This is a genomic window from Achromobacter pulmonis (assembly GCF_021733725.1).
GTDB lineage: Bacteria > Pseudomonadota > Gammaproteobacteria > Burkholderiales > Burkholderiaceae_B > Achromobacter > Achromobacter pulmonis.
Map to the genome: position 1 here is coordinate 5146192 of NZ_JAIFOT010000001.1, position 112610 is coordinate 5258801.

Below are 112610 nucleotides of genomic sequence, written 5' to 3' on the forward strand. Positions count from 1 at the left end.
CAGTGCATCAGGCGCACCATCATCTCGCCGTCCATGTGGCCGGCCGACAGCGCGATGGTGGACAGGCCCAGCAGCAGCGTCACCAGGATCCACGCGAGCAACAGCTTGTCGCCGGGCCGCGTGGTCTTGCGGATGCGCGGGTCGCTCAGGCGGCGGTGGATCAGGATCAGCAGACCGATCAGGCATAGCCCGCCCATGACGCCGCCGGCCACCATGGCCACCATCTGCTTGAGCGTGTGCGACACGCCCAGCGTGTCCCACACCACCACCGGCGTCAACAGGCCCACCAGGTGGCCGAAGAACAGTCCCAGGATGCCGATGTGGAACAGGATGTTGCCCAGCCGCAGCTGGCCGCGATGCAGCAGCTGCGAGCTGTCGGATTTCCAGGTGTACTGCTCGCGCTCGAAGCGCGCCAGGCTGCCCAGCAAGAACACCGTCAGGGCGATATAGGGATAGATGCCGAAGAAGAACTGGTTCAGGGAATTCATGATGCGTGTCCTGGAAATTAGCGGGCCGCGGGCGTGCGGGGGTAGAAGCGCACGGCCTGGGCGCCGTCGCCCGCAAAGGGGCGCAGCAGCGGCTCGACGCCGTCGGCGCCGGCGCCGAAGGTCTCCATGGCTTCGTCCATGTCGCGCACCGGCGGCGCGGTCTGCTCGCGCGGGGTGACCCGCGACAGCCCGCGCAGCACCACGAAGACGCTGGCGTAGGGGCTGTCGCTACGCGCCAGCCGCGCGCCGATGGCGGCCAGCACGTGAATGGCCTCGTCCAGCAGGTCCTGCGCCACGGCCGGGTCGATCACGCCCAGGAACTCCAGGAACAGCGGCACATGGTCCGGCAGTTCCGATACCACAGGCTCGAAGCCGTGCTGGCGGTAGGTTTCCAGCAGATCGACCATGGCCTGGCCCCGGTCGCGGCTTTCGCCGTGCACGTGTTCGAACAAGTGCAGCGAATGGGCGCGGTTGCGGTCGAAGGTGGCGACGTAGGTCTCCTGCAGCGCGATCAGGTCCTGGCTGGCCAGATGGCCGATCAGCGGTTGCAGGGCTTCCTCGGCGTCGGGATGGGCGGCCAGCGCGGTCTCGACCTCGGTCAGGGCATCCAGCAGTTCCTGTTCGGGGTAGCAGAGCAGCGCGGAAAGCAGGCGATAAAGACTCATGATGTTCTCCCGTGTCAGGCCGCGGCCTTCTTGCGCGACTTCGGCATCTCGATGAAGATCTCGCTGCCCTGCGGCTTGCGGCCGAACAGCGTGCCTTCCGAGACGCCGCCCGAGCAGCCGTTGCCGAAGGTGAAGCCGCAGCTGCCTTTTTCGTTGAAGCTGTCCTCGACGATTTCCTTGTGGCTGCTGGGCACCACGAAGCGGTCCTCGTAGTTGGCGATGGCCATGATGCGGTACATGTCCTGCACGGCTTCCTCCGACAGGCCGACCTGTTCCAGCAGGGCCGTGTCCTGTTCGCCGTGCACGGTCTCGGCGCGCTTGTAGGCGCGCATCGCCAGCATGCGTTCCAGCGCCTGCAGCACCGGGGCTTCCTTGCCCGCCGTCAGCAGGTTGGCCAGGTAGCGCACCGGGATGCGCAGGCTGGCCACGTCCGGAATCATGGCGCGCTTGCCCAGCGTGCGCTGCGGCATCTTGCCGGCCTCGGCCGCGGTCTGGATCGGCGACAGCGGCGGGATGTACCAGACCATCGGCAGCGTGCGGTACTCCGGATGCAGCGGGAAGGCCACGCGCCACTGCACCGCCATCTTGTAGACCGGCGACTGGCGCGCGGCTTCCAGCCACGATTCCGGGATGCCCTGCTCGCGCGCGGCGGCGATCACCTCGGGCGCATGCGGGTCCAGGAACAGGTCCAGCTGCGATTCGTACAGGTCCTGCTCGTTGCCCACGGCGGCGGCGCGTTCGATCTGGTCGGCGTCGTACAGCATGACGCCCAGGTAGCGGATGCGGCCGACGCAAGTTTCCGAGCACACGGTCGGCTGGCCGGCCTCGATGCGCGGGTAGCAGAAGGTGCACTTCTCGGCCTTGCCGCTGTGCCAGTTGTAGTAGATCTTCTTGTACGGGCAGCCCGAGATGCACATGCGCCAGCCGCGGCACTTGTCCTGGTCGACCAGCACGATGCCGTCATCCTCGCGCTTGTAGATCGAGCCCGACGGGCAGCTGGCGACACAGGCCGGGTTCAGGCAGTGTTCGCACAGGCGCGGCAGGTACATCATGAAGGTGTTCTCGAAGGTCGAGTACATCTCCTTCTGCACGCCCTCGAACAGGGCGTCGCGGCTGCGCGCGGCGAATTCGCCGCCCAGGTCGTCTTCCCAGTTCGGTCCCCATTCGATCTTGTCCATCTTCTGGCCGGTCAGCACCGACACCGGGCGCGCGGTGGGCGGCGTCTGCGACAGCGGCGCGTTCTTCAGGTGTTCGTAGTCGAAGGTGAACGGCTCGTAGTAGTCGTCGATCTGCGGCAGGTTGGGGTTGGCGAACAGGTTGGCCAGGATGCGCAGCTTGCCGCCCTGGCGCGGTTCCAGCTTGCCCGCCGCCGTGCGGCGCCAGCCGCCCTGCCACTTCTGCTGGTTCTCCCATTCCTTGGGGTAGCCGATGCCGGGCTTGGTCTCGACGTTGTTGAACCAGGCGTATTCGACGCCGTCGCGGCTGGTCCAGACGTTCTTGCAGGTGACCGAACAAGTGTGGCAGCCGATGCACTTGTCCAGATTCAGCACCATGCCGATTTGGGCGCGTATCCTCATGATTGCTTCTCTTCCTGTTGCGTTTGGACGGCGGGGTCTTCGACCAGCGGGCCTTCCAGCCAGTCCACCTTCTTCATCTTGCGCAGCACCACGAATTCGTCGCGGTTGGCACCCACGGTGCCGTAGTAGTTGAAGCCGTAGGCCTGCTGGGCGTAGCCGCCGATCATGTGCGTGGGCTTGAGCACGGTGCGCGTGACCGAGTTGTGGATGCCGCCGCGCTTGCCGCTGGTTTCCGCGCCCGGCACGTTCACGATCTTTTCCTGGGCGTGGTACATCAGGCACATGCCGACCGGCACACGCTGGCTCACCACCACCCGCGCGGTCAGCGTGCCGTTGACGTTGAAGACCTCGACCCAGTCGTTGTCGACCAGCCCGGCCTGCCTGGCCTCGGCCTCGGACACCCACACGTGGGGGCCGCCGCGGCTCAGCGTCAGCATGCGCAGGTTGTCGGAATAGGTGCTGTGGATGCCCCACTTCTGGTGCGGCGTGATCCAGTTCAGCACCAGTTCCTTTTCGCCGTTGGGATAGCGGCCCAGCATCGGCGCGACGGTCTTGGTGTCGATCGCAGGCTTGTACACGCACGAACCCTCGCCGAAATCCAGCATCCAGCGGTGGTCCTGGTAGAACTGCTGGCGGCCGGTCAGGGTGCGCCAGGGAATCAGCTCGTGCACATTGGTGTAGCCGGCGTTGTAGCTGACCTCTTCGCTTTCCAGGCCCGACCAGGTCGGCGCCGAAATGATCTTGCGCGGCTGCGCCTGGATGTCGCGGAAGCGGATCTTGTCGTGCTCGCGGCCGACCGCCAGGTGGGTATGGTCGCGGCCGGTGACCTTGCCCAGCGCTTCCCAGGCCTTGACCGAGACGTGGCCGTTGGTCTCGGGCGCGAAGGTCAGGATCATCTCGGCGGCGTCGATGGCGCTGTCCAGCCGCGGCCGGCCCTGGCTCACGCCGGGCTCGGTCACCCGCTCGTTGATGCCGGCCAACTCGCCGACCTCGTGCTCGGTGTTCCAGTTGATGCCCTTGCCGCCGTTGCCCAGCTTGTCCAGCAGCGGACCGACCGAGGTGAACTTGCGGTAGATGTCGTTGTAGTCGCGCTCGACCACGGTCATGTTGGGCGCGGTCTTGCCCGGCACCAGCTCGCATTCGCCCCGCTTCCAGTCCTTGGGCTCGAAGGCCTGGCCCAGTTCCCCCGGGGTGTCGTGCATCAGCGGCGTCAGCACCAGGTCGCGGCGCTTGCCCAGGTAGGGGCCACCGATCTCGCTGAACTTCCTGGCGAGCAGCTTGTAGATCTCCCAGTCGGTCTTGCTTTCCCATAGCGGTTGCACGGCTTCGCTCAAGGGATGGATGAACGGGTGCATGTCGGACGTGTTGAGGTCGTCCTTCTCATACCAGGTGGCCGTCGGCAGCACGATGTCACCGTACAGGCAGGTGGTGCTCATGCGGAAGTCCAGCACCGTCAGCAGGTCGAGCTTGCCCTCGGCCGCGTCTTCCTGGTAGGTGACCTCGACCGGCTTGATGGCGTCGCCCTCGTCGCCGAACACAGCATTCTGCGTGCCCAGCAGGTACTTCAGGAAGTACTCGTGGCCCTTGCCGCTGGAGCCCAGGATGTTCGAGCGCCAGACGAACATATTGCGCGGGAAGTTGGCCGGGTCGTCCGGATCTTCGCAGGACATGCGCAATTCGCCGGACTTGAGTTGTTCGACCGCGTGCGCCACCGGGTCCTTGCCGGCGGCTTCGGCCTGCGCGGTCAGGTCCAGCGGGTTGGTACGCAGCTGCGGCGCCGACGGCAGCCAGCCCATGCGCTCGGCGCGGGCGTTCAGGTCGATCATGCTGAGGTCGCCGTAGCGGGCGCGGTCGGCGGTCGGGCCCAGCACTTCCTGCACGTTCAACTTTTCATGGCGCCACTGGCTGGTGTGGGCGTAGAAGAACGAGGTGCCGTTCATCTGGCGCGGCGGACGGACCCAGTCGGCGGCGAACGCCAGCGGCGCCCAGCCGAACTGCGGACGCAGCTTTTCCTGGCCCACGTAGTGGGCCCAGCCGCCGCCGCTCTTGCCGACGCAGCCGCACATCATCAGCATGTTGATGATGCCGCGGTAGATCATGTCCATGTGATACCAGTGGTTCAGGCCGGCGCCGACGATCACCATCGACTTGCCTTCGGTATCGTGGGCGTTCTGGGCGAACTCGCGCGCCACCTGGATCACCTGCGCGCGCGGCACGCCGGTGTGCTTTTCCTGCCAGGCCGGGGTGTAGGGCACGTCGTCGTCATAGGTGCTGGCGACGTTGCCGCCCCCCAGGCCGCGATCCAGGCCGTAGTTGGCCATCTGCAGGTCGTACACCGTGGCGACCAGCGCCTCGCTGCCGTCGGCCAGGCGGAGGCGGCGCGCCGGCACGTTGCGCACCAGGAGTTCGTCATGCTCGGCGCCGAAGTACGGGAAGCCCACGCCGACCACGGCGTCGGCGCCGTCCACCAGGCTCAGGCGCGGCGCGATGGCGCGGCCGCTGCCGCCGTCGCGCGCTTCCAGGTTCCAGCGGCCGACCTTCTCGCCGCCGTTGAACGCGCCCTCGCCCCAGCGAAAGCCGATGCTGCCATTGGGCGCCACCAGGTCGCCGCTGGCTTCGTCGAACACCAGCGTCTTCCAGTCGGGGTTGTTCTGCTCGCCCAGCGCGCCGTCCAGGTGCGAGGCGCGCAGGAAGTGGTCGGGCGCGTAAAAGCCGTCGCGCTCCTTGAGCAGCACCAGCATCGGCATGTCGGTGTAGCGCCGCACGTAGTCGCGGAAATAGGCCGAGGCGCCCGACAGGTGGAATTCCTTGAGGATGACGTGGCCCATGGCCATCGCCAGCGCGGCGTCGGTGCCCTGCTTGGGCGCCAGCCAGATGTCGCCGAACTTGACCATTTCGCCGAAGTCGCTGGACACGGCCACCGTCTTGGTGCCCTTGTAGCGGACCTCGGTGTAGAAGTGGGCGTCGGGGGTGCGGGTCTGCGGCACGTTCGAGCCCCACACCATCAGGTAGGTCGAGTTGTACCAGTCGGCCGATTCCGGCACGTCGGTCTGCTCGCCCCAGATCTGCGGGCTGGCCGGCGGCAAGTCGCAGTACCAGTCGTAGAAGCTCAGGCAGGCGCCACCCAGCAGGCTCAGGTAGCGCGCGCCGGCGGCGTAGCTGACCATCGACATGGCCGGAATCGGCGAGAAGCCGATCAGGCGGTCGGGGCCGAACTTCTTGATGGTGTAGGCGTTGGCGGCGGCGATCATCTCGGTCGCCGTATCCCAGTCCGTGCGCACGAAGCCGCCCAGGCCGCGCACCGACTTGTAGCGCTTGGCGCGCGCCGGGTCCTGGCTGATCCATTCCCAGGCCGCGATCGGGTCCATGGTCTTGCGCGCCTCGCGCCACATTTCCATCAGGCGGCCGCGCATCATCGGGTACTTCACGCGTTGCGCGGAGTAGACGTACCAGCTGTAGGACGCGCCCCGCGGACAGCCGCGCGGCTCGTGGTTGGGCAGATCCGGCCGCGTGCGCGGGTAGTCGGTCTGCTGGGTTTCCCAGGTGATCAGGCCGTTCTTGACGTACACCTTCCACGAGCATGAGCCGGTGCAGTTGACCCCGTGGGTCGAGCGCACCACCTTGTCGTGCTGCCAGCGGGCGCGATAGGCGTTTTCCCACTTGCGGTCTTCATTGACCACTTCGCCGTGACCGTCCGCGTAGGTGGATTTCACCCGCGACATGAACTTCAACCGGTCCAGAAAATGACTCATTGCGTTTCTCCAAGAGCGCCGGCCCGGCCGGCGCATACTGCAATCTGTGCTGTCGAAATCACTTTAGTGGTCGCCCGCCCGGACGGCCATTCGCCGGTGGCACAGGGCGGGCGCGGCAGAGTGACTAGTCACCCTGGCCGCTGCTGTCTCAGCAAGGCACGGGCGCGTTGCGGCGCGCGTAGTACCACCAGGTGACCAGCACGCAGGTGGCGTAGAAGCCGATGAAGCAATACAGGGCCGCCTGGGCGCTGCCGGTCAGTTCCAGCGAGGTGCCGAAGCTGCGCGGGATGAAGAAGCCGCCGTAGGCGCCGATGGCGCCGGAAAAGCCCAGCACCGCGGCCGATTCGCGCGCGGCGTCGGTCAGCGCCTGCTTCTGCGCCGCCTCGCCCTTGCCTTGCGCGGCCTGGGTGCGCTCGCGCAGGAAGATCACCGGGATCATGCGGAAGGTCGAACCGTTGCCCACGCCGGTCAGCGCGAACAGCACGATGAACATGGCCAGGAAGCCGTTGAAATCGCCGCCCTGCCCGTTCAGCGGCAGGAACGCCATTACGCCCAGCACCGCGGCGATCATGCCGATGAAGGTGTAGAGCGTGACGCGGGCGCCGCCCAGCTTGTCCGAGACCCAGCCGCCCACCGGCCGCGTCAGCGATCCGACCAGCGGGCCGAGGAAGGCGTAGGTGGTCGGGTCGACCTGCGGAAACAGCGTCTTGGTCAGCATGGCGAAGCCGGCCGAGAAGCCGATGAACGAGCCGAACGTGCCCACGTACAGCCAGCACATCAGCCAGTTGTGCTTGCGCTTGAAGATCACCGCCTGGTCGGCGAACGAGGCGCGCGCGTCGGCGATGTCGTTCATGCCGAACCATGCCGCCAGCGAGGCCAGCGCAATGGGCACCACCCAGATGAAGCCGGCGTTCTGCAGCCACAGGCTGCGCTGCGCGCCGCCGGCCGTGATGGTCTGCGGCTCGCCGCCCAGGGCGCCGAACACGCCCATCGAAATCACCACCGGCACCACGAACTGCACCAGCGACACCCCCAGGTTGCCGATGCCGGCGTTCAGGCCGGTGGCCAGGCCCTTCTTTTCCTTCGGAAAGAAAAAGCTGATGTTGGCCATGCTGGAGCTGAAGTTGCCGCCGCCCAGGCCGCACAACAGCGCCAGCACCAGCAGCGTCGGGAACGACGTGGTCGGGTCGCGCAGCGCGAAGCCCATGCCCAGCGCCGGCAGTAACAGCGAGGCGGTCGAGATCGCGGTCCATTTGCGGCCGCCGAACACCGGCACCAGGAACGAATAGAAGATGCGCAGCGTGGCGCCGGACAGCGCCGGCAGCGCCGTCAGCCAGAACATCTGGTTCTTGGACAGCATGAAACCGGCGCGGTCGAGGTTGACCACCACCACGCTCCACAGCATCCAGATGCTGAACGCCAGCATCAGCGCGGGAATGGAAATCCACAAATTGCGGTTGGCGATGCGGGCGCCGGTCTGTTGCCAGAAGCCGGGGTTCTCCGGCTCCCAGCGCGCCAGGACATGGGAAGACATAGCTTTTCTCCGATTGGATTCAGGCGGCTTGGCGCCGCGCGATGGCGGCGCTTTCGGGCCGGAAACTGAAATGCATGAAGATGAGCGAAACGCAGACCGTGCCGTACAGCAGCATGAAGGCGCTCGAACGCACGCCGGTCAGGTCCAGCAGCACGCCGAACAGGATCGGCAGGATGAAGCCGCCCAGCCCGCCGGCCAGGCCGACAATGCCCGAGACCGCGCCGATGTTCTGGCCGAACTCATCCGAGATGAACTTGAAGACCGAGGCCTTGCCGATCGCCATGGCGATGCCGACGATGAACAGCAGGATGGTGAAGCTGGTCGGGCCCAGGGCGATGTCGAACTGGCGCGGGCCGCCCGTGGTCATGACAGTGAAATGGGTCTGCGGATAGCTGAGAATGAAAAACGCCACCCAGCACACCCACATCACCCACCAGGTGGTCTTGTAGGCGCCGTAGCGGTCGGAAATCCAGCCGCCCATGGCGCGCAGCACGCCGCCCGGCAGCGAGAAGCACGCGGCCAGCAGCGCCGCCAGCTTCATGTCGAAGCCGTATTCGCCGATGTAGTACTTGGTCATCCAGAGCGCCAGCGCCACGTAGCCGCCGAACACCACCGAGTAGTACTGGCAGTAGCGCCACACGCGCGGGTCCTTGAGCATTGCGAACTGGGCGCGCAGCGAGGCGCCGCCGGCCACCCGGTGCGACGGGTCGGAGGCCGAGAACAGCCAGAACAGGATCGCCGTCACCAGCAGGGCCACCGCGTACACCTGCGGCACGATCACCCAGGCGCCGCCGGCGGCGGCGATCAGCGCGGGCGCCACGAACTTGGTGATGGCCGAGCCCGAATTGCCGGCGCCGAACACGCCCATGGCCAGCCCTTGCTTGTTGCGCGGGAACCAGCGCGCCACGTAGGGCGTGCCGACCGAGAACGAGCCGCCGGTCAGGCCCACGAACAGCGCCAGCACCAGGAACTGCCAGTACTCGGTGGCGTAGGACAGCAGCCAGATCGGCACCACCGCCAGCAGCATCAGCACGAAGAACACCGGGCGGCCGCCGTAGCGGTCGGTCCAGATGCCCAGCGGCACCCGCACCAGGGAGCCGGTCAGCACCGGCATGGCGGCCAACAGGCCGAATTCGGTTTCGGACAGGCCGAGCTGTGACTTGATGGGAATGCCCAGCACCGCGAAGATCATCCATACCGCGAAGCAGATGGTGAAGGCGAAGGTGCTGGATACCAGGACCCGCATGGGCGCGCTGGCCGAGGGGTGGGTTGATGCCATGGTGGTTCTCGCTTTTTTGCACACGGAATTCGACAGCCCCAAGCCTAGGGACCGGCGCTGCGCGCCACCATTCGCCGGCCGACCATATCGGCGCTGCCGATGTGACTAGTCACCCCGGAAAAGCCGCCGCGTTTGCGCCGGATCAAACCCGCGCGATGGACCGAAAACTTCCCGCGGCTTTAATATGTATTTCAAATACACATTCAAGGCCGCCCTGCCGGCCACCCGCGTAAAGGCCAACATGTCCACCCTGCTCACCCTGGAAGAACCCGCCGCCGACGGCGCCGCGCGGCCGAATTGGCGCGCCTTCACCGAAATGGGCTTTCGCCCCCTCTACCTGGCCGGCTGTTTCTGGGCGCTGGCCTCGGTGCTGCTGTGGGTGTTCGCGCCCGCCCGGCTGACGGGCGTGCTGAACGCCATGCCGTGGCACGCGCACGAGATGCTGTGGGGCTTCGTGGCCACCATCGCGGTGGGCTTCCTGATGACGGCGGGCGCCAACTGGACCGGCCGCAATCCGCTGCGCGGCGGCCCTCTGGCGGCGCTGTGCGTGGTCTGGCTGGTGGCGCGCGGCGCCTACCTGGTGCCTGGCATGACGGCGTTCGCGATCGCCGCGGCCGCCGACCTGCTGTTCTTCGTTTGGGCCGCCGCCGCGCTGGCGCGCGCCGTCTGGATCACGCGCAACCGCCGCAACTACGGCGTGCCGCTGCTGCTGCTGGCGCTGGCCGTGGCCCATGCGCTGTACCTGTGCGCCGCCCTGGCCGGCGACTACCTGGCGGTGATGCGCTACTTCAATGCCGGCCTGCTGGCCATGGCGGTGCTGACGCTGCTGATCGCGCGCCGCGTGCTGCCGTTCTTCGCCAGGCGCGCCGTCGCCGGCCTGGAAATCCCGCCGCACACCCGCAGCGGCCATTGGCAGTTGGCCGCCGGGGTGCTGGCCATCGCCTGCCTGCTGGCCGGCGCGCCGCGCGCCGCCGCGCTGGCGCTGGCGATCACCGGCGCCCTGGCGCTGGCGCAGTGGCTGGCCTGGAAGCCCTGGGCCGCGCGCCGCGTGCCGCTGCTGTGGATCCTGTACGTGGGTTACCTCGGCCTGGGTCTGGGCCTGCTGGTGGGCGCGGCGCAGTTGGCCGGCTACGTGGCGCGGCCCGCCTGGCCCGCACACGTCATTGGCGTGGCCGGCTTTTCCGTGCTGATCATCGGCATGGCCACGCGCACCGCCATGGGCCACCTGGGCCGGCCGCTACGCGCCGACCGCAGCATGGTGCTGAGCTACGCGCTGGTGATCCTGGCAGCGCTGCTGCGCCTGGCCGCCCTGCTGCCGACCGGCGCCACGCTGGGCCTGCTGCATGCCTCGGCCGGCGCCTGGGTCCTGGGATTCGGCTTGTATCTGTGGCGCTTTTTCCCGTGGATGATCCGGCCGCGCGCCGACGCCGCGGCCAAGGCGGCCGCGCCGATGATGAAGATCGTGCCGGCCGCGCCGCGCCGGGCGCCGTGAGGCGGCGGCCCCGGGACCCGCGCCGCGGCGTCAGCCCCGCGTGCCGCGCCGGCGGTCGGCGTCCAACTGCTTTTTCATTGCCTTCAACCAGGCCTTGACCTGCTGCATGTCGACGAACTGGGACAGCTCGAACTCCAGCTCACCGATGTATTCCTTCACGTCGGCGATTTCCGCCTCGAGGTCGGCCATGAGCTCGGCCGGGTCGACCGTCTGCGCGGGATCGAACCCATAACGGGCCACGAAGGCGCGCTCGGTGGCGGCCAGCGCCTGGTCCAGCGCTTCGCGGTACGCCGCCAGGGCCTCGACATGCGGCGCCCCTTCGCCACCGCCCTCGCGCCCCAGCGCCTCGATCGCCGCCCACGCCGACGGCGTCGCCGGATCCGCAGGCGCCTCGGCCGGCCGCGTCTGGACCTGCGCCAGTTCGGCGGCAACCTCGGCGTCGAAATCGGCGCCGCCGTGCTTGCGGTAGATGGCCTTGACGCGCTCCAGGTCGAATTCGCCCGGTGTGCCATCCAAGACCGCCGCGTACAAGGTTTCCTGCGCCAGTTCCCCCCCGATCTCGGCGGCCAATTGGCGTTCGGCCTTGGTCAGTTCCTTTTGCTTGCACGCATGGTCGAAGCAGAACACCAACCGGGCCTTGAGTTCGAGCGCTTCGGTTTCGAGCGGCGCCAGCGTCTGGGCATGCATGGCGTCGTACGTCGACCAGGTATCGCGCCACAAACGCAGGCGCGCGCGGCGGTCATGCACCTGTTGCAGAAGATCATCGAAAACAGCGCGGGAAGAGTCGGTCATGAGGGCAAGCCAGGCAAAGGCACGGCGGCATCGCATTGCGGGCCGTGGCAGGGATCGGGGCGCTATTTTATCGCCCCGGTTCCGCGCGGGCGCGGCAGTCCCCGGTGGCTGCCCGCGCCCGGCGCGCCGACCCGCGCCGTCATCCCGCCGTGCGTTCGCTCTCCGGCGCGCGCGGCGCCACGCTCAGGCGCGCGGCCAGCAGCGCCAGGAACTCGCGCGCCAGCGGCGGCAAGGTACAGCCGCGCAGGGTCACGACCTGAATGCTGCGCTGGCGCATTTCCGGATGGCTGAACGGCACGGCCACCAGGCCGGCGCTATCGAGCAGCCCCGTCACCGTCAGGTAGCCCGTCAGGGCCACGATCGGGCTGCCCGGCAACATCGGCAGGAACGCCGCCGAATGGTTCGACACGTAGGCCGGCTCGATATGCACGCCGGCGTTGGCGCAGGCGGTATCGAACAAGTCGCGCACCGTGGTGCCCGAGTCGCCCAGCGATAGCGGCACCTGGGTCAGGTCGCGCACGCCGATGCTGCGGCGCGCCGCCAGCGGATGGCGGCGGCACATGACGGCATAGATCGGCGCGCGGCATTGCAGCTCGGTATTCAGGCGCTCGTCCGGCGCCACCGTGTAGCGCAGCGCCAATTGCGACAAGCCTTCCAGCACCAGACGGGTGACCTCGTCGGGCCGCTCCACCAGCAGGTGAAAGCGCGCCTCGGGACGGGTGCGCTTGAAATCGGCCATGCAGTGCGGCAGGAAGCGGTGGGCGAACCCCTCGGTGCAGGCCAGCCGGATGGTCACATCGCCCAGCGCGCTGCGCTGGCGGATACCGGTGGTGACGCGCTCGGCCTCCAGCGCCGCGGCGTTGGCATAGGCGGCCAATTGGCGGCCGGCCTCGCTCAGCGCCATACCGCGCGCCAGGCGTTCGAACAAGACGACGCCCAGCTCGTCCTCCAGCTTGGCGATCTGGCGGCTGACCGCCGAGGCCGCCACATGCTGCGCCGCCGCCGCGCTGGCGATGGAACCACAGCGCGCCACTTCCAGGAAATATCTCAGGCCCAGCGAAATCACAATGCCCCCTTTGGCATGCCAGCGCGTGTCGTTGCCTTAATAGCAATGATCAAGTGCGAATTATCTAATTGTGGCATGTGAACAAGCGTAATAACTTTGTGTCTTCCCAGCCCTGTCCCGAGACCGCAGTGATCCGCGAACAAGCCCTTCTTCACGCCACCAACGCCTATGACGACGGCACGCTCCAGGCCGAGCTGGCGCGGCGCGTCGCCTACCAGACCGAGAGCGAGGAGCCGGGCCAGGCCGCCTGCCAGCACGCCTATCTGCGCGATGAGCTGGAACCCCAGCTGCAACAGCTCGGTTTCACCTGCCGGGTGTACCCCAATCCGGCGGACGTGGACCTGCCGATCCTGGTGGCGCGGCGCATCGAGGACGCCGCGTTGCCGACGGTGCTGCTGTATGGCCATGGCGACGTGGTGCGCGGCAACGCCGCCAAATGGGATGCCGGCCGCAATCCGTGGCGCCTGCAAGTCGAGGGCGACCGCTGGTATGGCCGCGGCACTGCCGACAACAAAGGCCAGCACAGCATCAACCTGGCGGCCCTGCGCGCGGTGTTGCGGGCCCGCGATGGCAAGCTGGGATTCAACGCCACCTGGCTGATCGAGACCGGCGAGGAAGCCGGTTCGCCTGGCCTGGCCGCCTTCTGCGAGGCGCAGCGCGAGGCGCTGGCGGCGGATGTCTTCATCGCCAGCGACGGCCCGCGCCTGGCCGCCGCCCGCCCCACCCTGTTCATGGGCTCGCGCGGCGCGGTCAACTTCGAGCTGTCCTTGCGCGCCCGCGATCGCGGCTACCACTCCGGCAACTGGGGCGGCCTGCTGGCCAACCCCGCCATCATCCTGTCGCACGCCATCGCCACGCTGGTCGATGCGCGTGGCCGCATCCTGGTGCCGGGCCTGCGCCCGCCCCCGATCCCGGCCGCCGTGGGCGCCGCGCTGGCCGATCTGGCGGTGGGCGGCGGCCCCGACGATCCCGCCATCGACACCGACTGGGGCGAACCGGGCCTGTCGCCCTCGGAACAGGTTTTCGGCTGGAACAGCCTGGACGTGCTGACCTTCGGCGCCGGCGATCCGGCCAAGCCGGTCAACGCCATTCCGCCGACCGCCTCCGCCTGGTGCCAGTTGCGTTTCGTGGTCGGCACCGACTGGCGGGCGCTGGAACGCCACCTGCGCGCCCACCTCGATCAGGCCGGCTTTGGCCAGATCGCGGTCCGTGTCGGCATGCAGGCCGGCGCCACCCGGCTGTCCCCCGACAATGCCTGGGTGCGCTGGGCCGCCGCCTCGCTCGAACGCAGCACCGGCCAGCGACCGGCGCTATTGCCCAACCTGGGCGGCTCGCTGCCCAACGACATCTTCGCCGACCTGCTCGGCCTGCCCACGCTGTGGGTACCGCATTCCTATCCCGCCTGTGCGCAACATGCCCCCAACGAACACTTGCTGGGCAGCGTGGCGCGCGAAGGCCTGGCCATCATGGCGGGCCTGTTCTGGGATCTGGGCGAGCAAGGCGCCGCCACGCGCCAGCGCGCCCAGGACACCGTCACCCCTGCCCAACCCTGACCGGACCCCCACCATGATCGCCCGACTCCGCGCCGCCGCGCTGGCCAGCCTCTCGGCCCTTGCCCTGCAAGCCACCCTGGGCGCGCCCGCCGCCCATGCCGCCTACCCCGAACAAGCCATCAAGCTGGTGGTGCCGTTCACGCCCGGCGGCGCCACCGACGCCGTCGCCCGTCTGCTCGCCAACAAGCTGTCCGGCAAGCTGGGCCAGGCCGTGATCGTCGAGAACCGTCCCGGCGCCTCGACCGTGATCGGCGCCGAAGCCGTGGCGCGCGCCCAGCCCGATGGCTATACCCTGCTGCTGTCGGGCAGCACCACCTACACCGTGCTGCCGGCGCTCAAGTCGCGCCTGCCCTATGATCCGCGCACCAGCTTCGCGCAGATTGCCATCGTGGCGCTGGCGCCGGTGGTGCTGCTGGCGCAGAACGGCCTGCCGGTCGAGACCGTGCAACAGGCCGCCGCGCTGGCCCACGACAAAAGCGCCGGCGGCGGCCTGATGTACGGCACCTTTGGCCCAGGATCGGCGCCGCACCTGGTCGGCGAGATGTTCGCCTCGGCGGCCGGCGCCAGGATGACGCCGGTGCCGTACAAAGGCAGCGCACAGTTGGTCACGGCGCTGATCGGCGGCGAAATCGCGCTGGGCGTCGACACGGTGTCGTCGGCCGCGCCGCAGGCCCGGGCCGGCAAGGTGCGGGCGCTGGCCGTCACCGGCGAACACCGCGTGCCGCAACTGCCGGACGTGCCGACCTTCATCGAAAGCGGCCTGCCCGGCGTCTCGATGGTGGGCTGGTACGGCCTGGTGGCCCCGGCGCGCACACCGCAACCGGTGCTGGACACGCTGAACCGCGCGGTCGCGGACATCATGGCCGACCCGCAGGTGCGGCGCGCCGTGAGCGACCTGGCGCTGGAACCGGTCTACCTGGACGGCCCGGCCTTCACCGCGCGCATGGAACAGGAACTGAAGACCTTCGGCGAAGTCGGCCGGCGCGCCGACATCAAGCTGGACTGAGGCGCGCTGTGCAAGACGGGCCGGCGGATTTGCGTCCGCGCCGGCCCCTTCCGGGCCGTTTGACCGGCATCAAGCCGGGCTGACATACGCTTGGGCCGCCCGACCCCGAGCACCATAGGTGGTGGTAGAGTTTTTCCACTCCACAACATATGGTGTCAGCGATGCAACTCCAACACATCCTCAAGCGCGACGGCCGGGTCGTCGCATTCGACCGCGCCAAGATCGCGGCGGCCATCGCCGCCGCCGGCCGCGGCACCGGAGAACTGGACGCCGACCTCGCCCACGCCCTGACCGGCGCGGTGATCGAGGCGCTGGCCGCCGACGGCAACGTCTGCCCCGGGGTGGAGACCATCCAGAACCAGGTCGAGGAAACGCTGGTCAAGGCCGGCTACTGGCGCACCGCGCGCGCCTACATCGTCTACCGCGAACAGCACGCCCGCCTGCGCGCGCTGCGCCACACCCTGGTGGACGTCGAAAGCGCCATGGAGGAATACCTGGAACAGCGCGACTGGCGCGTCAACGCCAACGCCAACCAGGGCTACAGCCTGGGCGGCCTGATCCTGAACGTGGCCGGCAAGGTCACCGCCAACTACTGGCTGTCCAACGTCTTCACGCCCGAGGCCGGCCAGGCCCACCGCGACGGCGACATCCACATCCACGACCTGGACATGCTCAGCGGCTATTGCGCCGGCTGGTCGCTGCGCCAACTGCTGACCGAAGGCTTCAACGGCATCCCCGGCAAGATCGAGGCCACGCCGCCGCGCCACATGTCGGCGGCCATCGGCCAGATCGTCAATTTCCTGGGCACGCTGCAGAACGAATGGGCCGGCGCGCAGGCCTTCAGCTCGTTCGACACCTACATGGCGCCCTTCATCCGCCGCGACGCGATGACCTACACCGAGGTCAAGCAGTGCATGCAGGAACTGATCTACAACCTCAACGTGCCCAGCCGCTGGGGCACGCAGACGCCGTTCACCAACCTGACCTTCGACTGGACCTGCCCGGCCGACCTGCGCGAACAGATTCCTTACCTCGGCGGCGAGGAAATGCCATTCGCCTATGGCGAGCTGCAGACCGAGATGGACATGATCAACCGCGCCTACATCGAGGTGATGATGGCCGGCGACGCCAAGGGGCGCGTGTTCACCTTCCCGATTCCGACCTACAACATCACGCCCGATTTCGACTGGGACCACCCCAACACCGAGCGCCTGTTCGAAATGACCGCGCGCTATGGCCTGCCGTACTTCCAGAACTTCCTCAATTCCGACCTGGAGCCGCACATGGTGCGCTCCATGTGCTGCCGCCTGCAGCTGGACCTGCGCGAGCTGCTCAAGCGCGGCAATGGCCTGTTCGGCTCGGCCGAGCAGACCGGCTCGGTGGGCGTGGTGACGGTCAACTGCGCGCGGCTGGGCCATACCTGCCGCGGCGACGAGGCCGCCCTGATGGCGCGCCTGGACCATCTGCTGGCGCTGGGTCGCGACGTACTCGAAACCAAGCGCAAGGTGGTGCAGCGCTATATCGACCAGGGCCTGTACCCCTACACCCGGCGTTACCTGGGCACGCTGCGCAACCACTTCAGCACGCTGGGCGTGAACGGCATCAACGAGATGATCCGCAATTTCAGCGAGGATGCCGACGACGTCACCACGCCCGCCGGCCACGCGCTGGCGGTGCGCCTGCTGGACCGGGTGCGGGCGCGCATGACCGAGTTCCAGGAACAGACCGGCCACCTCTACAACCTGGAGGCCACGCCGGCCGAAGGCACCACCTACCGCTTCGCCCGCGAGGACCGCAAGCGCTACCCCGGCATCCTGCAGGCGGGCACCGAGGCCCAGCCCTACTACACCAATTCCAGCCAGTTGCCGGTGGGCCACACCGACGATCCGTTCGAGGCCCTGACGCTGCAGGAAGCGCTGCAGGGCAAGTACACCGGGGGCACCGTGCTGCACCTGTACATGAACGAAGCCGTTTCGTCGGCCAGCGCCTGCAAGGCGCTGGTGCGGCGCGCGCTGTCGAATTTCCGGCTGCCGTACATCACCGTCACGCCGACGTTCTCGATCTGCCCGAACCACGGCTATCTGGCCGGACACCACGAGTTCTGCCCCAAGTGCGACGCCGAACTGCTGGCCAAGCAGGCCTCGTGCTGCGCGCCGGCCTGATCTCGCCGCCCACCGCGTTTTTTTCCCCGGGCGATCTGCGCCCGGCCTTTCCCCAGGAGCCATTATGCAAACCGTGATCTCCCCCGAAGCCGCCGCCCCGCAGGCGCTGCGCCTGGACGACAGCCAGCGCGTGCGCTGCGAAGTCTGGACCCGCGTCATGGGCTACCACCGCCCCGTGTCTTCCTTCAATACCGGCAAACAAGGCGAATTCAATGAACGCCGCTTCTTCGTCGAACAACGTGCCTGAAGCGGCCGGCGGCCGCAAGGCCGTCGCCCGCCCCCAAGCCCGCATGATCCACGCCGCGCCGCCGCGGCCGGCGCCGCAGCCGCTACCGCGCCACGCCCCCGCCGTGGGCGGCCTGACGCCCTTTTCCACCGTCGACTGGCCAGGCACGCTGGCCGCCGTGGTCTTCATCGCCGGCTGTCCGTGGCGTTGCCACTACTGCCACAACGCCGAATTGCAGACGCGCAACGCGCGCTACGACTGGCGCGAGGTGCGCGCCTTCCTGGAAAGCCGCCAGGGCCTGCTGGACGGCGTGGTGTTCTCCGGCGGCGAGCCGCTGAGCGAACCGCGCCTGCCGTCGATGATCCGCGAGGCGCGGCGCATGGGCTATCGCATCGGCCTGCACACCGCCGGCATCTATCCGCTGCGCCTGGCCGACGTGCTGCGCTACCTGGACTGGGTCGGCCTGGACATCAAGGCCGATGCGCAGGGCTATGACGACATCACCGGCCGGCGCGATTCGCACCGGCCCGCGCAGGCCTGCCTGACCCAGATGCTGGCGGCGGGCGTGGATTTCGAATGCCGCATCACCTGGCATCCCGACTGGCTCGACGAGACCCGGCTGCTGGGCCTGGCGCGTGAATTGGCGCGGCGCGGCGTCAAGCGCTTCGCGGTACAGGGCGCGCGCAGCTGCCCCAGCACCCCGCCGGCGCGGCTGCTCGGCGATCAGGCGCAAGCCCTGCTGCGCGCCTGGTTCGAGGCATTCACCTATCGCTGAGCGCCGCCGCGGCCCAGGCGCGCCGCCAGCGCGGCGTGAAAGCGCGGCGACGCCACCGCGCCCACATTGCAGCGCGACCACGGCGAGGCCGCGGTCGGGTCGACGCTGAACACGCGCCCCGGCGCCATGATGACCTTCTGCGGCATCAGGTCCTCGGCCAGCGCCAGCGAGTTGTCGATGCCCGGAAACGCCGCCCAGAGATACAGCGAACGGGTGGGCCGCGTGTAGACCGCGGCGCCCAGCGAATCCAGCACGCGCAGCGCATCGCCGGTAGCGGCCTCCAGCCGCTGGCGCAGGCGCACCAGGTGGCGCTCGTAGTGACCGTCGCGCAGCATCACGTCGACCATGCGTTCGCAATACTCCGAGCTGCTGACGTGTACCAGCGCCTTCAGGTCCGCCAGGTCGCTGGCCAGTCCCGCGCCACAGGCGATGAAGCCGACCCGCAGCGCCGCCGAGAACGACTTGGAAAAACTGCCGATGTAGAGGGTGCGCTCCAACTGGTCCAGCGCCGACAGGCGCACGGACGAGGTCGGCTTGAAGTCGGCCAGCGGATCGTTTTCCACCACGATCAGGTTGTGGCGCGCCGACAGTTGCAGCAGCCTGTAGGCCTTGGCCGGCGAAATGTCCGAACCGGTGGGATTGTGCGCCAGCGACTGCGTGAAAAAGAGGCGCGGCTTCTCGCGCTGCAACAAGGCCTCCAGCGCCACCAGGTCGGGGCCGTCCGCCAGGCGCGGCACGCCCAGCATGCGCACCCCGGCCAGCTTGAGCTTGCCGAACAGCGGGTAGTAGCCCGGATCGTCCACCAGCGCGGCCGCGCCCGGCGGCAGGAAATAGCGGATCACCAGGTCCATGGCCTCGTTGGCGCCGTGCGTCAGCACCAGTTGCGACGGCGCCGCGCTGATGCCCACGTCGCCCAGCTTGCGCACCAGGCTCTCGCGCAGCGGCGCATAGCCGAAGCGGCTGCCATAGCGGAACAAGGTGCCCAGGCCGGTGCGCACCACCTTCTGGTGATAACGGTCCATACGCATGTCGGCCAGCCATTCCACCGGCGGAAAGCCGTCGCCCGCGGCGATCGCGTCGGGCTGGGTCTTGAGCTGTTCGCGCATCAGCCAGACGATGTCCATGGCGCGGCTCAACTGGCCCGGTTCCTCATCGGCGGCGCGCCGCGCCCGGCCGGTGTCCAGCACGTAGAAGCCGGAGCCGCGGCGCGGCTCGACCAGCCCGCGCGCCACCAGCATCTCGAACGCCACCACCACGGTGTTCTTGGCGTAACGGTGCAATTGCGCCAGCTCGCGCAGCGAGGGCAGCTTGTCGCCCGGGCGGTACACGCCTTCGGCGATCTGGCGGCCGATCAGGCGCGCCAGGCTTTCGGCGATGGGCGCGGCGCGTGGCGCGCGGCCCGGGGAATTGTCGGCGTCCACGGCGCGGTTTCCAGCAGGAAAAAGTCGAAAATTGGTGCAGTGCGATGGTACTGTTTGCCCAAACTGTACCTCTGAAGGCCGGTACAGTTTACCTAGAATCCGGTCACCCGATTCTTAGATGGAGACAATGCCATGGTGGCCGATTCACGCCTGCCGAACTTCCGCGCCCTCACCCCTGCCCAACGTCTCGCCGCCATCGCCGACGCGGCCGGCCTGACGCCCGAGGAACGCCGGCAACTGGCCGAGCCCGGCGCGCTCGGCCTGGAACGCGCCGACGGCATGATCGAGAACGTCATCGGCGCCTTCGAACTGCCGCTGGGCGTGGCCGGCAACTTCCAGGTCAACGGCCGCGACGTGCTGGTGCCGATGGCGGTGGAAGAACCGTCGGTGGTGGCCGCGGCCTCCTTCATGGCCAAGCTGGCGCGCGGGAATGGCGGCTTCGAGACCTCCAGCACCCGGCCGCTGATGCGCGCCCAGGTGCAGGTGCTGGGCCTGTCCGACCCGCACGGCGCCCGCGTGGCGCTGCTGCGCGAACGCGAGCGCATCGTCACGCGGGCCAACAGCCGCGATCAGGTGCTGATCGGCCTGGGCGGCGGCTGCCAGGACATCGAGGCGCACGTATTCGCCGACACGCCGCGCGGCCCGATGCTGGTGCTGCACCTGATCGTCGACGTGCGCGACGCCATGGGCGCGAACACCGTCAACACCATGGCCGAGGCCGTGGCGCCGCTGGTCGAGGAGATCACCGGCGGCACGGTGCGGCTGCGCATCCTGTCGAACCTGGCCGACCTGCGCCTGTCGCGGGCCCGCGTGCGCCTGACGCCGCAGACCCTCGACACCCGGGAGCGCAGCGGCGCCGAGATCATCGAGGGCGTGCTGGACGCCTACGTGTTCGCCGCCACCGACCCGTACCGCGCCGCCACCCACAACAAGGGCATCATGAACGGCATCGACCCGGTCATTGTCGCCACCGGCAATGACTGGCGCGCGGTCGAGGCCGGCGCCCACGCCTATGCCTGCCGCGACGGCCGCTACACCTCGCTGACCCATTGGGAAAAGGACGCCAGCGGCGCCCTGGTCGGCACACTGGAAATGCCGATGCCGGTGGGCCTGGTGGGCGGCGCCACCAAGACCCATCCGCTGGCGCGGCTGGCGCTCAAGATCATGGACGTGCGCTCGGCCCAGGAGCTGGGCGAAATCGCCGTGGCCGTGGGCCTGGCACAGAACCTGGGCGCGCTGCGGGCGCTGGCCACCGAAGGCATCCAGCGCGGCCACATGGCGCTGCACGCGCGCAACATCGCGCTGACGGTGGGCGCCGTGGGCGCCGAGATCGACCAGTTGGCGCGCCGCATGGCCGAGGAGAAGGACGTGCGCGCCGACCGCGCGCTGGCGCTGCTGGAGGAACTGCGGAAACCGGCCTGACGGCACGGCACGGCCCGCGCACGCACGCCGGCCGCACAAAAACAGAGGCGGCGCCGGGAATCACCCGCGCCGCCGATCCATCAAGGAGACAGACATGGAAAGAGACAGCAAGGCGTCGGCCGCACGCCTGGCCGAAGTATGGAACGACACGGTCGACCTGCGCCACCTGGCGTGGGCCATCGCCATCGGCATCCTCATCAGCGTGGCGGGCTTCTACGCCGCCAGCGCCTGGCTGCGCGACAAAGTCGCCTCGCCGGAACTGGCGCATGCCTACGCCATGCTGGCCGGGCTGGCCGGCTGCGTGCTGTCGGGCGTGATCTGCGCCCGCCTGTTCCCGCCCAAGCGCGAGGTGGTCGAGCACAGCGCCGCGCACGATCCGGCCTGGCGCGCCGAGGTGCTGGCCGAACTGGCCGCGCAACCCGGCGGCCTGGGCACGCTGGCGGACCTGCCGCCGGAGGTGGTCAAGGAACTGCAGGAACTGGGCCTGTACGAACTGTTCGCCGCGCCCGCCGCGGCGCCGGCGCCGCAGGGCCGGGCGCGCAACGTGCATGAAGAGGTGCCGGCATGAGCGATCCCGTGCTGCTTGAACAGATCATGGTGGCCGCCGGCATGGGCCTGCTGGGCGCGGTGGTGTTTGCCGCCATCGGCCTGGTGTCCGGCACCGACGAGACCACCACGCTGGCGCCATTGACGCTGCTGGTGGTGCTGCTGGGGGTGCCGCCGGCCGGCGTCTTCACCTTCTTCCTGGCCGGCGCGGTGGCCAAGCACATGACCCACGCGGTGCCGACGGCGCTGCTCGGCATTCCCGGCGACACCATGGCCACGCCGTTGCTGCAGGACGCCAACATGCTGCGCAAGCTGGGCGTGCCGCACATCGCCCTGCGCAAGATGGTCTCGGGCGCCATCGTCGCCGCCTTCGTGGCGGTGCCGCTGGCGGTGCTGTTTGCCGTGCTGCTGGCGCCATTCGGCGCCGCCATCACCAAGTGGGCGCCGTGGATATTCCTGGCCGCGGCGGTGCTGATCGCCTATTTCTCGGCTGGCCGCTGGGCCTCGGTGGCGCTGCTGGTGCCGTTCGTGGTGGTGATCGTGGCCTTGCAGAGCCTGACCGCCAAATACGGCGTCAAGCTCAGCATCAGCTACTTCCTGGGCATCGCCATCGGCCCGCTGATCGCCGACCTGTTCACCGTGATCGCGCCGCAAGGCCGGGCGCAGATGATGCGCGACAAGGTGCGCACGTTCTCGCTGGCGCCGGACGTCAAGGGCTGGTCGGGCTACTTCCCCAACCCGCTCAAGGTGATGGACCGCATCCAGACCCGCTGGACCCTGGCCACGGCCACTATCTCCAGCGCCACCTTCGTCTTCAGCCCGGTGGCGATGACGGTGGTGCTGGGCGAACTGGTGGGATCGCGCGTCAAGCATGCCTATCATCGCCTGACCACGGTGCTGAGCGCGCGCAACGGCGTCACCGAGGCCACCTATATCGCCGAGGCCCTGATTCCGCTGATCGCCTTCGGCCTGCCGCTCAGCCCGGTGGCGGCGGGCCCGGCCGCGCCGCTGTTCAACGCGCCGCCGCGCTTCACGGTGGACGCGGCCAGCGGCCAGACCCACAACCTGCACAACCTGCTGAACCACTGGGAATTCCTGGGCTATGGCATGCTGGCGGTGCTGCTGGCGGCCCTCGTCTCGTACCCCTTCGCCATGAACTTCGCGCGCCGCGCGGCATTGTTCGTGTCGCGCAAGGTCAGCCACGAGGCCATCATCGCCACCTTCGTGGGCCTGATCATCGTGATCAGCGTGTGGGAAGGCCAGTTCCTGGGCCTGCTGGTGATCCTGACCATGGGCCTGTTCGGCGGCCTGCTGTCACGCCGCTTCGGCTTCAACACCGGCGTGCAGTTCATGGGCTATTACACCGCCGTGCTGACCGTGCCGGCGCTGGTCAAGCTGGTGGCGTAACGCGCCGGCGGCACGGGGCGGAGCCGTCCGGCTCCGCCCCTATGAGTCCGCGGGCCAGGCGCCCGGCCGCTCTTGCGCCGCTTTCCCCTGCCCGCTTGATCCCGCGCAAGGCGGCCCGCCCTGCCTTGCTCTAGCCTCGGAACCACTGTTCCTACCTAAGGCTATTTCATGACGTGGTTCAAATCCCTCACGCTCGCCGGACGCGAATTGCTGCCCATCATCCAGGGCGGCATGGGCGTCGGCGTTTCCGCCCATCGCCTGGCCGGCGCGGTCGCCAGCCAGAACGCCGTGGGCACCATCGCCAGTGTGGACTTGCGCCATCACCACCCCGACCTGGTCGAGCAGACCGAGGACTGCCGCGACCGCGAGCAGATCGACAGCGCCAACCGCGTGGCCCTGGACCGCGAGGTGCGCGCCGCGCTCGACACCGCGCAGGGCCGTGGCGTAGTCGCGGTCAATGTCATGAAGGCGGTGCGCGACCACCCCGCCCTGGTGCGCCAGGCCTGCGAAAGCGGCGCCCAGGCCATCGTCATGGGCGCCGGCCTGCCGCTGGACCTGCCTGACATGACCGCCGACTACCCCAAGGTAGCGCTGGTGCCGATCCTGTCGGAGGCGCGCGGCGTGGCCGCCGTGCTGAAGAAATGGATGAAGAAAGGCCGCATGGCCGATGCCGTGGTCATCGAACACCCCGGCTATGCCGGCGGCCACCTGGGCGCGGCGCGCCTGGATGACATCCACGACGAGCGCTTCGATTTCAAGCGCGTGCTGGCCGAATGCCGCCAGTTGTTCCAGGATCTGCAACTGGGCCGCGACGCGCCGCGCCTGATCGTGGCCGGCGGCGTCGGCAGCCACGACCAGGTGCGCCATTGGCTCGGCAACGGCGCCGACGGCGTGCAGGTGGGCACCGCCTTCGCGGTCACCCATGAAGGCGACGCGCACGAGAACTTCAAGCGTGTGCTGATGGCGGCCGATCCGGACAAGCTGGCCGAATTCACCAGCGTGGCCGGCCTGCCGGCCCGCGCCGTGCCGACGCCATGGCTGACGCGCTACCTGCGCCAGGAAAAGACCTTGCAGGACAATACCCGCTGCGATGCGCGCCGTTGCAGCCAGCGCATGGACTGCCTGACGCAATGCGGCCTGCGCGACGGCATCGCGCGCTTCGGCCAGTTCTGCATCGACCTGAAGCTGGCCGCCGCCCTGCGCGGCGAAGTCAGCCGCGGCCTGTTCTTCCGCGGCGCGTCCAAGCTGCCGTTCGGCGATGCCATGCGCAGCGTGCGCGAGCTGATGGACTACCTGCTCAACGGCCGGATGCCGGCCGCGGCCCAATGACGGTGGCGCGCGGCAGGCGCTAGCGCGCCGCCGGCAAGTCGAATTCGAACACCGCCCCGGGCTCCGGCCGCCGCACCAGCCGGATGTCGCTGTGGTGCAGCTTCAGGATGCGGTGCACGATCACCAGGCCCAATCCGCCGCCGTCGCGCGGCCCGTCGGCCAGCACCGAAGCGCGCGTGAACAGGCCAGCGCGCAAGGCCTCGGGAATACCGGCGCCGTTGTCGCTGACCCGCACCTGCACGCCGTCGCGCGCCTGTTCCAGGCTCAGTTCGATGCGGCCGCCCGGCGCGCTGTGGCGGATGGCGTTGTCCAGCAGGTTGGTCAGCACGCGCTCGATCATGCCCAGGTCGGCGCGCACGGGCGGCAGGTCCTGGTCGATGGCGGTGGTCAGCCGCTGCTGGCGCGCCTCCGCCGCCAGCTCGAACTTCTGGATCACGTCCTGCGCCAGTTCGGGCAGCGAGAAGGTTTCCGGTTCCAGCCGCACCAGCCCGGACTCCAGCCGCGCCAGCTCGAACAGTTCCTGCGCCAGCCGGCCGACCTTGCGGCTCTGCGCCAGCGCGATGTCGAGATAGCGGCGGCGCTCGGCCGCGTCCAGCGTCTCGTCCTTGAGCCGCAGGGTCTCCAGGTAGCCATGCAGCGAGGTCAGCGGCGTGCGCAGGTCGTGCGAGATGTTCGCCACCAGGTCGCGCCGCTGCTGGTCCTGGCGCGTCAGTTCGCGCCATTGCTCGGATATACGGCGGCCCATCTGCACGAAGCTGCGGCGCAGCAGCGAGATTTCGTCGCCGCTGGTATCGCTGGCGTCGGCGGGCTTCTCCAGCGCCGCCAGCGCGCGGCCGTCATCGCCGTCGAAGGCCCGCACCGCCCGCGTCAGCCCGCGCAGCGGCCGCGTGATCAGGCCGAACGCCGCCAGGCCAGCCACCAGGCCCAGCAGGGCCACCAGCGCAATCGACCACAGGGTGGTGCGCAGCACCGCGCTGCGCGACACGGCCATGGCGAGCGCGTCATGCGCCTGCCCTTGCAGCACCACGTACACATATCCCTGCTCGCGGCCGGCCACCCGCACCGGCGCGGCCGAGAACACTTTGGCGGTATCGGCGTGGCGCGGATCGTCGCCCTCGATCGGCAGCGCCTCGCCCGCCAGGAAGCGCCGCACCGGCGCCAGGTCGACCCGGTCGCGCTTGATCTGTCCGGGCGGCGCCGCGTCGCCGACGATGCGGCCATCGTTGTCCAGCAGGTAGACCTCGACCGCCGGATTCACCGCCATCAGCATGGTGAACAACGAACGCACCGCGTCCGGCTTCCAGCCATTGGCGTCCATCAATTCATTGGTGCCGGCGATGTGCTGCGCCAGCCCGCTGGACAGGCGCTGCACCACCTCCTGCTCGTAGCGCAGGTTGGCGGAAATCTGCAGCCACGCCGATGCGCCGCAGCACGCCAGCAGCAGCAAGGCGAACACGGCCGACAGGCGCTGGGTCAGCGTCAGGCGCTTCATGGGGAGGACTCCGACGGCGCGCCGGGCGCGGCCGCGAACTTGTAGCCGCGGCCCCAGACCGTCAGGATGCGCTGGGGATTGGACGGATCGGTTTCGATCTTGGTGCGCAGGCGGTTGATGTGGGTATTGACGGTGTGCTCATAGCCCTCGTGCTGGTAGCCCCAGACCTGATTCAACAGGTCCAGCCGCGAAAACACCTTGTCCGGATGGCGCGCGAAGAAATGCAGCAGGTCGAATTCGCGCGGCGTCAGGTCCAGCCGGCGGTCGTCGACGGTGGCGGTGCGGGCGATCGGGTCGATCGCCACCCCATATTGCTGCAGGCTGCCGGCATCGAGGCGGGCGTTGCGCTCCAGCGCCTCGGTGCGGCGCAACAGGGCGCGCACCCGCGCCACCAGTTCCAGCATGGAGAACGGCTTGGCCAGGTAGTCGTCGGCGCCCAGCTCCAGGCCCAGGATGCGGTGCACCTCGCTGGAGCGCGCGCTGGTGATGATGATGGGGGTGTAGCGCGTCATGGCCCGGGCGCGCTTGCAGATTTCCAGGCCGTCGATGCCGGGCAGCATCAGGTCCAGCACCAGGGCGTCCCAGCCGCCCTCCTCCAGCCGGCGCATGCCTTCGTTGCCGTCGGCGGCGTGCTCGACCGCATAGCCCTCGTCGCGCAGGTGCAGGCGCAGCAATTCGGCGATATGGGCGTCGTCTTCAACGATCAGGACGCGGCGGGACGTATCCATGGGGACTCTGTCGGCAGGAGGCGGCCGGGGGCCGCGGGCAGCGCCGGACGCGGGGGAATCTACCCGCGCCGGCACGGCTATTGTCGCCAATCCACGGACGGCGAGTTATCACATTTATTTTAAGTTTGCGTGAGGACTTGGATATCGCCCCCGGGGAAGAATGGCTCCAACGACAACAACCGCCTCCCCGAGGAGCCCCGCCATGATGGCCACGCCCGCCACCCCAGACGCCCCCGCCGCCCCGGCGCCCGCCGGCCACGGCCCCGTGCACCCCGGCTGGCTGCGCATCGTGCACTGGCTGAACGCGCTGGCCGTGGTGATCATGGTCATGAGCGGCTGGCGCGTCTACAACGCCGCGCCGTTCTTCGACTTCACCTTTCCCAACGGTATCACCCTGGGCGGCTGGCTGGGCGGCGCGCTGCAATGGCATTTTGCCGGCATGTGGCTGCTGCTGGTCAACGGCCTGCTGTATCTGGGGCTGAACCTGACCACCGGCCGCCTGTGGCGCAAGTTCTTCCCGGTCGGCCCGCGCGGCGTCGCCCGCGACCTGGCCGCGGCCCTGCACGGCAAGCTGTCGCACGCCGACCCGCGCCACTACAACCAGGTGCAGCGGCTGGCCTACCTGTTCGTCATCGCCGACATCACGGTGCTGGTGCTGTCGGGCCTGGTGCTGTGGAAGTCCGTGCAGTTCGACACGCTGCGCGTGCTGCTGGGCGGCTATGAATTCGCGCGCCGCATCCATTTCTTCGCCATGGCATTGCTGGTGGCTTTCGTGGCGCTGCACCTGATCATGGTGGCGCTGGTGCCGCGCAGCCTGATCGCGATGATCCGCGGTAAATAAGGAGCCCTACGTGAGCGCAAAACGACGCCTGTCGCTGCTGGGCCTGGACGGCCCGGCCATCCTGAAGGAAGCCGTGAAGATCCTGGACAAGCGGGTCGAGGCGCCCTCGCGCCGCGCCTTCCTGCGCCGCGGCCTGACGCTGGGCGGGCTGGCGATGCTGTCCGGCTGCACGCTGTCCGACGATGAAAACGTCGAGAAAGCGCTGACCGCCGTGTCGCGCTTCAATGACCGCGTGCAGGGCTGGATCTTCGACCCGGACAAGCTGGCCCCGACCTATCCGGAATCCATGATCACCCGCCCGTTCCCCTTCAATGCCTACTACGGCATCGACGAGGTGCGGCAGGTCGAGGAAGAAAGCTTCCGGCTGGAAGTCACCGGCCTGGTGGCCGACAAGCGCCGCTGGCGGCTGGACGAGCTGCGCGCCATGGCGCAGATCGACCAGGTCACGCGCCATATCTGCGTCGAGGGCTGGAGCGCCATCGGCAAATGGGGCGGCGTGCCGTTCTCGGCCTTCCTGAAGCGCGTGGGCGCCGACCTGAGCGCGAAATACGTGGGCTTCAAATGCGCCGATGACTACTACACCAGCATCGACATGCCCACCGCATTGCATCCGCAGACCATTCTGGCGCTGACCTACGACGGCAAGACGCTGCCGCCGGAGTACGGCTTCCCGATGAAGCTGCGGATGCCCACCAAGCTTGGCTACAAGAACCCCAAGCACATCCAGGCGATTTTCGTCACCAACACCTACCCGGGCGGTTACTGGGAGGACCAGGGCTACAACTGGTTCGGCGGCAGCTAGGTGTTTTTTCTTTTTTTCCCACGACCCACCAGAGGAACGCATCATGAAGACACTCACCACCGCCGCTTTCTCCCTGTGCCTGGCCTTTGGCGCCGTCGCCGCGCATGCGGCCGACAACATGTCCAAGGACGGCATGGCCAAGAGCGGCATGTCGAAGGATGGCATGGCGAAAGACGGCATGGCCAAGGACGGCATGTCGAAGAATTCCATGTCCAAGGACGCGATGTCGAAGGATGGCATGGCGAAAGACGGCATGGCCAAGGATGGCATGTCGAAGAACTCCATGTCCAAGGATGCCATGTCGCCCGACGGCATGAAAAAGGGTGGCATGTCCAAGGACAGCATGGGCAAATAGGCCCGCGCCCATTCCCCCACGCCGCAGGCGCCGCCCCGAACGCGCCGCCTGCGGCCCGCATCCACAAGGAGCTTTCCATGCGACTGACACGCAGGCACTTCCTGGGCGCGGGCGGCGCCTTCGCGGCCGCCGCCGGCCTGGCGCCCTTGCTGGCCGGGCGCGGCGCGCGCGCCGCCCAGCCCCGCGCCTATCCCTACACCCTGAGCGACGCACAATGGCGCGCCAAACTCACCCCCGCGCAATACGAGGTGCTGCGCCGCGCGGGCACCGAGCGGCCCTACACCAGCCCGCTCAACGACGAACATCGCGCCGGCACATTCGCCTGCGCCGGCTGCGCCCAGAACCTGTTTTCGTCGACCACCAAGTTCGACAGCGGCACCGGCTGGCCCAGCTTCTGGCAGCCGCTGGACCATGCCGTCGACACGCTGGAGGACCGCAGCTTCGGCATGCGCCGCACCGCCGTCAATTGCAGCAACTGCGGCGGCCACCTGGGCCACGTCTTCGACGACGGACCGCGCCCGACCGGTCTACGCTACTGCATGAACGGCGTGGCCATGCGCTTCACCCCGCAGGCCTGACCACGGCCCGCGCATCTTTCCAAGGATTCCGCATCATGTCGCTCCGCCCGCTCTCCCGCGCCCGCCACGCCGTGCTGGCCGCCGCCGCCCTGCTCGCCTGCGGCGCCGCGCAGGCCGCCGAAAAGGCCTTCATCATCCCGCCCCCCGCGCTCGACACGCCGGCCACCGCGGCCCCGGAAAAAGCCGTCATCGCCGGCGGCTGCTTCTGGGGCGTGCAGGCGGTGTTCCAGCACGTCAAGGGCGTCACCTCGGCGGTCTCCGGCTATGCCGGCGGCCAGGCCTCCACCGCCGACTACGACACCGTCAGCGGCGGCCGCAGCGGCCACGCCGAATCGGTCGAGATCACCTACGACCCGAAATTGGTCAGCTACGGCCAACTGCTGCAGATCTACTTCTCGGTGGCGCACGACCCGACCCAGCTCAACCGCCAGGGGCCGGACAGCGGCACGCAATACCGCTCCACGGTGTTCCCCGCCAACGACGAACAGCGCAAAGTGGCCGAAGCCTATATCGCGCAATTGAACCAGTCCGGCGTGTACCCCAAGGCGCTGGCCACCACGGTCGAACCCCTCAAGGGCTTCTACCCCGCCGAGGGCTACCACCAGGACTACCTGGTGCGGCACCCGTACAGCATGTACATCATGGTGAACGACGTGCCCAAGGTGGAGAACCTGGCCAAGACCTTCCCGGCGCGGTATCGGGACAAGCCGGTGCTGGTCAATCCGTAGCCGGCCAGTGCACAGGCCGGGCGGCGGCCCGGCGTGCCGGGGCCGCGTGCGCCGGTCCGCATTCGTCGCGCCGGGCGGCGCGGCCATAATGCCGCGCGGCCATTTCCAGGCACCGGCCAATAATAAAAACCGCGCCATTTCCAAAATCGGAAAGCCGTATTTTCAATCGCCTGGAAAATAATATCGAATGTATCAATTCCCGCCATTTTGATAATCTGGCCGGTATCCAAATCCCCAATAAAATCAATGTGGTTGGTATCCATACCGGCAAAATTCGTCGATTTGGATGGTATCTTTTCGATGATTTTTTTGTTTGCAAAAAAGCGGGTATAAATTGCGTCCTTTTTCCACCGCCCCCTCCATTCCATACAAAGTATTTCAACGCACGGCGGCACGGTCTGCGCCGTTCGCGCCGTATGGAAGCCGGATGACGGGCCGAGACAAAAAGGACCCCAGTCTTGATTTATCGCACCAACCCGTGGCTGACGGCCACGGTCGCACTGAGTACCTCCTGCTGCGGCGCCGCCATGGCCGCCGACCTGACCGTCGGCCCCGGCAACACGCAGGTGATCGACGGCTCGGCCGCCTTTCCCGGCGGCGTTGACGTCAACGGCGGCACCCTGGTGGTGGGCGGCAACGGCGGCGGCGCCGGCGTCACTCTCGGCGGCAATGTCAACGCGACCGCGAACGGCACCGTCTCGGGCTTCGGCACCATCGACGGCAATCTCGACGTGACCGGCGCGCGCGTCGCCCCCGGCTATCCTGTCGGCACGCCGACCGGCGTGTCCAACGGCAATATCGTCGTCAAGGGCGACCTGTCCCTGAACAACGCCGTGTTCGACTTCGAGACCGGCTACGCCGGCCTGCCGATCACCCAGCCGGGCACCGGCGACAACCTCACCGTGGCCGGCAACGTCGCCCTGAACAACACGACGCTGAACGTATCGGTCAACACGCTGGGAGTGAACGCGGGCTATTACCGCATCCTGTCGTACGGCGGCACGCTGAGCGGCAACGGTTTGACACTGGGCACGGTCAGCGGCGACTCGGTGCCCGCGGCCACGATCCAGTCGCTGACCGGCGACAAACAGATCAACTTGATCCTGGGCCCGGCCACCACCAACCTGTGGAATGGCAATGGCGCCGCCTCGGCGACGCGCGCCGGCGGCGGCGACGGCACCTGGAGCGCCGCCAGCGGCAACTGGAACAGCCCGGCCAACGCCAGTGGCGCCCTGCCCGATGGCGGCTACGCCATTTTCACGGGCGCGGCCGGCACCGTCACGGTCGATGGCGGCGCCGGTGCGGTGCGGGTCTCGGGCATCCAGTTCGCCACCGACCGCTACACCCTGCAAGGCGCGCCCATCACGCTGGTGGGCAGCGGCGGCAATCCGCCGGCCCTGGTGGTCGGTGACGGCACTTACGCCTCGGGCCAGTTCGTCGACACCATCCACAACCCGTTGCAAGGCACCCAGGGCTTCGTCAAGACCGGCCCCGGCTCGTTGATCCTGACCGCCGACAGCAGCGGCCTGAGCGGCCCCATCCTGATCGCCGACGGCGCCCTGGAAATCGACGGCAAGTTGAACGGCCCCCTGGACATCGGCCGCGAAGTCGTGCTGGCGGGCGTGGGCCAGGTCGGCGCCACCACCCTCTATCCCACCGCCGTCATCTCGCCGGGCAACGACGGCTCGCCCATCGGCACGCTGACGGTGAACGGCAACCTCGCCTTCGGCGCCGACACCGTCTATCGCGTGCACGCCGATCCGGCCAGCAGCGCCAGCGACCGCATCCACGTCACCGGTATCGCCACCCTGGACGGCACCGTGGCGCACGTGGGCCCGGCCGGCAACTATGCGCCGCGCGCCACCTACAACATCCTGACGGCCGACGGCGGCATCCAGGGCCGCTTCGCCGGCGCCTCCAGCGCCTATGCCTTCCTGACGCCCACGCTCAGCTACGACGCCAACAACGCCTTCATGACCCTGACGCGCAACGACGTGCCGATCGGCAGCATCGGCAGCGGCGGCAACGAGAGCAGCGTGGGCGATGCGCTGGACAAGGAAGACCCGCCCGCCAGCGGCAGCGGCTCGCCGGTGCTCGACAGCGGCAACGGCTCGGCCCGCGACAGCGGCGCCCGCCAGGTGACCACGGCGGTGCTCGCCATGACGGCCGACCAGGCCCGCTCGGCCCTGAAGTTGCTGGCCGGCGAAGCCCACGCCAGCACCGCCACGGTACTGCAGGGCCAGGCCGACACCGTGCGCGCGCTGCCGCTGGAACACCTGCGCGGCAACCTCGACGCGCCCCTGCGCGCCGGCCAGCCCACGGCCCAGTTGGGCTCGCTCTCGGCCGACGCCTTGCCGCAAAGCGGCGCCGCGCCGGTCTGGGCGCAGGCGTTCGGCAACTGGAGCACGTTCGACGGCGACGGCAACGCCTCCCGCATCAAGCAATCGGCCGGCGGCCTCTTCGTCGGCGGCGACGGCGCGGTCGGCGGCGGCTGGCGCCTGGGCGGCGCGCTCGGCTACACCGGCAGCCACAACAGCATCGCCGAGGCTGCGTCGCGCAGCGATGTCGACAGCTATACCGCGACCCTGTTCGGCGGCCGCAACATCGCGGCCGGTCCCGGCCACGTGCGCTTCATGGCCGGCGCCGCGTACACCTGGCACAACATCGACACCCGGCGCGACGTCGCCGCCGGCGGCCTGAACCAGCAGCTCAAGTCGTCGTATCACGCGGCGTCGACGCAGGTGTTCTCCGAACTCGGCTACCACCTGCCGCTGGGCGAGGCCTATGCCATCGAACCCTTTGCCGGCGTGGCCTGGAACCAACTGCGCACGCACGGCTTCGAGGAGTCGGGCGGCAGCGCGGCCCTGCGCGGCAAGGGCCGCACCGACGACGTCACCAGCACCACGCTGGGTCTGCGCGGTTCGTGGCAATTCGACTCCCACGGCGCGCCGGGCCGCCTGACCGCCTCGCTCGGCTGGCGCCACGCCATGGGCGACGTCACGCCCAGCCAGGAACTGGCCTTCGACGGCGGCAGCACGTTCTCGGTGCGGGGCGTGCCGATCGCGCGAAACGCCGCCGTGGCCGGGCTCGGCGCCGAGATGGCGATCACGCGCAACACCACCGTGGGCGTGGCCTACGACGCCCAGTTCGGCGGCGGCAACCGCCAGCAGTCGGGCCAGCTCAAGCTGACGCTGCGCTTCTAGTTGCGCAGCGGGGCCGTAGGCGCCAAGGCGGCGCGCGCGGCCCCGCCGGCGGCGGGCGCGCCATGAAGCCTCGCCCGCAGTGCGCTACAGTGCGGGGGACTGGCGGCAACCGCCGCCATCGAGGTCCGCGGCCCATGCCGCCGCGGACGAACGCATCCAGGAAAAGCACCGCAGTGAATGACACCCACACGCCGGACACCGACGCCGCCGGACACCGCAAGGAAGCCACGCTCTGGCGTGACGATGGCTGGACCGCCCGCATCATCAAGAACGAAGACGACGACGGCTGGGCCGTCGAAATGACGCTGGATGGACAGTCCGAACCGGCCCTGGTGGGCCCGTGGACCATGGGCCGCGACAAGAAGAACCCCAAGCCGCTGGACGGGCCCGCCTTTTCCACGCTGGTCAAGACGGCCAACGAAGTCCTGCGCCGCCACGAACAGCAATTGCACGCCACGCTGCACAAGAGCGTGAAGATCGACGGCGCCGACGGCCGCCTGACCGTCAAGCTGGATATCGTGCCCGACGATGACGAGCCCTATGCCGTGCTGAGCGCCTACGATGACGCGGGCGAACAACTGGCCCGCATCCACGTGGCGCCGACCTACAAGCTGAACGTGCAACGCGCCCAGGAATGGGCCAGCGGCGGGTTCGGACGCGACGGCTGAGGCCGCGTCCGCCCACGGCGCATGGCGCCGCCCAGGCCCCGGCCGGCGCGCCCGGCGCCGCTCAATGGCCGGTGCCGTCGCCCTGCCGGCTGGCCTCGAACAGGAACCAGGTGCGCCGCTCGGTCTCGTCGATCCAGTTCTCGATCAGGCTGGAGCTGGCGATGTCGCGGTGTTCGTCGGTGACGTTATGGGCTTCGCGCAGCGTCGCCGCCAGGGTCTTGTTGTCTTCGCGCAGCTCGGCCAGCATGTCCAGCGGCTGCACGTAGTCGGCGTCATTGTCACTGATGCGCTGGGTGCGCGAAATATGGCCGATGGAACGCATCGTGGTGCCGCCGATCTTGCGAATGCGCTCGGCGATGGGATCGGTCATGGCGAACAACTGATCGCCCTGCTCATCCAGCAGCAGGTGGTAGTCGCGAAAATGCGGCCCGCTGACATGCCAATGAAAGTTCTTGGTCTTCAGGTACAGCGCGAACACGTCGGCCAGCACCTGGTTCAACACCGCGGAGATATCGCGGGTGGCGGCGGCAGCCAGGTCGGTGGGGGTCGCCAATGGGCGCTTGCGCAGCGTCTTTGCCGCCTTGACGGTCTTCGCATTCAGTTTCTTGGCCATGAATCGCAGCTCCTGGAAATGATTCGGAAAACACGCACGCGGCGCGATCGGTCGCGCCGCGAGATCCCAGGGTAATTCCGTCTCCACGCTTTGCCAATGGCCGCGTGCGGCTGGCGCCAGGCTGAACGCCGCCGTCGCCCCGGAGGAATGGCGGCACTAGTGCGGCCGTATCCCGAAGACCCCTTCCTGCCCGGAGAACAGCGCCACGCAAGCCTGGATGCGATCGGCGATGGAGCTTTGCGGCAGCGGCGCGGCCAGGCCCAGCGCCATCTGCCGCAGCGGTTCGGCGATGGTCATGGCCAGCAGCAGGCCGGCGGTCTGACGCGGTTGCTTGATGTAAATCAACCCGCGCGCGGCCAGGGTCTCGAACCACGCGGCCAGCATCGCGGTGCCGCGCTCGATGCCGTTTTCCTGGTAAAGCGCCAGCAGCGCCGCGCGCGCCGGAAAGTCGGCGGTCAGCAGCCGGAACATGCCGACGGCCTCGGCCGACAGGGCGCGGTCGGCGATCGCCTGCAAGACCCGCGCCAGGGCCGGCAGCACCTCGGCCGCGCTGCCGACCTCCTGCGCCATCACCGGCTCGAAGCTGTCGGTCCAGCCGCGCACCACCTGCGCCACCAGGTCTTCGCGGTTGGCGGCGAAGCGGTAGACGGTCTTCTTGGCCATACCGGCGCGCCGGGCCACCGCCTCCAGCGTGGCGGCGGCATAACCCTCGTTCAACAGCAGCCAGGTGGCGGCCTCCAGGATTCCGGCGCGCAATTCGGCGTCAGGCCGGGCGGGACGGCCGCGCGGACGCGGCGGGGGCGACGATGCCATGGTCGGGCAATGCTCCTGTGGTTGAGGTGCGATCTTACACGCAGCCCATATTTTAGAAACGGATATCGTTTCTTTATTGTAGAATCCGCTTCTCCCCCCTTTTCCCGGAGCCACGCCTTGACCTCCCCTCATCCCGATGCGGCGCACATCGCCGCCGACATGGACAGCCTGCTCGACCCCGCGCCGCTGCCGCTGGAAACCGGCATCAAGCGGCTGCCCGGCGGCGGCCTGGTGGTGGCCGCGCGCACCGACCTGCACGGCTGCAAGGGCCGCATGGTCGATTGGTGGTTCAAGTTCTTCCAGACTACGCAGCACATCCGCTGGTGGCATCCGCGCGACCACGTCGAGCATCGCGGCTGGGACGGCGCCTGGCGCCGCGGCGAAAGCTATATCGGCGCTTCGATCCATGCGGTGGAATCGCTGGCCGACCTGCCGCCGGTGGCCGCGAAGCTGAAATTCCACGCCCCCGACGAAGCCTTCGATGCCATCCGCCTGCGCGCGGCGCAGGTCAGCCAGGACGTGTCCGCCGCCGTCTACGCCCGCATCGGCTTTGGCGACCGCATCCGGCTCGATGCCGCCGGCGACCCGCTGGACGGCCAGATGATCCACCTGGCGCGCGACACGCCTTTCGGCTGCGTGCTGCGCAGCCGCTTCTACCTGGGCCTGTCGAGCGAGCAGCCGGAGCAGGACGTTCCCGACGTGCTGGGGCTGAACCTGCTGCGCCACTGCTATACCGAGTTCACCTACCTGTCGCGCTTCCTGCCGTCGATCTACTACGGCGAACACGCCAACGGCGAAGCCGCGCCCCTGCCCTGGTGACGGCCGCCGCGCGGCGCGGTCCGGCCGAAGGAGTATGCTACGGCGCTTTCCCACCGCCCCCCTTCCGTCACATCGTTATGCGCGGCAACCCCGACGCCCGGCAAGGCGCCATCGCCCTGCATGGGTTCTACTTCCTGTACTACGGCTTGCAGGGCGTCAGCATCCCCTTTCTTCCCTTGTGGTTCGCCGGCCGCGGCCTCGATCCGGCGCTGATCGGCCTGATCGTGGCGACCTCGTTCCTGCCCAAGATCCTGTCCACGCCGGTGGTGGCGCACGTGGCCGACCAGCGCGGCGGCGCGCACGGCCTGATCTTCGCCGCGCTGACCGCCTCGCTGCTGCTGTTCCTGTGCTATCCCTTCAGCCAGGCGCCGGCCTGGCTGTTCGGCATCACGCTGCTGCTGAACGCGGTGTTCCCGGCGGTGCTGCCGCTGCTCGATCGCATGGCGATCGCCAGCGGGCGCGGCCAGGGCCACTCGTACACCCTCATCCGCGCCAGCGGATCGCTTGGCTTCGCGCTGGTGACCGTGGCCGGCGGCTACCTGATCAAGACCTTCGACACCGACTGGGTGATGTGGCTGTCGATGCTGCTCATCGTGGCCTGCCTGGCCTGCGTGCGCCTGCTGCCGCGGGCGGCCCGTCCCGCGCCCGGCGAGGCCCCGGCCGCGCGCGTGCGGCTGCCGATGCGCGAGATCCTGCGCGACCGGCCGCTATTGCTGTGCATCGGCGCCGCCTCGCTGGTGCAGGCCAGCAACGGCTTCCTGTATTCGTACTCCACGCTCTACTGGACCGATCGCGGCCTGTCCCCGGCCCTGATCTCGATGCTGTGGGCGGTGGGCGTGGCCAGCGAGGTGCTGTTCTTCGTCCTGGCGCCGAAAGTGCTGGCGCGGGTCGGCGCGCAATGGCTGATCCTGGTTTCGGCCGCCATGACGGCGCTGCGCTGGACCGGCCTGGCGGCCACCACCGACCCGGCCTGGATCGCCGCGCTGCAACTGCTGCAGTGCTTCACGCTGGCGGGCAACAACGCCGCCATCATGTGGTACATCGCCCGGCGCGTGCCGGCGGCCTGCAAGACCTCGGCGATCGCGCTGTATGCGCTGCTCTCGGGCGGTGTGTTCATGTTCGGCAGCATCCAGCTCGGCGGCGCGCTGTATCGCAGCCATGCGCCGGGCGGCTTCCTGGCGATGGCGCTGTGCGCGGCCTGCGCCGTGCCGCTGGTGCTGGCCGCCGACAAGCGCGCGCGGTCGGCCCGTTAGTCGCGCGCCGCCGCCAGGGCGGTTGCGCCCACCATCTCGGCGATCTCCGCGACCGTGTCCGGCGTCAGGCGCCTGGTGTCCAGGCGCCGCAGCAGGGCTTCGCGCGCCACCGCAAAAACGATGGCCTGCCCCAGGATTGCATGCGCGCGCAGGATGCTGTCGCGCCCGCCGGGCGGTTCGCGCCGCAGGACCGCGACCCGGCAGGTGACCGCTTCGTGCAGCGGCATGAACAGGGCGGCATGGATGGCCTCGAATCGGGGCGTGGGTTGCAGTTGTTCGCGCGCCAGCAGCAGGCTGCGGGCGGCGGACGCGTCGGAATCCAGCAAGGCCGTGGCGAAGTCCCGCATGAGCGCCCGCAATTGCGTGGCGGCCTCCCTGGGCGTGGCCGGCGGCGTTTCGGGCCAGGCCAGGCGCGCGGCGATGTCGTGCGCCGTCTGTTCCAGCACGGCGGCGTAGACCCCTTCCTTGCCACCGAAGTGGTAGGGAATGGCGGATTGGTTGACGCCGGCGGCGTCGGCCAGTTGGCGCGTGCGCACGCCGTCCAGGCCGAGCTGGCTGAACAGCGCCAATCCGGCGCGCAGCAGCCGCTCGCGCGTGTCCAGGCCGCGTTCGGCAGCGGGGGATTCAGTGGACGTTGTCTGCATGGGAGGTCTTGCTTCCTGTATCGTCGGCGCGGCCGGGCAGTGCCCGGCCGCGCGCCAGGATAGCAGGGCTGGCGCCGGCACACTAGCCGTCCGCGCGCATCAGCCGGGTCGAGTTTTCGTTCAGCGCGATGCCGCCTGTTTCGCCCACGATCACGGTGCCGCCGATATTCGCCAAATGGCGGCCGAAACCGCAATTGGGCTCGAATGCGAAGCACATGCCGGCTTGCAGGGGCAGGTCCCGCCCCACGGTGGGCAAGGACCGCAGTTGCGGATAGCGGGCCGCCTCCGGCAGCGATTCTATGCCTGGCGCGCTGCCGAAACCCACCGGCCCGTACGGGTTGATGCTGTGGACCAGGGGGTGCACATGCCAGCCGCCGGCGGCCAGCAGGGGCGCTTCCATGGCGTCGACCAGATCGCCGAAGGTATTGCCGGCGCGCAGCGCCGCCAGCCCGGCGTCGTAGCCGGCGCGGGCCACTGCGGCGGCGCGCTCGAAGTCCGGATGGACTTCGCCGATGGCAACGGCGGCCTGGTGCTGGGTTTCCATCAGGCCATACAGCGCGAACAGTTCCGACAGCACGATGTCGCCCTCGCGCAGCACTCGGGGCTGCTGCGAACGGTATTGCCAGGCGGGCGGCCCCCAGCCGACATACTCCGGCCCGGTGCCCAGCAGCACTTCGGCGGTGTAGCCGCCAAGCGCGAAGCAGGTGGCGGTGACGGCGGCCACCAGGTCGGCTTCGCTGACGCCCGGCCTGGCCGTGGCGCGCAGGGCCTCGCTCATGGCCTCGCCGATATCAGCGGCGCGGCGGATCAGGCCCAGCTCCTCTTCGCTCTTGACCGAGGCCAGGCGGAAGAACGCCTTGTAGACGGGGACGAATTCGGCCTTGGGCAGCGCCTGCGCCATGCCTTGCAGGGTGCGGGCCGGCAGCGCGCCATCGAAATAGAACGGCGGATAGGGCTCCAGGCCGATCACACCGACGCGCCGGCCATCCAGCCCGCGTTCGGCCAGCCAGCCGCCGACATCCCGGCCGGTCTTGCCGACATAGAGCTGTTCCGGCGCGATCCATTGGAGATCGCCGCGCAAGGCCGCCTGGATGTGGTCGGCGATCATCAGCGAGGCAAAGGTGTAGACCCGCGGGGGCTCGTCGCCGATGAACACGACCAGCGATCCGGGACGGTCGTTACTGAAATAGCAATCGGGTGAAAAGCCGGCGGGCGCGGCCGCTTCGCGGTCGCCATAAACCACCAGGGCATCCAGGCCCTCGGCCCGCATGATGGCGCGGGCCAGGTTCCAGCGCCGGTCGCGTTCCGCCAGCGACAGAGGGGCGGGGGGCAGGGTCATGAGCGGTGCTCCTTCAGAGCAGTAGAGGAGCGCGCAGATTAATTCAATCAAATGAATTAATCAAACGATCATGTCGGGCCAGGCCTGGCGTGGCCGGTCCGTGACGGCGCGGCGCCGGTCAGGCCGCGCGGCTTGCCCGATGGCAAAGCGCGCGGCCGGATTGGTTCCTCGCCCTTCCCCGTCAGCAGCAGCCGATGCGCTTCTTGCCGCCGTAGCGGGCATCCTGGCGCTCGCGGAAGAACGCCTCGTAGCTCATCGGCTCCTGGTCCGGATGGGTGCGCCGCATGTGCTCGACGTAGGTCTCGTAGTCTGGCACCCCGACCATCAACCGCAGCGTCTGGCCGAGATAGCGGCCGGCGGCGCCGGCCGCCGAGGTCATGTTGGAAAACAGCATGGCGGCGCCTCCCGGCCTCAGTCCGCGCCGGCGGCCGCGGCGGCCGGCAGGGTTTCGTAGGGCGTTTCGCGCGCGCTCGGCTGGTTCTCGGCGCGGGCGCGCTGCACCGAACGGATGCCGAACACCACGATGCTGACCACCACGAACATGAAGATCGCGCACAGGCCGGCGTTGATGTAGTCGTTCAGCACCACGCGCGACATTTCCGCCAGCGACTTGGCCGGAGCCAGCACCTTGCCTTCGGCGATCGCGGCGTTGTACTTGGCCGCGTGCGACAGGAAGCTGACCTTGGGGTCGGCGTGGAACAGCTTCTGCCAGCCGGCGGTCAGGGTGCACGCCAGCAGCCACAGCGTGGGCAGCACGGTGACCCAGGCGTAGCGGTCGCGCTTCATCTTGAACAGCACCACGGTGCCCAGCGTCAGCGCGATCGCGGCCAGCATCTGGTTGGCGATGCCGAACAGCGGCCACAGCGTGTTGATGCCGCCCAGCGGATCGACCACGCCCTGGTACAGGAAGTAGCCCCAGGCCGCCACGCACAGGCCGGTGGCGATCAGGTTGGCCGGCAGCGACTCGGTGCGCTTGAGCGACGGCGCGAAGGTGCCCAGCAGGTCCTGCAGCATGAAGCGGCCGGCGCGGGTGCCGGCATCCACCGCCGTCAGGATGAACAGCGCCTCGAACAGGATGGCGAAGTGGTACCAGAACGCCATCATGCTGGGGCCGCCGATGGCCTGGTGCAGGATGTGCGCCATACCCACGGCCAGGGTCGGCGCGCCGCCGGCGCGCGAGATGATGGTGCTTTCGCCCACGTCCTTGGCGGTCTGCACCAGGTCGGCCGGCGTCACCACGAAGCCCCAGCTGGACACCACCTGGGCCACCTGGTCAGGCGTGGTGCCGATGACGGCCGCCGGGCTGTTCATGGCGTAATAGATGCCCGGCTCGATCACGCAAGCGGCCACCAGCGCCATGATGGCGACGAACGATTCCATCAGCATGCCGCCGTAACCGATGTAGCGGGCCTGGGTTTCGTTCTCGATCAGCTTGGGCGTGGTGCCCGACGAGATCAGGGCATGGAAGCCCGACACCGCGCCGCAGGCGATGGTGATGAACAGGAACGGGAACAGGTTGCCCGACCACACCGGGCCGGTGCCGTCCACGAATTGGGTCAGCGCCGGCATTTTCAGCTCGGGCGCGACCACCACGATGCCGATGGCCAGGCCGACGATGGTGCCGATCTTCAGGAAGGTCGACAGATAGTCGCGCGGCGCCAGCAGCAGCCACACCGGCAGCACCGAGGCGATGAAGCCGTAGATGATCAGGATCCAGGTCAGGCCCTTGCCGTCGAAGTCGAACATCGGGCCGATGACCGGATGCGCAGCCACGTCCTGGCCGAACACGATGGCGGCCATCAGGCCGACGAAGCCGATGACCGACACTTCGCCGATCTTGCCCGGGCGGATGTAGCGCAGGTATACGCCCATGAAGAGCGCGATGGGAATGGTCACGGCCACCGTGAACGTGCCCCACGGCGAGTGCGTCAGGGCCTTGACCACGATCAGCGCCAGCACCGCCAGGATGATGACCATGATCATGAAGGCGCCGAACAGCGCGATCACGCCCGGGATCTTGCCCAGCTCGGACTTGACCAGGTCGCCCAGCGAACGGCCGTCGCGGCGCGTCGAGATGAACAGGATGGTGAAGTCCTGCACCGCGCCGGCAAACACCACGCCGGCCAGGATCCACAACATGCCGGGCAGGTAGCCCATCTGCGCGGCCAGCACGGGGCCGACCAGCGGGCCGGCGCCGGCGATGGCGGCGAAGTGGTGGCCGAACAGCACGTGCTTGTTGGTCGGCACGTAGTCCAGGCCGTCGTTGTACTTCCAGGCCGGCGTCATGCGCGTCGGGTCAAGGCGGAACACCTTGTTGGCGATGAAGCGGCTGTAATACCGGTATGCGATCAAGTACACGCAGACGGCGGCGATCACCACCCATAGCGCGTTGACGGTCTCCCCTCTGGCCAGCGCCACGGTGCCGAGCGCGAACGCGCCCAATACCGCAACCGCCAGCCAGACCAGGTGCTGACCCAGTCCCTTACTGCTGGTTTGCATAAGTGCTCCTCTAGCCTCCCGCCCTGCTTTTGGCGTGAAACGTTTTTTTCGTCCCGCGGGTAGGCAGACTCATTGTTGTAGGGTGGCGGACGCAGGCGTCCGCACGGCGTCCGGTCGACGCGGGCGTTAGTATTTCGGTTTGCCCCAGGCGCAACAAGCGCGGAACTACGCAAGTCCCCTACGTGGTACTACGGAATGCGCCGCAGCATATTCAAGGCCGGGATCGTAAAATCGATCGCGCGCCCGCTTGCAGGGCGGCGGCCTTTCTTCCTTGATGCATCGCAACACGCGCGCCTCGCGCTGATACAAATCCCCTGATGAAGCTGCGCCTCAAAATCCTCTTGCTGGCCGCCGTCCCCCTGCTGGTGGCGCTGGCGGCCATCGCCGTGGCGGTGTACGTGCAGGGCCTGCAATTGGCCCAGCGCGAGAAAGAAGTAGTGGAAAACGCCTGGCTCGGCAGCAAGGAAAGCGAACTGCGCCACTACGTCAGCCTGGCCTACAGCGCCATCGCCCCGCTGCAGGACGCCAGCGATGGCGACGCCGCGCGCGAGCGCGCGCTGGCGCTGCTGGCGCAGATGGAATTCGGCCACGACGGCTATTTCTTCGTCTACGACCTGCGCGGCAAGAATCTGATGCATCCGCGCCAGCCCGAACTGGTCGGCCAGGAGCTCTGGAACCTGCGCGACACCCGGGGACAGCCGGTGATCCAGAACCTGCTGGCCGCCGCCCGCCACGGCGGCAGCCAGGGCCAGGCGGTTCACTATCTCTGGGAAAAGCCCTCGACCCACCAGACCGTCGAAAAGCTCGGCTACGTGGTGGTGCTGGAACGCTGGGGCTGGATGCTCGGCACCGGCATCTACCTGGACGACGTCGAGCAGGCGCTGGCGCACATCGACGCCGCCGCCCAGGCCAACATCCGCAACATGTTCGCCTGGGTCGCCGGTATCGCGGCGGTCTCGATCCTGGGCGTGGCGGCCTGCGGGCTGGCGCTCAATATCAGCGACCATCGCCAATCCGACGCCAAGCTGCGGCTGATGGCCCAGCAACTGGTGCGCTCGCAGGAAGACGAACGCGCGCGCCTGTCGCGCGAGCTGCACGACGGCATCAGCCAGGTGCTGGTGTCGGGCAAGCTGGCTCTCGAAGCCGCCCGCGACCGCCTGCGCCAGGCCCTGGGGGCCGAGCCGCGCGCGCTGGCGCACATCGACACCCCGTTGGGCGGCGCGCTCGACCGCCTCAATAGCGCCGTGGGCGAGGTACGCCGCATCTCGCACAACCTGCGCCCCGCGCTGCTGGACGACCTGGGCCTGCCGGCCGCGCTGGAACACCTGGGCCGCGAATTCGCCAGCGCCAGCCAGCACGGCGCCGCGCCGCTGGCCGTGCGCCTGTCCACCCAGGGCCGGCCGGTGAAACTGCCCGAGGCCTACGCCACCGCCCTGTTCCGCGTCACCCAGGAGGCGCTCACCAACGTGGTGCGCCACGCCGGCGCCCGCCACGCCGACCTGACGCTGACCTACGCCGAGCGCGAACTGCGCCTGACCATTCACGACGACGGCCGCGGCTTCGACTACGCCGCGGTGCAGCAGGACCCGCGCGGCGGCATCGGCCTGCGCAACATGCGCGAACGCATGACGGCGCTGTCCGGCAGCCTCAGCTTCCACACCTCCAACCAGGGCACCACCCTGCAGGCCTGGCTGCCCTTGCCGCCAGCCCCCTCTTCCGACGCTTCCCCCTCCGTATGACCGACCCTGGCTCCCCCATCCGATTGCTGCTGATCGACGACCACCCGCTGGTGCGCGACGGCCTGCGCCTGCGCCTGGAAACCGTGCCGCACCTGCAGGTGGTGGGCGAGGCCGGCAACGCCGCCGCCGCCCTCGCCTTCCTGCAGGCCTGCGTCGCCGAGGACCCGCAGGGCGGCGCCCTGCCGCAGCTGGTGCTGATGGACCTGAACATGCCGGGCGTGGGCGGCCTGGAACTGACCGCGCAATTGCACGAGCGCTATCCACAGATCGCGGTGCTGGTGCTGTCGATGCACGACAACCCCGAATACATGCTGCAGGCGGTGCGCGCCGGCGCGCGCGGCTACCTGCTCAAGGACGAGCCGGCCCAGGAGATCCTGGCCGCCATCGATACCGTCATGACCGGCCGCAATTACTTCAGCGCCGCCGTGTCGCTGCGCCTGTCGCAGGCCAGCGCCCCCGCCACCCTGCTGACGCAGCGCGAGCGCGACGTGCTGCGCCACATCGCCAGCGGCCACGCCAACAAGCAGATCGCCCAGGCGCTGGGCCTGTCGGTGCGCACCGTCGAAACTCACCGGCTGAACATCAAGCGCAAGCTGGGCATCGACGGCCAGGCCGAACTGATCAAGTACGCGGTCGAGAATCGCGGCGTCTGACCCGGCGCCGGCTGCCCCCGCTGGCGGCCGGACGCTGGCCGGGCAACCGCGGCTGCGGAACGGCCCGGCGCTGGGGTAGACTTGCGTGTTCATCGCCGTTGCCGGCGCGCAGCCCCCAGGAGTTCCCATGTCATTGGAAAATCACTACACCGCCATTCTGGAAGCCCTGGGGGAAGATCCGTCCCGCGAAGGCCTGGCCGACACGCCGGCGCGCGCGGCCAAGGCCATGCGCCACCTGTGCCGCGGCTACCACCAGAACCTGGACGAAATCGTCAACGGCGCGCTGTTCACGTCCGACACGCGCGAGATTGTGCTGGTCAAGAACATCGAGCTGTATTCGCTCTGTGAGCACCACATGCTGCCTTTCATCGGCAAGGCGCACGTGGCCTACCTGCCCAATGGCAAAGTGCTGGGCCTGTCCAAGGTGGCGCGCATCGTCGAGATGTACGCCCGCCGCCTGCAGATCCAGGAAAACCTCAGCCGCCAGGTGGCCGAGGCGGTGCAATCGGTCACCGGCGCGGCCGGCGTGGCCGTGGTGATCGAGGCGCAGCACATGTGCATGATGATGCGCGGCGTCGAAAAGCAGAATTCGTCCATGGTCACGTCGGTGATGCTGGGCGAATTCCACGAGAATCCCTCGACCCGCGCGGAATTCCTCAGCCTGATCCGCTGAAGCGCCCCCGCATCCCCCAGGCAAGGGCGGTTTGCGCCGCCCTCGATGGCGCGAAGGGAGCGCTAGCGCCGTTCGCCGCGCACGACCATCCAGATGCCGCAACCCGACACCCCCGTGCCCAGCAGCATCAACCAGGACAACGGCTCATCGAACATGGCCCAGGCCCACAACAGGGTGACCGCGGGACTCAGGTACAGCACGCTGGCGACACGGGTCGGCGACGAGCGTCGCAGGCAGATCCAATACAGGCCATAGCCGCCCAGCGTGGACAGCACCGCCGTCCACAGCACGCTCAGCGCGAACCCCGGGCTGGGAACCGGCAGCAAGCTGCCTTCCCTGCCCGCCAGCGCGGCGAAGGCCAAGGCCGAAATGGCGCACTGCAGCCACAGATTGGCCAGCAAGCCCAGGGCAGCGGGTGAATCGGCCCGCTTCTGCCACAAGGTCGCCAGCGCCAGCGACAGCATGCCCAGCAGCGGCAGACCGTAGCTCCACAGGGGTGTCTCGCCCCAGGCCAGGGCATCCTGCGTCACCAGGATCACGCCGAGTAATCCCAGCATCAATCCCAGCCAGACACGCTTGTCCAGGCGCTGGCCAAGCAGTCCCGCGCCCAGCAGCGCGGTGCCGATCGGCAACAGGTCGGCGATCAGCGCCGCCAGGCCCGCGGGCACGCCGTACTCAATGCCCTTGGACACGCCCGCCAGGTAGCCGGCCATCGCCAGCAGGCCGATGCCGGCATGACGCAACAACACCGCCAGCGGCGCGCGCCGCAACTGCCCAGCCACCCAGGGCAGCAACGCCAGCGTCACCACCACGCAACGCCAGAACACCACCAAGAAGACCGGGGCGTGATCGATGGAAAAGCGCGTCCCGACGAACCCCGAACTCCAGGTCACGACCAGCGCGGCCTCCAGCGCCAGCAGTGGCACGGCAGCCACCGACGCGCGCCGGACGACGGAGGGCTCAGATGTGGCGTTGCCGGTCGCGCGGCAGGACGGGGCGGGATGGATCATGGTCGGCGTCTTCATGGCCTTGACCTTAACGCCTGGCCATAATCAAATAAATCAAAATATATTTGCCATCTTGTTCACAAAATCGAAACCATGAACCCATCCCTGGATATCGACCTGCTGCGCACCTTCCATGCCGTGGCCCGGCTGGGCCAATTCCGCGCCGCCGCGGAACAGGTCCACCGCAGCCCGGCGGCCGTCAGCATGCACATCCAGCGGCTGGAAGCCCTGGCCGGTGGCCGGCTGCTCGAGCGCGACAACCAATCGGTGACGCTGACGCCATTGGGCCAGCGCGTGCTGGGCAGCACGGCCGAGCTGCTGCGCGTCCACGACCGGGTACTGGGCGGCATCCAGGGGACGGCGCTGGCCGGGCGCATCAAGCTGGGCCTGCCCGACGAGTACGCTGCCCACGTCATCCGCGACATCCTGCCGCTGTTCGCGGCGCAATGGCCGGGCGTCGTGCTGGAAGTGACGACGGCGCCCAGCCTGGCCTTGCGTGATCAGGTCGAGCGCGGTCGCCTGCATCTGGCGCTGGCGGCGCAGGCGATGGCCAAGCGGCCGGACGGGCGGGCGCTGACCCTGACCACGCCGGTATGGGCAGGCGGCGCCGGGCTGGGAACGCCGTTGCCCGATCCCCTGCCCTTGGCGCTGCATGCGGCGCATTGCCCTTACCGGGAGGCAATGACGACCGCCTTGGACCGCGCCGGCCAGGCCTGGCGGGTGGTCCTGAGCAGTCCGTCGAGCCAGGCGGTGGCGGCGTGCGTCGAGTCCGGCCTGGCCGTGAGCCTGATCGATCGCTCGCGGATCACCGGCGCGATGCGCGTGCTCGATGGACTGCCGGCCATCGCGGCGCATGAAATCGTTCTATTGCGCGCCGCCGCATCGCCGGCCGACCCGGCCGCCGATCTGCTGGAACACACCCTGCGGCGCCATTTCAGGCTCTAGCGCACGCCGCTGCATCGGCGTCCCGCGCCAGGAATGGCCATCCCCCGCCAGGCGTGGCCGCGCGGGACAGCCCCTGGGCGCTGCGCCCTGTGGCTCCTACCGAATACGGCATCTGGCCCTAGCGCTGTGGCCCGATCCGGGCAAACTGGCACCACAGGCCGCACCGGCACAAGCCGGTCGCGTCGGGGCGCGGCCCATTCTCTACGGGAGATCACCATGAACGCCTTATACCGCCTCATCCGCCGCGGCATCCTGGCCGGCCTGGCCGCCACCGTGCTGGCCGCGCCCGCCCATGCCCAGACCCGCCTGACCGTGGGCTACCAGCTCATCGTCGGGCCCTTCCTCACCGCCATCGCCGACGGCAGTTTCGATGCCGCCCTGAAAGACGCCGGTTACCAGGTCGACTGGCGCCAGTTCACCTCCGGCGGCGACATTTCCACCGCGCTGGCCTCGGGCAACGTGCCGGTCGGCGTGCTCGGCTCCACCGGCATCACCTCGGCCGCCACCCGCGGCGTCGACCTGCAATTGTTCTGGGTCCTGGACAACATCGGCAAGTCCGAAGCGCTGGTGGCGCGCAATGGCTCCGGCATCAACAGCACCGCCGACCTGAAAGGCAAGCGCGTGGCCACGCCGTTCGTGTCGACCTCGCACTTTCACCTGCTGGTGGGGCTGGAGCAGGTCTGGAAGATCAATCCGCGCGAGGTACGCATCCTGAACATGCAACCGCCGCAGATCGTGGCCGCCTGGCAGCGCGGCGACATCGACGCCGCCTACGTCTGGCCGCCTGCGTTGACCGAGATCGAGAAAACCGGCAAGGTCATCGCCGATTCCGAAGCCATCGGCCGCGCCAGCGTGCCGACCTTCGACGGCCTGGTGGTCGACCGCGCCTGGGCGGCCAAGAATCCCAAGTTCATGGCCGCCTTCACCGCCGTACTGGCCAAGTCGTATGCCGCCTACCGCGCCAACCCGGCCGCCTGGACCGCCGACTCGGCCCAGGTCAAGCGTATCGTCAAGCTGATCGGCGGCAAGCCCGATGACGTCGCCGCCGCGCTCAAGCTGCTGACCTTTCCCACCGCCCAGGAGCAGGCCTCTTCCGAATGGCTGGGCGGCGGCAAGGAGTCGGGCGCGGCGCGCGCGTTCGCCGCCAGCGCTAAATTCCTGAAAGACCAGAAGCAGATCGACAAGGCGCTGGACGACTACAGCGCCCACGTCACCGACCAGTACGCCAAAGCGGCCGCCAAATAGCCGCGGCCAGACGCCGGGCGCGCCGCAAGCCGCGCCCGGCCCCGTCGCCCGCCTGGCCGCGGGCGACGCACCATGCAAGGGGACCTCGCATGACCTCACCCGCCACGCCCGCCGCGCAGGCCCTGCGCGCGGACCACGTCAGCGTCACCTACCCCGGGCTGCACGACAGCGGGCCGGTGGTCGCGCTGCAGGACGTCAACCTGACCATCGAACCCGGCGAATTCGTCGTCGCCCTGGGCGCCTCGGGCTGCGGCAAGACCACGCTGCTGAGCCTGCTGGCCGGCTTCCTGTCGCCCACCGAGGGCGACATCACGCTGGGCGGCCGGCCCATCACCGGCCCCGGCGCCGACCGCGGCGTGGTGTTCCAGAAGCACGCCCTGCTGCCCTGGCTGAACGTACTGGAGAACACCGAATTCGGTCTCAAGCTGCAGGGCGTGGACAAGGAGACGCGCCGCGCCCGCGCCCGCCGCAACTTGGAGCTCGTGGGCCTGAAGGACTTCCACCGCCACATGATCTACCAGCTTTCCGGCGGCATGCAGCAGCGCGTGGGCATCGCCCGCGCCCTGACCTGCGATCCGGCCATGCTGCTGATGGACGAGCCGATGGCGGCGCTCGATGCGCTCACGCGCGAGACCATCCAGGAGCTGCTGCTGGATATCTGGCGCCAGACCGGCAAGATGTTCTTCTTCATCACCCATAGCGTGGAAGAGGCGCTGTTCCTGGGCTCGCGGCTGATCGTCATGTCGCCGCGCCCGGGACGCATCACCCACACCTTCCAGCCGGACTTCAACCGGCGCTACCTGGAGACGCGCGATGGCCGCGGCATCAAATCGAGTCCCGACTTCATCGCCATGCGCGAGCAAGTCCTCGGCATCATCTACGGCGATGAACTCGCCGCATCCGACGCGCAGGCCGTCCATGCCTAGCGGCCTGGGCCGCCGCCGGCCGGCCGCGCCCGGCAAGGTCTACGGCGCGCCGGGCGCCGGCTACAGCGGCCACATCAGCCTGCTGACCAGCATCGCGCTGCTGGCGCTGTGGTTCCTGGCCACCAACGCCGGCTGGGTCAAGCCGCTGTTCCTGCCGTCGCCGCAGGCGGTCTACGGCAAGTTCGTATCCGCCATGACCGAGGGCGTGGCCAACTCGACTCTGGCCGAGCACGCCATGGCCAGCCTGACGCGGGTGTTCTCGGCCTTCTTCCTGGCCTGCGCCACCGCCATCCCGGTCGGCATCCTGATGGGCGTGAACCGCTACGCGCGCGGCATCTTCGATCCGCCGATCGAGTTCTACCGCCCGCTGCCGCCGCTGGCCTACCTGCCGCTCATCATCATCTGGTTCGGCATCGGCGAGTTTCCCAAGATCCTGCTGATCTACCTGGCCATCTTCGCGCCCATGGCCATCGCCGCGCGCGCCGGCGTGCGCTCGGTGTCGATCGAGCAGATCCACGCCGCCTACGCCATGGGCGGCACGCGCATGCAGATCGTCTGGCACGTGATCCTGAAAGCCGCCATGCCGGAGATCTTCACCGGCATGCGCATCGGCATCGGGGTCGGCTGGACCACGCTGGTGGCCGCCGAGATGGTGGCGGCCGACCGCGGACTGGGCTTCATGGTGCTGAACGCGGCGCAGTTCCTGGCCAGCGACACGGTCATCATGGGCATCATCGTGATCGGCGTGTTCGCCTTCGCCTTCGACCTGCTGGTGCGGTATCTGGAGAAATTCGCGATTCCGTGGAAGGGACGCATCTAGGACGCCCGCCGTTCCATTTTCGGGCCGATGCGTCCGCGCCAGACGCATCGGCAGGGCAATCCCGCATTCCTTTTCTCCACCTGGCTCCTCTATCCTGGGATCGCGTCCCCGGTGCCGGCCGCTCCTGCGCGCCGGCCTGGCCGGGACGCGCCGCCACTACAAGGAGCCGCCATGTCCAGCCAGGCCTCGATGCTCAAGCCTGTGTTGTGGGAACGCCTGTTCGAACGGGAAAGCGCCCCCAATCTCAGCCTGCAGGGCCGCGTGCGCCAGATGCTGGTGTCGGCGATTCTCAGTGGCCACCTGCCGCCGGGCGCGCCGGTGCCGTCCAGCCGCTATCTGGCCGACCAGTTGCGCATCGCCCGCAACACCGTGGTGTTCGCCTACCAGCAGTTGGTCAGCGAGGGCTATTTGGAATCGCGCGAGCGCAGCGGCCATTTCGTCCACGACGGGGTGCTGGAGGGCCGCTCCGCGCCGCCGGCGGCCGACACGGACGCGGCGCCGCCGGCCGACCCGGTGCGCTGGGACGAGCGGCTGCGTTTTCGCCCCACGCGCCAGCGCAACATCGTCAAGCCGCGCGACTGGCAGAAGCAACCCTATCCCTTCGTCTACGGCCAGTTCGACCAGGACCTGTTCCCCACCGCCGACTGGCGCGAATGCTGCATCAAGGCCTTGTCGGTGCTGGATATCCGCAGCTGGGCGCCCGACCTCATCACCCATGACGACCCCGCGCTGATCGAGCAGATCCGCACCCAGGTGCTGCCGCGCCGCGGCGTGTGGGCCGACGCCGAGGAAATCGTCATCACCGTCGGCGCGCAGCATGCGCTCTACCTGCTGGCCGACCTGCTGGTCAACGAGGACACCGTGGTCGGCATGGAAGACCCCGGCTATCCGGATGCGCGCAACATCTTCGCCAGCCATACCCGCCACCTGCTGCCGCTGCCGGTGGACGACCAGGGCCTGCGCACCGGCACCCACCTGCTCGGCTGCGACTACGTGTTCGTCACGCCCGGCCACCAGTGCCCGACCACCGTGACGCTGTCGCCGGCGCGGCGCGAGGCCCTGCTGACACTGGCGCGCCAGGCCGACAGCCTGATCATCGAAGACGACTTCGAAAGCGAAAGCCGCTGGGGCGATGGCGCCATCCCGGCGCTCAAGAGCCTGGACCGCGACGGCCGCGTGATCTATGTCGGCAGCCTGGCCAAGTCATTCGCGCCGGGGCTGCGCATCGGCTACATCGTCGCGCCGCGCGAACTCACCGCCGAACTGCGGGCGCTGCGCCGCCTGATGCTGCGCCATCCGTCCGCCTACATCCAGCGCGCGTTCTCGCTGTTCATTTCCCTGGGCCACCACCATTCGCTGCTGCGGCGCCAGTCGCAGGCCTACCAGAAGCGCGGCGGCGAACTGGCGGACGCGCTGGCGCGCTGGCTGCCCGACTTCACCGCCGTGCCCATCACCGGTTCGTCCTCATGCTGGCTCAAGGGTCCCGAATGGCTGGACGCCACCGAGCTGGCGCAGGCCGCGCTGGCCGAGGGCGTGGTGGTGGAGCCGGGCCAGGTGTTCTTCATGGAAGCCGCCCGCGCGCCGCGCAACTTCCTGCGGGTCGGCTTCACCTCGATCCGCGCCGAGCATATCGGCCCGGGCATGGAGCGGCTGGCGCAGGTGGTGCGCCGCTTCCGCCTGCGCGCGGCCGCGTAGGCCGCGCGGGCCGGGCCCGCCACACCAACAGGATGGCGCCGCTGGCGGCGGGCCGACCCTCGCGCCCCCGTAGCGGCGCAATGCCGTCGATGGCGAACATCCCGCCACGCTGAAGCCGTCCGATTTATCGACACTGGCGGCTCCGGCCCCGCCAAACTCAAGTCCAATCCTATTCCATCGTAGACGACGGAAGATCCCGCCCAGGAGATCTTTCCGCCGCCGCTCGCCGCGCCCCCCGAAAGCGCGGCGGCGCGGCGGGCATCGTCCCCGCTCTATGAAACGACGTCGAACACCCGCGACGGCGGCTCCTCCTTGCCCCTGGGTGCACGTCCCCCACCATGAACAAGATCTACTCGCTCAAGTACAACCATCAAAACCAGCTGGTCGCGGTATCCGAGGTATGCGGCGCGCGCAGGCGGGGCTCGACCACCGGCGCACCCCGCCGCGCGCGGCGGAAAGGCCCGCTCGGCACGCTCGCGACCGCCTTGCCGCTGCTGGCCGCAGCCCTGCTTGGCGGCACGGCCAGCGCCAGCTACGTCAGCATCGACATTCCCTACCAGACCTACCGCGATTTCAGCGAGAACAAGGGGGCCTTCCAGCCCGGCGCTCTGGGCCTGCCCATCTACGACAAGTCCGGCCAACTGCGCGGCCGCTTGAGCGACACCATTCCGTTCATCGATTTTTCCAGCGTCAGCGACGATCGGGCCATTGAAACCCTGATCGCGCCCCAATACGCCGCTGGCGTGGCGCACAACGTCTACCACGACGAAACCCGCTTTGGCGGCACGGTCTACACCCAGGTCAGGAGAGACCTGCATCCCAATTATCATACGGTGCGCGATTACACCCAGGAATGGGATTTTGATATCACCCGCACAAACAAACTGGTAACCGATGTGGCGCCCATCGCCAGATCCGTGGTCGCGCGAGCGGCGGTCTCGGCGCTTGACGTAAACGACAAGGATCGCTGGACAGAGGCGGAGCGTCAGCAATTTCCACTGTTCTACCGCGTCGGCATGGGTATTCAGTTCGTCGGCCCCGATCCGGACAAAGGCGTGAATATGGGACATGTCGATCCCGACCCCGCCCACCACATCAAGGACGGCGAATACTATCTCGGCTTTGCGTATAAATGGGCGACCGGTGGCATTGTGACGCCGACATGGTCGAATGAGACCTTTGTCATCGCCGAGGGAGACAAGGGTCTGCTGCCTTCATTCGTGGAACAAGGCGACAGCGGGTCCCCCTTGTTCGCCTGGGATGCCCGTAAAAGACAATGGGTGCTTGCCGGCACGGCGGCGGATCTTGCCATGTCCGAGCAAGGTAGCTACGTTTACTGGTCGCACCTGCCGGATGACTTTATCGCCGGCGTCATGAACAAAGATAACGACCCGGACGTCATCCACACCGCGGGCGACGGGGTTTTGGCTTGGACATTCGACAGCGCGCAGGGCACGGGCACGCTGAAACAGGCCACTGGCGCCCCTTACGCCATGCACGGCTATAAAAAGTCGGCCTCCTTTGCGCTCGGCAACAGCGCGCTCGACTTCCCTGGCCTGGATGCGGGAAAGAACATCGCCTTTCGCACGGCGGACGGCACCGGTAGCGGCCACATCCGGCTGAAAAGCGCCGTTGACCAGGGCGCGGGCGCGCTGACCTTCCATAACGACTACGTCGTTTCCCCCGACACGAACCAGACCTGGATAGGCGGCGGCATCGACGTGAAGAATGACGTCAACGTGCAGTGGAACATCAATGGCGTATCCGGCGACGACCTGCACAAGATAGGCGCTGGCACCCTGACCATCGGCGGCACGGGCTTCAACCCCGGCGGCCTGCGCGTAGGCGACGGCAAGGTGATCCTGGCCCAACAGCCGGATGCCGACGGCCGCGTCCAGGCATTCGACGCCATCACCCTTGCCAGCGGGCGGGCCGAAGTCGTGCTGGGCGACGCCAGGCAGGTCAACCCGGACCGCATCCAATGGGGCGCGCGCGGCGGCGTCCTGGATATCAACGGCAATGACATCACGTTCAATCAATTGCCTGGCAACGCCCGGGACCATGGCGCCACGATCACCAACCGCGCCGCGCAAAAGGCGAGCGTGACGGTCAACATCAGCCCCGTCGATCCCGACGAAGTCACCGACTACATCATCATGCCGCAGCGGACGGGCACCGGTTTGCGAGGCGACCTGTACAAGCGCGGCCTGAGCTATTTCGTCCTGAAGCAGAACAGCTTTGCCACCATTCCCTCCCTGGCTTCCCAAACCAGCGACGACTACTGGGAATACGCCGGGCAGCACCTGGCGGCCGCGCTGGAGAAGGCGAACGAGCGCAAGCGGGAATACTTCCCCACCCAAACGGAATTCATCTTCGCGGGAACCATAAAAGACAATATCGACGTCGCCATCCTCAACCAGCCGAACACCGTGCTTATCGCCGATGGCGACATCGCCGTCGGCGCCAACACCCTCACCGCGCGGCAAGGCGAACTGGTTTTCCAGGGGCATCCCGTCGTCCATGCCATCAACACGCCGGACGTCGCACAGGCGCTGCGCGACCTCGGCGATGATTCCGTGAGGACGCAATCCGTATCGTTCGACCAGCCGGATTGGGAATCGCGCCAATTTTCCGTCGGGAGCCTGGCGCTGACGGACACCACCTTCCGCTTGGCGCGCAACGCCACCCTGCAGGGCGACATCGATGCGCGCCGCGCGCGCGTCATCCTGGGCAGCTCGCTGCTGTACATCAACCGGAACGACGGCGGGCGATTGGCGCAGGAACCGGAAAGCGGTACCTCCATCGCCGCCACCGATGCCGACCAAAGCCGCTACCAGGGAAAGATCACGCTGAAGGAAAACTCGACGCTGGAAATCCGCGAGAAATTCGCTGGCGCCATCGACGCCAGCGACAGCGCCATCACCGTGGTTTCCGATCAGGCGGCGCTGACGGATCGCAGCCACTTCAGCGGCGCTTCGTTGACCCTGGCCCCCGGCGCGCGTCTCGACGCATCCGGCGGCTGGTATGGCGATGGCGCCGTCACGGTGGCGGACGGCGCCACCCTGACATTGGCCGGCGCGCCCGCGGGCCCGGCCCATTACTTCACCCAGGCCATCACCTTGGCGGGCGACAATGCAAGCCTGCACCTGGCGCCGGGCAGCCATTCGTTCGGCGACCTCTCCAGCCTGGCCGTCAGCCGCGTCACGCTCGGCGCGCCAGCCGTAACCGACGCACCGGAAACCGAGTACGCCGGAACCGTGGATGCGGCACGGGCCAGCATGCAGGTGCACGATCATGCCCGCTGGATCATCACGGGAGATTCCACGCTGCGCCAACTCCAGGCGAACCATGCACAGTTGGGCTTCGACGACGACAGCCGGACACGACACGCATTCATGACGCAGGCGCTCGCGTCGTCCGCCACCTCCCTGGCCATGGATCCGGCGCCAGCCGCGGCAATCCGGCCCGCGTACCGCCTGACGGCCGATACGATCGCCGCCTCGGATAGCACCTTTGTGTTCCGGGTCGATCCCTACGGCGGCGATCATGACCGCTTGACCGTCAACGCCGGGCTGAGCGGCAGCGGCAACCGGCTGCGGATCACGCAGCTCGGTGACGGCGCCGCCACCGGCGCCGCGCAGGCCAGAGAGGATCTGCTGCTCAGCGCCCCCGCCGCCACGCCGGTTGACCTGTTCGCGCTGGAGCAGGCTTACACAACGGGCGACGGCGCCGGCGCCGCCCAGGGCGCCGGGGCGTGGCTTGGCGGCCTCGCGGTCAGCCGGCAGGCGGATCAGCGACAATGGTGGGCCATCAGTCTGCGCGACGATGCCCCCTGGCAGTTGACACAGGATCGCCAGTTCGACGCATTGCAATTGCCGACAGGCGGCCGCGTTCAATTGTCTCAGCCGCAGGCGGACTGGGCGCCGCATACCCTGCAGACCGACACCCTGATCGCCAGCGGCGTGCATTTCGCCTTGACCGCGCGGCCGCAAACCGGGGAGACCGACAGCATTCATATTGCCACCCTGGCGCAGGGCGGCGGCAACCGCCTGGACCTCACGCTCCTGGCACAGGATCCGGTGCCGGACGATGCCAGCGGCACGTTGCTGCTGGCGACCGCGCCCGTGGCGACGGCGGACGGCTACTTCGAACCGGGTCCGATCACGCAAGGGCTCACGGTCTACGTGCCCAACCTCGAGATCGTCAACACCGACACGCAGAAAAAATGGCAGCTGGCGTACAGGAAGGTGGGCGGCGGCGCCATCCCGCCCGACGCCACGCCGCCGTCCGCCGAGACTGGCGGGGCCGACCAACCTGCCCCGCCTACCGATACCGGAGCGGCGGGCACGCCGGACACCGGCACCGCCCCTGCGCCGGCGGCCCCGCCCCTGCCGCCTGCCGACACCGGTACGGCCGGCACGCCGGCCACCGGCAGCGACCCTGCGCCGGCAGACCCGCCCCTGCCGCCTGCCGACAGCGGTACGGCCGGCACGCCGGCCACCGGCACCGCCCCTGCGCCGGTGGCCCCGCCCCTGCCGCCCGCCGACACCGGTGCGGCCGGCGCGCCGGACACCGGCAGCGACCCCGCTCCCGTGGATCCGCCCCTGCCTTCCGCCGACACCGCCGCGCCCGGCGCTGGCAGCAGCCCGCCGGGCACGGGCGGCCTTTCGCTGTTCACGCCGTTCTCCTTGAAGCTGTCCGAACTGGACACCTTGCAGTCGCGCGGCGACATTGCCAAGCACCTGACACAGGCCGGCGTCGCGGCGGACGATGGCACCATCAGGCAAATCACCGAGCTGCGCCAGCAGATCATCCGCACCGGCGCGCTGGCCAGCCTGCCGCGCGTCTCCTTCGTGCTCGAAACCAACCAGCTCGACAAGCGTCTGGGCGACGTGCGCCAGCTCAATGAAAACGCCGGGCTCTGGATGAAGACCAGCCACGGGCGCGCCGACTACCAGCAGTTCCGCCTGAAGCACACGACGCTGCAGTTCGGCGTCGACCGCAAGCTGGGCAGGCAGCTGTACGGCATCATGGGCAGCTATACACAGGGTTCCGGCCAGGGCGAAGGACCGTTGTCGGAGCGGCACACCACAGGCGGTATCGGCCTCTACTACGCCCTGATCCACGAGGACGGCCCGTTCGTTGACGTGATCGCCAAGTACCTGAAGACCAATCAGACTTACCAACTGCCAAGCCGCTTGAACATGGCCGCGCAGGACGCGCGGTCGACATCGCTGCTGGCCAGCGTGCAGGCGGGATGGCGGCAGGACTTGTTCGACGGCGGGGCCTTCATCGAGCCATCAGTCGAAGTCGTCGCGGGAACCACCAGCGGCTATACCCTGCATGGCGACAAGGGCGGTGTCGATATCCGCGTCAATGCCAGCAGGCCGGTCTATGCCAAGATCGGCGCCGCCGTCGGCCTGAACCTGCAGTCCGATGAGCAGCATGCGCTGGCCCTGTCCGCCGGCTTGTTCCGGCTGCAGAATCTGCGGCGCGGCGGCAGCATCGATATCGTGAACAACAGCAGTGCGGACGACGTGCTGCGCAATCCGATGGCGGACGATAGCCGCTATCTGGTCAACCTGTCGCTGAACGCCAGACTGTCCGCCAACTGGCGTCTCTACAGCCAGGTCGAAAGCAGTTTCGCCGGCAAGCTGAAACACGACTACAACGGCCAGATCGGGGTGCGCTATCAATTCTGAGCGCAGCCGGCCGCGCCCGCGTCATCGGCGCCGATGACGCGGGCGCGTTGCGCGACGACGCCACGGCATCGCCGCTACAGCATTTCGTCGCGCAGGTAATACCAGCGGTACAGCAGCGCCTGCCCCAGCCGGCGGAATGGCGCGAACAGGTGGCCCGGCAACGGCGAATCGTAGATCGGCAGATCCCACGCCAGGCCGTCCTGGCCCATCATGCGCTGCGCCAGACGGCGGCCCGCATGGGCCGAGAACGCCACGCCGTTGCCGCCATAGCCGAAGGCGTAATACACCTGCCGCGCCGGGTCCGGCCGGGTGATGCGCGGCATCATGTCGTGGCTGACATCGACCCAGCCCCACCAGGAATAGTCCACCTCGATGCCGCGCAAGGCCGGAAACTTGCGCGCCAGGCCTTCGCGCAGCAGCGCCAGATGGCGCGGCTGCTGGGCGTCGGCGCCGCGCAGCGCGCTGCGGCTGCCGATCTGCATGCGGCCGTCCGGCAGCAGGCGGTAGTAGAAACGCAGCGTGCGGGTATCGGTGATGAACACCGTGCTCTTGAGGCCGGCGCGGGCGCGTTCGTCCGGCGTCAGTACCCGGGTCACCATGGAGTTGGACAGGATCGGCATAATGCGATTGTCGAGCAGGCGGTTCACGCCCTGCGCCGTGTAGCCGCCGGTGGCGAAGGCCACCCGTTTGGCCCGCACGGTGCCGCCGGGCGTGCGTAACCGATAGCCGCCACCCTCCTCGCTCCAGCCCAGCACCGGGCTGCCCGGATGGATGCGCGCGCCCAGCGCGCGGGCCTGGCGCATATAGCCGTATGCCAGTTTCAGGGGATGCACGCCGATACCGTCCGGCTCGTGCAGCGCGCCCATCGCCTCATGGTCATCGACATAGCGCTCGCGCAACTCGTCCCGGGTCAGCATGCGCGTGTCGTAGCCGAACTGCTCGCGCATCACCCGCGCCTCGTTGCGCAGAAAGGCCATCTTCTTCTCGCGGTGCGCGGTGTACAGATGGCCGCCGGGCTGCGCGTCGCAATCGATGCCCGCCACCAGGCTCTTCCAGTAATCGAAGCCCTCGTGGATCTCGGCATCCAGGCGGCGCGCGGTATCCAGCCCCCAGCGCTCGATCCATTGCGAACGGTACAGCCGCCCCGACGCGTTCTGGCCCTGGCCGCCATTGCGGCTGGTGCAGCCCCACACGGCGCGGTTGGCTTCCAGCACCACGGCCCGCACGCCATAGTCGCGCGCCAGCGCCAGCGCCGCCGACAAGCCGGTGAAGCCGGAGCCGACGATCACCACGTCGGCCTCGATATCTCCCTGGATCGGCCCGTCGTCGGCCGGCGGCGCGCCGGCGGTGTCGACCCAGTAGGTCGGCGCATACTCCTGCCCGCGCCCCGGCAGCGACACCAGCGGATCGTAGCGCGGGTCATAGGCGCTGGCGGCGGGGCTCGCCGCCGCGGCCGGCCTGCCGGCGGGGTCGATGGCGGCATCGGCGGTATTCGACGGATCGGAAGACATAGCGGCATCCATGGGGCGATATCCGGTGATGGCGGCGGCTCAGGCCCGGGCCGGCATGGCCGGACGTTGCTTGCGCAAGGCATTCTTGACGCGGATCTTGCCGTCGTGGAACGTGAAGACGTCGACCATGTCCGCCTCGATCCGCGAGCCGTCCGCCGCCGTGCCGGTGAAGGTGCATTCGGACACGCCGCGCTCGCCCGCCACCCAATGGCGGCCGTTGTTCCACTGCGCATCCGGAAAATTCTTCCAGGCCGCCTCGAAGGCCGCCCGGACCGCGGCGCGGCCGCTATGCCGGGTTCCCCAGCGCTCGGGGCCGCCCACCGTTTCGAAGATGCAGTCGTCGCACATGAAGGACATCAGGGCATCGATGTCGTGGCGATTCCACGCGGCCGCGAACTCGGCCAGCATGTCCACGGTGACGGTCTTTTGCATTGCCTACCCTCCTCGATCGCCAGGCGCGACATGCGCCAGGCTCCAGTCCCAAGGTACGCGGCGGGGTGTGGCAGGGTCTAGAACCAGACGCGGCAAATCGCTTGCACCAGAAGGACCGGGACGGCGCCCTGGCGCCACTCGCGCGGCCTCACGCAGCGGCCGGCCCCAGCCGCGCGGTCAGCTCGTCCCCGTGCGCCATGGCGCGCATGCCGATGAACACCAGCGAGGGCGAGCACGCGTCGTCGGGGCGCGCCGCCTGCGTGTCGAAACGCACCCGGCGCCCGGCCCATTGCACCAAGACCCAGCCATGGCGCTCGGTGCGCAGCCAGCCTTTGGCGCGCAGCCAATGGCGCGGCAATCGCCGCAATGCATCGGCCAGGCGGTCGGCATGCAGCGTGACGGGCGCCGGCCAGAGCCAGCTCTGGAACGGATGGCGCGGATCGTCGCCGTCCCCGGCGCGCGCGTGCCCGGGACCGGTGTGCGAGTGCGGCTGCGCCGGGTCGCCGCCAGGCGCCGCGCCAGCCGCATGGCCGCCATCCGCCAGGCCGAGCAATGCGCCGATGTCCAACCGCCCCTCGCGCGTGGACACGATCGGCGCCCCGCCCGACTGGGTGCGTAGCCAGTCCCGCAACGCCGGCAGTTGCGCCGCCGGCAGTAGGTCGGTCTTGTTCAGCACCAGCAGGTCGGCCGCGCGCAATTGGCGCCGCGCGGTGTCGGCCAGCAGCGGATCGTCGAGCGTGCCGCGGATCGCGCCCGCGTCCACCAGCACCACCACCGCTTCCAGCTGCAGCAGCGGATCCGACAACCCCACCTGCGCAATGCGCCCGGGATCGGACACGCCGCTGGCCTCGATCACGATCCACTCGGGCGCCGGCTCCAGGGCCAGCACCCGCGCCAACGCGTCGTCCAGTCCGCCCGCCATCGCGCAGCAGACGCAACCATTGGCCAGGCGGATCACGTTGTCGGCACGCCGCGCCAACAGGCCCGCGTCGATATCGACCGGGCCGAAATCGTTGACCAGCAACGCGGCCCGGCGCCCGCCGGCCGCCAGCACGTGGTTCAGCAAGGTGGTCTTGCCGGCGCCCAGGAAGCCCCCCACCACCGTCAGCGCAATGCGCGCCATGTCAGGCCGCCCGGGGCGTCAGCGGCCGGCCGCCGATGACGGTGCCGAGCACGTCGATGTCTTTGAGCCCCTGCGGCGGCACCGCCAGCGGATCGTCGCGCAGCACGCAGAAATCGGCATGCTTGCCCACCTCGATCGAGCCGACCAGGTGATCCATGTGCAGTGTGTAGGCCGCGCCCAGCGTGATGGCGCGCAGCGCCGCCTCGACGCTGATGCGCTCGGACGCGCCCAGCACCCGGCCCGCAGCGGTCTGGCGGTTGACGGCGCACCAGGCGGTGAACAGCGGCCCCAGCGGCGTGATCGGCGCGTCCGAATGGATCGCGAACGGCACCCCGGCCCGCGCGGCCGAGGCGCAGGCGTCCATGCGGTTGGCGCGGTCCGGACCCATGGTCAACGCGTAATGCGCATCGCCCCAATAGAAGATGTGGTTGGCGAACAGGTTCACGCAGATACCCAGACTGGCCATGCGGCGGAACTGGGCGGCGTCGGCCATCTGGCAGTGCTGCAGCGTGTGGCGGTGATCGCGCCGCGGGCTGCGGCGCAAGGCGCGGTCGATGGCGTCGATCGCCAGTTCGGTGGCCTCGTCGCCGTTGGTGTGGATGTGCAGTTGCGCGCCGGCGTCATGATAGGCCTGCACCAGGGCGTCCAGCTCGCCCGGCGCGATGACCCAGATGCCGTTGGGCGCGCCGTTGTAGTAGCCCGGCCAGCGCAGCCGGGCGGTGAAGCCCTGGATGGAACCGTCCACCACCAGCTTGACCATGCCCAGGCGCAGCTTGCCATGGTTGAGCCGGCCCGCCTCGCGCAGCTTGGCCAGGCAGGCGGCCGGGTCGCCGGCATAGGCCAGCGCCGACGCCGCCGGCACGATGCGCACCGGATAGTCCGGCTCGGCCGTGACCCGCGCCAGCGTCGCCAGGCCGTCATCGCCCAACTCGTTGACCAGGTCAGTGGCGGTGGTGACGCCGGCCCACTGCGCCACCTTGCCGAACATGCGCAGGCCGTTTTCCGACAGACCCACGGTGCGGAACGGATTGCCGATCAGCCGCATCACCGGGAACATGGCGGCGAATTCGCACAGCTCGCCGCTGGGCTGGCCGTCGGCGCAGCGGCTGATGCCTTCGATATCGGTATCGCGGTCGATGCCGGCGCGGGCCAGCATCGGCGTGTTCACATTCATCAGATGCATGCTGGCATGCATCACCACCACCGGCCGGTCGGCCGACACCGCGTCCAGGTCGCGCACGCTCATGCGCTGGCCGCCGAAGAAGATGGGATCGAAGCCCCAGCCGATCAGTGTCTGCGTCGGCGCCAGGCCGGCGGCGAATTCACGCAGGCGCGCCGCTACCGCCTCAAAACTCTTCAGCCCCGGCCAGATGCGGCCGTCCGGCCCGCGGCGGTCGTAGTAGCCGACATAGGCGAACTGCCACATGCCGCCCTCCGGCAAGTGGCAGTGTCCCTCCACCAGCCCCGGCATGAGCACGTGATCGGCGTAGCGCTCGTCCAGCTCGGCCGGCCCCCAGCCGGCCAGATCTTCGCGGCTGCCCACGCCCAGGATGCGGCCATCGCGCACCGCCACGTGCGTGGCGCGCGGTTGCGCCGGATTCATCGTCAGGATGGCGCGGGCGGCAAAGATGGTGGTGCGGGTGGCGGCGGTTGGCGCCGATCCCGGATGCGGCGTGTCATGCATGCTGCGTGCTCCAGTTCGAGGGGTCCGGCAGCGCCCGCAGGTCCGGCTTGTTCCAGGCCTTGCCCGGCACCGAATCGATCAGGCGGCGCGTGTATTCGTGTTGCGGGTGATAGAAAATCGTGGCGGCGCGATCCAGCTCCACCAGTTGGCCGTGCCGCATCACGGCGATGCGGTCGCAGATCTGTGCCGCCACGCGCAGATCATGCGTGATGAACAGCACCGACAGGTCGAACTGGCCGCTGACGGTCTTGAGCAGATCCAGCACCTGGGCCTGGATCGACACGTCCAGCGCCGAGACCGCCTCGTCGGCCACCAGCAGCCGCGGCTTGAGCGCCAGCGCGCGGGCAATGCCGACGCGCTGGCGTTGCCCGCCCGAGAACTGGTGTGGATAGCGCTCGCCCGCGTCGCCGCCCAGCCCCACCAGGGCCAGCAGTTCGCGCGCCTCGCGCAGCGCGGCCTGGCGGTTCTGGCCAAAGCCGATCGGCCCCTGAGCCACCGAGTCGACCACGCGCTGGCGCGGGTTGAGCGAGGCGTACGGGTCCTGGAACACCATCTGGATCTGGCGCCGGTACGGGCGGAAATCCCGCGGCGTCATGCCCACCAGTTCGCGGCCATCCAGTCGCACACTGCCGCTGTCGGGCGCCACCAGCCCGATCAGGGCGCTGCCCAGGGTAGACTTGCCCGAGCCCGATTCGCCGACCAGTCCCAGGGTTTCGCCCTGCCGGATCTCCAGCGAGATATCGCGCAAGGCCTCGACCCGGCGACCGCCGGTGACGTAGGTCTTGCACAAATGGGCGACCGTCATCAGCGGCGGCGTGGCGGCGCCCTCATCCTTGCCCTCGGGCTTGTGCGGCACCGCCGCGATCAGCTGGCGGGTATACGGGTGCCGCGGCCGGTTCAGGATCTCGTCGGCCGTGCCGGCCTCCACCACCGCGCCCTGACGCATCACCACGATGCGGTGGGCGATGTCGGCCACCACGCCGAAGTCGTGGGTGATGAAAATGACGCCGATCCCCATGCGCCGCTGGATGTCCTGGATGAGCGCCAGAATCTGCGCCTGGGTGGTGACATCCAGCGCGGTGGTGGGTTCGTCGGCGATCAACACGTCCGGCTCCAGCGCCAGCGCCATCGCGATCACCACGCGCTGGCGCTGGCCGCCGGACAGCTGGAACGGAAAGGCGTCGTACATGGCGCGCGGATCGGGCAGCAGCACCTGGCCGAACAGGTCCAGGACCCGCTGCTTGCGCGCGGCGGCGTTCAGGCTGGTGTGGCATGCCAGCACTTCGTCCACCTGCCGACCCACGCGCATGACGGGATTGAGCGCCGTCATGGGTTCCTGGAACACCATGCCGAACTTGCTGCCGCGCAGGCCCAGCCAATCAGCCGCCGACAGGCCGACCAGGTCGCGCCCGCCATACAGGATCCGGCCCTGGGTCACGCGCAGTTGGTCCGGCGGCAGCAGGCCCATGATGGCGTGCGCGGTGACCGACTTGCCCGACCCCGATTCCCCCACCACGCACAGGATCTCGTTGCGGTTGACGGTATAGGACACGCCCCGCACCACCGTCACGCCGCCGTGCGCGGTGGACACGCCGAGATCGTGGACTTCAAGCAGCGCGCTCATGCGGCCCTCCGTTTGCTGGCCAGCTTGGGGTTGAGGGCATCGTTCAGGCCATCGCCGATCAGGCTCACCGCCAGCACCGTCAGGAAAATGGCCGCGCCCGGCAGCGTCACCGCCCACCAGGCGGTCAGGATGTACGGCCGGTTGCTGCCGATCATCAGGCCCCAGCTCATCACGTTGGGATCGCCCAGGCCCAGGAACGACAGACCGGCCTCGAACAGGATGGCGGTGCCGATCGCCAGCGTCGCCGAGACGATCAGCGGCGCCAGCGCATTGGGCAAGATCACGCGCCAGATGATGCGCGCATTGCTCGATCCGATCACTCTTTCGGCCAGCACGTATTCGCGCCGCTTCAGGCTCAGGAATTCCCCCCGCGCCAGACGCGCCGTGGCGGTCCAGCTGACCACGCCGATGGCCACGGCAATGGTGCCCAGCGAGGGGGAAAACAGCGTCACCAGCACCATGGCGAACAACAGCGCTGGCAGCACCTGGAAGAACTCGGTGATGCGCATCAGCGTTTCGTCGACCCAGCCGCCGTAGTAGCCAGCCAGCGCCCCCACCGTGATACCGATGGCCATCGACAGCACCGCCGCCACCACGCCGACCAGCAAGGTGGCGCGGCCGCCATAGATCATGCCGGTCAGCACGTCGCGGCCCAGGTAGTCCGAGCCCAGCAGCAGCTCGCCGCCGGGCGGCTCCATCGGCGCGCTGGCGATCTCGAACGGATCGGCTTGCAGCACCAGCGGGCCGAACAGCACCACCGCGAGGATGGCGGCCAGCAGCAGCAAGCCGATGAGCGCGCCCGGATTGCGGGCGAATGCGCGCAGCGCCTCGAACGACGGCCGCGCCGGGCGGGCGGTCGCTGGCGCGGCGGCGCCGGACAAAGCAGGAGGGACATGGCTCATGAGGTCTTTATCCTGGGATCGATCAGCCGGTAGGCCAGGTCGGTCAGCTGGTTCATCACCACCACCAGCAGCGACGCGAACAACAGAATGCCAAGCAGGGTCGGATAGTCGCGCCGCAGCACGGAATCGAACGCCAGCCGGCCCAGGCCCGGCCAGTTGAAGACCGTCTCCACCAGGATGGCGCCAGCCAGCACATTGCCGAACTGCAGGCCCAGCATGGTGACCACCGGCAGCACGCCGTTGCGCAGCGCGTGCCTGTACAGCACGACGCGTTCCGGCAGGCCCTTGGCGCGGGCGGTGCGGATGTAGTCGGCGGCCAGCGCGTCCATGACGCTGGCGCGCGCCAGCCGGCTGTACTGCGCCAGGTACACGAACGCCAGCGTGAAGGCCGGCAGCACCAGATGGTGCAGCACATCCAGCACCCCGGCCCATCCGTGCTCCGGACCGCCCGCCGAACGCATGTCCGACACCGGGAACCACGGCAACAGCGAGGCGAACAGGATGATCAGGATGATGCCGGTCCAGAACACCGGCGCCGAATAGCCGACGATCGACAGCAGCGTGATGCCTTGCGATAGCGGCCCGTTGGGTTTGCGCGCCGCCAGCGTGCCCAGCGCCGTGCCCGCCAGGAAGGCGCTGAGCACCGCCGTCACCACCAGCAGCAGCGTGGCCGGCACCCGCTCCCAGATCAGTTGGGCCACCGGCAGGTTGAAGAAGTAGGAATGGCCCAGGTCGCCGCGCGCCACCTGCCCCAGGTACAGCCCCAACTGCACCAGGAATGGCCGGTCCAGCCCGTACTGGGCGCGCAGTTGGGCCCGCAGTTCCTCGCTGATGCCGCCCATGGAGCCGGCGATGGTTTCGACCGGATCGCCGGGCGAGATGTGGATCAGCAGGAAGTTCAGCGTCACCACCGCCAGCAGCAATACCACCGCATAGCCGGTGCGACGCGCGAAATAGCGCAACATGGCTGCCCCCCCGCTACTGCAGATAGGTGTCGTCCAGCGGCGACAGCAGGCCCCAGATGCCATCGGGCAGGCCATGCACCTTCTTGGACGACAGCGTGTGGTACGGAATGAGGGTCAGGAAATCGATCGGCAGGTCCTCGGTCACGATCTGCTGGAACTGCGCATACAGCGCGCGGCGCTTGGCCTCATCGATCTCGGTGCCGGCCTGATCCAGCAACTGGTCGACCTTGGGGTTCCGGTACGACTGGGTGTTGGTCCAGATGATGTCGCGGATGTTGCTCGACAGGTAGGTGCGGTGCACGCCGATCACCGGGTCGCCCCAGTTGAAGACGATATCGGTGGTCATGTCGAAATCATGGCTGGCGATGCGCTTGGCCCAGGTCGGAAAGTCCGGCGACGCGCGCACCTGCACCGCGATGCCCACCTTCTTGAGCTGGCTGCGCAGGTATTCGGCGACGTTCTTGCCCTGCACGTCGCTGCCCGGCATATAGTCGACGGTCAGCGTCATGCGCTCGCCCTTGCCGTCCGGCTTGAAGCCGGCCTCATCCAGCAGTTGTCCGGCCTTCTTCAGGTCCAACGGGTACTTTTTCAGATCCTGGGTCGCATAAGGGCTGGCGGCCACGATCGGCCCGTCCGCCGGCTTGGCGAAGCCGGCGTTCAGCGCCTTGGTGATGAACCGCTTGTCGATGGCATAGGCGATCGCCTGGCGCACGCGAACGTCGTCCAGCGGCTTGCGCGCGGTATTGAACGCCAGCCAGCTGAGCGCGCCGATGCCTTCATAGCCGCGATCGGTCATGACGATCTGCGGATTGTCCTTGGCGCGCCGCAGAATGGTCGGCTCGGTCATGTACGGCAGCACGCCGATGTCGCCGCGCTCCAGGCCGATCAGCAGGTTGGTGGCATCGGGGTTGATCTTCACCACCACCCGGTCCAGATAGGGCTTGCCTTTCTCGAAGAACTTGTCGAAGCGCTCCAGCACGATCTCCTGGCCTGGCTTGAAGTCCTTGAGCGTGAACGGGCCCGAGCCGACCACGTTGGCGGAATTGCGCGGATGGTTCTTCAGGTCCTGGCCATCGCCATAGATGTGCTTGGGCAGCACCGGCATCAGCGCCGGCGACAGCGCCAGCAGGATGGCCGGATGCGGCTTGCTCATGCGCAGCACGGCGGTGTAGGGATCGGGCGTGTCGACGCGTTCGACCGGCGCCAGCATGCTCTGGAACGGATGGTTCTGCTTGACCGCCATCACCGAAAACGCCACGTCCGCCGAGGTCACCGGCTTGCCGTCGTGGAACAGCGCGTCATGGCGCAGGTGCAGGGTCAGGGATTTCGCGTCCGGCGCCAGCTCCCAGGACTGCGCCAGATAGGGCTGCGGTTTCCAATCGGCGTCGTAGCGCAGCGGGCTGGCGAACAACTGGGCGCTGGGCAGCCCCGTGGCGATGCCCGATTGCACCGCGCCATTCAGGTGTCGCGGCACCTGCGTCGAGCCGATCACCAGCGTGCCGCCCGGCTTGGGCGTGTCGGCGGCCTGGGCCACCGGCGTGCCGGCCACCACGGCCCAGGCTGTCAGTATTGCGGCAAAGCCGCGTTTTGCGCTGCGCATTCATCCACCCCTTGGCATTGTTGGCACGAGCCATTCAAACGATGGCTGTAGCGCTAGCCTAGTCAAGCCGGTGGCCCCCGCTTAGTACCAAACCGCCGGACTTGATGGGGCCAGGCTGGCGGCCGGCGCGGTTCAGCCCGCGCCGGCCGCCAGCGCCCGCGCATACAGCGCCGCCACCGCGCAGCTGTCCACGCGCGCCTGCACCGCATCCGAGCGGCTGGTCAGCAGCACCGGCACGCGCGTGCCCAGCACCAGTCCGGCGGTGGCGGCGCCGGCCAGCCAGGTCAGTTCCTTGTAGAGCATGTTGCCGGCCTCGATGTCCGGCACCAGCAGGATGTCGGCATCGCCCGCCACCGGCGAAACGATGCCCTTCTGCTCGGCGGCCTGGCGCGAGATGGCGTTGTCGAAGGCCAATGGACCGTCGATCAGGCCGCCGCGGATCTGCTGGCGGTCGGCCATCTTCGACAGCGCGGCCGCGTCCAGCGTGGCCGGCATGGCCGGGTTGACCGACTCCGTGGCGCACAGCACCGCCACCTTGGGCCGCGCCACGCCCAGCGCGCGCGCCAGGTCGATGGCGTTCTGCGCGATGTCGGCCTTCTCCGGCAGGGTCGGGGCGATGTTGACGGCGGCGTCGGTCAGGATGAACAGCTTGGGATAGGCCGCGGCCGCCATCACGAAGGCGTGGCTGATGCGCCGGGCCGTGCGCAGCCCGGACTCGCGCGCCACCACCGCCGACATGAAATGGTCGGTATGCAGGCTGCCCTTCATCAGCATGCCGACCGCGCCGTCGCGCGCCAGCGCCGCGGCGGCGCGCGCGGCCAGCGCCTCGTCGTCGGGGGTGTCGACGATCTCCAGCGCATCCGGCCGCAGGCCCATTTCGGCCATCACGCCGGCCAGCCGGGCCGCCGGCCCGACCAGCAGCGGCTCGATATAGCCGGCTTCGCGCGCCTGCATGGCGGCGCCCAGGCTGGCGGCGCACAGCGGATAGGCCACCGCCGTGCGCACCCGCCCAGCCGACAGCGCCGCGGCCCGCAGCGGCTCGAACAAGCGGTCGCTGGCCATGGCGTCAGCCGCGCACCGGATCGATCGGCAGCGGCACCTCGCCGGGCTGGAACGGCTGATTGACGTAGCGCTTGTACTTGTCCAGCAGGCGCAGCGGCTGCTTGAGCGCATCGCGCCGGAACGGGTCGCCCAGTTCCTGGCTCACCATCATCTCCAGCACCGTGGTCTTGCCCTCGGACTGCGCCTTGCAGGCCGCCTGCAACGCCGCGCCCACCTGGTCGGCATGTTCGACGCGGATGCCCTCGGCGCCCATGGCCCGCGCCAGCTCCGCGAAGTTGGGATTGAGCAGGTTGCTGCCGACGAAGCGGCGGCCGTAGAAGTCCACCTGGTTCTTCTTTTCCGCGCCCCACTGGCCGTTGTGGAACACCACCGCCGTGACCGGGATGCGCTCGCGCACGCAGGTCAGCAGTTCCTGAAAGCTCATGCACCAGGCGCCGTCGCCGACATAGGCCACCGCCGGCCGGTCGGGCCGGCCCAGCTTGGCGCCGATCAGCGCGGGCAAGGCGTAGCCGCAATTGCCGAAGCTCATGGCGGCCAGCATCGAATCGGGCTCGTCGAAGCGCAGGTAGCTGTTGGACACCGAGCAGATATTGCCGATGTCGGTGGACACCATCACGTGCCTGGGCATGGCGCGCTCCAGCTCGCGCAGCATGCGGCGCGGATGCATGCGGCCGCCGCCGTGTTCGATGATGTCCAGGCTCCAGTCGTCGCGCTCGTGCGACCAGCCGTCCAGCTCTTTTTCCCAGGCGCTTTTCTGCGCGGCGATCTCTGCGCCGCGTGCCGCCTTGGTGGCGACGCAGGCCACCTGGCGATCGCGCAGTTTCGCGGTCAATGCCGCCGCCGCCGGCCTGGCATCGCCGCAGATGCCCACCGACACCGGCCGCACCAGCCCCAGCATGCGGTGGTCGGCGTCCACCTGGATGATGCGCGCGCCTTGCGGCCAGTAGTCCAGCCCGTGCTGCGGCAAGGTGCCGAACGGGCCCAGGCGCGTGCCCAGCGCCAGCACCACGTCGGCCTGCGACAGCAGCTTCATGCCGGCCTTGGAGCCCTGGTAGCCGAGCGGCCCGCACCACAGCGGATGGCTGGCCGGGAAGGCATCGTTGTGCAGGTAGCTGGTGACCACCGGCGCGCCCAGCAGTTCGGCCAGCGCCACGCATTCAGCCTGGCCGGCCGAGAAAAGCACGCCGCCACCCGCGACGATCACCGGAAATTTCGCCTCGGCCAGCAGGCGGGCGGCCGCTTCCAGGTCTTCTTCCGAGCCCGGGCCGCGGCGGATGCGGCGCGGCTCTGGAATGGCCACGTCGATCTCGCCATAGAAATAATCGCGCGGGATGTTCAACTGCGTCGGGCCGCGTTCGGCCAGCGCGTTGTCGAAGGCCTTCGCGGTGAATTCGGCCATGCGGTCGGGGCGGTTGACGTGCGCCTGGTACTTGGTGATGCGCGAGAAGATCGGCAACTGCTCGGTTTCCTGGAAGCCGCCCAGGCCCATGCCGGACGTGCCGGTCTCGGGCGTGATCGCCACCACCGGGCTGTGGGCCCAATAGGCGGCGGCCACGCCGGTGACGAAGTTGGTGATGCCGGGGCCATTCTGCGCGATGCAGACGCCGTGGCGGCCGGTGACGCGCGAATAGCCGTCAGCCATGTGGGCGGCGCCCTGCTCGTGCACTGTCGGCACGAAGCGGATGCCGGCGGCGGGGAACAGGTCCAGCGCGTCCATGAAGGCCGAACCGACGATGCCGAAGACGTCCTTGACGCCTTGCGCCACCAGCGTCTCGACGAACGCCTCGCTGGGGGTCATGTGTTGCTTGCTGCTCATGGTCTCTCTCCTGGCGGACCGGCGCGGCTTGGATTGCATATTGGCCGGGGTGAACCGATACTGCAGCAGAAGCCTGGCGTTTCCCACCCCATGGCGTTCCATTTTCTGCAGAATCCGCACCAACCTGGCGGCCTTTCGCCAAATCTTCAAATATTGAAAGATGAAAGACGAATCCTCCGCGGCGCTGCGCGCGCTGACCCTGCTCGAACAGGTCGCTGGTTCCGAGGCGCCCGTGTCGCTGGCGGCGCTGACCGACGCCACCGGACTGCCCAAGCCCTCGGTGCTGCGCATCCTGTCGCGGCTGGTGGACGCCGGCATGCTGCTGCGCGAACCGGCCGGCAAGTGCTACATCACCGGCCCGCGCCTGTCGGCGCTGGCGCGCGATACCCTGCTCAATTCACCGCTGCGGGCCGAGCGCCACCGCATCCTTGACAGCCTGGTCGACGAAATCGGCGAAACCTGCAACTGCACCATGCTGGATGGCGACGAGGTCATCTACCTGGACCGGGTCGAGACCGCCTGGCCGCTGCGCGTCAACCTGCAGCCCGGCTCGCGCGTGCCGCTACACTGCAGCGCCAGCGGCAAGCTGTTCCTGGCGCATATGCGGCGCGAGGCCCGCGCGCGCCTGCTGGCGGCGGCGCCGCTGCCGCGCTACACGCCCAACACCCTGTGCGAGACCGCCGCGCTCGAACGCGAACTGCTGGCGATCCGCAAGGAAGGCGCCAGCTTCGACCGCGAGGAATTCCTGCTGGGCATCGTCTGCATGGCGGTGCCGATCATGCGCGGGCGCCGCGCCATCGCGGCGGTGGCGCTGCATGCGCCGGTGGCGCGGCTGTCGATCGACGGCGCGCGCGCCTGGCTGCCGCGCATGCAGGAAGCGGCGCGGGCGCTGGCCGGCACCTACGAGCCGTTGCCCTGACCCCCGCTCGCGCCTGGCGCCCGGACGCGCCGGCGTGGCGGCCCTGGCCGCCACGCCGGCCGATCCGGGGTCCAGGCCTTACACTGTCGGCCGAATCCGTATTTATCGCAGTTCCTGCGAGAGCCTGACCGTGACCCAGACCCCCTTTGCCACCCTGCCCCTTTTGCCCGCCCTGCTCGACAACCTGCAAAGCCTGGGGTTCGAACAGATGACGCCGATCCAGGCGCAGAGCCTGCCGCTGATCCTGGAAGGCCGCGACCTGATCGCGCAGGCCAAGACCGGCAGCGGCAAGACCGCCGCCTTCGGCCTGGGCGTGCTGCACAAGCTCGACCCCACGCGCCTGGTGCCACAGGCCCTGCTGCTCTGTCCGACCCGCGAACTGGCCGACCAGGTGGCGCAGGAACTGCGCCGGCTGGCGCGCCAGATCGCCAACGTCAAGATCCTGACGCTGTGCGGCGGCGCCGCGGCGCGCCCGCAGGCCGAATCGCTGGCGCGCGGCACCCACATCGTGGTCGGCACGCCGGGCCGCATCCAGGACCACCTGGCGCGCGGCAGCCTGGACCTGTCGGGCCTGACCACGCTGGTGCTGGACGAGGCCGACCGCATGGTCGACATGGGCTTTTATGACGATATCGTCGCGATCGCCTCGCATTGCCCCGCCAAACGCCAGACCCTGCTGTTTTCGGCCACCTACCCCGACAACATCCGCAAGCTGAGCGCGCGCTTCCTGCGCAACCCGGCCGAAGTCAAGGTCGAAGCCCAGCATGACGCCAGCCGCATCGAGCAGATCTTCTACGAGATCGACCCGGGCGAACGCCTGGACGCGGTGGCCAGGCTGCTGGCGCATTTCCGTCCGGTCTCGACGCTGGCATTCTGCAACACCAAGGTCCGCAGCCACGACCTGGTCGAGCGGCTGCAGGCCGAGGGCATCAGCGCCCTGGCGCTGAACGGCGACCTGGAGCAGCGCGAGCGCGACGAAATCCTGATCCAGTTCGCCAACCAGAGCTGCGCCGTGCTGGTGGCCACCGACGTGGCCGCGCGCGGGCTGGACATCCAGAACCTGGGCGCGGTCATCAACGTCGACGTCACCAAGGACACCGAGGTCCATGTGCACCGCATCGGGCGCAGCGGCCGCGGCGAGCAGAAGGGGCTGGCGCTGAGCCTGTGCTCGCCCGACGAAATGCGCTGGGCCAACCTGATCGAGCAATACCAGGGCGCGCCGCTGACCTGGGGCGACATCAAGTCGCTGCGCCCCAAGGCCGACCGGCCGCTGCGCGCACCCATGGTGACCCTGTGCATCCAGGGCGGCAAAAAGGACAAGCTGCGGCCCGGCGACCTGCTGGGCGCGCTGACCGGCGACGGCGGCCTGGCCTTCGAGCAGGTCGGCAAGATCAACATCACCGAGTTCAACGCCTACGTGGCGCTGGACCGCAAGATCGCCAAGCAGGCCTTCGCGCGCCTGTCCAACAGCAGTATCAAAGGCCGGCGCTTCCGCATGCGCTACCTCGAGGAACTGTAAGCATCCGTCCGCGCCGCCCTCGCTCCAGGGGGCAAAACGCTTGCTGGTCATATTCGGGATTTGTAATAATGGCCCACCTCGCGCGCCCCGGCGCGCGAGCGGGAACCAACGGCTCGGCGTGCGTTCCAACCGGCGCATCGCATCCCCTAAACCACCATAAGAGAAATCCACCATGATCAAATCCGACGACACCGGCAAGCTGATCCTGCGCCTGACCCTCGGCATTCTGATTCTGCTCCATGGCCTGTTCAAGATCAGCGGCGGCGGCGTTGGCGGCATCGCCGGCATGCTGTCCTCGCACGGCCTGCCCGGCTTTCTGGCCTACGGCGTCTACATCGGCGAGATCATCGCGCCGGTGCTGCTGATCATCGGCGTCTACACCCGCCTGGGCGGCCTGATCATCGCCATCAACATGGTGGTCGCGATCCTGCTGGCGCACACCGGCCAGCTCGGCAGCCTGACCAACAACGGCGGCTGGGCGCTGGAACTGCAGGGCATGTTCCTGTTCACGGCCCTGGCCGTCGCCTTCATGGGCGCCGGCCGCTTCAGCCTGGCCGGCAACGGCGGTCGCTGGAACTGATTGCCCGGGCCCGTCCCCGCCCCCCTGCAAGACCGCCGCAAGGCGGTCTTTTTCATGGGCGGCGCCAGGGCGGCGGCCGGAACAATTGCTACGAACGACATCAACGGTCACGCCCGCGCAAACATCCGTCACCTGAAAGCTGTTTCGGAACCATTACAGGCCCCGAACCCGGCGCCCGAATCGTGGCCTAATCCCTACGAGCCCAGACATGGCGTGACGCACGCCCGGTGCCCGGCAGGAGATTGACCATGAAGAAGACGATTGTGCTGATGCTGGCCATGGCCAGCGCCCTCACCGGCTGTGTGGTGGTGCCGGCACGGCCGGCGTACTACCGCCCGGCGCCCGCTTATTACTATTACCCGGCGCCGCACTACTACTACCACGGTGGCTACTACCACGGCTATTGATCCGCGCCCCCGCCGCGCAAAGGAAACGCCATGAATGCGTACGCCCCGCTCGCCCGCCTGCGGCCGCTGGCCGCCGCCGCCCTGATGACGCTCTGCGCCGGCGCGGTGGCGCAGACCTACGCGCCACCGCCCGCCCCGGCCGCGCCCGCCTATGACAACGGCGATCCCGCCAACGCCAACCTGGCGCCGATCGACCGCAGCCCGCAACCGCCGCCACCCTTGCCCGTCTACGCCCAGCCGCCCGCCCCCGGCGACGGCTACATGTGGGTGCCGGGCTATTGGAGCCTGAACCGCTACGGCTTTTTCTGGGTGCCGGGCGCCTGGGTGCTGGCGCCGTATGCGGGCGCGTTGTGGACCCCGGGCTACTGGGGCTTCGTCGACGGCATCTACCGCTGGCACGCCGGCTACTGGGGACCGCACATCGGTTTCTACGGCGGCATCAACTATGGCTTCGGCTATATCGGCATCGGCTACGTCGGCGGTTACTGGAATCACGATCGCTTCTACTACAACCGCGCCGTGACCAATGTGAATGTCACGCGCGTGACCAACGTCTACAACCATACGGTGGTGGTCAACAACAACATCGACAACCGCCGCGTCAGCTATAACGGCGGCCCGGCCGGCATCCAGCGCCGCGCCGACCCGCGCGAACTTGCCGCGCGCAACGAGCCGCACCATCCGCCGACCGACATGCAGCGTGGCTTCGTGCGCACGGCCGGCGGCAACCGCGCGCAGTTCTTCGACCACAATCAGGGCCGGCCGCCGCAGGCGTTCATCGAACATGCGCCGGGGCGCGGCCAGCCGCAGGCGCGGCCGCCGCACAACGCGCCAACGGCCCAGCCGCAGATGCAACCGCAGGCGCGCCCCCACCAGGCCCCGCCCCCATCGCGGCCGCAATCAGGTCCACGCCCCGGCCCGGCCCCGGACAATCTGGCGCCCCACGCGCCGCGCGAGTCGCGCGAGCCACACGCCGCGCCCGCCAACCGGCCCGAGGCCAGGCCCCAGGGCAACCTGCAACATGGCGGCGGCCGCTCGCCCGGCCGCCAGGAACCGCAACGCGGCGGCGGCGATCGCGGCGCCCCGCATGAACGCGGCCGCGACTGATGCCGCGTCCGCCGGGCTGGATTCCGGCGGACGTCGCGGCTACAGTGGTAAGGCCTGGCCCGCGTCGATGTCCCCGCGGGCGTCGGCCCCCTGATTCACGGAGACTCCATGAAGCGCCTTGCCCCCCTGTTCCTCGCCTGCGGCCTGCTGGCCGGCCCCGCCGCCCAGGCCGCCCTCAATGTCGGCGCGCCCGCGCCCGACTTCAGCGCCCAGGCCTCGCTCGGCGGCAACGTGTTCACTTTCAAGCTGGCCGAGGCGCTCAAAAAGGGGCCGGTAGTCCTGTATTTCTATCCCGCCGCGTTTACGGCCGGCTGCACCATCGAGGCCCATGATTTCGCCGAGGCCACCGACGAATACAAATCGCTGGGGGCCACCGTCATCGGCGTCTCGGCCGACGACATCGACACCCTGAACAAATTCTCGGTCAGCGAATGCCGCAGCAAGTTCGCCGTGGCCGCCGATGGCGACGGCAAGATCATGAAGGCCTACGACGCGGTGCTGGACGCGCGCCCCGACCTCGCGCAGCGCGTGTCCTACGTGATCACCCCTGACGGCAAGATCCTGTACGAATACACCAACATGAATCCCGAGGCCCACGTCAGCAACACCATGCGCGCGCTGCGCGCCTGGAAGGCCAGCCAGAAGTAGCGGCGTTGGTCCCATGACCGGTTGAACGCGGCGCGGGCGCGGCAGGCCCGCGCCGCGAAACAATGGCAACAAGAGTTTTCCGCACCGGGCCGGCCTGCGCGCCGCCGCCGGGCCCGCCCGCGCACGGCGCCCACCCCGCCAATGCTGGCGTTACGGCCCGTCGCGGCATCGCGGCGGGCATGCCGACCCTCGCCAGGCGCCCCCCGGGGCCGCCGCGCCATGTTTCAAGCCGCGCCGCCGGCGTTGCGATGCGCGCAGGAACCAGTAGCATGCGCGCTCGACATTCCATTCAGCCCTCATTCAAGGACCGATCCATGATGCTGTCGCGCCCGCGTGTCGCCCTGTCCGCCCTTACGCTCACGCTGGCCCTGTCGGGTTGCGTGGCCCCGTCCTCCACGGCCGATTACGGCACCATGGACGACCCGCGCTACGCTCAGTTGCTGGACCTGATCGACGCGGCGTTGCAGGACAACATGGCGGTGGTGCTGGTGGCCGACCTGATGCCACACGCCACGCTGAAGGACGCCATGACCATGACCCAGTGGACCGGCAACGTGATCTGGCTGAACGCGGCCGAACCCCGCATCACCTTCGGCCGCAAGTTCCAGAACAATTCGCTGCAACGCGACAAGGACGCCACCTATCTGTTCAAGGCCTTCGAGGTGCACATCCTGCCGCCCGGCAAATACCTGCTGACCGGCGGCGACGACTATCGCCTGAACGCCCTACTGGACCAGGTCGGCGCCCAGCCCGGCCGAGCCGGCTCCGGCCGCGGCGCCAACGGCACCGCCTATCTGTCGCCGGAGCTCTACCGCGAGTTCTACAAGGAGACCAACTGGCACCCCGGCAGCACCAGCACGCAAATCAGGACGCGCAAAGTCTGCACCGCCGTGCACATGGCGTCCGGCGCCTGCGTCAGCTGGGGCGAACAGCAGTACACCGAAACCACGCCAGGCGTGCAGGCCGGTTATTACGAGGACACCACGTCGCGCGACATCCCGGCAATCAAGGTGCAGGCGCGCATCCCGCCGCGGCAAGCGCTGGCCAGCTTCACGCTCAAGGGCGGTCAATTCGTCCTGAGCCGGCGCATGCACCTGAAGACGCCCAGCTATCAGTACAAGCAATCGGCCTGCCGCGCGGTCGATCCCAAGATGATCGAATGTCCGCTCGAGAATCTGACGGTCTACACCCGTCCGGCGCCGATGGCGTTTTCGCAGAAACTGTTCGCGCAGCGCGCCAATCTCAGCGACCAGCACCGCGCCTTGCTGGCGCGCCTGGAGCCGATGCAGATCACGCCGCTGGGCCACCAGGGCATGGAGGATCCGATCTGGGGCGTGCCGCTGTCGTTGCGCAAGGGCAAATAGCGGCCTGACCCGCTAGTTGAACGGCCACACCGTCGGATGCGTGCCCGGCGGGCTCGATGGCCGCGTCCAGCGCGCTGGCGTCAGCGAGAACTGCGCCGCGTGGCGCAGCGCCACCAGCTCGCCGAAACCCGACGGTTCGGTTTCCAGCAGCCCGGCGAAGCCAGGCATCGGACAGGTCAGGCCGCCATCGACGCGGCCCAGCGACCGCAGCCAATGCGCGGTCCGCGCCAACGACACCCGCACATGCCAGCTGCCGCCCTCGGTGGCCTGGCGCGCCAGCGCCACTTGCGCGCCAAACGCCATCAGGTAACCCGAAGCGTGATCCAGGATCTGCATCGGCAACGGTTTGGGCGCATCCTGGCCGGCGGCCTCGGCTTCGGCGTGGTTGAAGCCGGCGGCGGTCTGCACCAGCGAATCGAAGCCCCGGCGGTTGGCCCAGGGGCCGGTGGCGCCATAGGCCGACAGCGACACATACACGATGCCGGGCCGCAGGCGCGCCGCGTCCTGCGGCCCGAAGCCCAGCGCGGCCATGCCGCCGGGCCGGTAGCCCTGCACGAACACATGCGCGCTGCGCAGCAGATTGGCCAGCGCGATACGGCCATCGGCGGTGTCCAGGTCGGCCTGCACCGACAGCTTGCCGCGGCTGGTGTCGATCAGGTTGGCGATGTTCGGCAGATGCGGCGAATTCACCAGCATCACGTCGGCGCCGTAGGCGGCCAGCGCCCGGCCGCAGACCGGGCCGGCGATGATGCGGGTCAGGTCGAGCACGCGGATGTCCTTGAGCGGACGCGCATCGTGCCCGTACTTGGGCAAGGGCCGCGGATCGGCCTCGCCGATGCGCTCGATCGTCAGCAGCGGTTGCGCCGCGACCGCCTGACCTTGCGGGTGGCGGTCCCATTCATCGAAACTGCGCATGGCGGCCACCACCATGCCGGCATCGGCCGCCACCTGCTCGAAATCCGCCGCCCGCCAGCGCGCCAGCGCCTGCTCGACCGCCGCGCGGGTGGCGCCGTCGCCGGTGGGACAGCCCAGCAACGCCAGGGCGCCGTCACGATGATGCGGAAAATTGGCGTGGATGCGTACCCAGCCGCCATCCCCGCAACGATAGGCGCCGGTGATCGGATCGCGCGGATCGGGCGCCACGCCGTTGATGGTGAAATGGCTGCGGCATTCCTGCGCGGCATGCAGCATGTCGACGCCGACCTGTTGGCGCTCGCCACCGCGCAGATGCCAGATCTCCGCCGCCGCCAGCGCCGCGGCCGCCATGCTGGCCTGCGCCGCCGTGCCCACCGCGAACGATGAAGGCAGCACCGGATCCGCGCCGGTCAACACCACGTGCTCAAGCGCCTCGTCCGGCAGTTCGAGCGAGCGCCACAACTGTTGCAAAACGTCGCGCGGCGTCTTGGCGGCGGAGGGGCGTCCTTTGAGGAAGGACGGGCGCAGATCCATCAGATGTCCCATGGTTTTCGTCTTTTTTGTCTGTTGAATGAATTACATGGCGGCCCGGACAACCCCGTCAATACGGGGAAAGCGCCAGCGTGTTTCATGGTTTGACCGTCCGGGGCGATCCACGCGCCGGCTTTGGCTGCGGGACGCCCGGTCCGTGCCCCGATCGGCCGCGTCCGGGCCGGTCACATCTACTCGTAGTTTTTACAAGGTGTGCGCAGTGGCGGCGCGCCTGCCGACCGGGGCGCGCCCGCGGGCGCGATGCGGCGGCATCCTGGCCGTGCCGGCCCGCGCGCTAGAATGCCAGCCTTGCCGCGCCCCTTGCCCTCCGGACTCCCGCATGCATACCCTGACCTGGCTGCGCACCGACCTGCGCCTGCACGACAACCCCGCCCTGGCGGCCGCGGCCGCGCAAGGCCATGTCACCGCCCTGTTCATCGCGGCGCCCGGCCAGTGGCGCCAGCATGGCGAGGCCCCGGCCAAGGTGGATTTCTGGCTGCGCAACCTGCACACGCTGTCGCGCGATCTGGCCCGGCTCGGCATTCCGCTGAAACTGCTGACCGTGGACACCTGGGCGCAGGTGCCCGACGCGCTGCTGCGCTTCTGCGCCGAACACGGCATTACGGCAGTCCACGCCAATACCGAATGGGCTGTCAACGAGCGGCGCCGCGACGACGCAGTGGCGTGCCGCCTGGCCGCGGCCGGCATCGACTGGACGCTGCACCATGGCGCCTCGCTGCTGCGTCCCGGCACGGTGGTAACCGGCAAGGGCGATTGCTACCGTGTCTACACCCCATACGCGCGCGCCTGCCGCGAACGCCTGCGCAGCGCGCCACTGCGCGCGATCCCGGCGCCCCGGGCGCAGACGCCGCCGGCCTGGAGCGCGGACCCCCTGCCCGAGGCTTTCGAGGGCCATGCGCCCGCCAGCGATGCCATCCGCGCCCTGTGGCCGGCCGGTGAAGCCGCCGCCCGCGACCGGCTCGATGCCTTCACCGACGGCGTCATCGACGCCTACCGCGACGAGCGCGACTTCCCCAGCCTGCCCGCCACCAGTTGCCTGTCGCCCTATCTGGCGGCCGGCGTGCTGTCGCCCGGCCAGGCGCTGCGCGCGGCGCTGGCGGCCAACCACGGCGAACTGGAAAGCGGCAAGGCGGGCGTGGCCACCTGGATCAACGAACTGCTGTGGCGCGAGTTTTACCAGCACCTGCTGGCCGCCTGCCCGGCCCTGTCGATGCATCAGCCCATGAAGCCCGAGACCGCCGCGGTGCCGTGGCGCGATGCGCCCGACGACCTGCGCGCGTGGCGGCAAGGCCGCACCGGCATTCCCATCGTCGATGCCGCCATGCGGCAACTGCTGGCGCTGGGCTGGATGCACAACCGGCTGCGCATGGTCACCGCCATGTTCCTGTCCAAGAACCTGCTGATCGACTGGCGCCTGGGCGAGGCCTGGTTCATGGCGCACCTGGTCGACGGCGACCTGGCGGCCAACAACGGCGGCTGGCAATGGAGCGCCTCCACCGGCGCCGACTCGGTGCCCTACTTCCGCGTCTTCAACCCGCTGTCGCAATCGCGCAAGTTCGATCCGCGCGGCGCGTTCCTGCGCGAATGGCTGCCCGAGCTGGCGCATCTGGACGACAGCGCTATCCACGATCCCAGTCCGATGGAACGGGCGGCGGCCGGCTACCCCGCGCCCATCGTCGACCTGCCGCAGAGCCGGCTGCGCGCGCTGGAAGCCTTCGGCAATCTGCCCAAGGCCTGAACGCCAACCAAAATCGTCCATCACATCACGACTGACCGCCGGGGCAGTCGTATATGTTTCGTATAATTTCAGAACATTTTGATATATATCAACCCGGCAATATCGTCCGTCCCCGATGATCCGGCAGCAACACGCCCCCCGCCCATCACAGGACGAATGACGCATGCGCAACAACCAGCCGGTCTACGACAAGGAATACACGCTACACGACGAGCAGTACCTGATCTCGCGCACCGACGCCCGCGGCCGCATCATCTACGCCAATCCCGCGTTCGTCGAGGTCAGCGGCTTCACGCGCGAGGAACTGGTGGGCGCGGCCCACAACATCGTGCGCCACCCCGACATGCCCGAGGCCGCCTTCGAGGATCTCTGGCACACCATCCAGCGCGGCGAATCCTGGACCGGCGTGGTCAAGAACCGCCGCAAGGATGGGGGCTATTACTGGGTGCTGGCCAACGTCACGCCCATCATCGAACGCGGCGAGACCGTCTGTTATGCCTCGGTGCGGGTCAAACCGAGCCGCGCCCAGATCGAGGCCGCCGACGCCGCCTACCGCCGCTTGCGCGACGGCAGCGCGCGCGGCTTCAAGCTCAGCCGCGGCCAGGTCAAGCCCACCGGCCTGCGCGGCGTACTGGCCTGCCTGAAACTGTGGCGCCTGACCGGGGTGCGTTCGCGCATGCTGGCCTGGGCCATGCTGGCCTCCAGCCTGTTCCTGGGCGCGGCCGGCGTAGCGCTGTACGGCATGCTCGACCGCATGAGCACCGAAGAGATCGCCCTGGCCGGCGCCATGCTGGCCACGGGCGTGATCCTGATCTTCGCCTCCGGCTGGGGCTTTGCGCGCTCGATCACCGGCCTGCTGGTCACCGCCACCGACTTCACCCGCCAGATCGCCGCCGGCAATCTCAGCACCCCCCTGCCGCCGGCCAGCATCCGCGACGAGATCGGCGCGTTGAAATTTTCGCTGGAAGTAATGCGCAAGAGCCTGGTCAGCATCACCCGCGACGTTCACAACGGCATCGAAAGCGCGCTGACCTCGGCCGCCGAGATCGCCGATGGCAACGCCGACCTCTCGGCCCACACCCAGCACCAGGCGGCATCGCTGGAGGAAGCCGCGGCCAGCATGGAACAGCTCGCGTCCACGGTGAAGCAGACCGCTACCAATGCCCACGGCGCCGACCAGATGGCCAGCCAGGCATCCGACGTGGCCCGGCGCGGCGGCGAAGTGGTCGACGACGCGGTGCGGGCGATGCAGGGCATCGTGCAAAGCACCGCGCGCATCAGCGAGATCGTCGGCATCATCGATGGCATTGCCTTCCAGACCAATATCCTGGCGCTGAACGCGGCGGTGGAAGCGGCGCGCGCCGGCGAGGCCGGCAAGGGTTTCGCGGTGGTGGCCACAGAAGTGCGCAGCCTGGCGCAGAAAAGCGCCACCGCCGCGCGCGAGATCAAGGAATTGATCGAGGCCTCGAACCACCGGGTCGAGGACGGCGTGCGCCATGTCGAGCGCGCTGGCGAGGCCATGCTCGACATCGTCGGCTCGGTGCAACAGGTGACCCAGATCGTCAACGAGATCGCCGCCACATCCAACGAACAGCACGCCGGCATCGACAACGTCAGCCGCACCATCTCGGAAACCGACAGCGCCGCGCAGCGCAACGCGGCGCGGGTCGAGCAGGCCAGCCGCGCGGTCGACAACCTGCGCACGCGCGGCGCGCAGCTGCGCCACGCCATCGAGGTGTTCCGCATCGCCGGCGCCCAGACCGTGCTGCCCAAGCGCGCCGCGGCGCCAGCGGCGGCGGCCTTGCTACCCACGTCGCGGCCGGCGCAGCCGTTGCTGGAACGTCGCGCCCAGTGATGCGCGGCGCGCGGGCTCAAGCCGCCGCGGCGGCCGCCTGGATCGCCGCAAGCTGGCCCGCCAGGCCCGCGCGCGCGGCGGCAAAGCGGCCGTCCAGCGCGGCCGTCCCGACGGTGAAGCCGGCCGCACCCGCGCGGCAGGCCGCCTGGATGCGGGCCGGCGTATCGAGCGAGCCAGCCACGATCACCGGCCGCGCCACGCCGCACACCTCCCGCATCAGCGCCGGCACATCCACATCGGCGCGATAGGCCAGCAGATCCAGGCCGTGCACGCCGGGCTTGGCGGCCAGCTGCCGCGCGCTGTGCGCGATCTGTTCGCGCGTGCCGCCCAGGATGCTGGGATGGCCGTGGACGCGTCCCGGAAACGGGTAATAGCGGATGCTCGAGCCGGCCAGCAGCGCCAGCGCGTCATCCACGTGCGTGCCGCCCAGCAGGCAGTCCACATCGAGTTCCAGCGCGGCGCGCACCGATGCCAGTTCGCTCTCGCGGTCCTGCGAGACCACTTCCAGGTAGCAGCGCGCGCCCGCCGCGTGGATGGCGCGCCGCAGGCGCCCCAGCACGGCCAGCGGCTGGCCGATGTCCTTGAAGCCGAGGTGGCGCACGCCGCTGGCCAGCGCGATGTCCAGGCAGGCATCGGCCGCATCGATGGTGCGGTCGTTGCGGGTCAGCATGAAAATGAAGTCGGCGGGCATGCGGGTCGCGCCAGGAGCAATGGGTTCGATCATAGTCGGGACGCTTACACGCGATGGCCGGACGCTGCGGCGTCCGGCGGGTTGGCGGCCAGCCGCAAGGCATGGTCGATGGCGGTCTGCAGGCTGGCGGGATCGGCGATGCCCTGGCCGGCGATGTCGAACGCCGTGCCGTGGTCGGGGCTGGTGCGGACAAAGGGCAGGCCGAGCGTGATGTTCACGCCCTGCTCCAGCCCCAGGTACTTGACCGGGATCAGGCCCTGATCGTGGTACTGCGCCACCACCACGTCGAAGCGGCCGTGGCGCGCCTGCATGAATACCGTGTCGCCCGGCCACGGGCCGCTGGCATCGATGCCTTCCAGGCGCGCGGCGGCAATGGCCGGGGCGATGATGCGTTGTTCCTCGTCGCCGAACAGGCCGCCTTCGCCGGCATGCGGGTTCAGCCCGGCCACCGCCACTCGCGGCGCGGCGGCGCCCAGCGCGCGGCCGCCCTGGTGCGCCAGCCGGATCGCGGACAGCTGCGCGTCGAAATCGGCGCGCTCGATAGCCTGGCGCAGCGAGCAATGGATGGTGACCAGCACGGTGGCGATGGCCCCATTGGCCAGCATCATCGCCACGCGCCCGGCGCCGCCACGTTCGGCCAGAATCTCGGTGTGGCCGGGGTAAGGCACGCCGGCCGCGGCCAGCGCTTCCTTGTGCACGGGCGCCGTGACCAGGCCGGCCACGCGGCCCTGGCGCGCCAGGTCGATGGCCAGGCAGATGGCCTGGTATGCCGCTCGGCCGGCGGCCGCATCGATCCGCCCGAATGGCGGTGGCGCGGGCATGCGCGACGATGGCAGCAGGCGGATCTCGCCGCTCTGCGCTGCGGTCCGCGCCCCGGCCACGTCGTCCACCACCCGCATGCGGTGGGCCGCGCCCAGCGGCGCCAGCACGCGCGCCATCACGCCGGCATCGCCGACGACAACGCAGCAGTGCGCGTAGCGCGCCTGCAGCAAGGTCCGGGCGACGATTTCCGGCCCGATGCCGGCGGGGTCGCCCATGGTGATGGCCAGGGGCAAGGCGGGCGCGGGCAGGTCGGCCCGCGCGGTCACAGGGTTCATCGGCACAGCAGTCTCCAGGCGGCATCGCGCAATGCGCCAGGCCCGCCAAAGCCGCCCGCCTTCATGGCGATCGACAGGGGCCGGCCGGCGCACACGGCGGTCCCGGCGGGAAAGCCGGGCGCCAGTTCACAGGTCAAGGTAAAGGTGTCGATGGCCAGCGCGTCGAGCAGCGCGGCCAGCGTGTCGCCGCCAGTGGCGACCAAGCCGTCGAAGCGATGCCGCGCCATGGCGCGCCTGGCCTGCGCCACCAGCGCCGCCAGCACCGCGGCCGGTTCGGCTTGCGGCGAGCGCTGTGCGCGCAGGCAGGCCAGCGTGTCTTCGCCCGCGATCTCGTCGGCCCGGGTCGCCAGGCGCGCGCCGGCCGCCCGCAAGGCCTCGCACTGCGCCTGGCTGGCCGGGTTGGCGCTGCCGGCCACGACCAGCACGCGCGCCGCGCGACGCGTCACGGCGCAAGCCCGCTGGGCCGCGCCCGCGTCCACGCATTGCGCCGCCAATGCCCGCGCCAGGCCGGGCGATCCGGCCCACAGGCATGCGCTCCCCTGCTGCCAAAGCTGCGCCACCCGCGCATCCAGCGCCCGTTGCGAACCGGCGTCCAGCACCAACACACGCGCGGCGGCGATCGCCGCGCGCAGTTGCATCGCGCTGGCGTCCTCAGGGATGACGCAGGCCGGCCCGATGTCCGGGTCGATCAGGTCGAGCAGGCGCGCGCTGCGCGCCGGATGCACCGGATCGGCGCCATAGGGACTGGCATCAACCGGCACGCCATGAACGTACTGGATCCCCTCGCGCGTCACCCGTCCCGCGTCGGCAAAGGCCGGCGCCACTACCAGCAGCAGCCGGCCGCTGGCACGCATGGCCGCCGCCAGCTCCGTCCGCACATGGCCCCTGAGCGTCGAATCCATGGTCTTGTACAGGATGCCGCGCGCCGCCAGCGCCCGGGTGGCCTGCGCCGCAACGCGGCCAGCCTGCGCTTCGGTGCGGGCCCGGCTGCCGGTGTCGACGGACAGCACGGCGTGCGCCAGGTCGTCCGGCAGGCCGCGGTGGACCCGCACCGGGCCCGAGCCACGCAGGAACGGTGCGGCGCCATCGGCGGCGCTAGTAAGGTCGTCGGCGACGATGCCGATGGCTCGGCGAAGGTTTGTCGGTGAGTTCATATTGGTGATTAAAATTCATCTCAATCACCTGGAAAATCGATCATTTTTGACGATTATTCGTGATAAAAAATCACTAATGAAACCAACCCGCCGCCCTTCACTGAATGACCTGCGCGCCTTCGAGGCGGTGGCCCGCCTGGGCTCGATGCGCGCGGCCGCCGACGAGCTGGCGCTGACCCATGGCGCGGTCAGCCGGCGCGTGGCCAAACTGGCCGACGACCTGGGCCTGCCCCTGGTGGAACCGGCTGGCCGCGGCTTGCGCGTCACCGCCGGCGGCCAGTTGCTGGCCTCGACCATGCAGCGCGCGTTGGCGCTGATCCATGACACCATCGACACCTTGCAGACGCGCGATGCGCAGCGGCCGCTGGTGCTGTCCTGCGAACGTTCTGTGGCTATGCGCTGGCTGATTCCGCGCCTGTCGGCATTTCAGGACCGGCATCCGGAGATCGAACTGCACCTGTCGGTGGGTGGCGGCCCGCTGGACTTCGCCCGCGACCAGGCCACGCTGGCGCTGCGGCGCCTGGACTTCCCGGTGCATCCCGACTGGATCATCACGCCCCTGATGGCGGAAAACATGGGTCCGGTCATGGCCCCTTCGCTGTTGCCCGCCTTCCTGGCCGGTGATTTCGTGGCGCTGTCCTCGCGCACCCGGCCACGCGCCTGGGACGATTGGCTGGCCCAGGCGCCGGGACGCCCTGCTCCGCGCGCCAGGCGCAGCCTGGATCATCATTTCCTGATGGTGGAAGCGGCCGCCGCCGGCCTGGGGGTGGCGCTCAGTCCGCGCATTCTGGCGCTGGACGACCTGCGCAGTGGCCGCCTGGTGGCGCCGCTGGATTTCGCGCCTGACGGTTCCGGCTACGCGCTGATCGAATCGCGCGCCACGCCAGCAGGCGCGGCGCCCGCGCTGGCGGCTTTGAAGCAATGGCTGGTCGACGCCGCGGCCGACGCCTGAGCGGCGCCCTGCCGGGCCGACCGGCGAGTCATGGCGCGACGGCCGCGTCCTTGTCCAGGCGCTTCATGAACACCCGCAGTTCCTTTTCCACCTGCTTGTCGCCGCGCGCCTGCGCGGCCTCCAGGCCAGCCTGCCAGGCCTGGCGCGCGCCGGCCTTGTCGCCGCGCCCCAGGCAGGCCTTGCCCAGCCATTTCCAGGCCACCGAGTAAGCCGGATCGAAGGCGAGCGAAGCACGCAAGTGCGTTTCGGCGTCGTCGTAGCACGCCTGCTCGGCGTAGGCCTTGCCCAGCGAAAATCGCAACAACATGTTGTCGGTGCCCTTGGCCAACATGCTTTCCAGACGATCGATCATTTCCCGCATGGCCGGCCTCCTTTGCGCCGATTGCGCTGACTGCGATGGCACATGATAGGCCTCGGCCCGCGCATCCGCGGCAATGGCCCCGCGCCGCGCAGGGAAAGCAGCGGCGCATCGCACAAGCATCGGTTTCCTTGCGTTTCAAGCGGCGTCGCGACGGGAATGGCGGTGCGACTATCTTGTCACACGAGCAGGATGTCCGCGGGGCCGTTCGACCCGCCGCCGATCCTGACCGCCTGCTGCCGGCAGGCCCCGTCCGTCAACCAGAAAAGTATCCGCTCGATGCCGTCCTTGCGCTCCTTGCTGCGCCGTCTGGCGCCCCTGCTGCTGCCGTTGGCGGCCCTGGCGTTGTCCGCGCCGCTGCGGGCCGGCCCGGCCGCGCCCGGGCCGGCGCTCCACCCGGCGGTCTGGGATCGCCAGGCCGAGACGCGCGCGCTCGACGCCGCGCTGCTCAACCGCATCACCTGGGGCGCCACCCCTGCCGAACTGGCGCGCATACGTGAACTGGGTCCGCAGCGCTACCTGCAGGCGCAACTGCATCCCGACCCGAACGCGCGCCTGCCCGCCGCCGTGCAGCAGCGCATCGACGCGCTGTCGATCTCGCGCCAGAGCGCCGAAGACGCACACGCCGCGCAGCGCAAGCTGCGCCAGGATGCCCGCGGTGCCGCCCCTGGCCCGAAACAGCAGGCCCAGCGCGACGCCCGCGCCATTTCGCGCCAGCGCGCCGACGACACCGCCACCCGCGCCTTCTACCGCGCGTTGTACTCGCCCAACCAGTTGCAGGAGCAGATGACCTGGTTCTGGATGAACCACTTCAACGTCTACGCCGCCAAGAACGACGTCGGCACCTACATCGACCAGTACGAGGAACGCGCCATCCGCCCGCACGCGCTCGGCAAGTTCCGCGACCTGCTGGCGGCCACGCTGCGTTCGCCGGCGATGCTGGTGTACCTGGACAACACCCAGAACGCCGCCGGCCGCATCAATGAAAACTACGCGCGCGAGCTGATGGAGCTGCATACGCTGGGCGTCAAGGGCGGCTACACGCAGGCCGACGTGCAGGAGCTGGCGCGCATCCTCACCGGCCTGGGCGTGCACAACCCGGCAGGGCCGCCCAAGGTCAGGCCGGCGCTGCGCGGCCAGGTGGCGCAGGACGGCCTGTTCCTGTTCAACCCGGCACGCCACGACTACGGCGACAAGCGGTTCCTGGGGCACACCATCCACGGCGCCGGCCTGGCCGAGGTGGACGAAGCGGTGAACCTGCTGGCGCGCCATCCCGCCACCGCACGCTTCATCAGCGCCAAGCTGGCCGCGTACTTCATGGGCGATGCGCCGCCGGCCGCGGTGGTCGACCGGATGGCCAGGACCTTCCTGGCCAGCGATGGCGACATCGCCGCCACCTTGCAGACCCTCTACGCCTCGCCCGAATTCACGCAGTCGCTCAAGACCGGCGTGTTCAAGGACCCGGTGCATTACGTGTACTCGGCCCTGCGCCTGGCCTACGCCGACCTGCCGCCCATCGCCAACCCCAGGCCGGGGCTGGCCATGCTGCGGCAATTGGGCCAGCCACTGAACCAGCGCCAGACACCCGACGGCTACCCGCTGGCGCAATCGGACTGGGCCGGTTCCGGCCAGATGACCGCGCGTTTCGAAGTGGCGCGCGCCATCGCCGCCGCGCCGCAGGCGTTTTTCCGCGAGGGCGGCGACAAGGGGCCGGTGGAACTGCCGCGCATCCCCGACCTGCTGCGCGAGCACGCTGGCGACGGCCTGTTCGCGCGCCTGTCGCCCACCACCCGCGACACCATCGCCCAGGCGCGCAACGCCAGGGACGCCAACACCTATCTGCTGGCCTCGCCCGAATTCATGCGGCGCTGAGCCGCTTGGGAGATACCTCATGCATCGCCGCCGCATCCTGCAACTCATGGCCACGGCCCCGCTCGTCTTCGGCGCCGGCCGCCTGTATGCCGCGCCGGCCGCGGCCAACAACAAGCTGCTGGTCGTCTTCATGCGCGGCGCCTACGATGCCGCCAGCCTGCTGGTGCCGGTCAACAGCGACTTCTATTACGAGTCGCGCCCCAGCATCGCCATCGCCAGGCCCGGCAGCGGCGCCGGCGCCGCCCTGCCCCTGGCCGACGGCTGGGCCCTGCACCCGGCGCTGGCCGACAGCCTGCTGCCGTTCTACCAGAAGCGCCAACTGGCCTTCGTGCCGTTCGCCGGCACCGACGACACCAGCCGCAGCCACTTCGAAACCCAGAACCGCATCGAACTCGGCCAGGGCGCGGCCAAGGACGGGAACGGCGACTTCCGCTCGGGTTTCCTGAACCGCCTGGCCGCCGCGCTTGGCGGCCCGGATGAACAGGCGGCGGCCTTCACCGCCGACGTGCCGCAAATCTTCCGCGGCGGCGCCCGCGTGCCCAACATCGACCTGGGCGGCGCCGCGCGCAAGTCGCGGCTTTCGGATGCCGACAACCGCGCCATCGCCGCCATGTACCAGCACACCGACCTGGGCGCCTCGGTGGCCGAGGGCCAGCGCATCATGGGCGCCACGCGCGCCGAGCTCGACGCGGAAATGGAAGCGGCCAGCGGCAACGCCGTGTCGGCCGGCAAGCTCGAACAGGAGGCGCGCCGCATCGGCCGCTTCATGCGCGACCGCTACAACCTCGGCTTCGTCGACGTCGGCGGCTGGGACACACACGTCGGCCAGGGGGGCGCCAGCGGCATGCTGGCCAACCGGCTCGGCCAATTGGGACGGGCGCTGGCCGGCTACGCCGAGGCCATGGGCCCGGCCTGGCGGCAGGCCACGGTGGTCGTCATCAGCGAGTTCGGCCGCACCTTCCGCGAAAACGGCAACAAGGGCACCGACCACGGCCATGGCACGGTCTACTGGGTGATGGGCGGCCACGTGCGCGGCGGCCGCATCGCCGGCCGTCAGGTCCAGGTGCGGCGCGACACCCTGTTCCAGGACCGCGACTACCCGGTGCTCAACGAGTACCGCGCGCTGTTCGCCGGCCTGTTCGCGCGTCTCTATGGCCTGGACCACCCCCGCCTGGCGCAAGTGTTCCCGGGCACCACGCCGCTGGACCTGAAACTGGTCTGAACACGGACTACGGGTATACCCTTATCGGCAACAGGGATTTGCAGCGGCGCGCGCGGGCCGCTGCTCTAAAATTCGTGCTCCCTTCCCTGTCGCCGCGTCCCGAGCGCCGGCCCCCTCCCCGGTTTTCCATGCCCCTGCATCTCATCGCGCTGGCCGCCGCCGCCTTCGGCATCGGCACCAGCGAATTCGTCATCATGGGCCTGTTGCCCAACGTCGCCGCCGACCTCGGCGTCAGCATCGACATCGCCGGCCTGCTGATCACCGGCTACGCCATGGGCGTGGTGATCGGCGCGCCGATCATGGCCATCCTCACCGCGCGCCTGCCGCGCAAGGCCACGCTGATCGGCCTGGCCAGCACCTTCGTGCTGGGCAATCTGCTCTGTGCGCTGGCGCCCAGCTACGGCACGCTGATGGCCGCGCGCGTCTTCACCGCCTTCTGCCATGGCGCCTTCTTCGGCATCGGCGCGGTGGTGGCGGCCGACCTGGTGCCGCGCCACCAGCGCTCCAGCGCCATCGCGCTGATGTTCACCGGGCTGACGCTGGCCAATGTGCTGGGCGTGCCGCTGGGCACCGCGCTGGGCCAGGCGGCCGGCTGGCGCTCGACCTTCTGGGTGGTCAGCGCCATCGGCCTGGCCGCGGTGGCGGCGCTGACGGCCTGGCTGCCCGGCCGCATTCCCATGCAACCCGGCAACATCCTGCGCGAGTTCCGCGTGCTGCGCGACGTGCGGGTGCTGTGGCCGCTGCTGGCCAGCGTGCTGGCCTCGGCCGCGCTGTTCTGCGTGCTGACCTATATCGCGCCGATCCTGCGCGACATCACCGGCGTCTCCGAGCGCGGCGTGACCGGCGTGCTGCTGCTGTTCGGCGTCGCGCTCACCGTCGGCAGCACGCTCGGCGGCAAGCTGGGCGACCGCAATCTGGAAGTGTCGCTGCGCCGCATCTTCCTGGGCCTGCTGCTGGTGTTCCTGGCGCTCAGCCAGGCCATCCACGCCCTGGCGCCGATGCTGGTGATGACCTTCATCTGGGGCATGCTCGGCTTTGCCGTGGTGCCGCTGCTGCAGACGCTGATCGTGGATCAGGCGGCCGAGGCGCCCAACCTGGCCTCCACGCTGAACCAGGGCGCCTTCAACCTGGGCAACGCCGGCGGCGCCTGGCTCGGCAGCCTGGCGCTGGGCCACGGCCTGCCGCTGACCGACCTGCCGTGGATGTCGGCCGCCATCACCGCGGCCGTATTGCTGCTGACCCTGTGGGGCACGCGCTACTATGGACGGCACGCCGGGATGGCGCAGCCGCCGCACCCCGGCGCGCTGGCATCGTCCCGTTCCGACGCCTGATCCCAAGGAGCCCGCATGACCACGATCTACGATTTTTCGGCCCGCGACATCCACGGCGCCGATCAGCCGCTGGCCGCCTACCGCGGCCGGGTGCTGCTGGTAGTGAACGTGGCCTCGAAATGCGGCTTCACGCCGCAATACTCGGGCCTGGAGGAGCTGTACCGGAGCCTGCGTGACGACGGCCTGACGGTGCTGGGCTTTCCGTGCGACCAGTTCGGCCACCAGGAGCCGGGCAACGAAGCCGAGATCCTCGATTTCTGCGCCACGCAGTACGACGTCACTTTTCCGCTGTTCGCCAAGATCGACGTCAACGGCGCCAACGCCGACCCGCTGTACCGGTGGCTCAAGGGCGAGAAGCCCGGCGTCTTCGGTACCGAGGGCATCAAGTGGAACTTCACCAAGTTCCTGGTGGGCCGCGACGGCCAGGTGATCAAGCGCTACGCGCCCACCGACACCCCGGCCGGCCTGAAGGACGATATCGTCCGCGCCCTGGCGGCGAGCGCCGCCTGAATCGCTGCGGCCCGGCGCAAGGCTTGCGCCGGGCCATCGCAGAACACGTCGCCCAGCCGCTGCGCACTCGCCCGGTGCCGCACGCCCTCCCCGCGCGCCGCTCAGCGCAGCGGCGGCAGGCGGCGGCGCACCGTGTGCGCCTTGACGATGGCGGTATTGGTCTCGGCGAACTCGGTCACGCGTTCCAGGATGCCGTCCAGGTGCGTGATCGAGCGCAACACCACGCGCGCGATGAAACAGTCATCGCCGGTGACCTTGTCGCATTCGACGAATTCAGGAATTTCCTGGATCAGCCCTTCGACCCGCCGCAACTGCCCTGGCAGCGGCCGGATGCGCACGATCGCCTCCAGCGTGTAGCCCAGCGCCACGGGGTCGACGTCCAGCGTGTAGGCGCGGATCACGCCCGATTCCTCCAGCCGCCGCAGGCGGTCGGCCACGCTCGGCGCGGACATGCCGACCTGGCGCGCCAGGTCGGCGGTGGTGGTGCGCGCATTGGCCGTCAGCATCTCCACCAGACGGCGGTCGATGCCGTCCAAGACCGGACTTTCATTCTTTAGGTCATTTTGCATAAATTCCACCTGAACGAAGGCTCAGCGACGAAACTGCCGCAGCAACATCATATAGCCGGCCCGATTGGCCTGGGATAATTTCCCCATCGAATCGCGGACCGCACGGTCCCCTGGAGCCTTCCATGTCCCCCTCATCCGATCGCGTTGGCCTGGCCCAGATGGCCGCCGCCATGACCCTCTCCGGCACCCTGGGCGTGTTCGTCCTGGAATCCGGCCAGAGCGCCTGGAACGTGGTGTTCTTCCGCTGCGTCTTCGGCGCCCTGTCGCTGTTGCTGTACTGCTGGGCGCGCGGCCTGCTCAAGCCCGGCCTGTTCACGGCCCGCAGCTTGGCGCTGGCGCTGGCCGCCGGCGCCGCGCTGGTGCTGAACTGGGTGCTGCTGTTTTCGGCCTACCGGCTGGCGTCGATCTCGCTGGCCACCGCCGTCTACAACGTGCAGCCCTTCTTCCTCATTGGCTTGGGCGCGCTGTTCCTGGGCGAACGTCCCACGCGCGGCAAGCTGGCGTGGTCGGTGCTCGCCTTCGCCGGCCTGCTGCTGGTGCTCAAGCTCAGCAGCGACCACGGCGGCGGCGCCTACCTGTCGGGCCTGCTGCTGGGACTGGGCGCGGCGGCGCTGTATGGCGTCACCGCCGTCATCGTCAAGCGCCTGAAAGGCATCCCGCCGCAGGTGCTGGCACTGGTGCAGGTGACGCTGGGCGCGCTGATGCTGCTGCCGATGGCCGACTTCCAGGCGCTGCCCGCCGCCCCGCTGCAATGGGGCTGCCTGGTGGCGCTGGGCCTGGTGCACACCTGCCTGATGTACATCCTGATGTACTCGGCGATCCAGAAACTGCCGACCACCTCGACCGCGGCCCTCAGCTTCATCTACCCGGCCGTGGCGATCCTGCTGGACCTGCTGGTGTATGGCCATCGCATGGACGCCACCCAGGTGCTGGGCGTGGCCATGATCTTCCTGGCGGCCGCCGGCGTCAGCCTGAACTGGCAGTGGCGCCTGCGTGGCGGCGCGCGGCCCGGCGCGGCCTGACCCGGGCGCGCGCCAAACCCGCACCGCGCCCCCGGTTATTCGACCCCGCGCCCGGCGCGCCGCTATCATGGCCGTTCCGATCCGCCGGCAACGGTCGGCGGCGCCAAGACGCAAAGGACTCCCCATGATCGATCTCTATTACTGGACCACCCCCAACGGCCACAAGATCACGATCTTCCTGGAAGAAGCCGGGCTGCCTTACCAGGTCCACCCGGTCAACATCAGCAAGGGCGACCAGTTCAAACCCGACTTCCTGGCAATCGCGCCCAACAACCGCATACCCGCCATTGTCGACCAGCAACCGGCCGACGGCGGCGCGCCGCTGTCGCTGTTCGAGTCCGGCGCCATCCTGCAATACCTGGCCGAGAAGACCGGCCGCTTCCTGCCCGCCGACCTGCGCGGCCGCGCCGAAGTCTCACAATGGCTGTTCTGGCAGATGGGTGGCCTGGGCCCCATGGCCGGCCAGAACCACCACTTCTCTGGCTACGCGCCCGAACGCATCCCCTACGCCATCGAGCGCTACGTCAAGGAAACCAACCGCCTCTACGGCGTGCTGAACAAGCGCCTGGCCGACCGCGAATTCGTTGCCGGCGACTACTCCATCGCCGACATGGCCGCCTACCCCTGGATCGTGCCGCACGCCAAGCAGGGCCAGGATCTGAACGACTTCCCGCACCTGAAGCGCTGGTTCGACGCCATCGCCACCCGACCCGCCGTGCAGCGCGCCTACGCGCTGGCCGACCAGGTCAACACCGCCCCGTCGGTCGGCGACGAGGAATCGCGCCGCATCCTGTTCGGCCAGACGGCGCAGAACGTGCGCTGAGCGAGGCCACCATGACCGATTCCCCACTGCGGTTCCGCCGCGCGCGCGCGGCCGACCTGCCCGAAATCGTGGCCATGCTGGCCGACGACGAACTCGGCGCCAAGCGCGAAGATCCGTCGATTCCGCTCAACCCCCGCTACACTGCGGCTTTTGCCGCCATCGAGCAGGATCCGAACCAGTACTTCGCGGTGGTCGAACGCGACGCGCGCCTGATCGGCTGTTTGCAGTTATCGTTCATACCCGGCCTGTCGCGGCTGGGCCAATGGCGCGGACAGATCGAGAGCGTGCGCATCGCCTCGTCGGCGCGCGGCCAGGGCCTGGGGCGCGCCATGTTCGAGTGGGCCATCGAGCAATGCCGGGCGCAGGGATGCGCCCTGGTGCAGCTGACCACCGACCGCGCCCGGCCCGATGCCCGCCGCTTCTACGAAAGCCTGGGTTTCGTGGCCAGCCATGACGGCATGAAACTGAGCCTGTAGCGCCGTTCGCGGCGCCAGGCCCGATACACAAGGAGCGCCCATGCACGGCGAATACAAAGTCCCCGGCGGCAAGCTGGTGGTGGCGGACCTGGACGTCCGCGACGGCCGCCTGGCCGATGTCCGCATCAGCGGCGATTTCTTCCTGGAACCGCCCGAGGCCCTGGAAGCCATCAACCGCGGCCTGAACGGCCTGCCCGCCGACGCCGGCGAGCTGGAACTGGCGCTGGCGGTGCAATCGGCCCTGCCGGCCAACACCGAAATGTTCGGCTTCTCGGCCGAAGCCGTGGCGGTGGTGCTGCGAAGGGCGCTGGCATGACGCGCACCGACTGGAACGACTACGACTGGCAACTGATCCACGAAGCGCCGCAGCGGCCCGCGCTGCACATGGCGCTGGATGCCGTCATCACCGACGAAGTCGGCGCCGGCACGCGCCCGCCCACCCTGCGCATCTGGGAATGGTCGGCGCCCGCGGTCGTGATCGGCCGCTTCCAATCGCTCAGGAATGAAGTCGACCCCGACGGCGCCCAGCGCCACGGCATCGAGGTGGTGCGCCGCGTCAGCGGTGGCGGCGCCATGTTCATCGAACCCGGCAACAGCATCACCTATTCGCTGAGCGCGCCGCAGGCGCTGGTGCACGGCATGAGCTTCCAGGAAAGCTATGCCTTCCTGGACGCCTGGGTGCTGCAGGCGCTGCAGGGCCTGGGCATCAAGGCCTGGTACCAGCCGCTCAACGACATCGCCTCGGACATCGGCAAGATCGGCGGCGCCGCCCAGGCCCGCCGCGCCGGCGCGGTGCTGCACCACGTCACCATGTCCTACGACATCGACGCCGATAAAATGGTGGAAGTCTTGCGCATCGGGCGCGAGAAACTGTCGGACAAGGGCACCACCAGCGCCAAGAAGCGCGTCGACCCGCTGCGCACCCAGACCGGGCTGGCGCGCGAGGTCATCATCCAGCGCATGGTGGACACCTTCGCCAGCCTGCACCGGTTGACGCCCGGCCAGGTGGGCGCGGCCACGCTGGCCCAGGCCGAAGCCCAGGCCGCCGAAAAATTCTCCACGCCCGAATGGACCGCGGCCGTACCCTGAGGCGCCGCGGGTTGAAGTTGGATGGCCGCGCCCGCGGGCGCGGCCGGGTTTTCTGGAGGTAGTTCAATGCGTCTTCCCCGCCCCCCGCGCGGCCTTTGCGCCGCGGGTCTGGGAGCCGTCCTGCTGGCCCTGGCCGGCTGCGGCAGTTCGCCCCCCGCCAATATCACGCTGGACACCCCGGCGGCCGGCACCGCCACGCCCGAGACCATCGGCGACCTGGCCACCGAACGCATCAAGTGGGCCGCCAGCAAGCCCGGCTGCAAGGGTGACTGCCCGCGCGTCGAGATCGACAGCGTGGCCTTTCCCGGCATCCCGAAGCTGAGCGCGCTGGTCGACCACGTGCTGGCCTACATGACCGGCACCGACGCCAACCGCCGCGGTCCCTACCAGACGCTGTCGGAATACACCCAGTATTTCTGGTCCACCGCGCGCCCGCGCGACGCCACCTATTTCAAGGCCAGCGTCAAGGACACGGTCGGCGACATCGTCTCGATCGAGCTGCACACCGAACAATTCCTGACCGGCGCGGCGCATGGCATTCCCGCCACCCAATACCTGAACTGGGAGCGCAGCCGCGGCCGCGTCATGGCGCTGGACGAAGCCCTGATTCCGGGGCGCCGCGCCGAGTACGTCGCGGCCCTGCGGCAGGCCCACGCTAAGTGGCTGGCCGACAACGCCGACGCCAGGCGCGACCCGGCCGCCTACAACAAGATGTGGCCGTTTCAGGAAAGCGACAACTTCGCCCTCACGCGCGACGGCATCGTGGTCAAGTACGACGCCTACTCGATCGCGCCGTACTCCTATGGCGAACCCGAACTGAGCATTCCCTACGCGGACCTGCGCGGCATCCTCAAGCCGGAACTGCTGCCCCGATCCTAGGGCGTCGCCCAAATGGAAACCGCCCCTGTCGGGGCGGTCTGTCTGTCTTCCTCACGCTCCTGCAGCGCGCCGGGCCCTCGCCCGGCGCCCGCAGGCCTTACGGATACAGGCCGCGCACCTGGCGGGCCTGCAGGATGCGCGTGCAAGCGACGATGAACGCGGCGGTGCGCAGCGTCACCTTGTGCTCCTTGGCCACCTGGGCGATCGAGCCGTAGGCTTCGCGCATGATGCGCTCCAGGCGCTGGTTGATCTCGTCCTCGCTCCAGAAGAAGCTGGAGAAGTCCTGCACCCACTCGAAGTACGACACCGTCACGCCGCCGGCGTTGGCCAGCACGTCCGGCACCACGTAGACGCCGTGTTCGGCCAGGATGTCGTCCGCTTCCGGCGTGGTCGGGCCGTTGGCGCCCTCCACGACGATCTTGGCGCGCACCTTGGCGGCGTTGTCGGCGGTGATCTGGCTTTCCAGGGCCGCCGGGATCAGGAATTCGGTTTCGAGCGTCCAGAACTCGTCCTTGTCCAGCGCCTGGCCGCCGGAAAAGCCGCCCACGCCGCCATGCTGCGACACATGCGACAGCAGCTTGTGGACGTCCAGGCCGGCGGGGTTGTGCACGGTGCCGGTGTGGTCCTGCGCCGCAATGACCTTGGCGCCGGCTTCATGGAACAGGCGGGCAGCCGTGCCGCCCACGTTGCCGAAGCCCTGCACCACCACGCGCGCCTTGGACACGTCGATGTTCAGGTCGCGCGCAGCTTCGCAACCGACCACGAACACGCCGCGGCCGGTGGCCTCGACGCGGCCCAGGCTGCCGCCCAGGGCGATCGGCTTGCCGGTCACGACGCCGGTGGCGGTCGAGCCTTCGTTCATGGAGTACGTGTCCATCATCCAGGCCATGGTCTGGGCGTTGGTGTTCACGTCGGGGGCGGGAATGTCCTTGGACGGGCCGATGATGACGCCGATTTCCGAGGTGTAGCGGCGCGTCATGCGCTCGATCTCGGATTGCGACAGCTTGCGCGGGTCGACCCGGATGCCGCCCTTGGCGCCGCCGTACGGCAGGTTGACCGCGGCGTTCTTGACCGACATCCAGGCGGCCAGCGCCATCACTTCCGACAGCGTCACGTCCTGGTGGAAACGCACACCGCCCTTGCCCGGACCGCGCGACGTATTGTGCTGCACGCGATAACCCTCGAAATGGGCCACGCTGCCATTGTCCAACTCGATCGGCACATCCACGATCAGCGAGCGCTTGGGGCGCTTCAGGGTCTCGACCCAGCGCGCCAGCGAACCGAGGTACGGCGTGACCCGGTCGACTTGTTGCAGGTAATTACCCCAGGGGCCGAGATCGTCGGCATTCAGATAAGACGGCAAGGCATGGGTGGGAGTTTGAGACATGAACATGCTCTCCTGACAAAGTTGCGCCATTTTATCCACAACCTAAACGTGTCCCCATATTTTATAAAAATATTTTTATTGGTGACGCATTAATGGCATCCGATTCGCGCCTGGCGCCCGGCCTGCCGGAACGCTGCGTCTATCCTAGTCCTCCCAACCGGCAGCGTCCACCCTGCCGCCGGCGCCGGCACGCGCCCATGAAAAAACCCGCCCCATGCCGGTTGCAGGCATGCGGGCGGGCCGGGTATCACGGCCAGGCAGGTCGCGCCGCTCAGGCGGACAACAATTGCCAGGCCAGGCGGGCCGCCGCGCGGGCGCCGTGACCATCGATGTCGAACCGCGGGTTGTACTCCGCCATGTCGGCCAGCCGCAGCTTGCCGCTGGACTTGACCCGCAGCACGATCTCCTCCACCACCGCCATCGGCACCCCGTACGGCGCCGGCGCCGACACGCCCGGCATCACCGCCGCCGGCAGCACGTCCAGGTCGATGGTCAGGTACACGTGACGGGCCCGCGCCAGCAAGGCGTCGACATTGGCCAGCCGCGCCGCCAGGTGACGCTCCTGCATGTCGCGGTCCTCGACCCACACCGCGCCCACTTCGGCCGCGCGCGCATACAACGCCGGCGTATTGGCCAGCCGCGACACGCCCAGGCAGGCATATTGCAGCCCCAGCCCCTGCGCCTCGCAGTAATGCGCGATCTGGTCGAACGGCGTGCCGGAACTGCCCGGCCGGCCGGTGCGCAGGTCGAAATGCGCGTCCAGGTTCAGCACCAGCACCGGGCCTTCGTCGCCGCGCTCGGCCAGCCAGCGCGCCAGGCCCTGGAAGCTGCCCCAGGCGATCTCGTGGCCGCCGCCCAGCACCAGCGGCCGGGCGCCCTGGCCCAGCAGGCCGGCCACCGCCAGGCCCAGGCGTTCCTGCGCGTCTTCCAACTGGTCGCCCTCGCAGGCCACATCGCCCGCGTCCAGCAGGCGGGCCAGGCCATGCGCGGGCAAACCCGCCATGTATTTGCGGATCGCGGCAGGGCCGGCGGCCGCGCCGACGCGCCCCTGGTTGCGGGCCACCCCCGCATCGCAGGCAAAGCCCAGCAACACCGCTTCACCGGCCGCCGGCGACTGGCCCGCGGCAGGCTCGACGATGTGCGCCAGGCGGCGCGTGTCGCCGCGCTCGGCGCTGTCGTCGCGCGCGGTCCACAGGCTTCTGTCCAGTTGTGCCACCGTCATGCCGCCCCCTGCCCCGCGCTCAGCACCGCCTGCAGGAACTCGCGGGTACGCGCTTCGCGCGGCTGGCTGAAGATGACCTCGGGCGCGCCCGATTCCAGGATCACGCCGCCGTCCATCACCGCCACCACGTCGGCCACGTCGCGGGCAAAGCCCATTTCGTGCGTCACGACCATCATGGTCATGCCTTCGCGCGCCAGCAGCTTCATGACCTGCAGCACTTCGCCCACCAGTTCCGGATCCAGCGCCGAGGTCGGCTCGTCGAACAGCATGACCTTGGGCTGCATCGCCAACGCACGGGCGATCGCCACGCGCTGCTTCTGGCCGCCCGACAGGCTGGCCGGCATCGCCGCCATCTTCTGCGCCAGGCCGACCTTGCGCAGCAGGTCCTCGGCCAGCGCGTTGGCTTCGTCGCGCCCCATGCCGCGCAGCGTGCGCGGCCCGACGGTGACGTTGTCCAGCACCGACAGGTGCGGAAACAGGTTGAAGCCCTGGAACACCATGCCGACCTGCATGCGCAGGCGGTTCAGCGCGGCCTCGGGCAACAATTCTCCTTCGTTCTGCAGCGTCTGGCCACAGATCTCCACGATGCCGCCCTGGGCCACTTCCAGCCCGTTGCAGCAGCGCAGCAGCGTGCTCTTGCCCGAGCCGCTGGGGCCGATCACCACCACCACCTGCGACGGCAGCACATCGAAGTCGATGCCGCGCAGCACGGCGTGGTCGCCGTAGGATTTCTGCAGGCCGCGGATGCGGATCATTTCTTGCGGATTCACGGCGTTCATTGCACCATCCCCCCGGCGCGCAGGCGTTGCTCGATCCTGCGCAGAATCAACATGGCGGCCGTGGTCAGGACCAGGTAGATCAGCGCCACCACCAGATAGGTTTCCAGCGAGCGGTACGACACGCTGATGATCTTCTGCCCTTCGTGCATCAGGTCATGGATGGTCAACAGCGACACCAGCGCCGAATTCTTGATCAGCGCGATGAACTCGTTGCCCAGCGGCGGGATCATGCGCACCACCGCCTGCGGCAGGATGATGATGCGCATGGCCTGGCCCGACGACATGCCCAGCGAACGCGCCGCCTCGGTCTGGCCGCGGTCGACCGACTGGATCGCGCCGCGCACGATTTCCGACACATAGGCGCCGGAATACATGCCCAGCCCCAGCACGCCGCAGGCAAACGCCGGCAGCGTCACGCCGAACTGCGGCAGGCCGAAGAACCAGATGAACAACTGCACCAGCAGCGGCGTGCCGCGAAAGAACAGCAGGTAGACGCTGCACAGGTTGTAAAGAATGCGGCGCTGCGGATTGAGACGGCCGACGCCGACCAGCAGGCCGATTACACAGCCCAGCAGCAAGGCGCCGGCGGTCACCTCGACGGTGACCACCGCGCCGCGCAGCAGCGCGTCGAAATCGGCGAAGACGGGAGCGAAATCCAGGTTCATTTGGCGGGCGCCTCGAACCACTTGTTGACGATGGCCTGATACGTGCCATCGGCCTTGATCTTCTTGAGCGCTTCATTCAGGCCGCGCGTCAGCTCCGGCTTGCTCTTGGGCACGGCGATACCGTAATCCTCGGTCGTGATCTGGTCGGCCAGCACCGTCAGGTCGGTGGTGCTCTGGGCGAACAGCTTGGCGGCCGGCTTGCCGGTCACGGCGGCATCGGCGCGGCCGATCTGCACCAGGTTGAACATCTCCTGGTTCTTCTCGACCTCGACGCGCTGCACCGCCGGGAAGTGTTCTTTCAGGTAGTTGACCGACTTGGTGCCGACCTGCACCGAGACCTTGCGGCCGTCCAGGTCCTTCAGGGTCTTGACCGGGCCGTCCTTCTTGGTCAGCACCACCAGGCCGCCGGCATAGTACGGGTCGGTGAAGTCCACCACCTTGCTGCGCTCGGGCGTGATGTAAATGGCCGACACCGCGATGTCGGCGCGGCCGGCCTGCAGCGCGGGAATCAGGCCCTTGAAGTCGATGTCGATCCATTCGATCTTCTTGCCCATGGCGGCGGCCAGGGCTTCGACCAGATCGATGTCAAAGCCGGTGCGCTTGCCATCCTTGACGAACTCCATGGGCGGGAAGGTGGCGTCGGTCACGGCGCGGATGGTTTCCTGGGCGTGGGCGGTGCCCAGGTTCCAGGCCAGGCCCAGGGTCAGGGCGGCGGTCAGCAGGGTGCGGCGAGTAGTCATGGCGAATCCTGAAAGAAGTAAGTGAAGGCGGATACGAACAGCGATACGGCGTCTAGAGATGAAGCGGGAGTGGCGGGTACAGCAAGGAATCCGGGTACGGGCGGCGTCAATGCGCCTGGAGCTTGCCCGAGATGCGGCGGGCGGCGGCCACGGTCAGGTCGATGAAGGCCTGCGGCCGCTGGGCCGCGCGGGTGGAAGGCGCCATCAGCGTGATCGAGGCCACCGCCTGATTGGCGCGCTGGAAGATCGGCACGCTCACCCCCCAGACCCCGGCATCGACTTCGCTGTCGGTCACGGCATAGCCCTGGGCGCGGATGGCCTCCAATTCGTCGGCCAGGCGCGCCGGGTCCACGCCCGACTCCCTGGCCAGCACCGTCAGGGCGGCCTGCAAGCGCGCCGCCGGCATGAAGGCCAGCAGCGACTTGGCCGAGGCGCCGCGCGCCAGCGGCAGGCCGCGCCCTTTGGTGAATGAACACCGCAACGGATGCTGGCTTTCGACCATGTCCAGGCACACCGCCTGGTCCTTGACCGCCACCAGCAGGCCGATGGTCTCGCCCGACGCGGCGGCCAGCGCCGCCATGTCCGGCTGTGCTTCGTGGATCAGGAAGGACGACTGGTCAAAGCCCCAGGCCAGTTGCACGCACAACGGGCCGGGACCGTATTCGCCCTCGTGCTCGCCGACAAAACCCCAGCGCTTGAGCAACGCCACCTGCCGATACAGGGTGCTTTGGGCCAGCCCGGTCTTTTCCGCCAGCGCGGCGATGCTCAAGGGGCCGTCGTGCCGGGCCAGGGTGGCCAACACATACAGCACGCGGTCCGCGCCCGCCCCGACCGACTGATCCATCACAAACACTCCTGAGTTGATGGACGCGAGATTATCAATTTATGGTGTTAAGCCATTAATTTTTTCCCATTAATTAAGAATTCACAGGGAAAACCCCAAAAAATGGCCCTCTGATCCGCGCCAGCAACCGCTCGCCGCCACCGAAACGGGTGATTCTCCCCCCTCGCCCGACCGCCCATGAAAAAACCCGCCGGGCAGGCGGGTCGGACAGGCACGCGGCGGCGGCGCGGCTCAGGGCACGGCAGGCTGATCGTAGTCGTTCAGGCGGACTCCGGAAACGCCGCCCACGCTGGGCGCTGCCTTGGGGCTGCGCGCGGGCTCGACCGGGGCCGGCGCGGGCGGCGGCGCGGCCGCCGTGCCGGCCAGACCGGTTTCGGCCGCGGGCGCGCCCGCCGCCTCCGGCGCGGTCGACGCATTGGCGCGGCGCGCCCGCTTGGCAGCCTCCTGCTGCGCGATCAAGGCCTGGAGCTCGGCGGCCAGCTTGGTCGACTTGCCGGTGGTGGCCCAATCGGATGCGTCCTGCCCTTTGGTGTCGCGTGTGGTGGGGTCGGCCCCCGCCCTCAGCAACAATTCGACCATGGCCCGATTGCCCGACAGCGCGGCCATCATCAGCGGCGTCTCGCCATGGGGCGCGGGCGCATTCACCATCGCCTTGTTGTCCAGCAGCAGCCGCGCCATCGCCAGTTGCCCCTTGGACGCGGCATAGTGCAGCGGCGTCCAGCCCAGGCGGTTGACCTGCGCGCCGCGCGCCATCAGGCTGCGGGCGCGATCGACCTGGCCGGCGATGGCCAGGTACATCAGCGGGGTCTCGCCGGCCGGATTCTCGGCATTGACGTCGGTGCGCGGATTGGCCGCCAGCACGTCGAAAACCTTCCAGGCGCCGTCCACCACCGCCCGCATCAGGGCCGGCTGGCCGTTGCGGTAGCGCACGTTGGGATCGGCGCCCTGCGCCAGCAGCTCATTGATCTCGCCCGTGTAATCGTTGGCGACATAAACCCACCAGTCCGCAGGATTGGCCGCCGCCTGGGCGGCCGGCGCCGCCATGGCGACAGACAGCGCCAGCAGCGCGCCGCGGCAGTGGGAAACAAGGCGATGACGGGAAAACGCGGTGCGGGCAGCCATGGCAATCCTGATAAATCACTTTAGATATTTAACTTCAGATTATCGCTTTATCTTACTGAAAAGATTAAAGAAATTATCGGTTGAGGCGCGTGCCACCTCGGCCACGCTGATGCCTTTCAAGTCGGCGATCTTCTCGGCCACGTGGATCACCTTGGAGGGATCGTTGAGCTTGCCGCGATACGGCACGGGCGCCAGGTACGGCGAATCGGTCTCGATCAGCAGGCGGTCCAGCGGCACCTTGGCGGCCACCTCATGCACCACGTGCGCGTTCTTGAACGTCACGATGCCGGACAACGAGATATGAAAATTCTGGTCCAGCGCGGCCTGGGCCACTTCCCAGGTCTCGGTGAAACAGTGCATCACGCCGCCGACCTCGGCCGCGCGTTCCTCGCGCAGCATGCGCACCGTGTCCTCGGCCGAGGCGCGCGTATGCACGATCAGCGGCAGCCCGGTGTCGCGGGCCGCGCGGATGTGACGGCGGAAACGCGCGCGCTGCCAGTCCAGCGGTTCGGACAGACGGTAATAGTCGAGTCCGGTCTCGCCAATCGCCACCACCTTGGGGTGGGCCGACAGGCGCGCCAATTCCTCGGGCTCGGGATCGGGCGTGTCTTCATAATCGGGATGCACCCCGACCGAGGCCCACAGATTGGGCTGCGGCTCGACCAGCGACATCAGGCCCGGCCATTCGGGCATATTGACGCTGACCACCAGGGCGTGGGTCACCTGGTTGGCGGCCATCCGTTCGAGAATCGCGGGCAGGTCGGCCGCCAGCTCGGGGAAGTTCAAATGGCAGTGTGAATCGACGTACATGAGGTTTGGATCAGGATTGGCGCGCCGCCGCGGCGGCCGCCCGGACAGGGCGGGCCGCAGCGTCACGCCGGGTTATGCCTGGCAGGATAGCACCACGCGCTGCAGCGTCGCGTGGGCGAAAAGCTTGCCATTCAGGGGGTGCGTGGCCAGCGCGCGCTGACGCGTCAGCCAACGCGCGGCTTCGGCGGCGCGCGCGGGGTTCATGCGCCGCGCCACCTCGGCCACGGCCGCCCCCAGCGCCGGAAAATAGCGCACCGGCGCGCCCGCGGCGGCCAGCATCAGGTCGGTGTACAGGCGCTGCAAGGCGTCGATCCACTCGCTGGGTGCGACCTTCTCCAGGACTTCGGCCAGGGTGCCGACGTCGGGCGCCTGGCCCTTGGCCAGGGGGCCGACCAACTGCGTCAACCACGGCGGGCAGGCGGTTTCCGCGTGCTGCGCCAGGCGCAGCGCCGCCAGCGGCGCACCGCCGGCAGCCGCTAGCCATTCACGCGCCGGCTCCACGCTCTGGTCGCGCAGCCATTGCAAGGCGGTGTCGGGGTCGGGCGCCGGCAACGGCAGGCGACGGCAGCGCGACACCAGCGTCGGCAGCAGGCGGTCGGGCGCGTCCGCCACCAGCAGGAACACCGTGTGCGGCGGCGGCTCTTCCAGCACCTTGAGCAGGGCATTGGCCGACACCACGTTCAACGCGTGCGCCGGATACAGCAGCGCCACACGCCAGCCGCCGCGATGGGTGGCGGTGTTGAACCAGGATTCCAGCGAGCGGATCTGGTCGATGCGGATTTCCTTGGACGGCGCCTTCTTGGCGGTGCCGGTGGCCGGCTCGGCCTCCTCCGACGCCTCGGCGGCGTCGGCGCCCTCCTCGACCGCCACGGCCTCGGGCCGGATGCGGCGCAGGTCCGGGTGGTTGCCGCTGGCGAACCAGGCGCAGGCGGCGCAATGGCCGCAGGCCAGGCCGTCCTGCGGCGTCTCGCACAACAGGCTGGCGGCCGCGGCCACTGCGAAATCGAGCTTGCCGATGCCGGCCAGGCCATGCACCAGCCAGGCATGGGCGAAGCGCTCGCGGTTGCCGAGCCAGGCGCGCGCCGTCTCCATCTGCCAGGGCAGGAACTGGGGCGCGCTCATGGACGGGCCGCCACCAGCTCGCGCAGCCCGGCTTCGAGCTCGGCGCGGATCTCGGGAATCGCCCGGGTCGAATCGATCACACGGATGCGGTCGGGTTCGGCCGCAGCGCGGGCCTGATAGGCCGCGCGGGTGCGCTCGAAGAAAGCCGCGCCTTCGCGCTCGAAGCGATCCGGCTCGCGGGCGTCGGCCAGGCGCGCGCGCGCCACGTCCAGCGGCACGTCAAACAGCCAGGTGCGGTCGGGCCGGCCCGCCTGCATCCAGGTTTCCAGCGCCGCCACGCGCGCGGCGCCCAGGCCGCGGCCGCCACCCTGGTAGGCATAGGTGGCGTCGGTGTAGCGGTCGCACACCACCCACGCGCCGCGCGCCAGCGCCGGCTCGATCACCTGGTGCAGGTGTTCGCAGCGCGCGGCGAACATCAGCAGGGTCTCGGTATCCAGGCCCATCGGGTCGGTCAACACCAGCGCGCGCAGCTTTTCACCCAGCGGCGTGCCGCCGGGTTCGCGCGTCGACACCACCTCCCGGCCCTGGCCGCGCAGGAAATCGGCGATCCAGCCCGTGTGCGTGCTCTTGCCGGCGCCATCCACCCCCTCCAGCGTAATGAAGCGTCCGCGTGAGGTCATGGCTGTTGTCCTTGTGCTGGCGCCGGATTGCCGTCCGGCGCGGGGGGAGAGACCGGCTCCGGTTCGGGAGCCGGCGCGGGCGGCTTGCCGGCGGGAGCCGGCCGCGCCGCCGGGGTCTGCCCCAGGATATAACGGGAAACATTGCGGTTGTGCTCGGACAGGTTCGCCGAGAACTCGCTGGTGCCGTTGCCGCGCGACACGAAAAACAGGAACTTGTGTTGCTCGGGCTGCACCGCCGCCAGCAGCGCCGCGCGGCCAGCCGCTGCGATCGGCGTGGGCGGCAGGCCCGGGCGCGTATAGGTGTTCCAGGGCGTGTCGGTCTGCAGGTCGCGCTTGCGGATGCGGCCCTGATAGTTTTCGCCCATGCCGTAGATGACCGTGGGATCGGTCTGCAGCAGCATGCCGATCTTCAGACGGTTGGTGAACACGCCCGCGACGCGGCGGCGGTCGGGGCCGTGCCCGGTCTCCTTTTCGATGATGGAGGCCAGCACCAGCGCCTCGTAGGGCGTGGACAGGGGCAGGTCCGCCTGGCGCTTGGCCCAGGTCTCATCGAGAATGCGCTGGCCTTCCTGGTAGGCGCGCCGCAACAGGTCGAAATCGGTGCTGCCCGGCGTGAAGATGTAAGTATCGGGAAAAAACATCCCTTCCGGATGCTTGACGTCCGAGCCCAGGCGTTCCATCAGGGCCTCGTCGCTGATATCGCCGAGGGTCTGCTTGATGTCCGGGTTCTCGCGCAGCGCCTGGCGGATCTGGCGGAAAGTCCAGCCTTCCAGGAAGGTGATCTGGCGCTGGGTCATGTCGCCGCGCGCCATGCGCTCGAGCAGCAGCCAGGGCGTATCACCATTGATGGCCTGGTAGCCGCCGGCCTTGATCAGCTTGTCCTGCTCGGACAGGCGCGCCATCCAGACGAAACCCGGTTCCCACATCGGTACCCCGGCGGCGTTCAAGGCGCGCGCGACGGTGCGCGGGCTGCTGCCCGGGTCCACCACGAAATCGATCCTGTCGGCCGCCAGGTGCAGGGGCCGGTGCATCCAGTGCCAGGCCGCGCCCGCCGCCGCGGCGGCGGCCAGCACGATGAGCAGGAGGAACCACAGGACATAAAAACGGAGTCGCTTCTTCATAAGTGGGGGAAGTTTAATGGATCGCGCGGCCCTCTCGCGACAAAACCAGGGCCGGAGTGTGTCGCGCACCCCTTTGCCGCGCGCGGGCATGGACCTGCCAAAGAGGGAACGCAGCTATCATCAGGCCTTTGATGACGATTCACGGGCCCACGCAGCCATGCATGCTTTCTTTTCTTCGATCCCGGCGCGCGCCGAAGGTTGCGCGCAATGCGCCCCTCTGGACGACTTTGCCGTCGTCGGGGCCAGCGGCGCCGACGCACTGACCTTCCTGCACGGCCAACTGACCCAGGACGTCACCGGCCTGCCCGCCGATGCCGCCCGCCTGGCCGGCTATTGCACCGCCAAGGGCCGCCTGCTGGCCACCCTGGTCATGTGGCGGGGCGCCGACGCCGCCGAAGACGCGCCCCAGTTGTACGCCCTGGTACGCCAGGACCTGGCGGCGGCCCTGGTCAAGCGCCTGTCGATGTTCATCCTGCGCGCCAAGGCCAGGCTCGCGCCCACCGCCCTCCACGCTGCCGGCGTGCAGGCCGAGCCGGCGCAATTGGCCGCGCTCGAAGCGGCCGCGGGCGCCCTGCCGCGCGCGCCCTGGCAACGCGCCGAATTGCCCTCGGGTACCTGGATCGCCGCGCCCGCGGCCGGCGCCGCGCTGCGCTGGTGGTGGATCGCCTCGGACGCGCAACTGGCCGCCGCCGCGCCACTGGCCGCCGTCCTCGGCCGGGCGCCGGCCGGCCAATGGCACGCCGCCGACCTGGCGGCCGGCATCCCCTGGATCACCAGCCCGACTCAGGACGTCTTCATTCCGCAAACGGTCAACCTGGACCTGATCCAGGGCGTCAGCTTCACCAAGGGCTGTTATCCCGGCCAGGAAGTGGTGGCGCGCAGCCACTACCGCGGCACGGTGAAACGCCGCATGGCCTACGGCACCCTTGCCGGCGCCGACGCGGACGGCGCGCCGCTGGCTGGCCAGGACGTGTTCGACGCCACCCAGCCAGGCGAGCCCGTGGGCCGCATCGTCGACGCGGCCCGCGCCGACGGCAAGGTCGCGGTGCTGTTCGAAACCACGCTGGCCGCCCTGCCGCAAGGCGACCTGCGGCTGGGCGCGGCCGACGGCCCGCGCATCGCCGCCGCCCCGCTGCCCTACGCGATCACGCCGTAGCGCCGGGGCGGTGTCAGACCACGGTGCCGAACACGGCACCGACACCGGCCGTTACCGCCATCGCCAGCGCCCCCAATATCGTCACCCGCAACGCCGCCGGCCCCTTGGGGGCGCCACCGGCCCTGGCCGCCAGCGCCCCCAGACAGGCCAGACAGGCCACCGACGCGCCAATCACCCAACCGATCAGCGACGGCATCGGCACCAGCGCCGCCACCGCCAACGGCAATGCCGCGCCACCGGCGAACGACGCCGCCGAGGCCAGCGCCGCCTGCACCGGCCGGGCGCGGTTGTGCAGTGAAATGCCAAGCTCGTCGCGCGCATGGGCATCGAGCGCATCATGGCGCGTCAATTGCTGCGCGACCTGCTCGGCCAGATCGTGCGACAGTCCCCGTTCGACATAGATTTCGACCAGCTCTTCGAGTTCTTCGCCGGAATTGCGCTTGAGCGAACGCTGTTCCATGCGCAGATCGGCCGCCTCGATATCGGCCTGCGAGCGTACCGAGACATATTCGCCGGCGGCCATCGAGAGCGCGCCGGCCACCAGGCCGGCCAGGCCGGATGTCAGTATGGCTTCGTGCGAGGCCTGGGCCGCCGCCACCCCGGTGATGAGGCTGGCGGTGGACACGATGCCGTCATTGGCGCCCAGCACGGCGGCCCGCAGCCAGTTGCTACGAAAAATTCGATGGTGTTCTTTGGAAGGCATTGCCCGTGAACCTGTTCAAGGCGCGACAGAGCTTGCGGCGGCGGCCCGCCGCAAGCGGCTCAACGCGGCGTCACACGCACCGCGGTGAGCAAGCCTATCACGCAAAGGGCGGCCTGTTCGCCTTCATAGGCATGCACTTCGACCTGGCAGATCGACAGGCGCTTGCCGGGCTTGACCACACGGCCGCTGGCCACGTAGCGCTCGCCCTTGGCCGGCGCCAGGAAGTTCATCTTGAACTCCGAGGTCAGCACGTCCTCGCCCGGCTGGAACAGGCTGAAGGCGGCATAACCGCCGGCCGAATCGGCAATGGTGGTGGAGATGCCGGCGTGCAGGAAGCCGTTCTGCTGGCACAGGTCGGCGCGGTATGGCAGAACGATGTCCACCCTGCCCGGTTCGACCACGTCCAGGCTGGCGCCGAGCAGTTGCATGATGCTCTGCCGCTCGAAGCTGGCCCGGACCCGCCCGGCCGGGTCGACATGCGTGGCGGGCGTGACCATGTCAGTCCTGGTCGCGCTTGACCAGATTGACGATGCTGGAGAAATCCAGCCGGCCCGAGCCGCCCGCGCTGTGCAGCGAATACAGGTTGCGCGCCAGCTCGCCCAGCGGGATCGAGGCGCGCGCCGACAGCGCCGCCTCGGCCGCCAGGCCCAGGTCCTTGAGCATCAGGTCGACGCCGAAGCCGCCCGCGTAGCCCTTGGAGGCCGGAGCATGCTCCATCACCCCGGGCCAGGGGTTGTACAGCTCGGTGGCCCAATTGCGGCCCGAACTCTTGGCGATGATGTCCGACAGGACCTTGGGATCGAGGCCGTTGGCCACGCCCAGCGCCAGCGCCTCGGAAGTACCGGCCATGAGGATGCCGAGCAGCATGTTGTTGCAAATCTTGGCGACCTGACCGGCGCCGGCGGCACCAGCGTGGAAGATGTTCTTGCCCATCTTCTCCAACACCGGGCGGGCGCGCTCGAGCGCCGCGGCCTGGCCGCCGACGATGAAGGTCAGCGTGCCCGCGGCGGCGCCGCCCGTGCCGCCGGACACCGGCGCGTCGATCATGGCGATGCCACGCACCTCGGCCGCCTGCGCCACCTTGCGGGCCGACTCCGGGGCAATGGTGCTGCACTCGATCACCAGCGCGCTGGACGGAATCTTGCCCAGCAGGTCCTGGTCCAGGTACAGGCCTTCGACGTGCTTGCTGGCCGGCAGCATCGAAATCACCACCTCGGCCCCCTTGACCGCCTCGGCAGCCGAGCCCGCCGCCTTGGCGCCCGCGTCGGTCAGCACCTTGACCGCCGCCGGCACCAGGTCGAACACCGTCAGGCTGTGGCCGGCCTTGACCAGATTCAATGCCATGGGCGAGCCCATGTTGCCCAAACCGATAAACGCGATACTGCTCATGATGTCCTGTCTCCTGTTGCTATTGCTGTAGGTATGAAATCAGTGTTGCGACGCGATGCCGGCCCGCTTGGCGGCGACCGTCAGCGGCCTTCCTTGCCCAGGTCGTCCAGCGGATGCGGCTGGCCTTCGGGCCAGGGCTCCTCGAAGAACTTCTGCACCCAGGCATCGCTGGCCACGTCCAGCACCGCGGGATTCCAGCGCGGCTTCTTGTCCTTGTCGATCAGCAGCGCGCGGATGCCCTCGGCAAAGTCACCGTGCGCGGCGCAATGCAGCGCGGCGATGTACTCGGTGCGGAACACGTCGTCCAGCGACCGCAGCCGCATACGCTGCTGCAGCGCGAACGACAGCCGCAGCGAACCCGGCGAGCCGGCCAGCATGGTGCTGGCGGCGCGCGCCAGCCAAGGGTCTTCATGGTTTTTCAGCGCCGCCAGTTCCTCGTAGATCTCGTCCAACCGGTTGCCGCTGCACAGGCTGTTGATCATGAACGAGTGCTGGCGCAGATGACCGCTTTCCAGCGGCGTCTGCGGCTCGAGCGCCGTCAGGGCGCGCCGCAGCAGGCCGTCGTTGATCGAGCGCGGCGCAATCGCGTCCTCGGCGCCGCCGGCGGCCTGGCCGGCCCAGGGCTGCTCTTCGAGCGAGGCCAGCAACTTGGGCCAGTCCTCGTGGTTCAGGCGGAAATCCGCCAAGCCGGCGAAAAACGCGTCGGCGGTGTTGATCTGCGCGCCGGTCAGCGCCAGGAACACCCCGATACGGCCGGGCATGCGGTTGAGCAGCCAGCTGCCGCCCACGTCCGGGAACAGGCCGATCGAGATTTCCGGCATCGCCAGGCGCGAGCTCTCGCTGACCACGCGGTGGCTGGCCCCCATCATCAGGCCGATGCCGCCGCCCATGACGATGCCGTGGCCCCAGCACAGCACCGGCTTGGGGTAGCTGTGGATGCGGTAGTCCAGGCGATACTCGTGCTCGAAGAAACGGCGCGCGTAGGCATTGCCCCAGGCCCCCTTGCCGGCGTTCTCGGTCATGCTGCGGTACAGGCCGTGCAGATCGCCCCCGGCGCAGAAGGCCTTGTCGCCCGCCCCCTGCAACACCACCAGGGCAATCGCCGGATCGCGCGCCCAGGCGTCCAGGCGCTCGGCCAGCAGGTCGACCATCTCCAGCGACAAACCGTTCAGGGTCTGCGGCGAGTTCAGCGTCGCGATCCCGAAGCGCATTCCATTGGCGGCGGCCCTTTCTTCGAACAGCACCGGTGCATTCATCTTATGTCGGCTCCTTTTTCCAACAATTGGCGGGCGATGATCACGCGCATGATCTCGTTGGTCCCCTCCAGAATCTGATGTACGCGAGTATCGCGCACCAGACGCTCCAAGGGATAGTCCCGCAGGTAGCCGTAGCCGCCGTGGATCTGCTGGGCATCCAGGCATATCTGGAAACCCATGTCGGTGGCGAAGCGCTTGGCCATCGCACAGTAGGTGGCCGCGTCCGCCGCCCCCGCGTCCAGCTTGCAGGCCGCCAGCCGCACCATCTGGCGCGCCGCCACCAGGTGGGTGGCCATGTCCGCCAGCTTGAACTGCAGCGCCTGGAATTCCGCCAGGCGGCGGTTGAACTGGCGCCGCTCGTCCATGTAGCGGCGGGCGGCGTCAAGCGCGCCCTGGGCCGCGCCGACCGAGCAGGTGCCGATGTTGATACGGCCGCCGTCCAGGCCTTTCATGGCGATCTTGAAGCCCTCGCCCTCCTCGCCCAGCAGATTGCCGGCCGGCACGCGTACGTTCTCGAACACGATCGGACGGGTGGACTGGCTGTTCCAGCCCATCTTCTCTTCCTTGCGGCCGTAGCTGATGCCTTCGCTGTCGGCCGGCACCGCGAACGCGCTGATGCCGCCCGCGCCCTCGCCGCCGCTGCGGGCCATCACCACCAGCAGGTCGGTGTCGCCCCCGCCGGAAATGAAGGCCTTGGCGCCGTTGAGCACATAGTGGTCACCCTGGCGCTGCGCGCGGGTCGAGAGCGATGCCGCATCGGAACCCGCGCCGGGTTCGGTCAGGCAGTACGACGCCAGCTTCTGGCCGCTGGCCAGCAGCGGTCCCCAGGCCTCGCGCAGGGCCGGCTGGCCCCACTTGCCCACCATCCAGGTAGCCATGTTGTGGATCGTCAGGAACGCCGTGGTCGACGGATCGACGGCGGCCATTTCCTCGAACACCAGGGTGGCGTCCAGGCGCGGCAACCCCAGGCCGCCGATGTCCTCGCTGGCATAGATGGCGCAAAAGCCCATCTCGCCGGCGCGCGCGAATGCCTCCTTGGGAAAGATGCCCTCGGCATCCCAGCGCGCCGCGTGCGGCGCCAGTTCGCCTTCGGCGTAGTCGCGCGCGGCCTGCGCGAACGCGCGCTGCTCGTCGGTCAGTTCCAAGTCCACAGCCTGTCTCCTGATGTCATCGGTATTGTCTGTTGGCGTTGCTGCCGTCTCGTGAACGCCAACCGGGTCATTTTGACATGACGTTGACGTAAACGTAAGTGTGCGGCGCAGTCAATGTTACGCCGGAAGCGCCAGCGCGATTTGTCCCATTGATGACAATGTGGCGGCGTCCCGCCCCCGGCACCCGCGCCCGCCGCCGATGGCGGGCCCGTTCCGGTCCACCGGGCAGAGATCCGCGCCTACAGCAGCCCGGCCGGACGCACCCGCCCGTTGCGGGCGGTCTTGGCGCGGCGGTGCTCGGCGCGGCGGCGGCGCGACTCTTTCGGATCGAAACTCAAGCCGCGATAGATCTCGACCCGGTCGCCGTCGGCCAGCGGCGTGCCGGGCGCGACCGGCCGGCCGTACACGCCCACCCCCCGCTCCCAGGGCTGGACCACTGGAAAGGCCTGGGCGAAACCGCTGGCGACGAGCGCATCGGCCACGGTCGAACCGGCAGGCAGGCGCAGTTCACGCAGCCAGACCTGGGCCGGCAAGGCATAGCAGACCGACACCCCGATCTGCCCGTGGGCGCTGGCCTCACTCGCCATACTTGGCCTGCGCGCGCTTGGTGAAGGAATCGATGAAACTGGTGGCGATGCGGTTGAACACCGGCCCCACCACCATTTCCAGCGCCCGGTTGGAAAAGGCGTATTCCATGGTGAACAGCACCTTGCAGGCGTCTTCGGCCAGGGCCTGGAACTCCCAGTGCCCCTCCAGGCTGGAGAACGGCCCGTCGACCAGTTCCAGGTCGATGCGGTCGGGATAGACATGCCGGTTGCGCGTGGTGAAGCGCTGCTTCATGCCCGCGAAACTGATCAGGATGGACGCCTGCATACCGTGCTCG

General features: G+C 68.9%; 99 protein-coding genes and 4 pseudogenes (2 of these 103 only partly in view). 50 read left to right on the top strand and 53 right to left on the bottom strand.

Going from position 1 to position 112610, the window contains the following annotated elements:
- The 6 genes from narI to K2W61_RS23740 all read right to left on the bottom strand — a co-directional run.
- Positions 1 to 488, bottom strand: the 5' portion of a protein-coding gene (gene narI / locus K2W61_RS23715) for a respiratory nitrate reductase subunit gamma (protein ID WP_175140024.1). The gene continues 196 nt to the left of window position 1, outside the view; 488 of the gene's 684 nt are visible here — the first part of the coding sequence; it begins with the start codon at positions 486 to 488; its stop codon lies beyond the left edge, outside the window.
- 17 nt (positions 489 to 505) lie between these two features.
- Positions 506 to 1153: a nitrate reductase molybdenum cofactor assembly chaperone gene (gene narJ / locus K2W61_RS23720; protein WP_236756704.1), complete on the bottom strand. Its 648-nt coding sequence runs from the start codon at positions 1151 to 1153 to the stop codon at positions 506 to 508.
- A 14-nt stretch (positions 1154 to 1167) separates the two neighbouring features.
- Entirely contained in the window at positions 1168 to 2730 is a 1563-nt protein-coding gene (gene narH, locus K2W61_RS23725; RefSeq protein ID WP_236756705.1) for a nitrate reductase subunit beta, read from the bottom strand.
- Positions 2727 to 6482 carry a nitrate reductase subunit alpha gene (locus K2W61_RS23730; RefSeq protein ID WP_236756706.1) on the bottom strand — a complete coding sequence of 1252 codons (3756 nt, stop codon included), beginning with the start codon at positions 6480 to 6482 and terminating at the stop codon, positions 2727 to 2729. Before K2W61_RS23730 ends, narH begins: the two co-directional genes overlap by 4 nt.
- Before the next feature lie 148 nt (positions 6483 to 6630).
- Positions 6631 to 8016 (bottom strand): NarK family nitrate/nitrite MFS transporter, encoded by a 1386-nt coding sequence (locus tag K2W61_RS23735; RefSeq protein WP_175132146.1) that lies wholly within the window; start codon positions 8014 to 8016, stop codon positions 6631 to 6633.
- 19 nt (positions 8017 to 8035) lie between these two features.
- Positions 8036 to 9295: an MFS transporter gene (locus tag K2W61_RS23740; protein WP_236756707.1), complete on the bottom strand. Its 1260-nt coding sequence runs from the start codon at positions 9293 to 9295 to the stop codon at positions 8036 to 8038.
- Positions 9296 to 9536: 241 nt separating this feature from the next.
- Here K2W61_RS23740 and K2W61_RS23745 point away from each other — a divergent pair, with 241 nt between their 5' ends.
- Positions 9537 to 10787, top strand: a complete 1251-nt coding sequence (locus K2W61_RS23745) for an NnrS family protein (RefSeq protein WP_236756708.1) — start codon at positions 9537 to 9539, stop codon at positions 10785 to 10787.
- A gap of 30 nt (positions 10788 to 10817) precedes the next feature.
- On the opposite strand, the gene K2W61_RS23750 is transcribed toward K2W61_RS23745, so the two are convergent.
- Together K2W61_RS23750 and K2W61_RS23755 are read right to left on the bottom strand one after the other, a co-directional pair.
- The gene (locus K2W61_RS23750; protein WP_175132148.1) at positions 10818 to 11579 is read right to left on the bottom strand and encodes a hypothetical protein; all 762 of its coding nucleotides are present in this window, start codon (positions 11577 to 11579) and stop codon (positions 10818 to 10820) included.
- A gap of 139 nt (positions 11580 to 11718) precedes the next feature.
- On the bottom strand, positions 11719 to 12645 hold the full coding sequence (locus tag K2W61_RS23755) for a LysR family transcriptional regulator (RefSeq protein WP_175140028.1): 927 nt from the start codon (positions 12643 to 12645) through the stop codon (positions 11719 to 11721).
- Positions 12646 to 12773: 128 nt separating this feature from the next.
- On the opposite strand from K2W61_RS23755, the gene K2W61_RS23760 reads away from it, so the two are divergent.
- The 5 genes from K2W61_RS23760 (at position 12774) to K2W61_RS23780 (ending at position 18367) form a co-directional block, all read left to right on the top strand.
- On the top strand, positions 12774 to 14198 hold the full coding sequence (locus K2W61_RS23760; protein ID WP_236756709.1) for a M20 family metallopeptidase: 1425 nt from the start codon (positions 12774 to 12776) through the stop codon (positions 14196 to 14198).
- Positions 14199 to 14211: 13 nt separating this feature from the next.
- Positions 14212 to 15204: a Bug family tripartite tricarboxylate transporter substrate binding protein gene (locus K2W61_RS23765; protein ID WP_175132151.1), complete on the top strand. Its 993-nt coding sequence runs from the start codon at positions 14212 to 14214 to the stop codon at positions 15202 to 15204.
- A 161-nt stretch (positions 15205 to 15365) separates the two neighbouring features.
- Entirely contained in the window at positions 15366 to 17366 is a 2001-nt protein-coding gene (locus K2W61_RS23770; protein WP_175132152.1) for a ribonucleoside triphosphate reductase, read from the top strand.
- A 64-nt stretch (positions 17367 to 17430) separates the two neighbouring features.
- Positions 17431 to 17613: an anaerobic ribonucleoside-triphosphate reductase gene (gene nrdD / locus K2W61_RS23775; protein WP_006395259.1), complete on the top strand. Its 183-nt coding sequence runs from the start codon at positions 17431 to 17433 to the stop codon at positions 17611 to 17613.
- A complete protein-coding gene (locus tag K2W61_RS23780; RefSeq protein ID WP_175140029.1) occupies positions 17579 to 18367 on the top strand; it encodes an anaerobic ribonucleoside-triphosphate reductase activating protein in 789 nt (262 codons plus the stop codon). Before nrdD ends, K2W61_RS23780 begins: the two co-directional genes overlap by 35 nt.
- Here K2W61_RS23780 and K2W61_RS23785 read toward each other — a convergent pair.
- A complete protein-coding gene (locus tag K2W61_RS23785) occupies positions 18358 to 19788 on the bottom strand; it encodes an aminotransferase-like domain-containing protein (protein ID WP_175132154.1) in 1431 nt (476 codons plus the stop codon). The two genes, K2W61_RS23780 and K2W61_RS23785, sit on opposite strands and share 10 nt — an antisense overlap.
- 126 nt (positions 19789 to 19914) lie before the next feature.
- Here K2W61_RS23785 and K2W61_RS23790 point away from each other — a divergent pair.
- The 4 genes and pseudogenes from K2W61_RS23790 to K2W61_RS23805 all read left to right on the top strand — a co-directional run.
- A pseudogene (locus K2W61_RS23790) lies at positions 19915 to 21210 on the top strand (hydroxymethylglutaryl-CoA reductase, degradative); the annotation flags it as partial.
- 94 nt (positions 21211 to 21304) lie between these two features.
- Positions 21305 to 21778 carry a hypothetical protein gene (locus tag K2W61_RS23795; RefSeq protein ID WP_175140031.1) on the top strand — a complete coding sequence of 158 codons (474 nt, stop codon included), beginning with the start codon at positions 21305 to 21307 and terminating at the stop codon, positions 21776 to 21778.
- Complete coding sequence (locus tag K2W61_RS23800) at positions 21775 to 23163, top strand: tripartite tricarboxylate transporter permease (protein WP_175132157.1); 1389 nt, start codon at positions 21775 to 21777, stop codon at positions 23161 to 23163. Before K2W61_RS23795 ends, K2W61_RS23800 begins: the two co-directional genes overlap by 4 nt.
- A gap of 168 nt (positions 23164 to 23331) precedes the next feature.
- Entirely contained in the window at positions 23332 to 24492 is a 1161-nt protein-coding gene (locus K2W61_RS23805) for an NAD(P)H-dependent flavin oxidoreductase (protein WP_175132158.1), read from the top strand.
- A 19-nt stretch (positions 24493 to 24511) separates the two neighbouring features.
- On the opposite strand, the gene K2W61_RS23810 is transcribed toward K2W61_RS23805, so the two are convergent.
- Both K2W61_RS23810 and K2W61_RS23815 read right to left on the bottom strand, forming a co-directional pair.
- Positions 24512 to 25984: a sensor histidine kinase gene (locus K2W61_RS23810; protein WP_236756710.1), complete on the bottom strand. Its 1473-nt coding sequence runs from the start codon at positions 25982 to 25984 to the stop codon at positions 24512 to 24514.
- Positions 25981 to 26712: a response regulator transcription factor gene (locus tag K2W61_RS23815; protein ID WP_236756711.1), complete on the bottom strand. Its 732-nt coding sequence runs from the start codon at positions 26710 to 26712 to the stop codon at positions 25981 to 25983. The genes K2W61_RS23810 and K2W61_RS23815 overlap by 4 nt, the downstream gene beginning before the upstream one ends.
- A 202-nt stretch (positions 26713 to 26914) precedes the next feature.
- Here K2W61_RS23815 and K2W61_RS23820 point away from each other — a divergent pair, with 202 nt between their 5' ends.
- The 3 genes and pseudogenes from K2W61_RS23820 to K2W61_RS27955 form a co-directional block, all read left to right on the top strand.
- Positions 26915 to 27553, top strand: a complete 639-nt coding sequence (locus K2W61_RS23820; protein WP_236756712.1) for a cytochrome b/b6 domain-containing protein — start codon at positions 26915 to 26917, stop codon at positions 27551 to 27553.
- 10 nt (positions 27554 to 27563) lie between these two features.
- Positions 27564 to 28355, top strand: a complete 792-nt coding sequence (locus tag K2W61_RS23825) for a molybdopterin-dependent oxidoreductase (protein ID WP_175132159.1) — start codon at positions 27564 to 27566, stop codon at positions 28353 to 28355.
- A gap of 43 nt (positions 28356 to 28398) precedes the next feature.
- Positions 28399 to 28461, top strand: a pseudogene (locus K2W61_RS27955) (pentapeptide MXKDX repeat protein); the annotation flags it as partial.
- 60 nt (positions 28462 to 28521) lie between these two features.
- On the opposite strand, the pseudogene K2W61_RS27960 reads toward K2W61_RS27955, so the two are convergent.
- Positions 28522 to 28620: pseudogene (locus tag K2W61_RS27960) on the bottom strand (hypothetical protein); the annotation flags it as partial.
- Between K2W61_RS27960 and K2W61_RS27965 the strand changes: the two are divergent.
- From K2W61_RS27965 to K2W61_RS23850, 5 genes and pseudogenes are all read left to right on the top strand, one after another.
- Positions 28576 to 28710 (top strand): annotated as a pseudogene (locus K2W61_RS27965) (pentapeptide MXKDX repeat protein); the annotation flags it as partial. The pseudogenes K2W61_RS27960 and K2W61_RS27965 sit on opposite strands and share 45 nt — an antisense overlap.
- A 77-nt stretch (positions 28711 to 28787) precedes the next feature.
- Positions 28788 to 29288: a peptide-methionine (R)-S-oxide reductase MsrB gene (gene msrB, locus K2W61_RS23835; RefSeq protein WP_175132161.1), complete on the top strand. Its 501-nt coding sequence runs from the start codon at positions 28788 to 28790 to the stop codon at positions 29286 to 29288.
- Between the two features lie 35 nt (positions 29289 to 29323).
- Positions 29324 to 30016, top strand: a complete 693-nt coding sequence (msrA, locus tag K2W61_RS23840; protein WP_175132162.1) for a peptide-methionine (S)-S-oxide reductase MsrA — start codon at positions 29324 to 29326, stop codon at positions 30014 to 30016.
- A gap of 458 nt (positions 30017 to 30474) precedes the next feature.
- Positions 30475 to 33219 carry an autotransporter family protein gene (locus tag K2W61_RS23845; RefSeq protein ID WP_236756713.1) on the top strand — a complete coding sequence of 915 codons (2745 nt, stop codon included), beginning with the start codon at positions 30475 to 30477 and terminating at the stop codon, positions 33217 to 33219.
- A gap of 173 nt (positions 33220 to 33392) precedes the next feature.
- A complete protein-coding gene (locus K2W61_RS23850; protein WP_175132164.1) occupies positions 33393 to 33887 on the top strand; it encodes a hypothetical protein in 495 nt (164 codons plus the stop codon).
- A 61-nt stretch (positions 33888 to 33948) separates the two neighbouring features.
- On the opposite strand, the gene K2W61_RS23855 is transcribed toward K2W61_RS23850, so the two are convergent.
- Together K2W61_RS23855 and K2W61_RS23860 are read right to left on the bottom strand one after the other, a co-directional pair.
- Positions 33949 to 34500: a Dps family protein gene (locus K2W61_RS23855; protein WP_175140039.1), complete on the bottom strand. Its 552-nt coding sequence runs from the start codon at positions 34498 to 34500 to the stop codon at positions 33949 to 33951.
- A gap of 156 nt (positions 34501 to 34656) precedes the next feature.
- Positions 34657 to 35313 (bottom strand): TetR/AcrR family transcriptional regulator, encoded by a 657-nt coding sequence (locus K2W61_RS23860; protein WP_236756714.1) that lies wholly within the window; start codon positions 35311 to 35313, stop codon positions 34657 to 34659.
- A 159-nt stretch (positions 35314 to 35472) separates the two neighbouring features.
- Between K2W61_RS23860 and K2W61_RS23865 the strand changes: the two genes are divergently transcribed.
- Positions 35473 to 36132: a DAPG hydrolase family protein gene (locus K2W61_RS23865; protein WP_236757072.1), complete on the top strand. Its 660-nt coding sequence runs from the start codon at positions 35473 to 35475 to the stop codon at positions 36130 to 36132.
- A 77-nt stretch (positions 36133 to 36209) separates the two neighbouring features.
- Positions 36210 to 37385, top strand: a complete 1176-nt coding sequence (locus K2W61_RS23870; RefSeq protein ID WP_236756715.1) for an MFS transporter — start codon at positions 36210 to 36212, stop codon at positions 37383 to 37385.
- On the opposite strand, the gene K2W61_RS23875 is transcribed toward K2W61_RS23870, so the two are convergent.
- From K2W61_RS23875 to K2W61_RS23890, 4 genes are all read right to left on the bottom strand, one after another.
- Positions 37382 to 38029 carry a CerR family C-terminal domain-containing protein gene (locus tag K2W61_RS23875; protein WP_236756716.1) on the bottom strand — a complete coding sequence of 216 codons (648 nt, stop codon included), beginning with the start codon at positions 38027 to 38029 and terminating at the stop codon, positions 37382 to 37384. The two genes, K2W61_RS23870 and K2W61_RS23875, sit on opposite strands and share 4 nt — an antisense overlap.
- Positions 38030 to 38111: 82 nt before the next feature.
- Positions 38112 to 39368 carry a M24 family metallopeptidase gene (locus K2W61_RS23880; protein WP_236756717.1) on the bottom strand — a complete coding sequence of 419 codons (1257 nt, stop codon included), beginning with the start codon at positions 39366 to 39368 and terminating at the stop codon, positions 38112 to 38114.
- Positions 39369 to 39549: 181 nt separating this feature from the next.
- Positions 39550 to 39762, bottom strand: a complete 213-nt coding sequence (locus K2W61_RS23885; RefSeq protein WP_006219198.1) for a YbdD/YjiX family protein — start codon at positions 39760 to 39762, stop codon at positions 39550 to 39552.
- Positions 39763 to 39779: 17 nt separating this feature from the next.
- Positions 39780 to 41867 carry a carbon starvation CstA family protein gene (locus K2W61_RS23890; protein WP_175140042.1) on the bottom strand — a complete coding sequence of 696 codons (2088 nt, stop codon included), beginning with the start codon at positions 41865 to 41867 and terminating at the stop codon, positions 39780 to 39782.
- A 317-nt stretch (positions 41868 to 42184) separates the two neighbouring features.
- Between K2W61_RS23890 and K2W61_RS23895 the strand changes: the two genes are divergently transcribed.
- From K2W61_RS23895 to folE, 3 genes are all read left to right on the top strand, one after another.
- A complete protein-coding gene (locus K2W61_RS23895) occupies positions 42185 to 43606 on the top strand; it encodes a cache domain-containing protein (protein ID WP_175132171.1) in 1422 nt (473 codons plus the stop codon).
- On the top strand, positions 43603 to 44259 hold the full coding sequence (locus K2W61_RS23900; protein ID WP_175132172.1) for a response regulator: 657 nt from the start codon (positions 43603 to 43605) through the stop codon (positions 44257 to 44259). Before K2W61_RS23895 ends, K2W61_RS23900 begins: the two co-directional genes overlap by 4 nt.
- Positions 44260 to 44386: 127 nt before the next feature.
- Entirely contained in the window at positions 44387 to 44932 is a 546-nt protein-coding gene (folE, locus tag K2W61_RS23905) for a GTP cyclohydrolase I FolE (protein ID WP_175140044.1), read from the top strand.
- A gap of 62 nt (positions 44933 to 44994) precedes the next feature.
- On the opposite strand, the gene K2W61_RS23910 is transcribed toward folE, so the two are convergent.
- Positions 44995 to 45957 carry a DMT family transporter gene (locus tag K2W61_RS23910; protein ID WP_236756718.1) on the bottom strand — a complete coding sequence of 321 codons (963 nt, stop codon included), beginning with the start codon at positions 45955 to 45957 and terminating at the stop codon, positions 44995 to 44997.
- Between the two features lie 75 nt (positions 45958 to 46032).
- Here K2W61_RS23910 and K2W61_RS23915 point away from each other — a divergent pair, with 75 nt between their 5' ends.
- The 6 genes from K2W61_RS23915 (at position 46033) to K2W61_RS23940 (ending at position 57272) form a co-directional block, all read left to right on the top strand.
- The gene (locus tag K2W61_RS23915) at positions 46033 to 46884 is read left to right on the top strand and encodes a LysR family transcriptional regulator (protein ID WP_175132174.1); all 852 of its coding nucleotides are present in this window, start codon (positions 46033 to 46035) and stop codon (positions 46882 to 46884) included.
- Between the two features lie 216 nt (positions 46885 to 47100).
- Positions 47101 to 48129 carry a taurine ABC transporter substrate-binding protein gene (gene tauA, locus K2W61_RS23920; RefSeq protein WP_236756719.1) on the top strand — a complete coding sequence of 343 codons (1029 nt, stop codon included), beginning with the start codon at positions 47101 to 47103 and terminating at the stop codon, positions 48127 to 48129.
- 89 nt (positions 48130 to 48218) lie between these two features.
- Positions 48219 to 49055, top strand: coding sequence for a taurine ABC transporter ATP-binding protein (locus K2W61_RS23925; protein WP_175132176.1), 837 nt, complete (start codon positions 48219 to 48221; stop codon positions 49053 to 49055).
- On the top strand, positions 49048 to 49875 hold the full coding sequence (locus K2W61_RS23930) for an ABC transporter permease subunit (protein ID WP_175132177.1): 828 nt from the start codon (positions 49048 to 49050) through the stop codon (positions 49873 to 49875). Before K2W61_RS23925 ends, K2W61_RS23930 begins: the two co-directional genes overlap by 8 nt.
- A 171-nt stretch (positions 49876 to 50046) precedes the next feature.
- Positions 50047 to 51570, top strand: coding sequence for a MocR-like pyridoxine biosynthesis transcription factor PdxR (pdxR, locus tag K2W61_RS23935; protein ID WP_175132178.1), 1524 nt, complete (start codon positions 50047 to 50049; stop codon positions 51568 to 51570).
- 338 nt (positions 51571 to 51908) lie between these two features.
- Positions 51909 to 57272, top strand: a complete 5364-nt coding sequence (locus K2W61_RS23940) for a S6 family peptidase (protein ID WP_236756720.1) — start codon at positions 51909 to 51911, stop codon at positions 57270 to 57272.
- 74 nt (positions 57273 to 57346) lie between these two features.
- On the opposite strand, the gene K2W61_RS23945 is transcribed toward K2W61_RS23940, so the two are convergent.
- The 10 genes from K2W61_RS23945 to xsc all read right to left on the bottom strand — a co-directional run bounded on the left by K2W61_RS23945 (position 57347) and on the right by xsc (position 69991).
- The gene (locus K2W61_RS23945; RefSeq protein WP_236756721.1) at positions 57347 to 58783 is read right to left on the bottom strand and encodes an NAD(P)/FAD-dependent oxidoreductase; all 1437 of its coding nucleotides are present in this window, start codon (positions 58781 to 58783) and stop codon (positions 57347 to 57349) included.
- A gap of 39 nt (positions 58784 to 58822) precedes the next feature.
- Positions 58823 to 59215, bottom strand: coding sequence for a nuclear transport factor 2 family protein (locus K2W61_RS23950; protein WP_236756722.1), 393 nt, complete (start codon positions 59213 to 59215; stop codon positions 58823 to 58825).
- A 148-nt stretch (positions 59216 to 59363) separates the two neighbouring features.
- Positions 59364 to 60338: a CobW family GTP-binding protein gene (locus K2W61_RS27770; RefSeq protein WP_272909343.1), complete on the bottom strand. Its 975-nt coding sequence runs from the start codon at positions 60336 to 60338 to the stop codon at positions 59364 to 59366.
- Between the two features lies 1 nt (position 60339).
- Positions 60340 to 62022, bottom strand: coding sequence for an amidohydrolase (locus K2W61_RS23965; RefSeq protein ID WP_236756723.1), 1683 nt, complete (start codon positions 62020 to 62022; stop codon positions 60340 to 60342).
- The gene (locus tag K2W61_RS23970) at positions 62015 to 63646 is read right to left on the bottom strand and encodes an ABC transporter ATP-binding protein (protein WP_175135661.1); all 1632 of its coding nucleotides are present in this window, start codon (positions 63644 to 63646) and stop codon (positions 62015 to 62017) included. The genes K2W61_RS23965 and K2W61_RS23970 overlap by 8 nt, the downstream gene beginning before the upstream one ends.
- On the bottom strand, positions 63643 to 64548 hold the full coding sequence (locus K2W61_RS23975) for an ABC transporter permease (protein WP_175135662.1): 906 nt from the start codon (positions 64546 to 64548) through the stop codon (positions 63643 to 63645). Before K2W61_RS23975 ends, K2W61_RS23970 begins: the two co-directional genes overlap by 4 nt.
- Positions 64545 to 65513 (bottom strand): ABC transporter permease, encoded by a 969-nt coding sequence (locus tag K2W61_RS23980; RefSeq protein ID WP_175135663.1) that lies wholly within the window; start codon positions 65511 to 65513, stop codon positions 64545 to 64547. Before K2W61_RS23980 ends, K2W61_RS23975 begins: the two co-directional genes overlap by 4 nt.
- Before the next feature lie 13 nt (positions 65514 to 65526).
- A complete protein-coding gene (locus tag K2W61_RS23985) occupies positions 65527 to 67113 on the bottom strand; it encodes an ABC transporter substrate-binding protein (protein WP_175140050.1) in 1587 nt (528 codons plus the stop codon).
- A 132-nt stretch (positions 67114 to 67245) separates the two neighbouring features.
- Entirely contained in the window at positions 67246 to 68175 is a 930-nt protein-coding gene (locus K2W61_RS23990) for a bifunctional enoyl-CoA hydratase/phosphate acetyltransferase (protein WP_175135665.1), read from the bottom strand.
- A 4-nt stretch (positions 68176 to 68179) separates the two neighbouring features.
- Positions 68180 to 69991 carry a sulfoacetaldehyde acetyltransferase gene (gene xsc / locus K2W61_RS23995; RefSeq protein ID WP_175140051.1) on the bottom strand — a complete coding sequence of 604 codons (1812 nt, stop codon included), beginning with the start codon at positions 69989 to 69991 and terminating at the stop codon, positions 68180 to 68182.
- A gap of 160 nt (positions 69992 to 70151) precedes the next feature.
- Here xsc and K2W61_RS24000 point away from each other — a divergent pair, with 160 nt between their 5' ends.
- The 7 genes from K2W61_RS24000 to K2W61_RS24030 all read left to right on the top strand — a co-directional run bounded on the left by K2W61_RS24000 (position 70152) and on the right by K2W61_RS24030 (position 76535).
- On the top strand, positions 70152 to 70910 hold the full coding sequence (locus K2W61_RS24000) for an IclR family transcriptional regulator (RefSeq protein WP_175135667.1): 759 nt from the start codon (positions 70152 to 70154) through the stop codon (positions 70908 to 70910).
- Between the two features lie 130 nt (positions 70911 to 71040).
- Positions 71041 to 72429 carry an ATP-dependent RNA helicase DbpA gene (gene dbpA, locus K2W61_RS24005; RefSeq protein WP_236756724.1) on the top strand — a complete coding sequence of 463 codons (1389 nt, stop codon included), beginning with the start codon at positions 71041 to 71043 and terminating at the stop codon, positions 72427 to 72429.
- A 172-nt stretch (positions 72430 to 72601) separates the two neighbouring features.
- A complete protein-coding gene (locus K2W61_RS24010; protein ID WP_175140052.1) occupies positions 72602 to 73009 on the top strand; it encodes a DoxX family protein in 408 nt (135 codons plus the stop codon).
- Between the two features lie 248 nt (positions 73010 to 73257).
- A complete protein-coding gene (locus K2W61_RS24015) occupies positions 73258 to 73416 on the top strand; it encodes a hypothetical protein (protein ID WP_175140053.1) in 159 nt (52 codons plus the stop codon).
- Between the two features lie 30 nt (positions 73417 to 73446).
- Positions 73447 to 74523 (top strand): adenylate cyclase, encoded by a 1077-nt coding sequence (locus tag K2W61_RS24020; RefSeq protein ID WP_236756725.1) that lies wholly within the window; start codon positions 73447 to 73449, stop codon positions 74521 to 74523.
- 108 nt (positions 74524 to 74631) lie between these two features.
- Positions 74632 to 75171 (top strand): peroxiredoxin, encoded by a 540-nt coding sequence (locus tag K2W61_RS24025; RefSeq protein WP_175135671.1) that lies wholly within the window; start codon positions 74632 to 74634, stop codon positions 75169 to 75171.
- A 314-nt stretch (positions 75172 to 75485) separates the two neighbouring features.
- The gene (locus tag K2W61_RS24030; RefSeq protein ID WP_236756726.1) at positions 75486 to 76535 is read left to right on the top strand and encodes a hypothetical protein; all 1050 of its coding nucleotides are present in this window, start codon (positions 75486 to 75488) and stop codon (positions 76533 to 76535) included.
- 12 nt (positions 76536 to 76547) lie between these two features.
- Here the strand turns inward: K2W61_RS24030 and K2W61_RS24035 are convergent, their stop codons facing one another.
- A complete protein-coding gene (locus tag K2W61_RS24035; RefSeq protein WP_175135673.1) occupies positions 76548 to 77996 on the bottom strand; it encodes a CoA transferase in 1449 nt (482 codons plus the stop codon).
- A 325-nt stretch (positions 77997 to 78321) separates the two neighbouring features.
- Between K2W61_RS24035 and phrB the strand changes: the two genes are divergently transcribed.
- Positions 78322 to 79740 (top strand): deoxyribodipyrimidine photo-lyase, encoded by a 1419-nt coding sequence (gene phrB / locus K2W61_RS24040; RefSeq protein WP_236756727.1) that lies wholly within the window; start codon positions 78322 to 78324, stop codon positions 79738 to 79740.
- A gap of 163 nt (positions 79741 to 79903) precedes the next feature.
- The gene (locus K2W61_RS24045) at positions 79904 to 81595 is read left to right on the top strand and encodes a methyl-accepting chemotaxis protein (protein WP_175140056.1); all 1692 of its coding nucleotides are present in this window, start codon (positions 79904 to 79906) and stop codon (positions 81593 to 81595) included.
- A gap of 16 nt (positions 81596 to 81611) precedes the next feature.
- Here the strand turns inward: K2W61_RS24045 and K2W61_RS24050 are convergent, their stop codons facing one another.
- The 3 genes from K2W61_RS24050 to K2W61_RS24060 are packed head-to-tail and all read right to left on the bottom strand — an operon-like array spanning position 81612 to position 84537.
- Positions 81612 to 82319: a 4-hydroxythreonine-4-phosphate dehydrogenase gene (locus tag K2W61_RS24050; RefSeq protein ID WP_217483954.1), complete on the bottom strand. Its 708-nt coding sequence runs from the start codon at positions 82317 to 82319 to the stop codon at positions 81612 to 81614.
- Between the two features lie 11 nt (positions 82320 to 82330).
- Complete coding sequence (gene pdxA / locus K2W61_RS24055; RefSeq protein WP_236756728.1) at positions 82331 to 83383, bottom strand: 4-hydroxythreonine-4-phosphate dehydrogenase PdxA; 1053 nt, start codon at positions 83381 to 83383, stop codon at positions 82331 to 82333.
- The gene (locus K2W61_RS24060; protein WP_236756729.1) at positions 83380 to 84537 is read right to left on the bottom strand and encodes a four-carbon acid sugar kinase family protein; all 1158 of its coding nucleotides are present in this window, start codon (positions 84535 to 84537) and stop codon (positions 83380 to 83382) included. Before K2W61_RS24060 ends, pdxA begins: the two co-directional genes overlap by 4 nt.
- A gap of 76 nt (positions 84538 to 84613) precedes the next feature.
- Here K2W61_RS24060 and K2W61_RS24065 point away from each other — a divergent pair, with 76 nt between their 5' ends.
- Entirely contained in the window at positions 84614 to 85489 is an 876-nt protein-coding gene (locus K2W61_RS24065; protein ID WP_175135136.1) for a LysR substrate-binding domain-containing protein, read from the top strand.
- 28 nt (positions 85490 to 85517) lie between these two features.
- Here the strand turns inward: K2W61_RS24065 and K2W61_RS24070 are convergent, their stop codons facing one another.
- Positions 85518 to 85850: a hypothetical protein gene (locus tag K2W61_RS24070; protein ID WP_175140059.1), complete on the bottom strand. Its 333-nt coding sequence runs from the start codon at positions 85848 to 85850 to the stop codon at positions 85518 to 85520.
- 276 nt (positions 85851 to 86126) lie between these two features.
- Here K2W61_RS24070 and K2W61_RS24075 point away from each other — a divergent pair, with 276 nt between their 5' ends.
- The 4 genes from K2W61_RS24075 (at position 86127) to K2W61_RS24090 (ending at position 90782) form a co-directional block, all read left to right on the top strand.
- On the top strand, positions 86127 to 87719 hold the full coding sequence (locus K2W61_RS24075) for a DUF1800 domain-containing protein (RefSeq protein WP_236757075.1): 1593 nt from the start codon (positions 86127 to 86129) through the stop codon (positions 87717 to 87719).
- Between the two features lie 19 nt (positions 87720 to 87738).
- Positions 87739 to 88941 (top strand): DUF1501 domain-containing protein, encoded by a 1203-nt coding sequence (locus tag K2W61_RS24080; RefSeq protein WP_175140060.1) that lies wholly within the window; start codon positions 87739 to 87741, stop codon positions 88939 to 88941.
- 128 nt (positions 88942 to 89069) lie between these two features.
- Positions 89070 to 90272: an MFS transporter gene (locus tag K2W61_RS24085; protein WP_236756730.1), complete on the top strand. Its 1203-nt coding sequence runs from the start codon at positions 89070 to 89072 to the stop codon at positions 90270 to 90272.
- Between the two features lie 15 nt (positions 90273 to 90287).
- The gene (locus tag K2W61_RS24090) at positions 90288 to 90782 is read left to right on the top strand and encodes a glutathione peroxidase (RefSeq protein WP_175135132.1); all 495 of its coding nucleotides are present in this window, start codon (positions 90288 to 90290) and stop codon (positions 90780 to 90782) included.
- A 101-nt stretch (positions 90783 to 90883) separates the two neighbouring features.
- Here K2W61_RS24090 and K2W61_RS24095 read toward each other — a convergent pair whose 3' ends face one another.
- A complete protein-coding gene (locus K2W61_RS24095; protein ID WP_054504305.1) occupies positions 90884 to 91351 on the bottom strand; it encodes an Lrp/AsnC family transcriptional regulator in 468 nt (155 codons plus the stop codon).
- A gap of 122 nt (positions 91352 to 91473) precedes the next feature.
- On the opposite strand from K2W61_RS24095, the gene K2W61_RS24100 reads away from it, so the two are divergent.
- The 6 genes from K2W61_RS24100 (at position 91474) to K2W61_RS24125 (ending at position 95640) form a co-directional block, all read left to right on the top strand.
- Complete coding sequence (locus K2W61_RS24100) at positions 91474 to 92373, top strand: DMT family transporter (protein WP_175140062.1); 900 nt, start codon at positions 91474 to 91476, stop codon at positions 92371 to 92373.
- 124 nt (positions 92374 to 92497) lie between these two features.
- On the top strand, positions 92498 to 93196 hold the full coding sequence (locus K2W61_RS24105) for a glutathione S-transferase N-terminal domain-containing protein (RefSeq protein ID WP_236756731.1): 699 nt from the start codon (positions 92498 to 92500) through the stop codon (positions 93194 to 93196).
- Positions 93197 to 93207: 11 nt separating this feature from the next.
- Positions 93208 to 93672: a GNAT family N-acetyltransferase gene (locus tag K2W61_RS24110; RefSeq protein WP_175135129.1), complete on the top strand. Its 465-nt coding sequence runs from the start codon at positions 93208 to 93210 to the stop codon at positions 93670 to 93672.
- A 40-nt stretch (positions 93673 to 93712) separates the two neighbouring features.
- On the top strand, positions 93713 to 93988 hold the full coding sequence (locus K2W61_RS24115; RefSeq protein ID WP_175135128.1) for a lipoate-protein ligase small subunit: 276 nt from the start codon (positions 93713 to 93715) through the stop codon (positions 93986 to 93988).
- Entirely contained in the window at positions 93985 to 94761 is a 777-nt protein-coding gene (locus K2W61_RS24120) for a lipoate--protein ligase family protein (RefSeq protein WP_175135127.1), read from the top strand. The genes K2W61_RS24115 and K2W61_RS24120 overlap by 4 nt, the downstream gene beginning before the upstream one ends.
- A gap of 66 nt (positions 94762 to 94827) precedes the next feature.
- On the top strand, positions 94828 to 95640 hold the full coding sequence (locus K2W61_RS24125; RefSeq protein WP_236756732.1) for an RsiV family protein: 813 nt from the start codon (positions 94828 to 94830) through the stop codon (positions 95638 to 95640).
- A gap of 97 nt (positions 95641 to 95737) precedes the next feature.
- Here the strand turns inward: K2W61_RS24125 and K2W61_RS24130 are convergent, their stop codons facing one another.
- The 11 genes from K2W61_RS24130 to mltG all read right to left on the bottom strand — a co-directional run bounded on the left by K2W61_RS24130 (position 95738) and on the right by mltG (position 106072).
- Positions 95738 to 97027 (bottom strand): Glu/Leu/Phe/Val family dehydrogenase, encoded by a 1290-nt coding sequence (locus K2W61_RS24130; protein ID WP_175135125.1) that lies wholly within the window; start codon positions 97025 to 97027, stop codon positions 95738 to 95740.
- 271 nt (positions 97028 to 97298) lie between these two features.
- On the bottom strand, positions 97299 to 98249 hold the full coding sequence (gene hutG / locus K2W61_RS24135) for a formimidoylglutamase (protein ID WP_175140064.1): 951 nt from the start codon (positions 98247 to 98249) through the stop codon (positions 97299 to 97301).
- A complete protein-coding gene (locus tag K2W61_RS24140) occupies positions 98246 to 99028 on the bottom strand; it encodes an amino acid ABC transporter ATP-binding protein (RefSeq protein ID WP_272909344.1) in 783 nt (260 codons plus the stop codon). Before K2W61_RS24140 ends, hutG begins: the two co-directional genes overlap by 4 nt.
- Positions 99025 to 99693, bottom strand: a complete 669-nt coding sequence (locus K2W61_RS24145) for an amino acid ABC transporter permease (RefSeq protein ID WP_175135123.1) — start codon at positions 99691 to 99693, stop codon at positions 99025 to 99027. Before K2W61_RS24145 ends, K2W61_RS24140 begins: the two co-directional genes overlap by 4 nt.
- Positions 99690 to 100433 (bottom strand): transporter substrate-binding domain-containing protein, encoded by a 744-nt coding sequence (locus K2W61_RS24150; protein ID WP_175135122.1) that lies wholly within the window; start codon positions 100431 to 100433, stop codon positions 99690 to 99692. Before K2W61_RS24150 ends, K2W61_RS24145 begins: the two co-directional genes overlap by 4 nt.
- A gap of 106 nt (positions 100434 to 100539) precedes the next feature.
- Positions 100540 to 101277, bottom strand: a complete 738-nt coding sequence (locus tag K2W61_RS24155; protein ID WP_272909345.1) for an IclR family transcriptional regulator — start codon at positions 101275 to 101277, stop codon at positions 100540 to 100542.
- 231 nt (positions 101278 to 101508) lie between these two features.
- Positions 101509 to 102399 (bottom strand): ankyrin repeat domain-containing protein, encoded by an 891-nt coding sequence (locus K2W61_RS24160; protein ID WP_419761620.1) that lies wholly within the window; start codon positions 102397 to 102399, stop codon positions 101509 to 101511.
- Positions 102400 to 102438: 39 nt separating this feature from the next.
- Positions 102439 to 103209, bottom strand: coding sequence for a TatD family hydrolase (locus K2W61_RS24165; RefSeq protein WP_175135119.1), 771 nt, complete (start codon positions 103207 to 103209; stop codon positions 102439 to 102441).
- A 72-nt stretch (positions 103210 to 103281) separates the two neighbouring features.
- A complete protein-coding gene (holB, locus tag K2W61_RS24170; RefSeq protein WP_175140066.1) occupies positions 103282 to 104331 on the bottom strand; it encodes a DNA polymerase III subunit delta' in 1050 nt (349 codons plus the stop codon).
- The gene (gene tmk / locus K2W61_RS24175) at positions 104328 to 104951 is read right to left on the bottom strand and encodes a dTMP kinase (RefSeq protein ID WP_175135117.1); all 624 of its coding nucleotides are present in this window, start codon (positions 104949 to 104951) and stop codon (positions 104328 to 104330) included. Before tmk ends, holB begins: the two co-directional genes overlap by 4 nt.
- Positions 104948 to 106072, bottom strand: a complete 1125-nt coding sequence (gene mltG / locus K2W61_RS24180) for an endolytic transglycosylase MltG (protein WP_175135116.1) — start codon at positions 106070 to 106072, stop codon at positions 104948 to 104950. The genes tmk and mltG overlap by 4 nt, the downstream gene beginning before the upstream one ends.
- 157 nt (positions 106073 to 106229) lie before the next feature.
- On the opposite strand from mltG, the gene ygfZ reads away from it, so the two are divergent.
- Positions 106230 to 107228, top strand: coding sequence for a CAF17-like 4Fe-4S cluster assembly/insertion protein YgfZ (gene ygfZ / locus K2W61_RS24185; protein ID WP_236756733.1), 999 nt, complete (start codon positions 106230 to 106232; stop codon positions 107226 to 107228).
- Positions 107229 to 107241: 13 nt separating this feature from the next.
- Here the strand turns inward: ygfZ and K2W61_RS24190 are convergent, their stop codons facing one another.
- The 7 genes from K2W61_RS24190 to K2W61_RS24220 all read right to left on the bottom strand — a co-directional run.
- Entirely contained in the window at positions 107242 to 107931 is a 690-nt protein-coding gene (locus tag K2W61_RS24190; RefSeq protein WP_175135114.1) for a VIT1/CCC1 transporter family protein, read from the bottom strand.
- A 59-nt stretch (positions 107932 to 107990) separates the two neighbouring features.
- Positions 107991 to 108428 carry a PaaI family thioesterase gene (locus K2W61_RS24195; protein WP_175135113.1) on the bottom strand — a complete coding sequence of 146 codons (438 nt, stop codon included), beginning with the start codon at positions 108426 to 108428 and terminating at the stop codon, positions 107991 to 107993.
- 1 nt (position 108429) lies between these two features.
- Entirely contained in the window at positions 108430 to 109320 is an 891-nt protein-coding gene (mmsB, locus tag K2W61_RS24200; protein ID WP_175135112.1) for a 3-hydroxyisobutyrate dehydrogenase, read from the bottom strand.
- A gap of 80 nt (positions 109321 to 109400) precedes the next feature.
- Positions 109401 to 110576: an enoyl-CoA hydratase/isomerase family protein gene (locus K2W61_RS24205; protein WP_175135111.1), complete on the bottom strand. Its 1176-nt coding sequence runs from the start codon at positions 110574 to 110576 to the stop codon at positions 109401 to 109403.
- A complete protein-coding gene (locus K2W61_RS24210) occupies positions 110573 to 111727 on the bottom strand; it encodes an acyl-CoA dehydrogenase family protein (RefSeq protein WP_175135110.1) in 1155 nt (384 codons plus the stop codon). The genes K2W61_RS24205 and K2W61_RS24210 overlap by 4 nt, the downstream gene beginning before the upstream one ends.
- A gap of 239 nt (positions 111728 to 111966) precedes the next feature.
- Complete coding sequence (locus tag K2W61_RS24215; RefSeq protein WP_236756734.1) at positions 111967 to 112314, bottom strand: RnfH family protein; 348 nt, start codon at positions 112312 to 112314, stop codon at positions 111967 to 111969.
- Positions 112304 to 112610, bottom strand: the 3' portion of a protein-coding gene (locus K2W61_RS24220) for a type II toxin-antitoxin system RatA family toxin (RefSeq protein ID WP_175135108.1). It continues 128 nt past the right edge of the window; 307 of the gene's 435 nt are visible here — the last part of the coding sequence; its start codon lies beyond the right edge, outside the window; the stop codon is at positions 112304 to 112306. Before K2W61_RS24220 ends, K2W61_RS24215 begins: the two co-directional genes overlap by 11 nt.

What these genes read in the sequence shown, in the direction of transcription:
- narJ (WP_236756704.1), bottom strand. Translation starts at nt 1,153, where the DNA reads ATGAGTCTTTATCGCCTGCTTTCCGCGCTGCTCTGCTACCCCGAACAG.
- narH (WP_236756705.1), bottom strand. Translation starts at nt 2,730, where the DNA reads ATGAGGATACGCGCCCAAATCGGCATGGTGCTGAATCTGGACAAGTGC.
- K2W61_RS23730 (WP_236756706.1), bottom strand. Translation starts at nt 6,482, where the DNA reads ATGAGTCATTTTCTGGACCGGTTGAAGTTCATGTCGCGGGTGAAATCC.
- K2W61_RS23735 (WP_175132146.1), bottom strand. Translation starts at nt 8,016, where the DNA reads ATGTCTTCCCATGTCCTGGCGCGCTGGGAGCCGGAGAACCCCGGCTTC.
- K2W61_RS23740 (WP_236756707.1), bottom strand. Translation starts at nt 9,295, where the DNA reads ATGGCATCAACCCACCCCTCGGCCAGCGCGCCCATGCGGGTCCTGGTA.
- K2W61_RS23745 (WP_236756708.1), top strand. Translation starts at nt 9,537, where the DNA reads ATGTCCACCCTGCTCACCCTGGAAGAACCCGCCGCCGACGGCGCCGCG.
- K2W61_RS23750 (WP_175132148.1), bottom strand. Translation starts at nt 11,579, where the DNA reads ATGACCGACTCTTCCCGCGCTGTTTTCGATGATCTTCTGCAACAGGTG.
- K2W61_RS23765 (WP_175132151.1), top strand. Translation starts at nt 14,212, where the DNA reads ATGATCGCCCGACTCCGCGCCGCCGCGCTGGCCAGCCTCTCGGCCCTT.
- K2W61_RS23770 (WP_175132152.1), top strand. Translation starts at nt 15,366, where the DNA reads ATGCAACTCCAACACATCCTCAAGCGCGACGGCCGGGTCGTCGCATTC.
- nrdD (WP_006395259.1), top strand. Translation starts at nt 17,431, where the DNA reads ATGCAAACCGTGATCTCCCCCGAAGCCGCCGCCCCGCAGGCGCTGCGC.
- K2W61_RS23780 (WP_175140029.1), top strand. Translation starts at nt 17,579, where the DNA reads ATGAACGCCGCTTCTTCGTCGAACAACGTGCCTGAAGCGGCCGGCGGC.
- K2W61_RS23795 (WP_175140031.1), top strand. Translation starts at nt 21,305, where the DNA reads ATGGAAAGAGACAGCAAGGCGTCGGCCGCACGCCTGGCCGAAGTATGG.
- K2W61_RS23800 (WP_175132157.1), top strand. Translation starts at nt 21,775, where the DNA reads ATGAGCGATCCCGTGCTGCTTGAACAGATCATGGTGGCCGCCGGCATG.
- K2W61_RS23805 (WP_175132158.1), top strand. Translation starts at nt 23,332, where the DNA reads ATGACGTGGTTCAAATCCCTCACGCTCGCCGGACGCGAATTGCTGCCC.
- K2W61_RS23810 (WP_236756710.1), bottom strand. Translation starts at nt 25,984, where the DNA reads ATGAAGCGCCTGACGCTGACCCAGCGCCTGTCGGCCGTGTTCGCCTTG.
- K2W61_RS23815 (WP_236756711.1), bottom strand. Translation starts at nt 26,712, where the DNA reads ATGGATACGTCCCGCCGCGTCCTGATCGTTGAAGACGACGCCCATATC.
- K2W61_RS23820 (WP_236756712.1), top strand. Translation starts at nt 26,915, where the DNA reads ATGATGGCCACGCCCGCCACCCCAGACGCCCCCGCCGCCCCGGCGCCC.
- msrB (WP_175132161.1), top strand. Translation starts at nt 28,788, where the DNA reads ATGCGACTGACACGCAGGCACTTCCTGGGCGCGGGCGGCGCCTTCGCG.
- msrA (WP_175132162.1), top strand. Translation starts at nt 29,324, where the DNA reads ATGTCGCTCCGCCCGCTCTCCCGCGCCCGCCACGCCGTGCTGGCCGCC.
- K2W61_RS23855 (WP_175140039.1), bottom strand. Translation starts at nt 34,500, where the DNA reads ATGGCCAAGAAACTGAATGCGAAGACCGTCAAGGCGGCAAAGACGCTG.
- K2W61_RS23860 (WP_236756714.1), bottom strand. Translation starts at nt 35,313, where the DNA reads ATGGCATCGTCGCCCCCGCCGCGTCCGCGCGGCCGTCCCGCCCGGCCT.
- K2W61_RS23865 (WP_236757072.1), top strand. Translation starts at nt 35,473, where the DNA reads ATGGACAGCCTGCTCGACCCCGCGCCGCTGCCGCTGGAAACCGGCATC.
- K2W61_RS23870 (WP_236756715.1), top strand. Translation starts at nt 36,210, where the DNA reads ATGCGCGGCAACCCCGACGCCCGGCAAGGCGCCATCGCCCTGCATGGG.
- K2W61_RS23875 (WP_236756716.1), bottom strand. Translation starts at nt 38,029, where the DNA reads ATGCAGACAACGTCCACTGAATCCCCCGCTGCCGAACGCGGCCTGGAC.
- K2W61_RS23880 (WP_236756717.1), bottom strand. Translation starts at nt 39,368, where the DNA reads ATGACCCTGCCCCCCGCCCCTCTGTCGCTGGCGGAACGCGACCGGCGC.
- K2W61_RS23885 (WP_006219198.1), bottom strand. Translation starts at nt 39,762, where the DNA reads ATGCTGTTTTCCAACATGACCTCGGCGGCCGGCGCCGCCGGCCGCTAT.
- K2W61_RS23890 (WP_175140042.1), bottom strand. Translation starts at nt 41,867, where the DNA reads ATGCAAACCAGCAGTAAGGGACTGGGTCAGCACCTGGTCTGGCTGGCG.
- K2W61_RS23895 (WP_175132171.1), top strand. Translation starts at nt 42,185, where the DNA reads ATGAAGCTGCGCCTCAAAATCCTCTTGCTGGCCGCCGTCCCCCTGCTG.
- K2W61_RS23900 (WP_175132172.1), top strand. Translation starts at nt 43,603, where the DNA reads ATGACCGACCCTGGCTCCCCCATCCGATTGCTGCTGATCGACGACCAC.
- folE (WP_175140044.1), top strand. Translation starts at nt 44,387, where the DNA reads ATGTCATTGGAAAATCACTACACCGCCATTCTGGAAGCCCTGGGGGAA.
- K2W61_RS23910 (WP_236756718.1), bottom strand. Translation starts at nt 45,957, where the DNA reads ATGAAGACGCCGACCATGATCCATCCCGCCCCGTCCTGCCGCGCGACC.
- K2W61_RS23915 (WP_175132174.1), top strand. Translation starts at nt 46,033, where the DNA reads ATGAACCCATCCCTGGATATCGACCTGCTGCGCACCTTCCATGCCGTG.
- tauA (WP_236756719.1), top strand. Translation starts at nt 47,101, where the DNA reads ATGAACGCCTTATACCGCCTCATCCGCCGCGGCATCCTGGCCGGCCTG.
- K2W61_RS23925 (WP_175132176.1), top strand. Translation starts at nt 48,219, where the DNA reads ATGACCTCACCCGCCACGCCCGCCGCGCAGGCCCTGCGCGCGGACCAC.
- K2W61_RS23930 (WP_175132177.1), top strand. Translation starts at nt 49,048, where the DNA reads ATGCCTAGCGGCCTGGGCCGCCGCCGGCCGGCCGCGCCCGGCAAGGTC.
- pdxR (WP_175132178.1), top strand. Translation starts at nt 50,047, where the DNA reads ATGTCCAGCCAGGCCTCGATGCTCAAGCCTGTGTTGTGGGAACGCCTG.
- K2W61_RS23940 (WP_236756720.1), top strand. Translation starts at nt 51,909, where the DNA reads ATGAACAAGATCTACTCGCTCAAGTACAACCATCAAAACCAGCTGGTC.
- K2W61_RS23945 (WP_236756721.1), bottom strand. Translation starts at nt 58,783, where the DNA reads ATGTCTTCCGATCCGTCGAATACCGCCGATGCCGCCATCGACCCCGCC.
- K2W61_RS23950 (WP_236756722.1), bottom strand. Translation starts at nt 59,215, where the DNA reads ATGCAAAAGACCGTCACCGTGGACATGCTGGCCGAGTTCGCGGCCGCG.
- K2W61_RS27770 (WP_272909343.1), bottom strand. Translation starts at nt 60,338, where the DNA reads ATGGCGCGCATTGCGCTGACGGTGGTGGGGGGCTTCCTGGGCGCCGGC.
- K2W61_RS23965 (WP_236756723.1), bottom strand. Translation starts at nt 62,022, where the DNA reads ATGCATGACACGCCGCATCCGGGATCGGCGCCAACCGCCGCCACCCGC.
- K2W61_RS23970 (WP_175135661.1), bottom strand. Translation starts at nt 63,646, where the DNA reads ATGAGCGCGCTGCTTGAAGTCCACGATCTCGGCGTGTCCACCGCGCAC.
- K2W61_RS23975 (WP_175135662.1), bottom strand. Translation starts at nt 64,548, where the DNA reads ATGAGCCATGTCCCTCCTGCTTTGTCCGGCGCCGCCGCGCCAGCGACC.
- K2W61_RS23980 (WP_175135663.1), bottom strand. Translation starts at nt 65,513, where the DNA reads ATGTTGCGCTATTTCGCGCGTCGCACCGGCTATGCGGTGGTATTGCTG.
- K2W61_RS23985 (WP_175140050.1), bottom strand. Translation starts at nt 67,113, where the DNA reads ATGCGCAGCGCAAAACGCGGCTTTGCCGCAATACTGACAGCCTGGGCC.
- K2W61_RS23990 (WP_175135665.1), bottom strand. Translation starts at nt 68,175, where the DNA reads ATGGCCAGCGACCGCTTGTTCGAGCCGCTGCGGGCCGCGGCGCTGTCG.
- xsc (WP_175140051.1), bottom strand. Translation starts at nt 69,991, where the DNA reads ATGAGCAGCAAGCAACACATGACCCCCAGCGAGGCGTTCGTCGAGACG.
- K2W61_RS24000 (WP_175135667.1), top strand. Translation starts at nt 70,152, where the DNA reads ATGAAAGACGAATCCTCCGCGGCGCTGCGCGCGCTGACCCTGCTCGAA.
- K2W61_RS24010 (WP_175140052.1), top strand. Translation starts at nt 72,602, where the DNA reads ATGATCAAATCCGACGACACCGGCAAGCTGATCCTGCGCCTGACCCTC.
- K2W61_RS24015 (WP_175140053.1), top strand. Translation starts at nt 73,258, where the DNA reads ATGAAGAAGACGATTGTGCTGATGCTGGCCATGGCCAGCGCCCTCACC.
- K2W61_RS24020 (WP_236756725.1), top strand. Translation starts at nt 73,447, where the DNA reads ATGAATGCGTACGCCCCGCTCGCCCGCCTGCGGCCGCTGGCCGCCGCC.
- K2W61_RS24025 (WP_175135671.1), top strand. Translation starts at nt 74,632, where the DNA reads ATGAAGCGCCTTGCCCCCCTGTTCCTCGCCTGCGGCCTGCTGGCCGGC.
- K2W61_RS24030 (WP_236756726.1), top strand. Translation starts at nt 75,486, where the DNA reads ATGATGCTGTCGCGCCCGCGTGTCGCCCTGTCCGCCCTTACGCTCACG.
- K2W61_RS24035 (WP_175135673.1), bottom strand. Translation starts at nt 77,996, where the DNA reads ATGGGACATCTGATGGATCTGCGCCCGTCCTTCCTCAAAGGACGCCCC.
- phrB (WP_236756727.1), top strand. Translation starts at nt 78,322, where the DNA reads ATGCATACCCTGACCTGGCTGCGCACCGACCTGCGCCTGCACGACAAC.
- K2W61_RS24045 (WP_175140056.1), top strand. Translation starts at nt 79,904, where the DNA reads ATGCGCAACAACCAGCCGGTCTACGACAAGGAATACACGCTACACGAC.
- K2W61_RS24050 (WP_217483954.1), bottom strand. Translation starts at nt 82,319, where the DNA reads ATGATCGAACCCATTGCTCCTGGCGCGACCCGCATGCCCGCCGACTTC.
- pdxA (WP_236756728.1), bottom strand. Translation starts at nt 83,383, where the DNA reads ATGAACCCTGTGACCGCGCGGGCCGACCTGCCCGCGCCCGCCTTGCCC.
- K2W61_RS24060 (WP_236756729.1), bottom strand. Translation starts at nt 84,537, where the DNA reads ATGAACTCACCGACAAACCTTCGCCGAGCCATCGGCATCGTCGCCGAC.
- K2W61_RS24065 (WP_175135136.1), top strand. Translation starts at nt 84,614, where the DNA reads ATGAAACCAACCCGCCGCCCTTCACTGAATGACCTGCGCGCCTTCGAG.
- K2W61_RS24070 (WP_175140059.1), bottom strand. Translation starts at nt 85,850, where the DNA reads ATGCGGGAAATGATCGATCGTCTGGAAAGCATGTTGGCCAAGGGCACC.
- K2W61_RS24075 (WP_236757075.1), top strand. Translation starts at nt 86,127, where the DNA reads ATGCCGTCCTTGCGCTCCTTGCTGCGCCGTCTGGCGCCCCTGCTGCTG.
- K2W61_RS24080 (WP_175140060.1), top strand. Translation starts at nt 87,739, where the DNA reads ATGCATCGCCGCCGCATCCTGCAACTCATGGCCACGGCCCCGCTCGTC.
- K2W61_RS24085 (WP_236756730.1), top strand. Translation starts at nt 89,070, where the DNA reads ATGCCCCTGCATCTCATCGCGCTGGCCGCCGCCGCCTTCGGCATCGGC.
- K2W61_RS24090 (WP_175135132.1), top strand. Translation starts at nt 90,288, where the DNA reads ATGACCACGATCTACGATTTTTCGGCCCGCGACATCCACGGCGCCGAT.
- K2W61_RS24095 (WP_054504305.1), bottom strand. Translation starts at nt 91,351, where the DNA reads ATGCAAAATGACCTAAAGAATGAAAGTCCGGTCTTGGACGGCATCGAC.
- K2W61_RS24100 (WP_175140062.1), top strand. Translation starts at nt 91,474, where the DNA reads ATGTCCCCCTCATCCGATCGCGTTGGCCTGGCCCAGATGGCCGCCGCC.
- K2W61_RS24105 (WP_236756731.1), top strand. Translation starts at nt 92,498, where the DNA reads ATGATCGATCTCTATTACTGGACCACCCCCAACGGCCACAAGATCACG.
- K2W61_RS24110 (WP_175135129.1), top strand. Translation starts at nt 93,208, where the DNA reads ATGACCGATTCCCCACTGCGGTTCCGCCGCGCGCGCGCGGCCGACCTG.
- K2W61_RS24115 (WP_175135128.1), top strand. Translation starts at nt 93,713, where the DNA reads ATGCACGGCGAATACAAAGTCCCCGGCGGCAAGCTGGTGGTGGCGGAC.
- K2W61_RS24120 (WP_175135127.1), top strand. Translation starts at nt 93,985, where the DNA reads ATGACGCGCACCGACTGGAACGACTACGACTGGCAACTGATCCACGAA.
- K2W61_RS24125 (WP_236756732.1), top strand. Translation starts at nt 94,828, where the DNA reads ATGCGTCTTCCCCGCCCCCCGCGCGGCCTTTGCGCCGCGGGTCTGGGA.
- K2W61_RS24130 (WP_175135125.1), bottom strand. Translation starts at nt 97,027, where the DNA reads ATGTCTCAAACTCCCACCCATGCCTTGCCGTCTTATCTGAATGCCGAC.
- hutG (WP_175140064.1), bottom strand. Translation starts at nt 98,249, where the DNA reads ATGACGGTGGCACAACTGGACAGAAGCCTGTGGACCGCGCGCGACGAC.
- K2W61_RS24140 (WP_272909344.1), bottom strand. Translation starts at nt 99,028, where the DNA reads ATGAACGCCGTGAATCCGCAAGAAATGATCCGCATCCGCGGCCTGCAG.
- K2W61_RS24145 (WP_175135123.1), bottom strand. Translation starts at nt 99,693, where the DNA reads ATGAACCTGGATTTCGCTCCCGTCTTCGCCGATTTCGACGCGCTGCTG.
- K2W61_RS24150 (WP_175135122.1), bottom strand. Translation starts at nt 100,433, where the DNA reads ATGACTACTCGCCGCACCCTGCTGACCGCCGCCCTGACCCTGGGCCTG.
- K2W61_RS24155 (WP_272909345.1), bottom strand. Translation starts at nt 101,277, where the DNA reads ATGGATCAGTCGGTCGGGGCGGGCGCGGACCGCGTGCTGTATGTGTTG.
- K2W61_RS24160 (WP_419761620.1), bottom strand. Translation starts at nt 102,399, where the DNA reads ATGGCTGCCCGCACCGCGTTTTCCCGTCATCGCCTTGTTTCCCACTGC.
- K2W61_RS24165 (WP_175135119.1), bottom strand. Translation starts at nt 103,209, where the DNA reads ATGTACGTCGATTCACACTGCCATTTGAACTTCCCCGAGCTGGCGGCC.
- holB (WP_175140066.1), bottom strand. Translation starts at nt 104,331, where the DNA reads ATGAGCGCGCCCCAGTTCCTGCCCTGGCAGATGGAGACGGCGCGCGCC.
- tmk (WP_175135117.1), bottom strand. Translation starts at nt 104,951, where the DNA reads ATGACCTCACGCGGACGCTTCATTACGCTGGAGGGGGTGGATGGCGCC.
- mltG (WP_175135116.1), bottom strand. Translation starts at nt 106,072, where the DNA reads ATGAAGAAGCGACTCCGTTTTTATGTCCTGTGGTTCCTCCTGCTCATC.
- ygfZ (WP_236756733.1), top strand. Translation starts at nt 106,230, where the DNA reads ATGCATGCTTTCTTTTCTTCGATCCCGGCGCGCGCCGAAGGTTGCGCG.
- K2W61_RS24190 (WP_175135114.1), bottom strand. Translation starts at nt 107,931, where the DNA reads ATGCCTTCCAAAGAACACCATCGAATTTTTCGTAGCAACTGGCTGCGG.
- K2W61_RS24195 (WP_175135113.1), bottom strand. Translation starts at nt 108,428, where the DNA reads ATGGTCACGCCCGCCACGCATGTCGACCCGGCCGGGCGGGTCCGGGCC.
- mmsB (WP_175135112.1), bottom strand. Translation starts at nt 109,320, where the DNA reads ATGAGCAGTATCGCGTTTATCGGTTTGGGCAACATGGGCTCGCCCATG.
- K2W61_RS24205 (WP_175135111.1), bottom strand. Translation starts at nt 110,576, where the DNA reads ATGAATGCACCGGTGCTGTTCGAAGAAAGGGCCGCCGCCAATGGAATG.
- K2W61_RS24215 (WP_236756734.1), bottom strand. Translation starts at nt 112,314, where the DNA reads ATGGCGAGTGAGGCCAGCGCCCACGGGCAGATCGGGGTGTCGGTCTGC.